Genomic DNA, 114636 nt, shown 5'->3' with positions numbered 1-114636 from the left:
AGCTTGATGCCGAGATCCTCGGAGATTGCCGTTCCGCCGGTCAGGATGGCGATGTCTTCGAGCATGGCCTTGCGGCGATCGCCGAAGCCCGGCGCCTTGACAGCAGCGATCTTCAGACCGCCGCGCAGCTTATTGACGACGAGGGTCGCCAGCGCCTCGCCCTCAACGTCTTCGGCGATGATCAGCAACGGCTTGCCGGATTGAACGACCGCCTCGAGCACCGGAAGCAGCGCCTGCAGGTTCGACAGCTTCTTCTCATGGATGAGCACATAGGGCTCCTCCAACTCGACGCGCATCTTGTCGGGATTGGTGATGAAATAGGGCGAGAGATAACCGCGGTCGAACTGCATGCCTTCAACGACCTCGAGCTCCGTGACCGCTGTCTTGGCTTCCTCGACCGTGATCACCCCTTCGTTGCCGACCTTTTCCATCGCCTCCGCAAGGAATCGGCCAATCTCCGCGTCGCCATTGGCCGAGATCGTGCCGACCTGGGCGATCTCGTCATTCCTGGTGACTTGACGGGCGTTCCCGCGCAGTTCCTCGACGACGGCTTCGACTGCCTTGTCGATGCCACGCTTGAGGTCCATCGGGTTCATGCCGGAGGTGACGGCTTTCGCTCCCTCCTTGACGATCGCTTGCGCGAGGACTGTCGCGGTGGTGGTGCCGTCGCCGGCGATGTCACTGGTTTTCGACGCCACTTCGCGCACCATCTGGGCGCCCATGTTCTCGAACTTGTCCTCGAGCTCGATCTCCTTGGCGACGGTGACGCCATCCTTGGTGATGCGCGGAGCGCCGAACGATTTGTCGAGCACCACGTTGCGACCCTTGGGGCCCAACGTGACCTTGACGGCATTGGCGAGAATATCGACGCCGCGCAGCATCTTCTCGCGGGCTTCGGTGTGGAATCTCACTTCCTTGGCAGCCATTTTTCTACTCCTTCCTGAGGCAGCATTCGGTGTCTGGCATGGGTACGGATCGGCGCTAGGCTGCGTTTCTCGCTGCGGCGTCGACCTCGATCACGCCCATCACGTCGGATTCCTTCATGATCAGGAGATCCTCACCATTGAGCTTGATCTCCGTGCCGGACCATTTGCCGAACAGGATGCGGTCGCCCACTTTGACGTCGAGTTCGACCAGCTTGCCGCTGTCATCGCGTGCGCCCGGGCCAACGGCGATGACCTCACCTTCCTGCGGCTTTTCCTTTGCCGTGTCGGGGATGATGATGCCGCCGGCCGTCTTTTCCTCGGCTTCAATGCGGCGAACCAGGATGCGGTCATGCAAGGGACGGAACGTCATGTCGCTCTCCTCGTGGACAAACAGATTTTTAGAGGCTCCTCCGCGCCGCATCCGGCTCGGATCCGGCGCGGGACGCACGATGTTTTGGCATCGCGCCAATCGATCTGGTTTCTGATTTTGCGAGTTTCAAGAGGGTCGTGAGAATTTTTTAGCACTCGTACCTATCGAGTGCTAATCGCATGAATTCACAGGGCCATTTCACGTCGATCCCGCTCGACTAGCCTTGACACCCCTCTTGACGCAAGACAATGACGTTCCCAAATCATGCTTGTCGACGCCCAAATGGGGTCGGCATGGTCAGGGAGCGCCGAGCTTCTTGGCGTTCCCTCGTATCTATGTTGCTCTACGGAGGATGTAGCTATGAGAACAAACCTCGACTTTACCCCCTTCTACAGGTCAAGCATCGGCTTCGACCGCATGTTCGACCTGCTCGAAAACGCCAGCCTCAACGCTGACAACTGGCCGCCTTACAACATCGTCAAACTCGGCGAAGACGCGTACCGCATCGTCATTGCGGTGGCAGGTTTTGCCGAGGACGAACTGACGATCACCCACGAGGCGAACATGCTCGTGGTCAACGGCGCGAAGTCGGAGGATGAGGAGGTACAGTATCTGCATCAGGGTCTCGCTGTGAGGCCGTTTGCGCGCAGATTTGAACTCGCCGATCATGTCCTCGTCGAGGGCGCCAAGCTCGAAAACGGGCTACTCGTCATCAATCTCAAGAGGGAAATCCCTGAGGAGATGAAGCCGCGTCGGATCGCCATCCAAGCCGAGATGACGAAGCCCGCTTCGAAGCAGATCGAAGGCGACAAGGCAGCCTAGTGTGACGCGCACTGCTCGATCCTCGGTTGTTGCCCAACAGCCGAGGAGCAGTTGCACCAAAAAGGAGGAAAAAGAAAACCGAAGAAAGGATGACGCCATGAGTGTACGTGACCTGATCCCGTGGAGCCGTGGCAGCAGCCAGGTTCCGAGCATCTACCGCGGTGACGACATGGACCCGTTCCTGTCGCTGCACCGCAATGTCAACCGTCTGTTCGACGAAGTCTTCCGCGGCTTCGGCTCACCATCGTTGTTCGGTGGCACTTCGCCCTTCAATGGCTCCTGGCCACACGTGGAGATTGAGGAGAATGATAACGAGATACGCGTGATAGCGGAGATTCCCGGTATCAATCCTGAGGATATCGAGGTGCTGCTGGAAGAGGGTGTGCTTACGCTTCGCGGCGAAAACAAGTCGGAGACCGAGGACAAGGATCGCCGGTTCAGCGAGCGTTACTACGGGCGCTTCGAACGGCGGCTGGCTCTCGGTCGCCAGGTCGATGAGGATAAGGTCGCCGCAACGTTCAAAAACGGCCTGCTCGCAGTGACGCTGCCGAAGACCGAAAAGGCGCGAGCCAACGTCAAGCGGATCACCATCGACAACACCAAATAATACCGACCGCCGCAAGCCAGCCGGGTGCGCGCCCGGCTGGCTTTTAAGGTTGTGAAGCCCCATGACGTGATGACGGAACTCCTGGCACGAGACAGACGATCCGGTCGCACTGACGAGAGGTTCGTGCGGCAGGTCAGCGCTAGCCAGCCTGTGGCGGCTGACATCAACCGCCCACGACCAGTCACCGATCCAGTAGCACGCATTTTTCGGCCGTCGCGCTCCGTGATGACGTCGGCGCGCGTCTCAAGGCGACCTTGGCTGCTGGTTTTCGAGCGGAAAGTCCCGCCGGTCATCGACTATCTGATGGGCTACACGGGCGGGAGTGACACGCTGTCTCAGGTCGAACTACGTTTCCCGTCCCGCGAGGCCGCCATTACCTACGCGGAAAGTCAGAAACTGAACTACACCGTGGTAGACGACAGGAACCGCCGTCCGTAGGCCAGTTTCCCCTGTGGCAGGTGGCGCTCGCAGTCGAGTACGGACAAAGCGCTCTACCGTTCAAATTTCCTTGGCGATTCGCATCGCCTATCGAAATCGCCCGCCGCTGCAGCGGCGGGCGATACTCTTCTTCCGATCATACATGGGCATGCGGGTTCTGCCGATAGTCCCAGAGCGCCCAAGCCGACACGGCTGCGACGAGCAGGCCGAGGACCACGTGGGTCCACATCGCGTTTATGTTCGTCGCGAACTGAAGCAGCCAAGGCGAGACGATCAGCCAAAGCCCGAGCACTAGGTTCGCCCACTCTTCCCACTCCGCAAACACCGAGAGTGCAGCGATAGCGAGGGCGGCGAGGATGACTGCAACGCCCCACGCGTTCCACGCAGGCAGGGTTTCAGGGGCGAAGCCAATAACCCACGGTGAGACGAACAGGGCGACCCCGAGGACCAGATTGAGCCAGTCCTGTGCTTTCTTGCCTTCCATCAGTCCATTTGCCATGACCAACCTCCACGAATGAAGCTTGTTCAACAATGTTCTTGCGTGCTGCGCACGCTGTGTAAAACGATGTAATTTTGGGCAAATTGATCTTCAAGAGGAGGACCACCTTTGTGTGCGAAAATGCCATGGTTGACGGGACCAACGCTCCATTCCACGCCTGCCCGGTGGCCCACGCGCTGCGGCAAGCCAAGACGAATACAGACTCTGGTCTGAAAGAACGAAATCCCGGACATGGCACCTGGCGGCGCGATTCAGAACGCATTAGGTGTATGACGAACGGCTCTGCCGCGTCGCGGGGCGAATGCTCGAAAGTCGGGGCTCGAAGCCCCGACAACCAGCCATTCTAGGCGAGCGAGTGTTGACCGCCAGCGCCGGTCTTCGTCCCGAGCGGTGCGTCCGCGCCCGCTGACATGCCCGCATCTCGGCAAGCGTCAATGAAGGCTTCGCGCGCGATGGCAACTGGCGTCATTCGGTTCAGAGCGCGGCGACACGTTTGGACCGCTCGATTGTATTTCTTGCCTCGATTGATCGGCCAATCCTCTTCGAGAAAATCGAGCGCGTCGTTGACAGAAGCGAAGACTTGGGGCGTCCCGTCCTTCATGCGGACCGCGACGGGCGTCATCCAAACTAGTTCCGGGTTGAGCATGATGTCCTCCTTTCGCATTCACACCGGATGAAAAAGAAGTGAAGAAAATATCGGCGCCGAAATCGCGAATTTCAAGACGTCCGAAATGCCTGAGCGCGGGGCATCCTTTTGCCGTATTGGGAGATCAACGATCTCTGCAACGAAGAAGGGCGAACCACCCTTATGCCCGTCAACGCGAGTCAATTTCGACCACTAGGATGTGGGCCGCGCTCCCCCCGCGCTGGCCGTTCCTGCTGCAAAAAAGACGGGATGCCCCGTAGGGTGTCATTTCGGCCCCTCCCGGAGCCGACCCCTAATACCCTGCGAGAACTGGAAACCTGGAAGGTGTCCGTCATTTGCATGAACGGGGTGACCTTCGATCTATCCTCGCCGCATGGCCGGATGCTGGCGACGTTTCTCTCCGGCATTGCCGAGTTCGAGCGCGATCTCATCAGCGAGCGCGTGAAATCCGGCCTTGCCGTTGCCAAGGCGCGCGGAACAAAGCTCGGACGGCAACCCGGCCAACGGCCAAAGTCGGACAAGCTCGCACCGAAGGTACTGGCGCTCATCGCGGAAGGCCGAAGCTATCGCTGGATAGCGATCTGGCGATTAGCAAGAATACGATTGCTGATATCGTCAAACGCGATCGCGCGAGTGGCGAATGACGTAGTCACCCAGATTTCTGCCATCCGGCGGTCGGTTTCCAAAAGCTGTAGCGGGTGGGAAGCCGAAGTTCGGACACCCTCGGCTGAGGTCTGGTTCGCGCCGGTTGCAGTCCGCCGGTTGCAGTCGTTGCGTGACTCCCTGTTCTGCGGCATCGCAATGTCGGATTCGGAAACATCGTACGAGTCGGGAGAGTCGCGACAAAGTCGTTGCCGCGGAGCCGGTGTTCAGGTGCTCAACTTACTGCCGCCCGCAGCTCTCAAGGACATCTTGGGCGTGCTGAAGATCAAGCGTCCCGTGGCAGTGCGGGAAATAGCCGAGGAGCGGCGCGAGCAGCTTGCAAGCCTGAGCTCTTAGACCCTGTGCTCGCCAAAACCGGGCCAAACTCACCGCCGAGCGCAGTTCCCACATCTTGGCATCCTGCATGCGGGCGACGTGAAGGGCACGGCGGAAGCACGCCTCGACTGCGGCTGGGTCGCGCTCCGATTGCGATGATATGAGCTCGCCTTTCAGCCGATGTAACTCCGCCTCACACCAGCAGTTGTGAGTGCGCGAGACAATGGTAAGCGCCTCGTCAATCAAGCTGTGGCCGTCAACAAAACGGTCGGCCTTGCCATACGCTTCAGCGAGCAAGCCCATCGCCCAAGGCTCGGTCATTCCTGACCCGATCGCTCGCATGCCAGCCAGCCCTTCTCGCAACCGCTCGATGCCTGCCGTGACCTGATCCCGTTCGACCAGCCCCCACCCCTGCAGGAAAACCCCTTGGGTGTGCCAGAATGGAAATTCGTGTTCGGCCGCGAACGCTGACGCCAACTCCGCCGCCTCTTGCGCCCTCGCGACGTCCCGTCGATGTACGTGGAGAATTGCCGCCCATGTCAATACGTAGGCGCGGCTGAACGAATGTCCGAGCTTCGCAGTCATGGCGAGCGCCTCGTCCATCAATTCCAACGCCCGGCCTTCGTGGCCGAGATACCACAGCGCCATGCCGCCGCGGCACAGGCAGATCGGCCCGCCATCCTGTCCATAAAGCGCCAGATGCGCCCGGTGCTGGGCGACATCGTACTGGTTGATCCCGTGTTCGAAGTGCTGCCATGCCGAGGCGAATTCGCCTAGCCAGGAGCAGGTAATGCCCAACGCGTAGGACGCTTCCACCACGAGCACGGGATCGGAGATTTTCTGCGCCAACTTCAGAAGCCGTTCGCCAAGGCCCCGCGCCGCGGAAAGCTCAGATCGCACTGCATGGTGGATGGTGAGGCCAAGAAGCACCGGGAACAACCTGGGCGTTTCTTGAACCCCCTCAGCCAGGCTGAGGGCACGCTTGTAGGCGTGCTCGACCTCCGGGTGGCCGTAGCCCTTCGCGGCGGTAAGCACTTGTCCTAGGGTAGTCAACAATGTCAGCTCAAGCTCGAGGCGCTCCGCGTTCTCGGGCATCTGAGCGAGCAAATCGAGGCCCTTGGCCAAATGGCCGGCAGCCTCGGCATTCGCCGCCCGCTCACTGGCGTGCCTGCCGGCACGGTGCCAGAACACGACGGCTTGCGGCCACTGTCCGGCCTCCGTCAGATGATGCGCCAAGAGCTCCGGCTGCGCGATCACCACATGTGGGGCCTGCTCTTCCAAGACCCGGGCAATACGGCGATGGAGCTCCCGGCGACAGCTCTTGAGGAGGGACTGATATGCCGTATCTCGGACGAGCGCATGCTTGAAGGTGTAGATTGCTTTCGGTGGCCTTCCGCGCCGAAAAACGAGCTCAGTACCAACCAGTTGATCGAGCCCCCGCTGCAGTTCTCGTTCATCGAGCACTGCTAACGCCGCAATCAACTCATAGGAAAACTCGCGCCCAATGCAGGCACCGATCTGGGCCACAGTCTTAGCCCTGCCGAGGCGGTCGAGACGGGCCATAAGGGAGTCGTGCAGCGTTACCGGGATCGCCAGCGGCGGTATATGTGCAGTCAGTCCAAACTGATCGCCGGCACCCTCCAGGAGGCCGGAAACGAGCATGGTCTTGGTCAATTCCTCAAGGTACAGCGGTACGCCATCAGTGTTGGCCAGGACATATTCGAGCACCCCGTCAGGCAGTGGCTTTCCACCGGTCAGCTGGCCGACCAGCGATTGAGCTTGCATCCGGTCGAGACGATTCAGGACCACCTTTGTCACGTGCGGGTAACTGCGCCAAGGCGGCACGAACTCGGGCCTGTAGGTAATGACCAGCAGCACTGAGAGCTGTCGGATACGGTCCACGAATAAGCTGAACAGCTCTAGGCTGCTTGCGTCCAGCCAGTGCGCATCTTCAAGTACGACGAGCACCGGCTGCTTCGCAGCCAGTCTGGCAAGCTGGGCGATCAACACTTCGAAGATCAAATTCTTGCGCTGCTGGGGCGCAAGATTCAGTGTTGGGCAGCGGTCGGTGCTTGGGACTCCGAGAAGCTCTGCCAGCAATGGGACCGCTTCACTCATTTCACCCACCTGTTTTGCGAGCAGTGCCTGGAGCTTGGCGAGCTTGACGGTCGATGAATCATCGCGTTCAAATCCCGCTTCCTGTTCGAGCTCGGTAATTACCGGACGAAGCGCGCTGTTGACGTGATAGGGTGAGGCGAAGTAGCGGCGTAACAGATGTGGTTCCCGAAAGAGGCGCTCGCGAAGTGCCAGCGCAAGGCGCGACTTGCCGATTCCGGCCTCGCCCTCGAGCAGAACAACCTGGCCTTTGTTGGCCTTTGCCAGACTCCAGCGATCGACCAGCAGTGCGAGTTCCCGATTGCGGTCCACCAACGGCAGCACCGTCGCGTGACCGGCCTCGAAGCGGTCCTCGCTCTGCACCTCATTCAGTACCCGAAAGGCCTCAGCCGCCTCAGCAAACCCCTTGATCGGTCGCATCCCAAGGCTCTCGAGCTTGAACTGGCCCCGCAGCAGAACGCGCGTCGCTTCGGCAATGACGATTGTGCCGGGCTCGGCGAGCGCCTGCAGGCGGGCCGCTAGGTTCGGCGTCTCACCTACTACGCTGCGTTCCTCGGTCTCACCGGCCCCAATGATATCGCCCACCACGACCAGCCCAGTGGCGATTCCGATCCGAGCAGCCAAGCGTTCGCCTGCCGCATCCAGCCGATCGACAGCCTCGACGACCGCGAGGCCAGCCCTCACGGCTCGCTCGGCATCCTCCTCGTGAGCCTGCGGATAGCCGAAGTATACGAGGACGCCGTCGCCCATGTATTTGGCAACGAAGCCGTCGTACCGTCCGACAATCTCGGTGGCGCAAGTACGGTACGCGACGATCGACTGCCGGAGGTCTTCTGGGTCGAGGCGTGTGGAGAGTTCTGTCGATCCAACGAGATCGCAGAACATCACCGTAAGCTGTCTCCGTTCCGCCTCGCTATGGATTGGGGATAGCGGGGGCGGTGTCGCAGCCGGAGACTGCTGAGCCAGGGTCGCCGCCGCCTTGAGAAACCGCTTGCGGTCACCAAGGGACAAACCGAGCTCCTTTAGCTCGGCATCGGCGAGATCGCCGACAACGTCGAGATCGATGCCATTCTTCAAGAAGGTTTCGCGATGCCGCTCAAGCCTAATGCTGGCGAGCCAATCTCCGATGTCGGGCATGACCTAGCATCCCATTTGACATGGTCGAATACGGCTGGTTCTGATGCGCTCTCCCACAGATCCGGGATATACAGGTTACACGTGCTACCCGCTAAGTCCTCGTCGATTCAATCACACGAGCAGCACGCGGCCGACCACCACCGCGGTTTTTCAGGGCTCGTCCGGCTTCACGATTTGCGCCGTAAAACTAAATTCCCGGACCCGGATTGAAAGCATCGGAAATGCTCGCCATACCCGCCGCTTAGTGCCCAGTCCCCTAATTTAATCTACTACATTATATTCTAAGAAACGCGATCGTTTCAGTTACCTTGGGCACTTTATTACGCGAATTTAGTTACTGTTGGTCGCTCAACTCGCCCTCCTGCCCCAGCACAGGTGACGCTAAACCGCACGTCCCGCAGCTTAAGGCTCCTATCAGCTAAAGGTCCGCGATGGACCGACTTGCATTGTTGCTTCGGCCCGAACGACCGGAATGGGTCGCACTTTGCCGTCGGCGGGGAGACTATCCAACGGCTGTTGTGTGGCGAAACCCGCCAAAAACCGTGTAAAGTTCTCATGTTGCTAGGGTAAACTGCCCGATCGCTTACGGTGTATTTCGCCCCCTCCCGCAAACGACCCCATAATCGACAGCAGTGTGGTCTCAGCACACTATTGTGCAATCGGCATAAAGGAGAGTCAGGAAACCGATGTGCTTGGCCGATCGCGAGGGGCTTCCAAGACGGCATTCATCTCATTGGCGTTCAGGGTGCCACGTGTCGCGATCAGGTAAGCCGCCATATAGGCCAGCTTCAGCCTCGATTCCCGATCGCCCCGCGGCCGGTAATTGACGATCGCCAGCCGGCCGGCTTCTTCATCCCGCGCAACATCTAACAATCGGTTTGCATAGGCTACGTTCGTAACCTCGCTGGCCGCCCTGCGTTCATCCCACGCACGAACGGCGTCCGCGGTCGCCAGTTGCGCCGCGATATGCCGATCCATCAAGTCGCAAAGGCCAACCGCAGTTTCCGCCCCACTCCCTTCTTTTTGTCCCGCCTCACGCTCCGTTGCTGACGCACTCAAAGCCGTGCTCGGGCGTGGAGAAATGGAGCCGGTACCACGGGACGAACGCGAACTGGATGACGACCACAATTGCATGGTGGAATGCCTCACCGATCAAGTTGCATTGCGGGCGTTAAGACCATTGATTGAGGCTGAAGGCACGATAGGATACGAAACGAAACGAAATTTGGGCGTATAAGCCGTTGGAAAAGAACGGAAAGATTTTTGTCGCACCGCCCAAGGACGGGAGCGATCTCAAGGAACTGTTCAAGCAGTTAGCCGCTGCGGGAGCAGGCCGGCCATTAGGCAGTGACGGGTTTCCGCAAGGCCCATGGACGCCGGAGCTTTTGGCAGAGGCGATTTCACAGATCGACTCCAACCGGATCGGAGTCGATTTGCGGACGGTGCAGCTCTGGTTTCAAGAGAACGAGAAGGGGATTAGCCCGTCCAACATTCGTTGGCTGGCGCGGATCTTTGGGTGCGACGATCCGGAAGCGACCAGCGATTGGCAGATGGAGCTCAGCGCGGCACAATCACGGCTAACCGCCAAGAGACGAGATTCGAAGAAGGCGGGTAGCAGCACGGCGCTGCGGGTTCCAGATATGCCGTCGCCTGTGACAATCGATGATCAGACGCAGCCTGCGAGCGATCAGCCACAAGGCATTGATGCCACCCGGCGAACACAGGGTTTCAGCTTGGCGAGAAGATCGGAAACGCTTTTCAGCCATGGATCGCCCCTGAATTTACCCGCGTCGATATTCGCGGGTGCCTCCGCCCTTGGGTTTTTGTCGTATATCGTCGGGATCCACAGCGCCACTTATAGCCGCGCGGATGGTGTCGTTAAGCAGGTCGGTTTTCTATGGGCACCGAACTGGACATTCCTCTTTATGGTGCTCTTGCCGCTATTTTTCGCCTTCGTCATAGAGCTGCTGGTCTTCTGGAAACATGACGCGCGCTTCAGGCTGGTAGCGCAGGGGGACCGGTTGGAAAGCGACGATGCCTGGACGCGCAACGTTCAAGCTTATTCGTACACATACTGGGCGGTTTTCTTGATCTGCGTCTTGTTCGCGGGTCTTTTTCAGTGGATCGGCGTGTGCTTGATCCCGTTGATCAACGGCGGTGGCAACTATGCGATAGATTGGGGCAAGTTAGCCATTGTGCAACCCGACGTCATATCAGTGCCAGTTTCGATTATTTTCACGGCGCTCGCATATCTTTACATGTGCCTTTGCTTTTATCTTTTTTTCGCGGGCCTCATTCTGCTTCATACGATCGTCCATGATCTCTGGAGAATTGAAGAGGCATCAACGATGGGACCGGTGCAACATCGGCGCGAGGGCGGTGAAATCGGCCTTAGGGTAATGCGGGGAATTTTCCGGTGTACTGTCCTGGGTGTTCTGGTCGCCATATGCATGAAGGTCCAAAGCTCTTACCTGAGCTCGAACGGAGGAGATATCGTGACCTGGATAGCCCACGATATGTCTTCGGCCCTGTATGAGCGCCACGACGGCGGCAATAGCTTCAGCTATAGAATGCCGACGCATTACAGCAGCCTCCTAGTCGCCATTTCGACCTGTATCGTTTTTCTGTACGGTTCCATCCGCTTGGGTGTCGGAAAGCGGTTTCGCGCGCCTCTATGGAGGATGTCTGCAGTCGTAGCGTTGCTCTTTGCCAGCTACTTGTTGATCGATGCCTTTGAGGGCTTTTCGATCCTCCTCGGCGTTGGAGTGCTGCTCGCGACATACGGCCTCTTTGATCCAGAGTTTGGGCCATGGCGAGCAAGCGAGTTAGGAAGCAACCAGAGTGTATCATAGTTGGCTTGATCGTTGGGACGAGCGGCGGGCGCGGCGCGGTGAGGAAGCGAAGAAAGTAACGGATTTCGTCCTCGACGCCGGCCGGGCCTTTCCGGGCGAGAAGAGGATAGAAACTATTGACGAGTTTTGTGTCCTTGCGGACCGGGCCCTGTCTGATTCAAGCTTTTACGATGAGCCGAGCGGGAGCGGTCAGGGCTTTGAAAGGCACGATGGGTGGCTCAGATTTCCATCGGACATTTCTACTGACGTCGAAGAGAACAACGTCGTTTGGGCAAAAATCACCGAGAGCGGCTCGCTCGATCAGGCCTTGGTGATTTTTCATCACTGGAATGCCAGCGCCCGAAATCGTCAGATTGCCAAGTTTTTCTCGCAGCGTGGGATCACGGTTGTCGAGATTGCTATGCCTTACCACCTCGAGCGCAGCCGTCCCGGCTCGCTGTACGCCGATTATATGCTTAGTTCGAATCTCGGCCGAACGATCCAGTCCGTGAGGCAGGCCGTATGGGATGGGCGAAAGCTCATCCGCTGGCTGAAGAGCGAAGGCTATCGAGAGGTCTCGGTTCTCGGCATGAGCCTTGGCTCCTGGGTTGCGGGATTGATCGCTGCGCATGATCCGGCCGTATCGAAGGCCTCGTTATTTTTGACGGCGGGTAGTCTCGCAGACATGGTTTGGACGGGGCGCGCGACCCGATCGATACGTGATAGCCTTGAGCCTGTAATTGAGCTCACCGATCTCCGAAGGGCATGGGGTCCGCTCAACTTGGAGAATTACGCGCATAATCTGGCACGGTCCGATCTCGAACTTCACGTCGTGTTGGCTACGAGGGACAAGGTGGTGTTGCCCGACCTATCAAGACGCCTCATTCAGAAGCTGAAGGACGCCGGAGTCAGGCCGAATGTTTTGCAACTGAACTGCGGTCACTATTCGCTCGCCATGCCGCCTTACATTTTACTGGCGGGTTTGAGCTTGAAGCGGTTTCTATCGTGTGCGGACAAATCGGCCCGGCGAATATGAAGTTGGCCTCAGCCGCCGTCTCAGTGACACTCAGGAAAGATCGAGAGCCGCCTAGTGAGGCGGCTCAACGCTGATCAGCGCGTCGATTGCGGCCTCTTGCTGCTGGTGCTGCGCGACGGCGCGCTCCAGCTCGGCCGCGATCTGTCGCTCGCCGGCGTCGATGGATGCCGCCAACTCGGCCCGCAATTCCATTTCAACTCACTGAGAGGGGAAGAAAGAGCCCTGCCCTCTCTCCCCCACAAGCACTAAACCGGTCTCCCCATGCTTCGGCCCGATGGCCTGCAGCACCGGACGGCTGCGCCGACACGGCCCTGCGGTGGGTGATCCCCCTCCGGTTTAGCGCTTGTCCCCCTCTCTTCCGCTGTTCCGCACGAGCTCGGGAGCAGGAGCGAGGCTCCTGCCCTCCCTTCGATTTGGGAGGTCCGGGAATTAGCGCGGAGCCTGGGTTTGAGGGTGCGATGACAGAAGATTTTGGAATGGAAGCCGCGGTGTCGTTGGAGGCGATGATGGAGCGGCATATAGCGGCGCTATCGGCGACTTCTGAGGCGGTGCGCGAATGGGATGAACGCCGCGCGGCTGGCGATGTAACCAACGTGGTCTACGCAAATGCTCTGCTCAAGGTGACGAAAGAGGAAGAGGCCGCCAGGCTAAAGATCGTGAACCACCGGCCGTGCAACGATCAGCAAGGATGGCAAAAGTTGATCTATTTGGCCGCGTATTTGTTCGCGACGCGAGGCTCGCTCAAGCCGGAAGAAATGGATGCCGTCTTGAGTACGACCGAGCCCGTGGAATAGGCCTGTGCCTTGGCCCGGCAATGTGTTGGGTCGAGTGTGAAGGGCAGAAGAATAAGCCGCCCTTGTTGGGCGGCTTCCTTCTTAGTTGATTGTGGCGACCCACTCGCCGGATGCTGACTTTGCGAAGCCGACGATTCGATCAACAGGCCGCGCTTCGGGTCCCATCTTAACTGCGGTCATGCAAGCGACACCTGGCCCGGCCCCGGCCTTGTCACATTGGCCGAGTGCCAGAGAGATTTCCGGCAGATTATTCCGATCCCAAACGAGAGGAGACGCCGCATGTGCTTTGCGGTAGGCGGCCAATGCTTCGGCTTCTGTCGGCGCTTCAACGGTCGGAATAGGGCAAAGAGATGGATCAGCGGAGATAGCCGCAACCAGTTCTGCTTTCGAGATGGCCAGAGCTTCAACTTTCGGCTCGGAGGTTGCAATGTAGGTGCCGCCGGCGCCAGCCGCTATACCGAGGGTGGCTGCGATCGCGATTATGGTGTTCTGGTGCATAGATTCTTCCTCTTAGGCAAGGCTAGGTGCGTAGATTGAACCAGAAGCGCTCTTTGACGCCCTTGTCGTTGGGAATGTCGAAGAACCAGGGATTTGCGCGCCGCGGACGGGGGGAAGTTACCTGCACGTTGCAGCCGTTGTAGCGATTGTCGCGATTCCCGAAATGGTCGCTGTTGCCGCTGATGGACCTTACGGTCACGCCGTTACGCTGGTTGGCGTCCTCGTCACCATAGAGGCGGTTGTACTCGCTGCGGTTCTCGCATCTGTCCACGACCCGGATGCATTGGTCCTCCTCGTTGCGGCGGCGCAAGCCGTTGTCGTTCCCATCATTGCTGGAGGTGGCGCGCGCCCCTGCAGGGCAGTCCTCGAACTCGTGCCGACCTGGCTCGCCGGCCTTCGCCTCGTGGCAAATGGGCCAGTCAAATCCGGGCCGCGACATTGCGGCTATCAGCTTCTTCATAGGTGGAACGCAATAGGGAACGCCCTGCCAGGACGGAGATTGAGAAGCAGCACAAAGGAGAACCTGGCAGCCCCAGGAAGCATCTTGTGCCTTTGCGCCCGTGGGCGCGAAGGCAAGCGCAGCAAGAGCGGCTGCGGGATAAAGTAGGCGTTTCATGTCAGTTGGCCCTCGTGATGGTTGCGGCTGGAGCTTCCCGGTCGACGAATAGCTTGTCGAGCGGTGTGGCGTGGTGCACTCGACCGCCCGCTGCGTAGAGGACGGCGGCGACGAGCGCGAAGGCTGAGAACCAGAGGATCCCGATCCGAAAAAACATCGGCTGGTTGGGAATGTCCCTGCAAAGCGGTGGAAAGGCGAAAAGGCCCACGAGAAAGCTGTCCAGCGCCAGATGACGTTGATCGAGAAAGAGGATCGAAAGGATCAGGAGCACCAGGGCCAACGGACCGTGCACCCACCAGATTCGTTCCGAAACGACGATGAGCGCAAACGATAAGGGAATGGCGAGCATTAAGCTCGCCAGCGGATCGGTTGCGAATGAGCTCGCAATATGTGCGAAGTCGGGCAACTATCGGTCTGTCCTCTTGGGTTTTTTCCGCGCGTCGATGAAGGGAGGCGATATTTCGCTTTCCCGTTCGACAAGCAGGTTGAAATCAGCGATCGGCTGGCGGTCTAGCGTCTTGTCGACGGCCTTGCGACGCCACTCGTTCATGTCGAGGACGTAAGTGGCCCACATGCCATAGCGAGCCGCGATCGCGTGCTGCTGATAGGCCAGGTATTGACTGTTGTATGAATAGGGCGACGCGACACGCGCCCATCCGACACGAAGCATCTCGACCGCAATATCGCGGCCGGCTGACGTGCAGCGCGCTTGGGGGATACCGTCATTGCCATAGCCCAAGACGGTACACTCGACCGGTTTGCTGCCTATGGTCCTCTTGAGCCAAGCCTTTGAAAGTGGGCCGCACGGAACCGGTGAAGGCGCATTTTGCCGCTCGCGATCCACCCACTTGGGATCAATCGCCCACTGTGGGAGCTCGCACGCGTCGATCTCGACGAGGCGAACGCGCTGCGCATATTGCGGATACCACAGGGTACGGCCGTCCATGACGGCGACTCGGCCTTTGTAGACCGGATTTTGGTAAATCGGAGCTTCGCTCAATCTCTGCGGTGGCCGAGCCGCCGCGGCCGGAGTCTTGATGAGATCCGCGGCTGTCGCTGCATGGGGGATCGTAGCGAGCGCGGCGGCTGCAAGTAGGTATCGCTTCATTCTGCCTTCCTGGTTCGCGCATTCACCTCGCGGCTCAAGAGAATGGCCGGATGCTGGACGTCTTCGAACTGCCAGAGGCCGGCACGCTTATCGCGCGCAAGTTTCTCAGCCACGGAATAGGGGACGTGATAGGGCATGCCCTCACCGTTGAGGGCCGCGAAGGCGTATCCGCCCGTGATCAGGACGTTTGCCAGATCAAGCCGCTCCTTCCCAACTGTGGCGTAGCAGACGACGTAAGCGATACCGTCTTTCTTCACCACCGGGGCGCAAACGGGTTTGGTGTCTTTGATATAGGCCGCCAGCACGGCAAGGGATGCCTCGCCGCAGTCGCGTTTCTGCCCGTGCTTGTCCGTATAGGCAGTGCCGCGCAAACAGGACTGGACGCCATAGAGGCGGAATCTTTCACCATTGGAAACCCACGTGTCGCCAGTTTCCAGGGTGACGCCAGGAAGAAGATCGAAATAGCCTGCGGGCGCTGCGGATACGGATGTCGGCAAGAGAGCCAACAGAAGGGAAAGAGCCTTTCTCATTGACCCTTCACCCTCGGATCGGCCCACATTCCGAATGACCCCTTCTGGCCAATCTCCTCAGCTTTGGAGAGATCCGGACGAACGGGAGTCCCATCTGGCTTTTTTGCGAGGCGGAGCGCGCCGAGCGACAAAAGCTGCTCCTCGAACATATCGACGGAGTCGAGGCTACCGGGGAAATTATAGTAGCCGTAGCAGGTGGCGTTCTGGACGGGCGAACCTTGCTCGCTCACGAAGGCACGGCAAAACACGACCTTCGGGTTTTGTAACAGGATCTGAAGCTGTTGCTGCGCATAATCGGCGCAGCTCCCGGCGAAGTCTTCACTGCGATTGACCATTTCGCCCTTGCATGGCTCCAGGCCAAAAAGGTGCAGTATTGTCTTGTCATCCACGCGAAAGTCGGTCGGTGAAACGGCCTTAAATCCGGCTGTTGTTGCATAGCCCTTCCGATCGGCGACCTTCCCGCTTCCGTCGTAATATTCGAGCACGAGAACCGTCTTGCCCGGCGCTGCGAGCGATTTGATGTAATCCTTGTTGATGTCCGAGACGGACAAAGCAGGTGTTGCTATAGCGCAACTTGCGAGTGCGGCGATGATGGTCCGTTTCATTATCTAGCCCTTACCCATATTGCTTCAGCTCGTTCCCCTGCAATAGGGGGTTTAAGTCTGACTCGAAAAGTTGTATCGCTGAACCAAATCGATGCGATACCTTCATCAGCTTAGTTGGTTTTCGTTTCGATCACAACACCGCAAGTTAGGCGCGCGGCGATGGAAAAAAGGGCTAGATTTGCAGGCGTTTTGGGCTGGGCCGCTTTGACGGGAAGCGCCCTTTTGTGCACGAGCTGGGGTCCGATTTCTTACGCCAAAGATGGGCAGAAATCTGCGAATATCATAACAGCTAAAAGCACTTGGCCTATCGACAGCAAGGCGGTGCTTGCAACGAACTTCGATGAGCGCTGGCGCGGCTCAGAGAAGGAGTTCGTGCTAGGCGCTGATGGCGTAGTCAAGCAGGAAGATGCGGTTCAGAACAAAGCTGACAAAAGCCCCCGTGATTTTGGGGGTCTGCATCATATTGGTGCAGCTTTGAGCAATTTCGCCTCTTCCGAAACCGTGCCTAACAGGGTTAGGGAACCGCAAATTCCCATGGGCTCGGTACAGCAAATCGGTTCAGTTCGGCAGATCGATGACAACACCAAAGACGTGTATAAGTGCGGTCCTTCTCCGCTCAGCCCGGAAGAGGTTAAGTCTCTGGTTGTGCAGACGGCGCGCAAATATCGCGTCGATGAAGTCTTCGCGACGGCCATCGCCTGGGCGGAGAGCGGCTTTGACCAAAGCCGCAATTCCCCAAAGGGCGCGCGCGGACCGATGCAGCTCATGCCTGCTACGGCTGCGCGGTTCGGCGTTAAGGACATCTGTGATCCCGCTCAGAACATTGAGGGCGGGATGAAGTACCTGCGGTTTCTGCTTGATGAGTTTCAGAACACGCTCTTGGTCGCCGCTGCCTACAACAGCGGCGAGCAGCGGATCTACCAACACGGCGGCATCCCGCCGTTCCAGGAAACAGTCGGATACGTCGCCAAGGTGGTGAACTACCAGCTCGGGCTGCCAATGCCGTCGGCGAAAGGCAGGGCCAGGCCGGCCGCCGCTCCGCAGGCGGTCTCGGATGCGAGTGACAGCGGCGACGCCGGTGTCATCGCCGTGAAGAAGACCGGCAAGTTTGTCGGCGGTGTCATGCACTTTTGAAGGAGAGAAACATGCAATTTGAGATGCAAACGAGGAAGTCTCAGGCGGTGAAGCTCGCAGCCACGCTCGGCATCGTGGCGGCATTCCAAGTCGCGGGCGCTGATGTTGCTCTGGCGCAGAGTGCAGGCGGCGCCTTCGGGCCGCTGCAGACGGCGGTGCAGATGATCGTTGATTTCATCACCGGCCCGTTCGGTCGCCTGCTCGCGATCATCGCCGTTATTGGGCTTGGCTTTCTGGCATTCGCCGGACGCCTGTCGTGGTTCACGGCCGGCGCGGTCGTGATGGGCATCGGTCTGGTGTTTGGCGCACCCGCGATCGTCGACGAGATGATCTCGGCGGTTGGTCAGTGACCGATGAGTGAGTTTCAGGACGAAAAACCAGCTCTAACGCCGTTGGTGATCGGGTTAACCCGGTCCCCAACGCTTTGGGGCGTGCCCTACATGGCGGTGGTGCTGATCGTCGGCGTCACCATTATCGGCTGGCTTGCAACGAACGACCTCCTGGCGTTGCTCATCGCGCCGGTCGCTTACCTTGTCCTGTTCTCGCTCTGCACCTGGGACAACAGGATCCTCAACGTGATGCAGGTGACGTCCCGCAAGACGCCCCGCACGCCCAACAAGCGCTTTTGGGGCACCAACTCTTACGGACCGTGACCATGCTGAAAGTCGTCAAAGAAGAGCTTGGATTCGGCCGGGTCGCCAGCAATGAGCGGCCCATGTCGACTCATATTCCGTATCTCCGACACGTCTCCGACACAGTGATCGGGCTGGAAAACGGCTCGCTTCTAAGCGTCATCAAACTCGATGGACTGTTCTTCCAGACGGAGGACCAGGCTGAGCTCAACATGCGGTCGGTCGTCCAGAACACGATGATCCGTGCCTTGGGGTCGAGCCGCTATTCTCTTTGGTCGACCGTGATCCGGAGAGAGGTCGAAACGCAGATCGGTGGCGCCTTCGACGAACCATTCTGTGACCTGTTGAACAAGCGCTACATGGGGCAGCTGCGCCACAAGCGCATGTTTACGAACGAAATATACTTGACAATCGTGCGGTCTGGGATGCGGGGTGCACTTGGCGTCGGCGACACGCTGAAGAGGATCTTCGACAAGGCCAACAAGGACGCTCGGGTCCAGCAAACGCGCGAAGACGTCACCGAGCTCGAAGAGCTGATCGGCAACATAGTGCGTGATCTGCACAAGTATGGAGCCCGGGCGCTCGGCATTACCTATCGTCGCAGGAACGACGACGAGGCCAAGATTGAAGGGCAGGAGGAAAAGGAAAGGGGCGACCCCTATTCCGAGCCCTGCGAATTCTTCAATACGATTCTGACCTGCGGCGTACCGCGCAAAATGCGCCTGCCCCGCATGGGAATCCGCAATTACGTCGGCACGTCGCGACTGCATTTCAGCAAGCGGACCATGCAGGCTCAAGCGGCGGTCGACGAAGACAGCCGTTTTGGGGCGCTGTTATCGATCAAGGAATATCCGCCCTTTACCGGCCCGGGCATGCTCGATGGCCTGTTGCAGGTGAACCACGAATTCATCCTGACGCAATCCTTCACGATCGCCGACAAACCAATTGCGCAAGAGCGCATCAGCCGCCTCCAGCGGCAAATCCGGGCATCGGACGAGTCCGGTAGCTCAGTCGAACAGGATATCGACTATGCGCTCAATAGCCTGATGAACCAGGAAGCCGTCTTCGGCTTCCACCATCTTTCGCTCCTATGCCTCTCCCGCGATCTCCCGGTCCTTAGCCGCACCGTTTCCGAACTCGGTGCTTGCCTCACCGACATGAACCTCACCTGGCTTCGCGAGGATCTGAACCTCGAAGCGGGATTTTGGGCGCAACTGCCCGGCAATCACAGCTACATTGCTCGCAAAGCGATGTTGTCGAGCGCAAATTTTTCCGGCCTGTCCTCCATGCACAATTTCGCGACGGGCCAGGCGGATCGCACTCATTGGGGACTGCCGATCACAATCCTCGAAACCACGTCGCAGACGCCGTACTGGTTCAACTTCCATCGCCGCGACATCGGGCACTTCCTCGTCACGGGACCAACCGGCTCCGGTAAAACGGTCGCATTGACTTTCCTGCTCGCACAGGCGATGCGCGTTTCACCGACGCCGAAAGCCGTGTTCTTCGACAAGGATCGCGGCGCGGAAATCTTCGTAAGGGCTATTGGCGGTTCATATGAGGTGCTGTCGCCGGGAACGCCGACCGGCTTTAACCCGCTGCAGCTCGAAAATACCGGCCCAAACCGCGAATTCCTCCTTCGCCTCCTGAAGGCAATGCTGCGCTCCGGTGATCGCAGCGACTTCACTCAGGAAGATGAGGATACGCTAGAGCGGGCGATCGTCCGCCTGATGCAAGAACCTGCGGCGGAGCGCAACCTGGCGAACTTGGCCGGGCTGCTGGTAGGCCGGTCGCGGGCGGATGCCAATGACCTTCACTCTCGCCTTCGGCCTTGGATCGAAGGAGAAAAGGCGTGGCTCTTCAACGCCCAGCACGACGTCCTTTCTCTCTCGGGGCGCAGCGTCTTTGGGTTCGACATGACGAACATCCTCGGCAACGAGGATCTTCGCACGCCGGCGCTGATGTACCTCTATCATCGCCTTGACGAGCTGCTCGATGGAAACCCGGTCATGTTCTTCATGGACGAGGGCTGGCAGCTCCTTATGGACGAGACATTTTCGGCGTTCATCGTCGACAAGATGAAAACCATCCGCAAGCTCAACGGCATTGTTGGCTTCGGCACCCAGTCCGCGGCGGATATCGCCAAGGCAAAGGCTTCGCATACGCTGATTGAGCAGTCGGCGACGAACATTCACTTTCCGAACCCGCGGGCAGACGAAGAGAGCTACATCAAGCGCTTTGGCCTGACGGTGAAGGAATTCAACTTCATCAAGAACACTCCGCCCGAAAAGCGAACTTTCCTGATCAAGCACGGCAATGACTCGGTCATCGCTCGGCTCGATCTCTCCGCCATGCCCGATCTCGTGAAGGTGCTTTCCGGCCGCAAGGAGACCGTCGAGGAGTGCGCGGCGCTTCGGGAACAATATGGCGACGAGCCTGAAAATTGGCTCGCTGAATTTTGCGGATGGGAGAAGGCCGAATGAGGAAGAGTCCTGCTTTGTGGGTGATTTCTGCGCTGTGGCTCGGTGCCTCCGGAACGGCGCACTCTCAGGTGCCGGTGCTTGACGGCAAGGTGCTCGAGACCGACACCAAACGCGACCAGACGACGACGGAAATCGAGAAGACGGATAGTGACCGTCATTCCGTCAGCAAGAGCGTGACCTGCTCGATGTATCGTCCAGGTCGCAGCGGTGACGCCGCTTCCGCTGCAACGGCCAACCCGGAAATTACCGGGCTCGTGAAGCGAGTGGCCCAGGAAGAAGGCGTCGACGAAAGCCTCTTCATGGCGCTCGTCTATCAGGAAAGCCGGTTCAATCCGTGTGCGAAATCGCCGGTCGGCGCCATTGGGCTTTCTCAGCTTATGCCGGGTACGGCAAATGATCTCGGAGTCAATCCCTATGACATGGAAGACAATCTTCGTGGCGGCGCGCGCTATCTGAAGCAGCAGCTTCGCCGTTTCAACGGCAACACCAATCTGGCGTTGGCCGCCTATAACGCGGGTCCTGGTAACGTCCAGAAGTGGGGCGGAATCCCGCCTTTCAAGGAAACGCAGGGGTATGTGGCGAACATCACCCGAAAGTGGCTTCCTGCCTTTGGCGGCTCCGACGTTGCCAGCATTCCGGCGAATTATGGTGGCGGTTCTACCGCCTTCACCGGCATGCGGGACTCCACGATTAATTCGATGGCGACATCCCAGGCGATCGGGGAAAGCAGCGGAAACGTTGCCTCTTGGCTGCAGCAATTGGGCGCAATGTCCAGCGGGACGATCCAAGACAGTTGGGATCACAATTCCGGCGCGCGTAATGCCAATCTCGAAATGATGAACCAGGTCATCCGCCTCGGCACGACGATGGCGGACCTCATGAATTCTCGTAGTGCGGCCGATGTCGGCAATCTTTCCGGCGCATCACGTACGAGCGAAATCAAGAATGATGACGACGAGACGGACCGCGAAACGACCGGCGTTTGCGATCCCCGCGAGGGTCTTGAATGGAGCCCGACAGAAAAGGCTTGCGTCCAGAAGCGGGAGCGCGAAGCCAACGTAGATCTGATGTTGACCGCTCAATGAGGAGAACTGCCATGAAACGTTTGATTTTAACGGCGTGCTCGGTGGCCCTTGCGTCCGCAGCGTTCGCGCAAGTCCCGGTCATCGACGCTGCAAATCTTGAGATTGCGCAGAGAACGTCGAAAACCACCGATGACATTCTCGGCACCAACAAGGAAGTCCTGAAAACGGTCCAGGACACTCTTGAGGCGGTGACCGGCGATCGCGGTAGCGACGCCAATCAGATGCAGAACCTTGCCGTCGGCAATGGCTTCAGCGTCTCTCAAATGCCGTCCTTCGACAGCCTGATGTCGGGCGGCGTTCCGAACTTCGGCGGCATGGGCGGCGATGTTGCCAAGGTGGCAACGAACTTCATCAACGGCCTGCAATTGGTGAAGAACCTGTCCGGCCAGGCAGGCAGCTCGTTTTCGGGCGACAAATCGTATGAAGAGATGGTCAACACCGTTCTCGGTGTAGCGGCGCTCGTGACTGGCTCGCAGCAAGCCGTCCAGACGCGCCGCACCTCGTTCGAGCAGGCGGGCGCAAATATCGGCCAAGCCAAGGACATCAAGGGCTCCATCGATCAGAACACACAGCTTCAGGTCCAGGCAGGCCTGACGATCAACGAGCTGATCGGCGTCATGAACGGCGCCGTGTCTTCGCTCCAAGCCGATAACCAGCGGCGTCTGACGGACATTTCCAACTCGAAGAAGGCGCTCTCCTACAGTGACCAGTAAAATCACCATGACGGCAAGGGTTCTGTTTTTAGTCCTAATCGCGGCCGGCCTCGCCGGCTGCGGTACGGCGGCCAAGGAGAAGACCGCACCCTGCAAGAGACCTGCCAATCTAACTTCTTACGCGCCGGATCCTCGCCAGGAATGCGGACCGATGATGAGCGTCAATGGTGATGCAGCGGCCGCCCTGGCGGCAATCGAGGCAATCGCGGCTGAATAAGGACAATTTGCAACGATGCACGATTTCTTGGGCGATCTGCTCGACAGAATTGAACAGACAGGCGCGGATTTCGCTGAGCAAGCCTATGGGATTGTCGGCGATGAGATCGTGCCGCTGCTCACCATCATGTTCATCGCATATGTGGGATACTACGGGCTCCAACTCTTCATGGGAACGGCCCGCATCAGCGTCAGCGAGATCATTGGTCGCGTGGCCCGTATGTTGATCATTCTGGCGCTGGTCAGGGAGTGGGACTACTTCAACACTCTTTTCTATTCCTGGCTGAATAACACTCCGGAAGATGTGGGCCGGGCGATCCTGACCGCCACCGGGACAGGCATCACAGAGCCGACAAACGGCCTTTCGATGATCTGGAAAACGGCAAACGAGGCCGCTTCTGCCTTTGCGGAACAGTCCGGTTATTTCGCGGTACTCCCGTCCATGATCGGTTTTCTGATCATGCTTGCAGTGGCGGTTTTCATTGCAGTGGCTCTGGCGATCCTACTCCTTGCCAAGGTGATGATGTGGGTGCTGATCGGGACCGCACCTATCTTCATCGGCTGCATGCTCTTCCAACAGACAAGAGGCATGGGCGTCGCCTGGTTCCAGCAGGTGCTGATGTATGCGCTGATCCCACTATTCGTCTACGTCGTGGCTGCATTCCTGATCTCAGCGATGGACCCGGAACTGACAAAGGTCACGAGCGCTGCAAACCAGCGGGAACTTCAGCTTAGCGACATTTCCGCTTTCCTGCTCCTCTGCGCCGCAGGCGCATTTGTCCTCTTCAACATTCAGGTTCTCGCGCAGGGCATTACCGGTGGCGTGGCCGCCGGCATCGGCAACGTAGCGCGCGCCGTCGGCCGATTTGCAGGCGTATCGGCACCAATATCCGCCCTGTCAGGCGGGCAACGTCTGGCGGGGTCAATCGGCAATGCCGGGATGCAAGCCAGGGCACGGACCCAGGAAGGCATGAGAACCAACATTCGCAACGCCGCTGCTGAAGCGATGCAGAACCGCATTAGCGGCAACAGCATGCCTCGCTGAGGCGCGAAAATAAGGGCTAGATGTAAGGGCTAGAACGGATGGCAGAAACGAATGACGCAGCTCTTCGGAGCTACTTTCAGGACGGCGATCGTTGGGAACAGGAGATCGTCAAAAAAGCCAAGCGATCGCGCTCGCTCGCATGGTTCGTCACGATGATATTCGGCGCGATTACCCTGCTGTCGCTGACGGCATTGGTGATGCTCGTTCCGCTGAAGACCTTTGAGCCGTACATCGTCGAGGTCGACAAGAACACCGGCTATATGGAGGTGAAGACCGGCCTGACCCGGTCTGCCAAGCTGACCGACCAACAGGCGGTCACCCAAGCGAATGTCGTGCGCTATATCCGATCTCGCGAAGGCTACGACCCCTTCGCGATTGAGCAGAATTTCGGCATCGCCGCCCTACTCTCCACTGATGATGCGGCCCGCGAGCTGCAGGAGCTTTACAGTGCGGCAAATCCCAACAATCCCGCAAAGGTCCTCGGCAAGAACAAGAAGGTCACGGTCGACATCAAGTCCGTCACCTTCTCCAATGCGAGCACGGCCTTGATCCGGTTTTCGACGACCGAAAAATCGGACACGGATTCCATCGTTCGTCACTATATCTCGGTCGTTCGCTATCGCTATACGGACACGCCGGCAACGAACGAATGGCGCTTTGAGAACCCCTTGGGCTTCCAGGTCTACAACTACCGTCGCGATCAAGAGACGGTTACGCCCGGAGGAGAGGAATGATCAAACGCCTCCTGCTTTCCGCGGCCTGCGCGGCCGCGATGATGACTCACGCCCATGCTGCGCAGGCACCTCGCCCGGGCAGCCTCGATTCGCGCGTGACCAGCGTCGTCTATCAGTCCAATAACGTGGTGAAGGTCTCTGCCACCTACGGCATCTCCACCATGATCATCTTTGATGAGGACGAAAAGTTCGAAACGATCTCGCTTGGCGACACCGACAGTTGGCAGGTTGCCCCTTCCGAGAAGGGCAACATTCTGTTCGTGAAGCCGATCGCAAAGAATGTCGCCACCAACATGAATGTTGTGACCAGCAAGAGGATCTATTTCCTCGAGCTCAACGACCATGCTCCGTCAGATGGCAAGCAGGTGTTCGGGATCCGCTTCGTCTATCCCGAGAAGGATCTAAATGCCGCGCTCCGCAAGGAGGCTGAGTACCGGGCGGCCTACCCGAACATGTCGAATGTCGACAAGGCCAACGTCAACATCGACTATTCGTTTTCCGGTGACGCGGCGTTGAAGCCCTTGGTGATTTTCGACGACGGGAAAAAGACCTTCTTCAAGTTCGGCAGCCGGGTGCCGGCGATTTTTGCCGTCCAGGCCGACTTTTCCGAGACGCTGCGCAATTTTCGGAAGGAGGGCGAGTACATCGTCGTCGATGGTGTCGCGACGCAATACACGCTGCGCGAGGGCAATCAGTGGACCTGCATCTTTAACCTTCGCAAGCCCGACTTCGGCGCTCCGGATCCTGCCATTCTCGGTCCGGCTCCTGACACCAAGGCGACGAAACGTAGGAGGAGCGGCAACTAATGAAGCGCAGCCCTGAACTTGAGGCCATGACGGCCGCCGATGAGACGGCCGTCAGCAACAGGAACACTGGACGGAATCAAACCATCGGCATGGCTGCCCTACTTCTGGGGGGCGCTGTCGCCGCCTATTTCGTGCTTGCCACGGCAGGAGAAAAGCCGCGCGACGTCGCGGATAGCGACGAAGAGTTTCAGACGACCACTTTCCGGCCGCCGTCGTTCGTGCGTGAGCAAGAAGAGCCGAAGCCGGAAATAGAGCCTGCGGTCATCAATCTGCCCCCTCCTCCGGAGCCAGTTGAAGAAGAGCCCGCCGATACCACGGAGTTCAACGTTCCACCGCCACCAGAGGTCGTTGAAGCCACGCCCGAGATTGCGCCTGTCGAAGAGTTTCCCGAACGCTATAAGTCAGGGCTGATCTCGCTTGATCAGAAAGGCAATGGCAGCGGCAACGGAGGTTTTCCAGGCGAAGTCGATTCCGGGCTCAGCGTTGCCGGCGAAGACCGTAACAGCAAGTACCTCGCTGCGGCCTCGAGTCTCGCCGATCGGAGCGCAAAGGCACGGCAGATCGAACGGATCGACGCCATGATACCGGAAGGAACGTTGATCCCCGGCATCCTCGAGACCGCAATCAACAGCGATCTGCCCGGCCAGATTCGTGCGATCACGTCACAGGACGTCTATTCCTTCGACGGGAGGCGCGTCCTCATCCCGACCGGAACGCGCCTCATAGGCGAATACCAGTCCGAGATTACCCGCGGACAGAAGCGCATTTTCGTCATCTGGACCCGGCTCATTCGCGATGACGGCGTGTCGGTGCGCCTTAACTCCATCGGCACAGATAGCTTGGGGCGCTCGGGCTTGACCGGCCACGTCGACAACAAGTGGCGCGAGCGGTTCGGCTCCGCAATCATGCTTTCGGTCGTCGGCGCCGGTGCCAGCTTTCTGACTGGCTACGGAAGCGACGAGGCGTTCGGCGACAACAACAGCGAGGCACAACGTGGCGAGGAGCTCGCCCGCGAAACCATCGCCGAGACCTTCTCGGACATGGCGAACCAGGCGTTGAGCGAAAACCTGCGTATTCCTCCCACCATTAGCGTCAGCCAAGGCGAGCGGATCTTTGTCTACGTGCGCCAGGACCTCGATTTCAGCGCCATGTATGACGACCCGGTCACCGAAGCGATGAAGGAGATTCAACGTGAACGTCGCCGCAGGTAACGCCACTACGATCAAGCGCGATCCGCATTATTTCCTCAACCGCGCTCTCGAACCGATCAGGGAATTTCTTGACGATCCGAGGGTGGTGGAAATCGCCGTCAACAAACCGGGTCATGTCTATGTGGAGCGGTTTGGCGCCGATTACATGGAGCATCATCTGATCGACGCCCTGACGGGTGATGAAATCCAGAACATCGGCGAGCGTGTTGCGGCTGCGACGGACCAGTTCATCAGCCGCTCCAAGCCGATCCTCAGCGCCGCGCTTCCGACCGGCGAGCGTATCCAGATCGTCTTGCCGCCGGCGGCCCCCGAAGGCGGCTCGATCTCGATCCGCAAGCAGGTGGTCAATAACTTCACGCTCGAGGAGTATCGCGACAACGGATCGCTCGATAAGGTATCTGTAGCCGTCGGCGGCCTCAGTGATATCGATCGCGAGCTGATAGGACATCTGCGCGCCAATCGGATTTACGACTTCATCCACACCGCGATCACCAAGCGAGTCTCTATCCTCATCAGCGGCGGCACTTCCTCCGGTAAGACGACCTTCCTCAATGCCTGCCTGAAGAGCGTCGATCTGCACGAACGGATCATCACGCTCGAGGACACGCGAGAGCTCTTCCCGCCGCAATCAAATGCCGTTCACCTGATCGCGTCGAAGGGTGACCAGGGCACAGCGGACGTGACCATTCAAAGCCTGCTCGAGTCATCGCTGCGCATGCGACCGGATCGCCTGTTCGTCGGTGAAATTCGAGGCGCAGAGGCTTTTTCCTTCCTCCGGGCAATCAACACCGGCCATCCCGGCAGCATGTCGACGGTTCACGCCGATACGCCGATGGGCGCTTATGAACAGCTCGCCATGATGATGCAGCAAGCCGGCATGTCGGCGGGTTTTTCGAAGCAGGATCTGATGTCGTATATCCAGATGGTCACCCCGATCGTCATCCAGCTCCGCCGTGAAGGCGGCAAGCGCGGCGTCTCTGAGATCTTCTTCGCCCGGGATGAATCATGACGAAGCAGCTCCAGGCCTTCTATCTGCTCTTTTGCGTCGGGATAGCGTTCGTTGTCTGGATGCTCGGATACGGCCTGGGGCTTCAGCTCTTCTACAAGGACGGTCGGATCCTCGAAACGACGATCACGAGCAATCCCTTCGCTCCGATTCAACAGTTCTGGCATTATAAAACGAGCCCTGCCCTGCAGAAGGTCGCGCTTGGTTCGATGGTGCCGGCGCTGCTGGTGGCGGGCCTCGTCGCCTACATCGGACTGAAACCGACGAGCAGCCCATTGGGGGATGCCGCCTTTCAGGATATGGCTTCGCTACGACGCGCGAAGTGGTTCCGCAAACAGGGCCATATCTTCGGCCGGGTCGGGCGGAACATACTCCGCACCAAGGACGACCGGCATCATCTGATCATCGGCCCGACGCGCTCGGGTAAAGGCGCGGGCTATGTGATCCCCAATGCGCTGATGCACGAAGGCTCAATGATCGTTACCGATCTCAAGGGCGAAGTCTTCAAGGCGACGGCGGGTTATCGCCGCCAGAACGGCAGCCAAGTCTTCCTATTCGCGCCTGGCTCCGAAAAGACCAACAGCTATAACCCGCTGGACTTTATCCGGCCGGAGCGCGGCAATCGCACGACCGACATTCAAAACATCGCCAGCATTCTTGTGCCCGAGAACACCGAATCGGAAAATTCGGTGTGGCAAGCGACCGCCCAACAGGTCCTTGCCGGGGTGATCAGCTACATCACGGAGAGCCCCTTCTACAAAGACCGGCGCAACCTCGCCGAGGTCAATTCCTTTTTTAACAGTGGCGTCGATCTCCAGGCGCTCATGAAATACATCAAGGAAAAGGAGCCCTACCTTTCGAAGTTCACCGTCGAGAGCTTCAATTCCTACATCGCCCTATCGGAACGGGCCGCCGCGTCTGCTCTCTTGGACATTCAAAAGGCTATGCGGCCTTTCAAAAATGAGCGGATCGTTGCCGCGACCAATGTCACTGACATGGATCTTCGCGCAATGAAGCGTCGGCCGATCTCGATCTACCTGGCGCCGAACATCACCGACATCACCCTGCTGCGCCCCCTCCTGACCCTGTTCGTGCAGCAGGTAATGGATATTCTCACGCTCGAGCACGATCCTAATTCCCTCCCCGTCTACTTTTTGCTCGACGAGTTCCGGCAGTTAAAGCGGATGGACGAGATCATGACCAAGCTGCCTTATGTAGCTGGCTATAACATCAAACTCGCATTCATAATCCAGGATCTGAAGAACCTCGACGAGATCTACGGAGAAACGTCCCGCCATTCCCTGCTCGGCAATTGTGGCTATCAGCTCGTCCTCGGCGCCAACGACCAGGCCACAGCCGAGTACGCATCCCGCGCGCTCGGAAAGCGCACGATCCGCTACCAATCGGAATCCCGCACGATCGAACTGATGGGCCTGCCTCGCCGCACGAAGGTAGAGCAGATTCGCGAACGCGATCTGATGATGCCGCAGGAGGTCCGGCAAATGCCGGAGAATAAGATGATCCTGCTCATCGAAGGACAACGGCCGATCTTCGGGGAAAAGCTTCGCTTCTTCCAAACACAGCCCTTCAAATCAGCCGAGGCGTTTTCTCAGGCTAACATTCCGCAAGTGCCGGAAGTCGATTATCTGTCACCGAAGCCCGTTCCGGCGACAACTCCAGAATATGCCAAGGGGCGATATCCTTCCGTCGAAATTCCCTCGCCGGCGCCAGTGACGGAGGAGAAGCCTTTGACGGCCGCCGCGGCGGAGGCAGCTCCGGTCAAGGCAGAACCTGCGGCAGATGAGAAAGCTGCAGCACCTGCCAAACGCACCGTCAATAAAAAGGCGCTGCGCCCGAAGCATAAGGCTGCAAACACTGGTGGTGCGGAAGCATCTGCAAGCCTCGATGCAATGGAAGCCCGGATAAAGGCCATCGAGGAGGGCCTCAAACCAAAGGCCGCGCAGCTCAAGGAAGTGGTCGAGACGACAGCTGAGAAGCTTGGCGACAAGTCTCCGACCAAGCGCCGCAACATCATGGACATCTTCAGCACGACTGTGCCTGATCCCGTCGAAGTTGATGTCCCGGCCGAATAGCTTTCGGAGACCGCTTCCGACCCCTGGCTGTATTACACAGCCTGGACCGGAGCCAGACGAAGGGTTGGCGAACGTCTCGAACTGACCCACTCACGACCCTGATGAAGGCGAATTCTCGACCCGTTGCGGACTTTTTGTCGAAGCAAGTCCACCTGCAAGTTTTGGATTTACTGCGGACACTAGATTGACGTTCGGCAATGAACAGGATCGGCCAGGTGGCCGATCCCTTGACGTCGCGCGCTGCTACGCTCGCCGCCGACTTTACTTCACGAGTTCGATCTCGCTCGGTCTCCACTCCTTGGTGAAGAACGGCTCCAGCGGGCTGTATAGGCGCAGGAGCGTGAACCAGCCCTTCTCCGGATCTGTCTGGATCCAGTTGCCGGGCGCGACGCCTTCGGGCTGCGTCGGACCGAACCACACGGTGGTCGTGCCGTCGGCGGCAGCCTCGGCGGCGGGCGAGGGATAGCTCTGGCTGCCGGCGCGCGGATACTTTTGCGGCGTCTGCAACATCGAGCGCGTTTGGTTGTCGTAGAGCGTGAGGGACCAGAAGGCTTCGGCCGGGATGTCCTTGGGCAATGTCACCTTGTAGGTCCTTGCGCCGTCATAGGGGTTTCCTTCGGCATCGAGGAAGCCCATCAGATACTGTGAGCCCACGCCCGGAATGCGCATGATCATGCCGGGCGAGTCGAGCGTGTAGCCGTAGTAGAAGGCCGTGCGTGAATCGAGGGTGCGGGCGCCGGTCGGCGGAAGCGGCTTGAACCTGCCCTGTTCGAAGAGCGGCGGCGGCGTCTCGAAGAACGCGCCGCCTTCCCACAGCATGCTGCCCCACTGCGAACCTTCGTAAAGGGCCCAATCGGGGTGCTGCATGGCATAGCGCCAATTGAGCGCCCGGCCGGTTGCCTGGCCGAACGCAGCCGCGTCCGACAGGATCTTCTTCATCCGGTCGTCGGGCGCGAATTCCTTGCCGTGCACAATCCCGATTGCGGCAAGCTGCCCGGCGAGTTCCACGTCATAGCTGGTGGCGGGCTGGCTTTGGACGTTTTCGTTGATCAACTCGAAGAAGCCGTAGTCGCTGGGCGGGATGGTGTTGAACGACAGCCCGCTGCCCTCGATGAAGGTCGTCTCGGGGATCTTCGGTTCGCCAGCGATGCGAACGGTTCCCTCAAGAGCCTGGGCGATGCTCGTGCCCCAGGAGCCCGGCTGATAGGGGTAGATCTTAAGGTTCTCTTTGACGTTCTTCACGGTCGGTTTGGGGTCGTTATCGACGAGATAGGCCCGCGCGGCGTAGAGGGCGAGGTTAGTCTTCGAATGGGCGACAAAGTAGCCGCCCTCTGGCAAGGGGCCGTCATAATCCGGCCCGACGATCAGGTACTTGCCGCCGAGCCCACGGTCGGGGCCGGGGCCGCCGATGTCGATGATCCAGGAGAACCACAGGTCGTTGATGGTGCCGACAGCGTTCGACGGCTGCTCGACTACCACCGGGCCATTGCTCAGATCGAGCGTGGTGAAGTAGTAAATCGTGTCGGCATTCGCCGTCAGGAAGAGCGAGTTCGAATCCATAAGGTCGGAGAAGATGACGACATCGCCAGGCTTGGCGCCGATTTCCTCAATCCCCTTGACAATCGCCAGGGCCGAGGCGCCGCGGAAGCTGTTGTTGTAGGCGCTGAGGGCATTGGTGAAGTCTAGCGTGTCGTAGACCTTCTGCGCCGTTTCGGCCGTCGGTACACCGTCCTTGAATTCGAGCGTACCGATACTGGTCTCGACCTCGTCCGGCGTGACGAGCGAAGGCGGGATTGAGGCAGCCTGGGCCGCAGCCATTTGAGGCCATGCCAGCGCGGCGCAGGACGCGACGGATAAAAGAAGTCTAGAAAACTGCTTCATAGTGTCGTCTCCCCTTTCATTGTCATTCTGTCGGGGGCATCACCGCTCAATGGCAAATCATTGGCATGCCCGAATAAATCCAAAGAGCACCGGCTGCGATGCCGCCTATCCAAGCAAGTAGCCGTCGTTCTTGCCACACCCACCTCGGAAGAAGTGGGTGTGATGGTTGGGTAACGGCGTGAAGGTTTCGACTGGTCATCATAAGCCCTCCGTGAACAAGCTGCCTGACAAGTGTCATCGAAATTCGCGCGATGCCCTGCGGATCCCGGCGAACGCATAACAGGTGCCGACCACGTAGACGGCTATGCTGAGTCCCTGCGCCACAAGCCAAATGTTCTTGCCAGCTTGTACCGGCTCGAAAAAGAAATTCGGCCAGAAATAATTAAGAACCGCATAGCCAACCCCAGCGGTCACGAGTTCGGCGATCAGGCCGTATGCGCAAAGCGTGGGCGCAATGCGCTCATGCCTGGAAATGTCCGGGGACGGGCCCTGCCGCACTATGGCCAGATAGCAAAGCCCGATGGCAATCATGCCAAGGCCGCCAGTCTTGAGGGTCAATTCCGCCAGTATAGCCGGACAGCCCCACCAGAGTGTCATGTTTTTCAGAAAGACCGGACCGACGTCTCCGGCCAAGGCCCCATGGATGTAGTGGGCGATCGGGATGAATCCGGTCACGAATCCTGTAATGAACAGCCCCAGACCCCAGTGGATGAATTTCCAGCTTAGCGCCGTAGGCGTGACAGCGGTTTGGCCGTCAATTGCAATAGCCGCGTTGCTCATCGCCGACTCCCTGCGCATTCGTTTGTCGCCAAGTCCGGCTCCAGCATATCGGTGAGTGACCGTACCGCGAGAACCGGCACCGCCAAGAGTATCCCTTCGCCGGAAAACGACTATCCGCATCCTGCAAAAACGGTGTTAGGCTATCAGCATCCTGCAATTTCCGATAGGCATAGCCACCTATGGTCCAACTGCCGCCCGCACCCCAAGTCGTCGAAGACCGCTTCGACGATATCGACGCCTTGGCGGCGAGCGCGCTCGCATGGGACCAGCATTATGAGCAAATCGGTCGCGGCCGCTTCGAGGGCCGGTTGACGCAGTTCCTGATGGGCGACGTGCAGTTGGGGCGCGAGAGCTGGTCGCCGGGGGTGCTGCAGCGCGGCTGCGCGCCGGCCGGCACTTGGGTATTCGGCCTGCCGCTTTTCGCCGAAGGCTCGCTGCATGTCCGCCGAAGGCCGGCGCCTCCAGGCCAACTCCTCGCTGCCACCTCGCGTGACGATGTCGGCTTTACCGCGACAGGACCAACCGCGCTCATGATCGTCGTGCTGCCCACTCGGTCGATTGATCACTGGGTGCAGGTGCGGCGAGGCATCGAAAGTCTGGACGTCGACCTGCCGTCGCCGCGCTGGCAGGTTCCGGCCGCCGAAATGACGCAGCGGGCCGAGACGCTATCCTGCCTACTGAAAGCGTTGACGACCGGATCCGACGACCTGTTCGGAGAACGCAGCCTTCAGAATGTCGAATCGCAGATATTCGAAGTCATCCTCGGCATGATCCCGTCCGCCGAAGTCATCGAGCCTCTCCACAGCCGTGCCCGAATCGCGCGGGCCGTGTTGTCATTGCTGCGCGAACGGCTCAACGATCCTCCCAATATCACCGAACTGTGCGCGCTGGTCGGCGCAAGGGAACGCACCCTTTATCTGAGTTGCGTAGAGGCCTTCGGTCGTCCGCCTGCGACACTGCTTGCCGAGCTGCGTCTCAACGCGGCGCATCGTTCGCTGCTGAATCCCGAAAAGGAGATAAGCGTTACGGCGGTCGCCGCGCTGTACGGGTTCACGCATTTCGGCCGCTTCGCCGCGGTCTACCGTCGCCAGTTCGGAGAGCTGCCATCGGTCACCTTAGCTAAGACACAGGGCATCCGAGCCGTCACGAGAGAATGAAAGCGAAGGCGGAGGACCTGCAAACCCGCTTTGGACAGGCCTTCCGTAGATTTCTGCTTGTCCTGAATTTGCGGACATTGCCTAGTCTGTGCCTGGACAGCACCTGATGGCCATAGCGGTCATTATGTCTGAAAGCCGGGAAACCATGGTGATTAGGGAGGCGGGCGGCTTTGCCGGCCGCCCGCCTCCCTTGATCGATTAGTTGCCTGGTTTGTTCTTGATTGCTGCTTCGATCTGCTTCTTCACAGCATCGAGGTTGAACGAGGCTGGATCTTGCATCGGCGGATAGTCGATCGCCGTGAGCGCCAGTTTCGTAACCTCCTGCTGGACGCTGACAAACCGCCAGGCCTAGCCGCACCTGTCGACGCGTCAGTATGGCAGGATCGTCGAACGGTGGGTGTCGAGCATCGGGCTTGATCCCAAGCGCTACGGCACACATTCGATGAGGAGGACGAAGGCGGCCCACATTTACAAGAAGACAGGCAATCTGCGCGCCGTCCAGCTCCTGCTCGGCCACAAGAAGCTGGAGAGCACCGTGCAGTACCTCGGAATAGAGGTGGACGACGCCCTGGCCATTTCTGAGCAAGTGGAGCTGTAGCACTCAAGGCGGCGCCTCAATTCGAAGCGCCGCCCGCTCGCCTGCTGAGGCGAAAGTTCGACTTGTTGCAAGCATCGGGATTTGCTTGCCCTACGGCGCAAGTTGATCCCATCCGGTCATTCGTCCGACCGGCCACTCAGCCTCTGGAACCCGCCTGCAAAAATGTTCCCGGCGCGAACTCGCGCCGTCAGGGCCGAGCTTTCAATCCAGGCCTGGATTTCGGATGTCAGCCGGCCGAGAAAGATGACTTCCGCCAACGTCGCCGCTGCATGCAACGCGGTCATTTCGGGCCAGTTCATGGCGATGTCGTGGTGCCCGATCCAAGCGTCAGGATCCTTGTAGTCGATGACGCCGCGCGCCGTCCTCTCCGACGCGTTCACGAAGAACCTGTAGGACAGGACTCCCGGATGACCTTCGGCTTCGACCCGCGTTGCCAGTGCGCTTACGGCGATCTCAAAGGCTTCCGGCGCCCCCCTCAACTCGTATAGGTTCAGGATGGTGAGGCGGTTGTCGATCATGATTGAACCTCGATCCGAAACAAATTGCGTTGCGGAAACCGCAAGTACAGCCGGCACGGGATCAGATGCGGCAGCCAACCATACCATCAACAAGCCATTCCTCGCAGCCGTCGAAGTCGGGATAGCGCGCGCCGAGAATGCCGACTACGGCAGCGTTCGCGCCACGCATGGCGCCTTGAGCCATCGGGCGCTTCCGTAGGCTGTCCCAGAACGGCAACGCGCCCAAGAGCAGCAAGAATCCAGGCAGAGAGATCGCGACTAAGCAGATCGCTGCGCCAAGCAGGTCATCGGGGCCAGCCCCCATGACAGCGCCGAGATAGGCGGCGACCAATCTAGCGCTCTGCTGTCCGACGCTCGTCTAACGCCAAGTTTTTTGAGATATTGAGTATTCGGCAGATCGCCCGATCTACCCAACTATTGAGGGAGGATGTCCTATGCCACTGTTCATAACCACAGGGTGCTATTCAGCCACATCTGCGAAGGGAATGATTGACAATCCAACGAACCGAGAAAAGGCGGCCCGTGCCATCATGGAAGCGGCAGGCGGGAAACTGCATTCATTCTATCTCACGACCGGCGAAACCGACTGGATGGCAATCACGGAATTCGACGACGGTGCTGACCTGATCCCGCCACTTCTCGTCGTCGCCGCATCGGGGGCAGCATCGAATATCAAAACCGTACGAGCATATACGGGCGCGGAATTCAAGGCGGCCCAAGAAAAGGCGGGCAAAATCGCATCTTCCTACAAGCCCCCGGCAAAATAAGCAGACCACTGGTTGAAACATCGCTGGCAGCGGATCGAACCTCCGCTGCCAGAAACGATGTGCTGGCGCGCAACGAGGCCGCATTCGAGCGCGCGGTCAGTTCGATCGCGGCATGCGCCCGCGAGTTGCTCGATTCGCTGGAGACCTCTCAACCCCCTCGCGATCGCGAGGAAGTAGCTGCAAAGGCGCACACGAGAACACCGATCCGGTCGCGTAAGAGACTCCGTCACGATCACGAGATCTCAGTCAGGTCTCAAGTTATCAGCCTGGGGCCATCGTCTGCAGTCGGCGGACATTACTGCGCGAGAACTATACACTCGCCGCCTGTCGGCGAAATTCGAGGAAGTCTCACCGCTTCATATTTCGTGAAGCGCTTTCAAAAAGTAGGTTGATATAATCTTGGCACCCCTGCCGTGCCGCCGTTGCGTCCAATTTTCTTCGGATATCCTCAGGCGTCCTGCCGGATGCAATCCCACTGGGAACATTGTGGAATACGTCTGCCAGAGATTGTGCCTTACGCAGGCTCTCAGCGGCCCTGATTTCGATTGCGCATAGCTCAGAGCCTGCAGAATAAGTCCATAGTTGGCGCTTTCTGGTGTCATAAAAAACTCCATTGGGGTCGGCTGTCCCGCATGACGACTTCCGGCCCTAGTGAGACCTACAGGAACGAGCAGAATCGACCCATTGCTGCCGCTCGTGTATACGGATCGGAATTTCCGGTTCCGAACGAATTAAGCCGTTCACCGCAGGCCCCACTCCCCCTTACTCTTTGTAAGGGGGTGCACTCAGGGAAGCCAGCCCAGCACGGCGGCTAGTGACAAAATGACTTGCGCCACGAAGAGAACGCTCACGACCGTTAGGATAGTGACGTGTGATTTTGTCAGCTTCTGCATCCGTTCGACCGATTTCGTGATAACGGCCGAACCTACCATCGCAACTGCTGCGAGCATCCCTATAATTCCGTGGTCTCAGCCGCGACGATTGTAGAGGCGCGGCCGCCATAGATGGTGGAACCGACAGCAATAGCGACCTGCGGCAAGACAATGCGGATGATACCACCGATTGTCATCAGCCAGCCCAGCACCGTGATGATCACGCGCCAGTCCATCTGCCATCTGTTGTGCAGGTTGACGATTGCCAGGCCCGCGAGCAGCGACAGCAAACCGGACAGATAGAACACGATGCCAGGGCGGAGCCCCTCCACGAATCGAGCGAAATTTTCCGATTGCAACGCCGGGTTGGGCCGCCAGCAGCTCCTGAGCGGGCCAGCGGGCGGTCTCAAGATCCGCATTGATCACCAACCAGGTGGCTAGGAAACGATACAACATTATGACGTCTGGATGGCTGGCGATGAGTTCACGGGGAATCGCGATAGCTTGGGAAAGATAACCGGCACGGCCATGGAGGCGGCCAATCCTATTCTCAGGTTGAATGTGAGAGGATCCATGGGCACCTTGTGATCTTTCATTGGAGGTAAGTGATGAGTAATTCCGCGTCTGATCGTCTCTATCTGGATGACCTATACGTTGGACAGCGCTTCACAAGCGCGAGGAAGCGCAGATCAAGGCGTTCGCGGCCCAATTCGACCCGCAGCCATTTCACACCGACGACGACGCGGCCAAGGACACCCTCTTCAAGGGATTGGCCGCAAGCGGCTGGCACACGGCTGCTCTTACGATGCGTCTCAACGTCGAGACCGGCTTGCCCCTGGCGGGTGGCCTCGTTGGAGCAGGAGGAGACCTCAATTGGCCGGCCCCGACGCGCCCTGGCGACATCCTGCACGTCGAAAGCGAAGTGGTCGAGATCACGTCCTCCCGATCGAAGCCCGATCGAGGCATTGCAACGATTCTGAGCCGCACAATCAATCAACGCGGCGAGATAGTCCAGATTCTCAGGGCCAAGCTCGTTGTTCCGCGCGCGCCCGGCGGGCACAGCTAACCACATTCGGCTGCATAGATTCAGCGATCGGAGCAATGCCTCGAGGTTCCTTCATCAGCGAAAGCCGCGGGTTCCCGCGAATGTGGATCATTCCCGCAGTTCCGACACCAGGAGCATCGCATCAGGAGAGTAGGCGAACGGATGTCTGGAGCAAGTTCATCCTCGATCGGGCGCTCGGCAACCAAAGGCGAAAAGGGAGGTCCCGCGGCTGCGAAGCCGCCTGACGTTCCCTCATGTGCGTCACGACCGGACTATTGCCCGGTCGTTATCACCATCCGGAACCGGGCGGCGCCGCTCATCATCCGCTCATAAGCATCGGCCGCTCGCTCGAGCGGCATCGTTTCGATCATCGGCCGAATGTTGGCGAGGGCGCTGAAAGCCAACGTGTCCTCAGAATCAGTCGAGGTTCCAGATGGCCATCCCTGGATCGCCCGGCGGCCGCCGATTAGCAGGAATGGCGAGACCTCGATGGGATCGGGTGAAGCGCCAACGACGATCATCTTGCCATCAATTGCCAATCCACCAAGCACCGCGCTCATCGCCTTCGAATTGGTGACGGTGGACAAGATAACACGCGCTCCGCCCAGCTTGTTCAGTTCAGCGGCGACATCCTGGGTGGTGCTATCGAAATAGTGATGCGCGCCAAGCTTGCGTGCCAGCGGTTCCTTGTCCGCGCCGCGCGCTATGGCGACCGTGCGGCAGCCCATCTTGGCGGCGAACTGCACACCGAGATGACCGAGACCACCGATGCCAAGCACCGCCACAGTGTCGCCCGCAGAGATCCCGCCATTCCGCAATGCATTGTAGGTCGTGATGCCAGCGCACAAGAGCGGCGCTGCCTCGGCCGCCTGCAGATCATCTGGGATCGCTACCAGGGCCTCGAACGGCGCGATCATGTAATCGGCATAGCCGCCATCATAGGTGATGCCGGGAATTTTCCCGTTCGCGCATGTGATGAAATCGCCACGGCGGCAGGAGGGACAATGGCCGCAATGGCCGCCGTGCCAGCCGACGCCGACCCGTTGCCCCAGCGTCCAATTGGGCACACGCTCGCCGACCTTGTCGATGACTCCCACAACTTCGTGGCCCGGCACGCGCGGATAGGCAATGCCCGGGAATGCCCCCGATTTGGTGAAGGCATCGCTGTGACATATCCCGCACGCCTGGACCTTGATCAGGACCTGGCCCGCAGCCGGGGTCGGGATCTCGCGTTCGACCAGCTCGAATGGTCCGTTGGCGTTTTTCACTTGGACAGCACGCATCCGTGTCATGAGAACCTCCCGTAGTTGACGTTGCGTCGGGGTAATCGTCATGGATCCCTATGATACCCTGGATCGCTACAATGTGCCTTCGCCTCGACAAAATTGAATGAGACCGACCGAGCTCTGGAGCTACTGGAATTGTGCGTTTCCGAATTTGTCTCCAGAAGTTATCAACTGGCTGGAGAATGACAGTGACCTGGCACCGTTGCACCCAGATCCAATGCCAAGCTTTTATTCCAAGACCTCTTTCTTGATAATCCGGGCGGTGAAGTTCTCAGGGGAAGACCGTTTCAGCATGGCAACGGCATATCTCGCCTTATCCAGAGATCCGTACTCATTCCAGAATGTCCAGTGTTTCCCGTTGCTATAGCTGGTTTCTACATCGTAGTTCATTGCAGCGCTTCCGGGTGCTGTTACTCGACTTCCGCTTATTTGGCCTAGAACATGCATCATCATTCTGCTCCGGGATGAAGTAACTGATAGTCATTTTCCCACACTTGGACGCGAGGATCACGATATCCTTAGGGTTCGTTCGGGTAAATCTTGGTAGAACGATCCCCAGTCTTCGGCTGCGTGCCCACGTAGCAGTCATGCGGGATTGACTCTTCCCAACGAGAACATAATAAGAACACGCTGCGGCGCGCCGTTTCGAAGACCTGAAGGGGACCGACAACCGCTGCCTGCGGGCAGAGAAGGCGCGCCCATGCGTACGTTCGCAGATGTATCGCCGATCGGAGGCGTGCCATCGCGGCCTCGACAGGTATCGCCACATTGTCGAGGTCTGCGGCGTCCAGGCCGTCGCCGCCAGGATCGCCGGGTCCTTCCAATCCTTTTCGTCTTCGATGGTGCGGCTGTTGCGCTATCCCGCTCCTTTCATCACCAAAACTATTTCATCCCGATCGAACTGCGACGGGAGGCATTTGGGGGTTTTTCCGATGGCAAGTCACTCTGCCGCAAGCGCGCAGTGTCGCAGCGGCAATCCAAGACGCCCCCAAACATCGACGAGCGCTTCAGCGAGCGTATCGATCAGCACGTCATCGTGGTAGGGCGTCGGCGTGATGCGCAGCCGTTCGGTGCCGCGCGGGACGGTCGGATAGTTGATCGGCTGGACATAGATACCGTGCTCGGAGAGCAGGAGATCACTCGCGTCCTTGCACTTCTCCGGATCACCCATCAGTATCGGCACAATGTGCGTCTCACTGGGCATCACCGGCAGGCCTGCTGCATTGAGCACGGACTTTACCCGCGCGGCGCGTGCCTGATGGCGGTCGCGCTCCCATTGCGAAATCTTGAGGTGCCGGATCGCCGCGGTCGCGGCGGCGCAGACCGCCGGCGGCAGCGCGGTGGTAAAAATAAACCCTGGCGCGTACGAGCGCACAGCATCGATGATGTCGGCATTCGCCGCGATATAGCCGCCGAGGCAGCCGAAGGCCTTCGCCAGCGTGCCCTCGATCACGTCGATGCGGTGCAGGGCGCCTTCACGCGCAGCGATGCCGGCGCCGGCCCTCCCGTACATGCCGACCGAATGGACCTCGTCGATATAGGTCATCGCGCCATAGCGCTCTGCCAGATCGCAGATGCGGTTCACCGGCGCGATGTCGCCGTCCATCGAATAGAGAGCCTCGAATATGATCAGCTTCGGTCGCTCTGGCGCCTCCGCCGCCAGCAATTCTTCGAGATGCCCGACGTCGTTGTGGCGCCAGATCTTCTTTTCCACGCCGGCACGTCGCACGCCCTCGATCATCGAGTTGTGGTTCCAGGCGTCCGACAGGATGAGGCAGTTTGGAAGCAACTTGGCGATGGTGGAGATGCCGGTCTCGTTGGACACATACCCCGAGGTGAAGACCAGCGCCGCTTCCTTGCCGTGCAGGTCGGCGAGCTCGCGTTCCAATTCGACCAACGGATGGTTGGTGCCGGAAATGTTGCGGGTACCGCCGGCGCCAGCGCCCAGGCGAGTGGCGGTTTCAACCATGGCGCCGATCACCTTCGGATGCTGGCCCATGCCAAGGTAATCGTTCGAGCACCAGATCACGACCGGGCGCGGGCCGTCCGGGGAATGCCATATTGCATGCGGGAAACGTCCGGCAACGCGCTCGAGATCGGCAAACACGCGATAGCGCCGTTCGGCATGCAGGCGAGCAAGCGCCGCGGAAAAGAGATGATCATAGGTCAAAGAAAAATCTCCGTCCGGTGTTCAACGATTGGGAGTTCCACGATCCAAAAGGCCTGCCCATCCGGTCCAGCGCTGCCGCGAAGGGGCGGCCGGTCCTCGGGAGGGGAAGGGACCGGCCGCAGGCGAGCCACGGCGGGGGGCACCGGGCGCCGAGCACTTGTGGAGCTGTCTGCCTCTGATGAGCCAATGGTATGCGACAAGGAACGTCGGTAGGAGTAAAGCAGTGCAAATCTCGGCAAATCGTCGCGAATGCCTATCCAACGCATCGACCACATTCGTCGCGCCGCTGCCGGCTCACGACTAGCTTGGAATGCAGGCAGGCCGCGCCGAGGGCTTCCTTAACCAATCGGATGCTGCGATGGAATGGCAACGCAAGCATACCGGGATGCGTTGCGCGATAGCTCGGCAGATGCCGGTGAACCATGACCAGAGAGGGTCCGCGACGACTGGCAACCCGTTGGGGCGCCACCGATCGGTGGTTTCACCGCCAACCGGATTAAACGAGCCCTACCAACACACCTCCGCCCAGGACGGCGATCGCCGCGCCGCCGAACTGCGTAAGCCGCTGCGCATGCGACCTTGTCGAAGCGAGCCGCGCGGCTCCAATTCCGATTCCGATGCCGATCAAGTGCAGATGCCCCGCGGCGAGCATAAAGCCAAGCGCGTACGCCAGTCCCGCGGGATCAACAGGCATCTCGGCCCCATGGGCATGGCCGTGGAAGATTGCGAAGACGCCGACGAGCGCCATCGCGGCGGCGATGGGCCAATCCCATTGCGCCGCAACCGCAAGCCCAAGCACAATGATCGAAAGCGCGATTCCAAGCTCGATAAAGGGCAGCGGGACATGCGCGATGCCGAGAAAACCACCCACTCCCATCAACGCCATGAACGTGAGCGGCACAGCCCAGATTGCGCGTCCGCCCAGATTGGCGGCCAAGATTCCGACCGCGATCATCGCCAGAATGTGGTCAATTCCGCTCAACGGGTGCAAGAAGCCGTGTATGACGCCGGACGCCGAACCGACACCTGTGTGAGCGAAGGCGGATGATGCAAAAAGCGTGAAGCAGATCGCAAGAAAGACGCGCATAGAGAACTCCTATGGTTTCTTAGACCGGTTTGAGAGACGCGAGCGCCGCGAGGACGGCGGTTGACCGGATGGGCAGGTGGCGCAAGCGAACACCTGTCGCCGCAAAAATGGCATTGCCGATGGCGGGCGCGACGACGGTTGTGCCCGGTTCGCCGAGGCCGACTGGAGCCTCGACGCTCTCGATGAACTCGATGTCGAGCTCCGGTACGTCGCCGATGCGCAACGGCGTATAGCTGTCGAAGTTCGTGTCCTTAACTTGGCCCTTGTGGAACTCGGTTCCCTCATAGAGCGCCATGCTGAGGCCCCACAGAACGCTGCCTTCGACTTGCGCGAGTGCGCCGTCTGGATGAATGAGGGTGCCTGCATCGACAGCAATTGTGAGCTTTTCGACTGAAACGTCGCCGCTGCTGCGGTCGACGCGAACGCGCGCGACGCAAGCGACCCATGTGGGCATCGAACGTGATTGACCAAATGTGGTGGCAACGCCGAGCGCTGTGTCCCTGGGCATGGACGAGCCCCATCCGGCTTTTTTCGCCGCCCGTTTGAGGACCTCTGCCTGACGCTTCGCGCCGTTCACCGAATTGGGCGCCGACCCGGCATTGCGGCCGCGAGCGTCCAACAGCCCGAGGCGGAATGCGACAGGGTCGGCGCGGGCCACCAGTGCGGCCTCATCCATGAAGGTTTCAACCGCCCAATTGATCCAGCCGGGCCCGACCGCGCGCAGATAACCGGGGCGAAACGCACGATTGGCAAGGTCGTTCTCGAGTGCGCGGACGCGTTGCGCCCCAACGCTGTACCAGTGGTCCGCGCCGTCGATGGCAAATGGATCGAACGGGTTTCCATCGGGCGCCTTTGGCATGTTCGCCGGCGGGAAATAGACCGAGGTCGGCCAGCCGGCCGACGCGTGATGTTCCATGGCCGTGACCTTCCCACGGACGTCGAACGCCAGCCGCAGTTTCTGTATCGACGGCGAGCGAAACGAGTCGAAGCGCGTGTCATCCTGGCGCGTCAGCACGAGCTTCACGGGCTTGCCAAGAGCCTTGGCGGCCAGCGCGGCAGGGACGGCATAATCGGTGTTGAGCCTCCGCCCGAATGCTCCGCCGAGCAGATAGGTCCGCAGGACAATGCGATCCTGCGCCAGATCGAGCGCCCGTGCCAGCACGGGCAATATCGTGCTCTGCGCCTGACTGCCGGTATGGATCTCGAAGCGGCCGTCCTTCTCGAAGGCGAGGGCGTTGACCGGTTCGAGCTGGGCATGGAGAACGCTGCTGGTTGTGTAGGTCCGCTCGAGCGTGGAGGCGGCTGCGCGAAAGGCGGAATCGACTTCTGGGTCATCAACCACAAGCGCGCCCCCGCGCGGCGCAGCGATCTGCGTTGCGCCGTAATCGAGGATGTCCTGCTCCGACACCTTCGCAGCATCACCCGCGGCCCAATCGACCTTGACGAGGTCAGCGGCGCGGATCGCCGCCGGATAGGATGTCGCGCACACGACGACCCAACCGGGCACCGTGTTGGAAGGATCTTCGATTACGATGCTCGTGAGATATCCCTTGATCCGCTTCGCCGCGGAATCATCGACGGCGCGGACCACCGAACCGTAACGCGTCGGAGGAATCTTCGGCCGCGCATAAACCATGCCTTCAACGATCGCATCGATTCCGTAACGCGCGGTGCCGTTGATCTTCGCGGGGACGTCGAGAGCGTCGCTTTTTTGCCCGATAAGACGTCGCTCTGAGGGCCGCTTGATCGGCAGCTTCGCAAGTTGGTCTGACGTAAATTCGCGCGTCGGCCCGCCGCGCCGGACGATTTCGCCATAGGTGATGGACCGGCCTTCGGCAGACACGGCGCCCCGGCGCGCAACACATTGCGACGGGCTCACCCCGAGCAGCCTTGCGCCGGCCTCGATGAGGGCGATGCGGCCTGCAGCACCGGCGCGGCTGTAAATCGGGAAATCGACCCAGACCGACTTGCTGCCGCCAGTCTGCATGTAGCCCCATTTCGGATCGGTATCGACCAGCAGGATGCGGACGTTGCTCCAGTCTACCTCGAGTTCATCGGCGAGGACGCGGGCGATGGCAGTGCCGATGTGCTGACCCATTTCCGCACGGACGATGTTCACGGTCACGATTTCATCGCGGTCAAGGCTGTACCAAATCGTGGGCTCGAAGGGGCTCGATCCCGACTCTTGCGCGGTGCCCTCCCCTGGTGCGAAACCGAAAGTGACGGCCGCGCCGGCGAGACCGACCAGAAAGCTACGGCGCGAAAGCGCGCCCGGATGCTCCAACTCACTCATTGATGGCAACCTTCTTTGATTGCGCGGCAGCCTGCTTGATGGCGTTGCGGATGCGGACGTAGGTCATGCAGCGGCACAGGTTGCCGGCCATGACGGCATCGATGTCCTGATCGGTCGGGGACGGGAAGTCTTTGATGAGCGCTGCCGCCTGCATGATCTGGCCCGACTGGCAGTAGCCGCATTGCGGCACCTGAAGCTGGGCCCACGCCTGCTGCACCGGATGCCGGCTCTCGGGATCGAGGCCCTCGATGGTGGTGACCTTGGCGCCGGCGACGCTGGCGAGCGGCGTTATGCACGAGCGCGTGGGCCGGCCGCCGACGTGGACCGTGCAGGCGCCGCACATCCCGATCCCGCAGCCGAACTTCGTGCCGGTCAGGCCAATCTCGTCACGGATGACCCACAGCAGGGGCGTGTCATCCTCGGCATCGACGGTCACCGCGCGGCCATTGATGTCAAATGAGGTCATGTTCGTTCTCCGATGGATCAATTGGCTCCGGCGTTCTGCCGGCGGATCTCTGCGATCTTTGCCGCGAGATCCGTCCATGGCGGAAGGTCCGTGCGAGTCCGCCGCAGGTATGCGGCGATCCGGGCGACATCGGCATCGCTTAATGCGCTACCGAAGGCAGGCATGACGGCACCCGGCATTCCCTCATTGGAGCCGATGCCCCGTAGGATGACCTGGATCAGATTGCCTGGATCGGAAAGGTGCACCGCGCTGTTGAGCGCCAGGTCGGGCCGCGCCGCGAGCGGCGCGTTGTTTGCGTTGTAGTGACAGGACGCGCAAGCTGAAGTGTAGAGCCGCGCGTCGGGATCCAAGGGCGCGCCCTGCTTGGCCAATGCGCTGGACATCGCAAGGCTCACCGCGCCGGAAACGTACGGCAGGTCGGCGGCCGCCTTGTCGATATCGGCAAAATAGGTCGCGAGTGCGTGGATGTCGGAGTCTGGCAGCGCACCGAGCCCCTGGACGACAGGGAACATCGGCCCGGCGGCGGTTCCATGCAACTTGCTCGTGCCCGTGCGCAGGTAGTCGTAGAGTTCTTCGTGCGTCCAGGGTGCTGGCGCGGGATTTGCGGCCGTCAATGGCGGCGCGACCCAGTTGTCAATCACCGCGCCGCCGTAAGCGTTGCCGGACTTCTCCGCTCCCAGCAGGTTGCGCGGTGTATGGCAGGCGCCGCAGTGGCTCAGGCCGAGCGCGAGGTAGGCGCCGCGATTCCACTCCTCGCTCTTGGTGGCATCCGGTTCGAAACGGCCCGGCTTGAAGAACAACAACTTCCATCCCGCCTGCAGGTAGCGGATGTTGAACGGAAACGGGATGCCGTTCGGCTGCCGCGTCGCATGGACCGGAGTCCTGGTCATGAAGTAGGCGTAGAGCGCATGAACGTCATCGTCGGAGAGCTTGGTGAAATGATCGTAGGAAAACACCGGAAGGAGATGCGAGCCGTCGCGTGAGACGCCTTCATGCATGGCGCGCCTGAAGGCCGCCTCCGACCAGGTGCCGATGCCGGTCTCCGGATCGGGCGTGATATTGGTCGAATAGATCGCTCCGAACGGAGTTACCATCTCGTAACCGCCGGCGAACTTCTCGCCGCCTTTTGCGGTGTGACACGCCGCGCAATAGCCGCCGCCAGCGAGAGCTTCCCCTCTTGCAATCACCTCCGGTGCAAAACTACCCGGAGGCGGCGGCGCGACTGGGGCGATGGCAGGCTGCCACGCCAACACGCCGAATCCCACGAAACCGATGCACCCGGCAATGACAAATGTGATGAGCAGCTTCTTAAACACGGCATTCCTCTACGGCTCGCCCTCGTTTGATAGTTACGTCATGCGCGACCACGGCGTGAATTAAGACTGCCAAAGAACAGCAAATCGATGCGAAGCGACGGCGACCAAGGGCTCGCACGGCGTAGGGGCACACGAATGTTCCGGTGCTTTACGCCTGGTGTAGATCGCTTGTGGTTGCGGCGTCATCGGTAATCAGCGCGATTGCCTGCGCCTGTTTGACCGCACGGCGTGTGGGACGATTGGCGACATTCGTGCGCGCGAGCTCGAGCGCCCGCCGGCAATCGTTGCCGCTGCCGGCGTAGAACTCCGCGGCATGGTCCGCGAAGGCGAGCAAATGTCGCTCCAGAAGTTGATCGAAGCCAAACCGAGCGGCATTGAGCTGTCTCTCGGCCTCTTCGAGCCTGCCTTGCGCAATCAGCACATCGGCGAGGCGCCAATTGACCTCCGGATCGCCGCTCGAAAGCGCTGGCAAAAGTAGCGCCTCTGCTTCGCCGGTGCCGCCTTGGCTCGCGTAGATCTCCGCCAGGTGCACACGCGCCTTCACATAGCTTGGCAAGTAAGCAATCGCGCGTCGATACCAGAGCGCGGCAAGATTCGGATCCGGTACGGGCACGAGTTCGCCCCACAGCATGCCGAGCTGAAAGCAGACCCACGCCAGCGGAAACGGCGAAACGTCATCATACGAGAACAACGCCTGCCGATAGACAGCATCTGCCTCAGAGAAGCGTTCGAGGTCGGCAAGCAGGGCGCCGAGAGGTACGAGATCTTCGAGCCGGCCGCTCGCCATCGCGAACCGGTGGCGAGCGGCGAATACCGCATCGAGCTCCGCGCCACAGGCCTGATCGATGGCCAACGCCTGTCGCTCGATCGCCTCGCCGGGCGCGCCCATCTGCGCGGCGCGCGCGAGGTAGCCGCGAGCATCGTCGAAGCGATGCGCTGTCGAGGTGACCTCGGCTTGAACAAGAAGCGAACGAGACGACCCGTCCGCGCGTGCGAATTGCAAGGCGAGCGCATTCAGACGATCGAGTGCTTCCAGATCGCCAAAAAATTGCGATGCCAGACGCTCATTATCGACGATCGCCTCCGCCACGCCCGGCAGGCGTGGGTCTTGCGCGAAACGTGCCCATGCGCCACGGCGCGCACTCTCCAGGTTGATCGCGGCGATCTCCCCGTCGGTCGCGGATGGACCGGGATGCTCAAATTCCGCGAACGTAGTCATTTCGTGACTCCGAAACGCGACTTCAGGCTTTCGAGGCCGGTCTTGAACAACGTGGACACTCTGACCTTCACGGCCCTGTCGGTCTTATCGGTTGCCAGGAATTGCGCGCGCCAATCGACGACGCAGCCGCTGCCCTTCGGCTTTACCTCGAGTGTGCCGGTGTAATGGGAAACGGCCAACCCGGCGATGTTCGTGTAGCGGAGGAACCGCTTGGCGTCGTCCATCGCCTCAAGCCGTTCGACAATTTGCTGGCCGTCGAGCGTTTGGATGGTACGGAGCTGACCGATGCCTGCACCGGTCAAGTTGACTCTCGCGGTCAGGGGATGCCAGGCGCCGCCGAACTGTCCGATCAACGTCCAAACTTCCTCGGGCGACGCCGCGAGCTCGACGGAATCGGCAACGGTCTGCAGTTCCGTGTTGGGCGTCGCGAAGTATGGGAAGACTTTCATGCCAGGCTTCGTCGCCCCGGTCGCACCGCCCTGGAGGAACTCCCGATCGCGATTGACCAGCCAGGTGAGCAGGATGTCGATCGAGTTCGCGTCGACCGTACGACCGCCGCCCGTTTGGTAAGGAAGCCCGTTGATCGTGCTCTTCTCGATCTCGAGGTGGCTGTCGTCGTTAATCGGCTTGGCGACATCGAACAGCAGAAAATCGTCGAGGAAGACATTGGCGCTGGCGGCAAGCGCTTCGGGCGTCCAATCGGCCTTGCCGTCGCGCATGTCCCAGTCGGCGAGGCTCTCCTTCAGTCGCTGCAGGAACAACGGCTGCAGCTCCTTTGAAATCGCGAACGGCGTCTGCTGATTCCACAGGTCGCGCAAATCGTCGATCCCGACGAGCGCGGGATTGTAGAGCCGAATATTCGTCTGCTCGGGGCGTCCGATCCAATCGATGCGAGGAACTGCAGGTGCGATCAGACTTCGCTGCTGCGGGGGGACGGTCTCGGCGGCAGCGCCGAACAACGAGCCCTTCGTAGGATCGAGAACGCGTCGGGTGTCGAACTCGACGACCATGCAGAGCACGTTAGTGTGCTGAAGCAGATTTGGAAGCCTTTTAAGCTCCGCAGCATCCCAAGCGAGGTAGAAAGGATCGGAACGAAGCCCGGCGAACACGCGGACGTCGCCCTCCGGCGTCCACGACCCCTTCTCGTCATTCACCGTGAGCGACAGTTCGCGACCGTCCGGCAGCTTGCAAACGCCGTGCTGGATCGCGTTCCCCGCGGCATCGCGCTTGAGGGTCTCAAACCGAAAGCTAAAGCGGCTCTCGTCGTCTGCCGGCTGAAACTTCGCACTGTTACCAACGCTTGCAACGGTCACCCGGCGAACGGCGATCGAGTAATCGATGATGTTCGAGAAGATTGCATCTTCGCCGGCCGATGGGAAGACGCACGCGGCGAGGACGGTATGCGCCGGATTTTCCGGACTCGTAAACGCGAAAAGATCGGAGAGGTCGGCGGCGGCGTCGCCAATCTGCCGCGGACCGTCAACGTGGTCGGACATCGTCAGCATCCTTCATCGGTTCTTCACAGTCGCGATTTTCGGGCAGGCCATCACGACGCAGCATCAAGCAGCTCGCTGACCGCTCCGCTCAGGCGCTTCATCTTCGCCACGTCCCGGACCGTGACATCCGGGTTGCGAACAAAGAACACGTCGGCTTCAAACGCAAAGCTGAGGAGCTCCTCGACTGAATTGCGGTCCTGCGTACCCCTGAACCCGTCCCATACCCCGAGAAAGATCTGGTCGAGCCAAGGGGCCGCTTCCCTCAGAATGTCCTCGACGTACGGCTTGAAGTCGCCATCGTAGACGATGGTGAAGAGGATCCGAGTATCGTTGTCGATCAGCGTTACCCGAAAGTCGTGAACCGTGCCGACTCGCGTTTCCCAGTAAGCGGCCTCCGCCTGGATTTGCGGCAGGCGTTCGCGGAACAGTTTTGCTCCGCCGGGGGCGACCTTGCCGATACCGGAAATCTCCCCCTTTCTCCCGATACGCTTGCCCAGTCCGTCAGGCTGACGGGTAACGTGCTGCGACATTGCAGTACGTTCGTTCTCGATCACTTTAGCGTTCATCGTATTCTCCTATGACTAGAATGCTGGTTGGATTTCGGCTCTTTGGAATATGTGCGCCGCGGATGATCCCGCTCACCGTTTGATTGGGGCGAAGCTCGCCGGCACCATCAGGCTGTTCCGCTGATCAACAAGGAACCCTGCATCGTCGGCAAGCCTAAGGTATGTTTGCCATTCCGGATCAGACATCATGGCAGCACGCCTGCGCGCGCGGTCGGCGGCATCCTCAAACACCCACAGGTGTACGAGAGTGTTGATGTCTCCGCTCTCGCTGTACAAATAGGCGAGTGGGAAACCTAGATGACGTACCTGTGGAGCGAGGCCGTGCTTGTCATAGAGATCAAGCTCGTGAGGCATCTTTCCGGGTTTAACGCGATAGGTGCGTACATCGACGATCACGGCGACTCTCCTTCTTCGGTGGCACATGGCTTTGTCTGCTCAGGATCTTCGTCCAAGCGAGCGATCCATCGCAGCGCACGCAATCCCGGCATGAAGCAATATTCGCCACCACGGACGGAAACGAAGCGCGGCAAACCCTTCAAGCGACGCCGAACCGGAACTCTGGGGATGGTGAAGACACCCTCGCCATCGTTGTTGCCGATCAGCGGATCCTGCTCGGTCCCGTGGCTGATGAAGTTGCCGTCGGTCACCCACTGCGACTGAATAAACTCGAACTGCCGACGCAGATGCGCGCCGATCAGGAGGAAGACGCCGCCGCGCTCAGTGCCGTCATCCTCGAGCACGCCCTCCGGCAAGGGCGGGCCGTAGTTTGTGCCCCGGCGCAGGAAATGGTGGAGATTGACGGCGACAACGTCGTTTTTCAGGGCATCGCGAGGATTCACGCGACGAATGTGCGCGCTGAACGGGCACTTCAACCCCTTCATATCATCTGTGTAGCTGAAGTCATTGTTGCGATGTCCGTCCATGCCCAGTGCCGGATCGTCGCTGTCCGGAGCCAGCACCAGGGGCGCGCCGCTGCGCCATCGCCCCACCATTTTTGCAGCAAGCAGTTCCTCTTCCTCGGGCGACGAGGCCTGGGCCCGCAGATATCGACGGAACGCCGCAACATCCATGTGGAATTTGCGGATCGCGACGAAAGTGCCGTTGCGGCGCAGCTCAGCAGGTATCGGGACATTGGCGGTTTCCCCGCGCTCGTCGGGATAGCCCATGACGAACTCGCCGGCCTTGACCGACGATTCCGCATCGGCTCCCGCGGGACCGCTTCCTTCAACGTGAGGATTGTGCAGCCCATCCTTGAAGCCAAACGGATTGCGTCCTTCCGGCAGTTCGCCGAACTGCATGCGGTACACGACCGAAATTTGTTCAAGGTCCTGATGACTCTTGCGCGCGAGGTCCAAGACCGTCTGCAGGTCTTGATTGCTTTTGGCGTATATCGCCAAGGCAACGTGCGCCTCCGGTGTGCCGAACGGATATTCCCAATTGGCTGGCGCATTGGCACCGAAATCGTTCAGTATCGCGGCTCGCGCCGCCATTCCCTGTTGAAATTCAATTGGAAAACTATCCAAAGACGCCTGCGGCACGCCCAACGCCTTGAGCCCCTCGAACGTGAACGCGATCCCCAACCAGCCGGGCAAAGATGGCTCCCACCATTCGTCAGCGGGCGCGACATGAGGAAGGATCCTACGTATCATCTCCCGTCCTTGCTCGGCGTTGCCGATGCGCAGAATGATGTATTCTCCGCAGTAGGGATTGGGGCGCGGGCGCAGAACCGTTGCCTGGATGTCGCTCGTTTCGAGCGCCGGCGGGCGCGTCGAAAGTGCCTCGCCGAGGGATTCCTTGATGGACAACATGTGAGCCTCCTTTCAGGGGTCCCGGTCCATTCTGGACCGGACCCGGAGCGAACGGTGAGCGTCGGCTACTGAATCTTGTCGAGGAATTCCTCGGCGGCCTTGGCGACGCGCTTCACGCGGTGGATGTCCCGTACCGTCAGATCCGGATGGGCGACGTACCAGCCTTCTGCCGTGACCTGGTGCTCCGCGATCCAGTCTTTCACCTTCGGGCTGTGAATCCCCGGCCAGCCCACCCAGCACGAAAAGAGGACATCCATTTCGTTGGGAATCTTCGCCACAAAGTCTTCGATGTAGATGTCCCAGTCGCCGTCATAGGCAGTGGCGAAAAGCAGCTTGGTGTCGTTGTCCAGAAACACGAAACGCATGTCGTGGACGGTGCCAACCCGGTCCGTGTCATCGAAGTTGCCGTTGCGCAACTGCAATAAGGCACGAAGTCGCGCCGCGCCACCCGGTGCGAACGGGGCGATCACGGTCAACTCCGAGACCGTGCCCTGGCGGACGCCGGTCCGGCCTGCGCTTTCCATCCGCGATCGCGGCTGCGCGGCCGCCGCCGCCAAGTCCCGGATCGTGTTCTCGAGTGCCGTTTTCGCGAACTGCGGCGCGTCGGCGTAAAGCTCCCGGAGCTTCTGGATCCTTTTTTCTGCCTCGTCTTCCTTGGCTCTCGTCAGTGTTTGTGTCGTCATGGCGCATTTTCCTTTCGGTCTTCTTCAATCGTGTCCGACGGCCCGGCCGATTGGCGCATGGCCAGTTTTGAGTTGCCATCGTGGATTTCTTGCCCCGCGATGCCCTCTCAATTGACCCGCATGCCGTTCCCGATGCCAGTGAAGCCCGGCAAATCGCGCCAAATCGTTGCTAAGGAGAGGGCCGGCGGACCGGCATTCGCCACTATTCGCCGAGATTTGGATTGTTTCACGCGCACCGACGCGGGTGTCGCACGCCAATGCTCCGCCGATTAAGACAGCTTTCGCAGGTGCCTAGTGTGCCTTGCGTGCTCCCCGTCCATCCCGCGCCGGGTCGGCGAGCCACCGCCTCGCCGCTGTAGGCAATGTTTGCTCAATGACGCGGCGCTACGGCGAGATGCGTGTGCGCAAGGATTGATCTGTCGGGCGATGGCGTTGCCGCTCACGACTTCCGGCGGCTCGATAATCCTGAACACCTCGACCCTGAGCACACAAGGCCGTCCATATGTCAGCGTCTATTCGGCGACGAAGGCGGCCCTTCGCTCGCTGGCACGGTCGCTCACCGGTTGACGGCCTAGCACAACCACACTCTTGGCGCTCGGTCATGGATATGTCGGCTTCTCGCGCGCATTGCTATCACTCAGAGGGTTGCTCTCCAAGCTCCGCTTTCCACCCACTCGCGACGGATGGGAACCGGAAAGATCGACCCACCCCGCGACGCTGATGAAGGCGAATTCTCGACCCTGAGCGGCCATACGCGGATAACACTCGGAAAGTCCGGTGGTGGCCGCAATGCGGTATTTGCGGTTCCCGGTGAGATAGCGTTGTCATCATCGGCACCAGACGGCTGGTAGAACTAGATCTCTCATCTCCGATCGACTGCGCGACAACCTTGTGCTCAGCGCGCGGCCAGATTCCGGCTGGCCTGAGCGCCGGGACAGCGAGTGAGGGACTCCGTTGGAGACGGCCCTTGTTGGCGCTGCATTGCGCTCCTGTCGTTCGACCTGCAGCAACACCCGGTTCTTGCGATGGATTGAACGACAAATACGGAAGCGTGTCGCGCGAAGAGATTCCGACCGAGCGTCCGACCAAGAGCCGCCCTTTGCATTGAATTTTCGAGCGAGGTTCCGATGGCAAGTCACTCTGCCGCGAGCCTGTAATGTCGCAGCGGCAATCCAAGTCGCCCCCAGACATCGATGAGCGCTTCAGCGAGCGCGTCGATGTGCGCGTCATCATGATAGGGTGTCGGCGTAATGCGCAGCCGTTCGGTGCCACGCCGGACGGTCGGATAGTTGATCGGCTGGACATAGATGCCGTGCTCAGCAAGGAGGAGGTCGCTCGCGTCCTTGCACTTCTCCGGCTCACCCACCATTACCGGAACGATGTGCGTCTCGCTGGGCATTACCGGCACGCCTGCAGCATTGAGCACGGACTTCACCCGCGCCGTGCGTTCCTGATGGCGGTCGCGCTCCCATTGCGAAGTCTTCAGGTGCCGGATTGCGGCCGTCGCAGCGGCGCAGACTGCCGGCGGCAGCGCGGTCGTAAAAATGAATCCCGGCGCATAGGAGCGCACCGCATCGATGATGTCGGCATTCGCCGCGATATAGCCGCCGAGACAGCCGAATGCTTTCGCCAGGGTGCCCTCTATCACGTCGATGCGGTGCTGGGCGCCTTCACGCGCAGCGACGCCGGCGCCGGCCCGCCCGTACATGCCGACCGAATGGACCTCATCGATATAGGTCATCGCGCCATAGCGCTCTGCCAGATCGCAGATGCGGTTCACCGGCGCGATGTCGCCGTCCATCGAATAGAGAGCCTCGAATACGATCAGCTTCGGTCGCTCGGGCGCCTCCGCCGCCAGCAATTCTTCGAGATGATCGACGTCGTTGTGGCGCCAGATCTTCTTTTCCACGCCGGCACGCCGCACACCCTCGATCATCGAATTGTGGTTCCAGGCGTCCGACAGGATCACGCAATTTGGCAGCAGCTTGGCGATAGTCGCGATGCTGGTCTCGTTGGAGACGTACCCTGAGGTGAAGACCAGCGCCGCTTCCTTGCCGTGGAGGTTGGCGAGCTCGCGCTCCAACTCGACCAACGGATGATTGGTGCCTGAAATGTTGCGGGTGCCGCCGGCGCCAGCGCCCAGACGAGTGGCGGTTTCAACCATAGCGTCGATCACCTTCGGATGCTGGCCCATGCCAAGGTAATCGTTCGAGCACCAAATCACGACCGGGCGTGGTCCGTCCGGGGAATGCCATATTGCATGCGGGAAACGTCCGGCGACGCGCTCGAGATCGGCAAACACGCGATAGCGCTGTTCGGCATGCAGGCGAGCAAGCGCCGCGGAAAAGAAACGATCATAGGTCATCGAGCAAAATCCACGTCCAATGTTCAACGATTGCGAGTTTCACGATCCAAGAACCTGGCCATCAGTCCAGCCTGCCTAAAAAGGGGCGGCCGGTCCTCGGGAGGGAAAGGACCGGCCGCGGGCGACCCACGGCAGGGGAGCACCGGGCGCCGAGCACTTGTGGAGCTGTCTGCCTCCACAAGTAAAATGGTATCCGAGAAGGAACGAGCATGGGAGTGAAGCGGCCCAAATCTCGGCAAATCGTGGCAAATGCCTCCCCAGTGGTTCCACTACATCTTGAGAAATTGCCTGAACGCAGCCACGCAGTTGACCTGCGCATTCCAGCTCTAGTTGGGGAAGTTCAGGACATGAGCATCCGACGCCGCTTCGCCAATATGATCCCGTCGAGCCTCTCGATGCGATCCCACGCGAAGCGGGACGCTGGCGACTCATGAGGGGCTGGGAATGCAGCCCGGCCGCATCGAAGCTTCGCCAAACAATCCCAAAAAGCTGGCCTCGAGATCTGCGCGCAGTTTATGAAACCGCGTTTCATGTTGAGCGTCAGGGCCGTTGCGGATCGTCACGGTTGCGGTCAAGCCGGACACCAGCGGCACGCCTGGCGGCACCTTGTCGATCGAGATGCGAACCGGCACTCGTTGCGCCAAACGTACCCAGGTGTAAACCGGATCCACATTGGGCAGCCCTTGCGTAGCGGCCGTCGCGTTAGAAACGCTGACGCCACGCGTTACCGTCGCGATGTGACCAATAATGGGCGCTGAATAGCCCATTAATTTTGCCTCGGCGCGGTCGCCTACGCACAGCCGTGCCAGTTTTGTTTCCTCGAAATAGCCGTCGATCCAATAGCTGTCCGTATCGATGATCGAGACGTTAGTGGCACCGACGCGCGCGTAGTCACCTTCTCGGAGCAAGAGATTGGTGACAATTCCATTGACGGGACTGCGCACTTCGGTGCGCCGCAGGTTCGTTTCCGCCTGGGCGAGTTGCTCCTGAGCTGCGTTAACGGCAGCCTTTGCTTGAATTGCAGCTCCTTCGTAGATTTGATGCTCCTCGACGCTGGCCACCAGGTCTTGAGACAAACGGCGACGGCGTTCTGACTGCAATTCCTTGACGTCCCGATCAGCCGCCTTTTGCTGTAAGGCGGCCTTGCTGGCGCGTAGCGCGACCTCGAAATCGAACGGGTCGATGACATATAGTATGTCCCCCTTGTGAACGAATTGATTGTCAACGACCCGGAGCTCCTTGATTTGACCAGAAATCTGGGGCGCCACACTCGCAACTTGAACGCGCAGACGTCCATTGCGCGTCCAGGGTGCAGAGTTGTAAACATCCCAGGTCATTAGCGCGATCAACACAGCGGCACCCGCAAAGGCGATCGTGGCTAACCTGCGCAACAAGAACCGCAGCGTTCGCAAGACGGCGCTTGGCCATCGCAACTGGGATTTTGCCGTGGGCGAGGCTATCGGTGTATCCTGGGCCCCCCGGGATGTCGTTCGCGCGAGATCGTTGACCTCACTCGTTTCAGCTGTCGACATCTTCTCTGCAAGCGGCAAGGCGCGCGCGACGGTGGTGTCGCCTTGTTGAACAACCTCATCACCAACGATCGCTTCCATGGAGGACTCCTCTAGAACAGTAGCATCAAGAGACAAAGAATCGTCACGTATAGGCTGAGCTCCGCCATAGGCGCGTGGCTAAAGATCTTCGCAAATCCGACAAGATGAAGGATTGGGCGAAGGAAGACCACAACAACCAGAGCCGCGAGCAAGTAGGTTACAAACGGCGCAACTAGTACGCCTTCAATGACCAGCTCAAAAAAGGTGTGTCTCATCGGGATGCCTCTCGAAAGTGCTCGATTCGGCTGCCGCGATCGATGAGCTCGCTGGCGATGAGGAGACTGGTCGAAACATCTGCTTCGATCGAGCTCTTTGATGAAGCCTTCTCACGCATCCTGCCTGCGACAGCGCGGAGTGCCTCTGCGTTGTGCGTGACGATCGCATTGCGCGCTTCGTGAGCCAAAGAAGCGAGAGGCCCATCGGCAAGTTGTGTCAGCTTTGCATCGCAAAACCGTATCATTGCCGACTGATCCAAACAGGAGAGCATCTCAGCGAGAGCGGCACTGTCTTCAGCTCCCCCCGCGGAAATAAATTGCTCAAGCCGTGACGCGTCTCGAAACATTGCTTCCTCGGGAGATCCTCGTTTCAGGGGCCGCGGCCGCTCTAGTTCCGCGCGCGCTGCCGCGACCAGCCGCGTCCTGCGCTGGTGATCCGAGACGGGCGGTATGAGCGTTTGTGCCGCCAGCAGAATCGCCGCTGCTGCGAGAATGAACACGAATATGAAGAGAAATATCTGCGGGTTGTAGGTCTGCGGATTGCTTGGCGCGAGGAAGATCGTGATGAAAGGCAGATTGACGCGACCAAGTGACGACCAAAGAAGATTCTGCGACGTCATGAGAAGCGCCGCTCCGCCTAAAAAGGGGGCCATCGCGATTGCCAACAACGGGAAGGCATCGACGCCATCGAGAATTACGAACTCGAGGATACCGGCCAAGACAGCAGCGATGGGCGCACCAATAAGAGCCATCGCAGTGAAGCCGCGCGGGTTCGGAGTCGTGGCCCCTAGCGCCGCTATCAGCACGACAAAGGACAATGAAACGCTCGTCGCCGGCCACCCGGTCCAAACGAAGAACGCCGAGGCGACTGCAACCCATATTGCAGCGCGAACACCACTTTCAGCAGCAGTTCGGTAGGGGAGATACAAAGGCGCGCGCCAGGTTCGCAGCGGCCCTCTGCCCGACCTCAGGGCCAACAGATTTTCGCGAACCTCGTCCTTTCGCCGCAGCAATTCTTTGATGGCCCACGCAGAAGTTTCGGTCTCGGCGCCGGATTCGCACAGCTGGGCGTCGGCGCGCGGCGCTCGCACGCGCTCATCGAAACCGGAATGATCGACCCGATTGTACGCGATATTGGTTTTCTGATCGCGCGTGGCGACATCGAATAGAGCTACTTTCATGATTCGTGCGGCCTGCAACTCTGCGACCAATGCGACAACGGCGCTTCGCCCAGCGGCGCTCCTAACGGAGCCGCTGCCCGAGTCGAGAGCGATACTGGCGATTGCGGGACGTAAGGCTACGATATCGCGCAGCAATTGCAGGAAGATCGGCGAACTGCCCGGGTCGCAATTCAAGGATGCGCGCGCATACGCGCGAACGCGGCGATGAAGTGCAGCGAGTTGCACGACGAATCCTGGATAATGATTGGGGGCAAACATCAGGTCATTGACGGCTGCCGTCGCAAGAATGCCTATCGTGATTGCCGCGCCGCGCGACATGCCAACTTCGAATACATTTTGCGGATAATCGATCTGCTGTGTCGCAATAAGTCCAACGGTATAACCCGACAGAACGGCTGCATAGGCTCGGTTGCCGTCCAAAAGCTTCGCTGCAAATACACAAACTCCCAACCACACCGCGAATGCAGCGAGGATCAGATCCCTCGTCTGGGAGAAGAGCCCGGTGATCGCGATTGATGCGATCACGCCCACGATAGTGGCGAGCATTCGAAAGCCCGCCTTCTCCAACGCCTGACCGCGGGTTGGTTCCGCAAGAATTGCTACGGTCAGCGCCGCCGTGGAAGGTGCTTCGAGCTGCAGCCAGAAGCTTACGAGTAACGCCAGAACCGTCGCAATCCAAACGCGGATAGCGAATGACCAGGAACTGATCGGTATCTTGGCGAAACTGGAGGGCTGCCGAGATTTTGTCGCAACCAGCATATTTTCCTCCGGAAATTGGCGGATGCGCCGCCGCTCGCAGTCAGTTCTTGTGTCCCGCCACCTCGACTGAGGCGACGAAGCAATAGCCACGCCCGGGGATGTTGATGATGAACCGATTGCCTTCGTGGCCGTCTCGCAGTGCGCGGCGTAGCGCTGACATATGGACCGTGAGATTTGCAGGCTCGACGAAAATATTGGGCCAGACGCGAGCCATCAAATCTTGCTTGCTGACCAGTTCGCCCCGGCGTTCAAGCAAGACAATCAGGATTTCCAGGGCCCGGCTCCCAAGTGGCACGGGCGTGTCGCGTTCCAGTAGAAGAAACTGGGTTGGAAAAAGGCGAAACGGTCCAAATGAAACGTCGGTTGGTTTCTCGGTGAACGGCTTTTCCGTTTCCGAACCTCGGACAGCGCCTTCTGTGTCACGTCCGGGCTGAAGATGGAATTGCTCCAAGGGTCCGAAAAGTGCCGTCGATGCTGATCGTAGCATGATAACCTCACGTGCTTCGGCAGGGCTTAGCCCGGCAAGGATCTTCGTGAGGCATAATTTGACGGGTTGGGACACCAGACGCTATTCGACGGCGGTGGCGCCTGGCTACAGATTTGGTTCCGCTATCTAAACCTAGGTTTACGGGCCGCGGCGCCGTGCGGCTTCCACCGAGGCGTCCGCGACGCCTGGTGTTGCAACTGCGCCTGACTGATCAGGCCGAAGCATGTAGTTCAGGATCTTTGCGGTGCGTCGGGTACCAGCTTGAGCTTGTCAGCCATCCGGCCGAGTTCGGGAAGCGAACCGGCCTTCATCTTTTGCATCGCCCTGCTGCGATGCACTTTCACCGTGGCTTCGGCGATGCCGATATCGTGGGCAATCTGTTTGCTCAAGCGGCCACGAGCAACCTGAATCACAATCTCACGCTCCCTGGGGCTTAGCGACCCGAAACGCTCCCTGAGAACGGCCAAATCCCTCTCGTTTTCGCGCCTTGCACGATCGCGAGTGAGACCGAGCTGAATGGCGTCGAGCAAATCCTGATCGCGGAACGGCTTTGTCAGGAACTCAATGGCGCCCCTTTTCATAGCCTGCACGGACATCGGTATGTCGCCGTGCCCCGTTATGAAGATGATCGGGATTTCCCTGTTTGCTGCAACGAGCTCCCGCTGGAGATCGAGGCCGCTTTGGCCCGGCAACCTGATGTCGAGCACCAGACAGGTCGGGCAGTCCGGCGCTTCGGACGTAAAGAACTCGGAAATGGAGGCAAATAGCTGAACGTTAATGCCGAGCGATCGCAACAGGCGCCCGACCGAGGCGCGGAGATCCGGATCGTCGTCTATGACCAACACGGTGGAGGTTGCGTCAGACATCGCTGCTACTCGGAAAAGATCGCGAAAATCGGCCTTCATCTTGGTTTTGCAGTTTGGCCAGATCGTGCATTTTTAGCGCTGATCGCTGAACTTGAACAGCCCACCTCTACTCCAGATGACGCGCGCGGGGGTTCACCAAAGTAGCATTCAGCGCTAGACGCCGCGCGAATGAATGCTTTGCCGTCTCCGCTGATAGACGTCGGCAAGGGACTTAGGCTGACCCCCAATCGCTCGGTCGGTCATGGTTTGAGCGGCGCGGAGCACCCGAAACGTCAAGACGCCTTCGCGCGGCTCTCTGGCAGAGCTGGTTGAAGGCGATCCGGAGCGAAAACAGCCAATTGCCGTCAGTTGCCCGGCGAGCTCTGAAGCGATCGACGCACTTCCTGGAGCAAAGCTGGGTTCGCCACGAGTAATAGCGGACAAGACCAAACTTGCCATCACAGATTGCGCATCGCATGACCTTGCCAGGCCCGCGATCTTCCGAATGATAGGCCATTGCTCTTTCCTACTTGCCTGTGCGCATTTTCGGATGCAGCAGACTAAGAGAATCGTCACCAGCGGCTCAATTGAGCACTGGTCGACGTCGGGTACCCAAAGGTGACAGACGACGATACGAAGGTTTATGGGGCTCGGATTTGCTCCTACAGCGCCGCGAGTCCAATTGGACGCGCCAAGGTCGCCGTAACCCTTTGAATTTCTTGGGTCGGCTCGATTTAAGCGATCATGCAACGGAGGTCGGCCATGATTCCAGCGACCGGTTTGCTCAGCCGAAGTCCTCAGTCACATGCCATGGCGGCTCGGCTTCGCACTCGTCGTCGAAATAAGCCAAAATTTAGGGGACAGCGGCATCGCACCGATGGCATTCTTTGCATGGCATCGGCAATTCCATGTGAGTGCGCTAGACGGGCGCCCGCGCGTGCTCCAGCAAAAAGCCAAAGGCGGCACAATGAAAAGCCTGTTGGTTTCGGTCGTCGACGATGATCGGCACTTTCGCGAGTCCATGCGAAGGCTCATGAGGTCGCTGGGCTACACCGTCGAGACGTTTTCATCGGCGGCCGATTTCCTGGCATCCCCTCGCCTGCCCGAAACGGCCTGCCTCATTGGCGACATCCACATGCCTGCGATGACTGGGCTCGAACTCCACCGGCGCCTTGTTGACACCGGCCATGCGATTCCGACGATCCTCGTGACCGCGTTTCCCATTGATGCTGACCGGGTTCGCGCCCTGAACGACGGGGTTGTCTGTTACCTGCGTAAGCCGGTGGATGACGAGAAACTCAAGCGGTGTGTTGCCGCAGTTCTTACGATAGGCGGAACAACACCTGGAGACAGTCGTGATCTCACGCCGCGCCAGGCAAGGTGAACCTAAATACCGTGCCGCGAGGCTCGTTTGCCTCCGCCCACAGCTTACCCCCATGAGCATCGATGATGGAGCGGCATATCGATAGGCCCATGCCCGTTCCACTAGGCTTCGTGGTGTAGAAGGCCTCGAAGACGCGTTCGAGATGCGTCGGATCGATACCCGGCCCGGAATCGTGGACTGCCACGCCGATTTCTGTGCCGTCTTGTTCGGTGCTGATCAACAGCTCCCGCGGCCCCATCTCGACCGCCTCAATCGCTTCAACCGCATTCAGGATCAGGTTGAGGACGACTTGCTGTAGTTGAATCCGATCCCCCTCAACAAGACACCCGTCGGCAAGCCGGGTCTGGACCGAAACACCATTCCTGACTGTCACGCTTTGCGCCAATGCAATCACTTCGTTTATGGCAGCGTTCAGATCGAAATGCTCCTTTCGCGGCGGTGCTTTCTTCATTTGCTCACGAATACGGCCGATGATGTCCCCGGCTCGGTCAGTATCGCCAACGACACAGGAGAGTGCTTCCCTCACCTCGCCCAAATCTGGCGGCTGCATTTCCAGAAAATTCTGGGCCGCGCGAGCGTTGTTGCGCGCGCTGGCGATGGGTTGCGTGATTTCGTGGGACAATGAGGCGGCCAATTCTCCCATTATGCTGACGCGGTTCATGTGGGCAAAATCCGATTGCATCTGCTGCAGCCGCGCCAGCGCCTGTGTGCGATCCTCGATGTCCGTCAGGAGAACGTACCAACGCGTAACACGTCCAGAGTCATCGCGAATCGGGATGCCTCGGTTGTCAAACCACCGGTATTCGCCATCGAAGCGCCGCAGGCGTGTTTCGGTCTCATAGGGAACACCGGCGGCGATTGACTTTGTGAATACTTCAGCGAGATGGACAAGATCATCAGGGTGAATCGTTCCGTTTGTGTCCCAATCCTTCAGCTCCTCCAGCGATCGCCCACAATAGTCGAGGATTTGGCGATTGACGGCGTCGACCGCACCATCCGGGGCTAGGACGGCAACGAGACCCGGTATCCCGTCAATTGCCGAGCGCAAACTTCGCTCGCTTTCACGCAATGCCTCCTCGGCCCGCTTGCGCTCGGTCAGATCGAGGACAAACGCGACAGCCTGATCACCGCCCTCTTTGAACCGCGCTGCGCCGATCAGCACAGGAACGCGGCTGCCGTCTTTTCGGACATATTCCTTCTCGAAAGGATGAAGGATCCCGCTTGAGTTTAGTTTTGCCTGGGTGAGCACGTCGCGCTCGCGCCATTCCGGCGGGCTCAACTCGGTCCAGCGAACGCGACCCAAAACCAAGTCCTCCCGATCGTATCCCACCATACGGAGAAACGCGTCGTTGGCCTCCAGAATCCGGCCCTCGCGATCGGCAACGAAGATGCCAATGATGTTGGAGTCGACCAAACGCCGAATCTTCCATTCGCGGTCCGCGAGTTCTTGATAAAGAGCCGCATTTTTGAGCGAGATCGCAGCTTGCGATGCAAGCAACTTCAACGAAGCGACCCGGCGGGGGGTGAACACGTTGGGAGTGAGGTTGTTCTCGAGATAGAGGGCTCCGATAAGCTCTCCCTGATTGATCAATGGTAAGCACAGAACGGAACGGACGTTACGCTGAACGATGTAAGCATCATTCGAAAACGGGTTTAGAGACGCTGCATCATCGAGAATGACGGTTTCCTGGGTGCGCATGACATATCGAATGAGCGAGTTCGGTAGCGGGACAGCAAGCCCTGTGCCGCGTTCCCGCACGTGGACGGCGACGTCCTGGCCGGCTTCTGTTGCTTCCGCGTCTACCCGCACGTCTTCACCTTGCGCGCAAATCAGGAGACCACGCTCGGCGCCCGCATGCTCAACGGCGACGCGCATGAGCCTGTCGATCAGCCTCTCCGAAACCATCTCACCAGAGACGGCTTGAGAGACTTCGATCATCGCCATGAGGTCGAGATATTCGACCGGCGCTTCGATCGTTCCCGTTGCTTCCGGCTCGCGCTCGTGCTGCCGCAGCCGCGGATGGAGCCGATCCAGTTGCCGCACCTTTCCATCCGCTCCCCATCGAAGATAGCCATCCCTTGCGTTTTTTAGATAGAGGTGCGCGATCTCCTCGAAGCCGCGGGCAGCGTAAAAGTGGGCCGCAAGTTCGCTCGCGAGCGCCTCATTGTGGACAAATCCGTTGGCGCGTGCCGACGCAATGGCGCGTTCGTATAGCTCCATGGCATCGAGCGGGCGCCCTCCGACACGGGCAATCTCAGCGCCGACCAGCGCGGCACGGTTCTCGAAATTCTCAGGGCAATGCTCCGCCCAGATTTCTAGCTGGCGGTGGTGCGCAGTCAAAGCCCGAACATGCTCCCCGCGCTGCCCTGCAGCAGCGGTGTCGCAGGCCGCCGCGTGCGAGAGAGCACCGTAGAAATGATACTCTGCGGTTTCGAAGAGGGACGCCGATGTCCACAGCAGCCGTTGCGCCCTATCCGAGGCATCGAGAGCGCTCCTATAGTCCCCGGCAAGAAAGCGCGCTTGGAGCTTTCGGCACCAATACCAGCATTCGGCAAGCGCCAAGTCCGAGTTGCTGGAGTAAAGACTCTCGATCTGACGCTCGTCAAACTGTCCATCGTCGAAGCAACCGAATGTCGGTGTGAGCCCGCGAAGCGTGCGCACCAGGCCGAGCTGCGTAGCGATGATGTCAGTGATGAAGTCAAACCGCGCCCTCCGTGCGAACATGAGGCCCTGCTCGGCCTCGTGCTGCACCTCGGGGAGCGGATCGCCCGCCGCAAGAAGGTTCGTGTTCAATTGATTGCCGCAGTAGGCAGCGTAAGTGAGGTCGCCGCTGAGATTGGCGGCCTCAAAGGCGCGACGAACGAAATCGCGGCCAGCCCGCACGTGTCTCGTCCACGGCATAATAAGGTTGCCAAAAAGCATGAAAGTGCGTGCTTCGAACCGCTTCAAGCCTCGTTGTTCGACCAAATCACAGCCGAGCCGGCCGAATTGAAATGCGGCCTGGTAATCGTGAAACTGCGCGCCAGCCACTACGCCGAGCGTGGCATAGGCGAAGCACGAGCCGTCGCAATTGCCTTGCTCAAGGCTGAGATTGACTGCGCGGCAAGCGATCAACGCATATAGATTCGCATCCGTGAAGAACGCGGGCGGAATGATCCTGGTTAGCACCTCCAGTGTTGCGAGCGAAGCCGCATCGCTCATCAAGCGTAGGTCAATCAGGTCCTCGATCGCTCGGCTGCCGAGCTGCGACCAGACCTGCTCATACTCGCGCCGCGCCTCCTCTTGCGTTGGATGTCGCGACCACTCGATGCCCAGATGCCGGAGGTAGTTGAGACCGACCGCGACTGCGTGGCTGCTCTGACCAAGGGTCGTGTGCAGATCTGCGAGCAGGCAGGTGACGCTGGCACGTTCGATTGTCGTTGCGGCCCGCTTCGACAGTGCATTCAGGCGTTGCTCCGCTTCTGCCAGCGCGCCGGTCAGGAACTCGCATTCGGCGCGATTCAGCTCCAGCGCAAACGAGAGCACGTCTCGGCGCTCTACTGCGTCTTCTGCCAGCAGCGCTGCGCCGGTAGTGAGGTAGCTAAGCGCCGATGCATAAGCAGTCGACGCCTTCGCGCGCTTGCCCGCGACGAGGTTCAGCTCTGCGAGCTGCTCGCGCTCCTCCTGTGACGTGACCAGCGGTGCGCCGCGATTGAGCTGGTTGACGATCTCGAAGGTTGCCTCGTCGCGTTTTTCCGGTGGTGTCTGGGCCAGCAGCAGGCGGCCGATAGTCAAGTGCGCCTGGCTGCGCGAGTTTTCCGGGATCATCACATAGGCGGCTTCCTGGACCCGGTCGTGAATGAATTTGTAGGAGCGATCGACACGGTCAATCAATTGTTCGCGGCGGGCCTCCCACAGAGCCGCGTGCACCTCTTCCTCGGCCGCTCCCATAACTATCGAAAGCATCGCGACGTCGGCGACATTGCCAAGGCAGGCAAGCTGCTGCACCGCTTCCTGCGTGCCGGGCGGCAACCGCGTCAGCTTCGCGGCCAAGAGTTCAACGACGTTGTCCGTGTAACCTCTGGCATGGATTCCGTCGAGGTCCCAGGACCATCGCTCTTGGGCGAAGGACAGAAGACCATCGCGGGCGAGCGCCTCAAGAAATTGGATCACAAAGAACGGATTTCCGCCGGTCTTCGCGTGCACCAGCCCGGCGAGCGGGGCGGCCTGCGCCTTGTCGCAGTGGAGCGAGTCCCCGACAAGCTCTTCCAGGTCCTCGGCTGTCAGTGGGCCAAGTTTGATGTCCTGCACACTTCCGGTTGCCCGGATCGCCTCCAGCTTGCGCGCGAGCGGATGTGCCGCGGTGACTTCATTATCGCGGAAGGCGCCGATGAGGAGCAGATTGCGGAGATCGGATCGGCTCAACAGGTCTTCCAGGAGATCGAGCGTCGCCGCGTCGAGCCATTGCAAGTCATCGAGGAAGAGCGACAGGGGATGTTCAGGACGAGCGAAGATGCCGATGAACTGCCGAAGCGCCAGCTGAAAGCGCCGTTGCGCGTCTTGTGGCGGAAGCTCGGGAACCGGCGGCGGTTCTCCAATGATGTGCCTCACCTCGGGAACGAGATCCACAATCAGTCCTGCGTTAGGACCCAAGGTCTCTCGCAAAGTGTCGCGCCACGGCGCAAGCTCTGCTTCGCTCTTGCCGAGCAGCGGACGAACCATGCTTTGAAAAGCCTGAGCCAACGTCGAATAGGGTATGTCGCGCTTGTACTGATCGAACTTTCCGGAAGCGAACAAGCCGCGCGGCGGGACCAGCATCGGCTGCAGCTCGTTGACAACCGACGATTTGCCGATGCCTGAATAGCCGGAAACCAGGACCAGTTCCGGCGCGCCGCCATTGACGACGCGATGGAAGGAGGCGAGCAAGGTTTCGACCTCGCTTCGCCGGCCGTAGAGTTTCTCGGGGATCAGCAGCCGGTCGGGCGTGTCGTGCTCGGCGAGCGGAAAGTCGCCTATCCGGCCCTGGGCCTCCCACTCGGCCTGGCAGCTGCGAAGGTCGCTTTCAAGGCCAGCCGCCGTTTGATAGCGGTCCTCGGCCCTCTTTGCGAGCAGCTTCATCACGACCGCCGAGATGGCGCCTGGGATTTCCTTCAGCCGCTCGGCGGGCGCTACTGGGCGCCTGGCAAGGTGGCAGTGCACCCAGTCCATAGGGTCCCTAGCGATAAACGGCAGGTCGCCGGTGAGCATCTGGTAGAAGGTAACCCCCAGAGCATAGAGGTCGCTGCGGGAATCGATTGAGCGATTCATCCGTCCGGTCTGCTCGGGCGCCATGTAGGCGAGCGTGCCGGCAATGATTTCGGGCGGGTGAGGCGATTGACGTTCACGTGCGAAGCGCGAGGCGATGCCGAACCCGGTCAGCCTCACCTGGCCAGATGCTCCGATGAGCAGAATGTTGGCCGGCTTGATATCTTTGTGAACGAGCCCCCGCTGGTGAAGTTTGCCGAGAGCCATGGCAATGGCGACGGCAAGGCGCAGGAACGGTCCAATCTCCATGGGCCTGCCGATCAGCCACTCGACCGGCTCACCGCCTTGATCTTCGAGCACCAGCATCGTCCGACCGGTGTCGCGCACGAGGTCCAGCGGACGCACCGCCCACGCCCCGTCGAGCTCGTCCTTCAGTTCATATTCGCGCGCGAGGCGATCGAGGCTTGAGCGGGATGGGTGCTCGGCGCTAGGAGCAACAAGCAGCACGGCGCGCCGCTTGCCCTCATCGTCCAGCCGCCAGCCACGACGAAATGCGCGTTCACCGTCCTCCCACAAGACCTCAGAGCCACCGTTCGGGTACGCGACGTTCTGCGAATGCGGCCCCATCTGTCAGACTCCGGCATCCGGGCGCCCAGTCCGACCAGGCGCGCTCTAGCTGCGTCAGCGCCCAGCCTCTCTCGGGCTTGCAGAAATCGTACCGCATCGCCTGAGAAATGCCAGCTGTCTGATCGTCCTGTCTGATCCAAAGTGCCTCGTTCCGCGCTCTCCTTAGCAGCAATTTGGCGCGATTTGCCGGCCTTTACTCACGCCGAAGAACGCTGATGAGGCACGTTGAGGCAAGCCAAGGCAACGCGTGTCAAGGCGAGAGTACACCGAAGGAAAGACAATGACAGCACTTGAAGCAGCCAAACCGAAAAACACATCGGGCTTCACCCGCGACGGGCGACTGTTTGTCCTCGAATTGAGCGGCGACCGCATTCACTCGATGAATCCCGATGGTTCCGACCGCAGGACCATCGTCAGCAATTGCCGCCTTCCCGATGGTATTGTCGCAGATGTTGCGGCTGGTCACATCTATTGGACCAACATGGGCATACCCAACCTCAACGACGGCTCGATCGAGCGCGCCGACCTCGACGGAGGGAACCGCAGGGTTATCATCCCGCAAGGTGTCACCCATACACCGAAACAGCTCCATCTCGATAAGGGAAGCGGCAAGCTCTATTGGAGCGATCGCGAGGGCATGCGCGTGATGCGCGCGAACCTCGACGGCTCGCAGGTCGAAACGCTGGTCGAGACCGGTCGCGGCGACAGGGATGCGCGCGATCAGACCAAGTGGTGTGTCGGGATTACCGTCGATCCCAAATCCGGGAAAATCTACTGGACGCAAAAGGGGCCCGATAATGGCGAATTGGGCCGCATCCTGCGCGCCAGTATTGAGATCCCGAAGGGCGAGACGGCGACGAACCGCTCCGACATCGAGGTGCTGTTCGATCACTTGCCCGAGCCGATCGACCTCGAGCTCGATCTGGCGAACCGTATCCTCTACTGGACCGACCGCGGCGATCCTCCGCGTGGCAATACGGTCAATCGTGTGCCGATCGACACAAAGGCTGAGCCAGAGATCCTGGCCACGCATTTGATGGAGGGCATCGGCATCGCCCTCGACGTGCCCGGCAACCGGATGTTCGTCACCGACTTCGCCGGCTCGGTCTATTCCGCCGATCTCCAAGGGAAGAATGAGCGCAACTTCCTCTACGCCCAAGGCAATCTCACCGGCATCGCTTACGCCGAAATCTGAGAACCGAACAGGAGAGTACACCATGTCGAACAACAAACCCATTCACCGCATTGCCGTCGTCGGCACGGGTGTGATCGGCGCGAGCTGGACGTCGCTGTTTCTCGCCAAGGGACTAGAGGTCGTTGCGACTGACCCAGCACCCAACGCGGAAAGCAGGCTCAGGGAATTCGTGGCAAGCGCCTGGCCGGCACTCAGCCGCCTGGGCCTCTCGCCCGGCGCGTCGCTGTCTAATTTGACGTTCACCACCGACCTCGCCGAAGCGTTGGCGGGTGTCGACTTCGTGCAGGAGAACGGTCCCGAGCGGGTCGATTTCAAGCAGAAGCTCTATGGTCAACTCGACGAATTGCTGCCGCCCGATGTGATCATCGCCTCGAGCTCGTCGGGAATCCCGATGAGCCAAATCCAGCCGGGCGCCCTCACGCATCCCGAGCGCTGCGTGATCGGCCATCCCTTCAATCCCCCACACTTGATCCCGTTGGTCGAGATCGTCGGCGGAGCTAAGACCTCGGCAGAGACCATCCAGCGAGCCGATGCATTTTATACGTCGATCGGCAGGAAGACGGTGCGCGTCAAAAAGGAGATGCAGGGCCACATCGCCAACCGTCTGCAGGCCGCCCTGGCACGGGAGGTCTACTACTTGGTCGCCGAGGATGTGGTGAGCGCCGCTGACGTCGACACGGCCCTGTCATGGGGACCGGGCCTGCGCTGGGGCATCATGGGCAACATGATGCTTAATCATCTCGCCGGCGGCCCTGGCGGCATCGAGCATGCCCTGCAGCAGCTGGGCGGCCCGATGGCGGCCTGGTGGAAGACGCTCGGCTCACCGGAAATGACACCGGAGTTCCAACGCAAGCTCATCGACAGCGTCCATCTCGAAGTTGGATCACGAAGCATCGAAGAGCTGGCGGCGGAGCGTGACGAGCTTCTGATCGGCCTCGTGCAACTGCGCAACAAACGGCAGGAGACCGGAAGTTCGAATACGGCCGTAGCCGAGTAACCAAGCGGCTGCAGCGGGCAATTGCTTCAAACCGAAAGGAACCTACAAATGAACATCGCGACAACCCTGAAAACAGAAAAGTCTCAACCGGATCTGCTCACCGAGACGATCCAATCCAAGCTCGATAATCCGGAGCGCAGCTCGGATTTCGATATGCACGGCGCCGTCAATCATGTGTTGAAAGACGTCGAAATGTCGACTGCGGACAGCGGCGGCAAACTCACCTTCTACGGCCGTGACCCGATCATTCCCAGCCCGTTTCGGTTTGGCACGGTGGCCGCGGTCAGTCTCGCCGCCAAGGCGGTCGCGATCTCGGCACTATGGCGAGACCGGACCGGTGAGGGACAGGATATCGAAGTGGATGTGCGCAAGGCGCTTCGGCGCTTCGCCGGCTTCTATGACCGGAAATGGGAGACGATCAATGGCCGCCCACCAGCCCTGACCGACCCCATGAATCCGTTCCTCGAAATGCCCCTCTTCCGCGAGACGAGCGATGGACGACATGTTGTCGCCCTGAACATCTATCCCAAGTCTGGAGCCCGTGCTCTCAGCTTTTTGAGATGTGGCGTCAGTGTTGAATCCCTCAATAACGCGATCCTGCAGTGGAAAGCCGACGAGTTGGAGAACGCGGCCGCAGAAGCGGGGCTCATCTTCGCGAAAGTACGCACTTTTGACGAATTCCGGAAGGAGGCTCAATACACCGAAGTTCTCTCCAAAATGCCGCTGATTACGGTGGAGAAGATCGGCGAAAGCCAACCGATCCCCTTCACGAAGGATGGAAACAGCCCGCTGGATGGCATTCGCGCGTTCGGAATGGGGCACGTGATTGCCGGAGCCGCTATCGGCAGAGACCTCGCCTGCTACGGCGCCGATGTCCTCAATATCTGGCGGCCTGACGATACCGAGGTCGACGGGCTGGCCTGGGACGCACAGGTCGGGATGCGTTCGACGTTCCTGGATACCTCCAAAGAGGATCGCGCGAAATTCGACGAGCTGCTGAAGGATGCCGACATTTTCTTTGCCAACAAGCGCCCGGGTTATCTAGAGCGCCACGGTCTCGACGCCGAAACGCTCTGTGCGAAAAAGCCAGGCCTTATTCACGCTCAGGTCCTGCTCCACGGCGACAAAGGCCCCTGGAAGAATCGTCCCGGATTCGATGAAATCGGCGCAGCCGTAACGGGCGTGTTCGCCATCGAAGGTACGCCCGCCCGTCCCAAATCGCCGCCGATCATCCCCATTGTCGACAACATCGTGGCCTGGCTGGGGACAATTGGGGTTCTCGCGGCACTGCGACGGCGCGCGTCAGAGGGCGGTAGCTATCGGGTCACTGTTTCCCTGACACGAACTGTGCTGTGGCTGATGTCACTCGGCATATTCGACAAGGATTATGCCCGAGCGACAGCCGGTTCATCGGACGAGCACGCGAATGTTGCGCCCGACCTGTTCACCGCGGAAACGCCGCTTGGAACCTATCAGGGGATGACAGACCAGGTGGTCCTGTCGCGGACCCCCGGCTCCTTCAGGACGGTGCTGGTGCCGCGCGGCTCGAGCAAACCCGAATGGCTGGGGCGTTGAGCCCATAGCGGTCCCAAGAAGCAGGTAATGCATCCGGTCTCCCATGACGGACGTGCTGAGCATGGTGACGTTCGTGATGGGAGCCTGGTGCCCCGTGATTTTCCTTATCACGTTGAAGCCATGGGTTCAGGAACCGGACGGCTGGAGCGTTGCGCGCACCGTTTCCGACAAGACCTGCTGAAGCCGTCAATGACAAAGAGCACAAACGAGGTGAACTATGAGTGTGACGTTAGTTTGGACCCGGGCTGACAAGGCAACCGCCGTTGTCGATGCGTCCCACCATGAACGAAAGCGTGTCGTCATCGTCGGGGGCGGCTTTGCCGGGATCGCTGCGGCGCGAGCGCTGCGGCATGCCGATGTTGATGTCGTGCTAGTCGACCGCCGCAATCACCATATTTTCCAGCCCCTGCTCTACCAAGTGGCGACGGCGGTCCTCTCGCCTGCGGAGATCGCCGCGCCGATCCGGCAACTCGAGGCGAAGCAGCGAAACCTGAACGTGCTATTGGCCGAGGTCACGGACGTCGATATCGCTTCCCGCTCGATTGAAGCCTCTTTCCCCGGCGTGGGTGACCGCAAAATCGCCTACGACTATCTGGTGGTCGCGACCGGCATGCGTCCGAGCTACTTCGGGCATGACGAGTTTGCGCAGCATGCGCCGGGCCTCAAAAGTCTGAGTGACGCCGAGACAATCCGAGGCAAAATTCTAGCCGCGTTCGAACTCGCCGAAGCGACCGAGGATGACGGTGAGCGCGCGCGGCAGATGACGTTCGTGCTGGTTGGCGCAGGTCCTTCCGGCGTGGAACTCGCAGCGTCCCTGGCGCAAATGGTGCGGGGCACGCTGCGCGGAAACTTTCGTCGAATCGATCCGGCACGGGCCAGCATCGTTCTTCTCGACGCCGGCAAGCGGGTTCTTCCGACCTTTGCCGAGTCACTGTCCCGCAGGGTGACCCGTCGGCTGACGAAGCTCGGTGTAAAGGTATTGACCGGGGCGAAGGTCGAAACGGTTGACGCACAGGGAGTGGTCGCCGGCGGAAGTCGAATTCCCAGTGCCACCGTGCTTTGGACCGCTGGGGTCGCGGCATCCCCCATTCCAAAGATGCTCGGCACCAACACCGACCGCGCGGGGCGCGCGCTCGTTGATCCGTTCCTGAAGGTCGTGGACGCGCCCGGTGTATTCGTCGTGGGCGATGCGGCGTCGGTCATGCAGGACAAGCACCCGGTGCCCGGCGTGGCGCAAGCGGCGATCCAGGAAGGACAATACGTTGGAAGGTTGATCGCGAAGGAGCTGAAGGGGCGGAAAGTCAAACGTCCATTCCGCTATTTCGACAAGGGCAACATGGCCGTCGTTGGCAAGAACTACGCTGTGCTGGAGCGGGGCTGGCTGCGCACAAGCGGGTTCCTGACGTGGCTGGTGTGGGCCTTCGTCCACATTCTCGCCCTGCCGCAGCTACAGAACCGCCTGCGTGTGCAGCGCCAATGGCTCTGGTCGTATTTCACCGGTCAGCGCAGTTCGCGGCTGATCCCAGAACCGCCGCGGGAAGCTGATCCGGATCTGACTGCTGAGCGACCGCTTGTTCCATGAACACTTCCTACCTTCCCGCGCTCGCGGCTTTGGCGGGGTCCGTGATCGGCGGACTAACGTCGTTCGCGTCGGCCTGGCTCACGCAGCAGCGTCAGAACCGCGCAGCGCAGATCTCGGGGGAAAAGGCCAAGCGGCAAAAACTATACAAGCGATTCATCGACGAATCATCGAAGCTCTACGCCGACGCGCTGGTCCATGATCAAGCGGAAGTCTCGGCACTGGTGAGCGTCTACGCGCTGATCAGCCAAATGCGTGTCGTATCGAGCTCGACAGTGATCGAGAAGGCCGAGGCGGTCGTACATTTGATCGTTGACACATATTTCGCGCCCAACACGACCTTTTCTGAAGTTCGCGAGCTGATGAACGGCCACGCCGTCAATCCACTGCAAGCTTTCAGCGAGGCGTGCAGGGCCGAATTGCAGGCACTCAACGACCATTGAGCATGTGCTCAACGCGCATGCAGCGATGCCTCAACACGAATGGGACGACCGCACACGCACCGCGTCGCGATGGCGATGCTCGCGTATTGGTCTGGGAGCCCAGCCCTCTGCTTTTGAAGGATTTGCAGGGATTTGGCAGCGTTTACTCGTTCTCGTCGCTCCCTTGAGTTTAGCTATCAGAGGAACCGCAAGATCCCTTCGACGGCGAATTAGCGGACTTCACAATCGAACTCTAGCTCGAGGAAGCGACGACCATGAGCACCAGCGCGATCCAGTTATCGCACCCATCGATGGCCTCACGTCCCAGCTTGATGGAGCGGCTACCCCACTTCTTCACGTTGGTGAAACCGCGCGTTATGGCGCTGGCGCTTTTCACCGCGTTCGTCGGATTGACGATCGCTCCGACACGCCTCGAGCCACTCCTTGGCTTCATTGCAATTCTCGCAATTTCAGCCGGCGCCGGAGCCGCCGGCGCGCTGAACATGTGGTACGACGCCGATATCGACGCAGTCATGGCTCGCACGGCGATGCGGCCAATTCCCCGCGGCAAGGTCTCGAAGGTCGAGGCGCTTGTCTTTGGGCTCGTCTTGGGCGTCATCGCAATCACGGCTCTCGCTTTGGCGACGAACTTCACCGCAGCCGCGTTGCTGGCCTGTACGATCCTCTTCTATGTGGTCGTGTACACGATGTGGCTGAAGCGGGCGACGCAGCATAATATTGTCATCGGAGGTGCTGCCGGCGCACTGCCCCCCGTGATCGGATGGGCCGCGGCGACCGGACAATCCGGGCTCGAGCCGCTTGCTCTTTTCCTCATTATCTTCCTTTGGACGCCGCCCCATTTCTGGGCTCTCGCGCTCAATCGCACTGATGATTATGCCCGTGCCGGGATCCCAATGCTGCCGGTTGTTGCAGGACGCGCTGAAACAAGTCGGCAGATCCTGATCTACAGCGGCCTCCTCGTTCTCGCTTCGGAGCTGCCCTGGGGCCTTGGATTTGCTGGAGTTCTCTATGGCATGATCGTCGCGATCTGCGGCGCACTTTTCCTTTTGTTCGCACTTCAGCTGAACAAGAGCACGGGAGCCGATCGTCGCGCCGCTCGTAGGCTGTTCCTGTTCTCTATCACCTATTTGTTCGTGCTGTTCGCGGCACTCCTGGTTGACCATCGTAGTGGTTTCTCCCGAGTGCCTGGCTCGCAGGCTGGCCGCAGCATCGAATGGAAACATGCCGAGGCCCTACCGGGCGCCGGTCGCAGCGGAAGCGATCTCATCAACCTCGGCATGCGCGAGGTGTAATATGCGATACGGTTTGCTTATTGTAGTCCTGATCGCGGCCTCGGTACTCGGTGGCTGCACTGGCGGCGTGCTCGATCCAAAGGGACCCATCGCCTTCGCCGAACGGCAAATTCTGTTGAACGCAACCGGCATCATGCTGGCGATCGTGATCCCGGTCATGATTGCGACCCTTGGCGTTGCCTTCTGGTTCCGTGCATCGAATAAGCGCGCGCGCTATCGGCCGAATTTCACCTATTCCGGTCGCATCGAGTTGCTCGTCTGGTCGGTGCCACTGATGACCGTGCTCCTGGTGGGCACCGTGGCCTGGATCGGTGCGTACGATCTTGATCCGCCCAGGCCGATTGCTTCCTCCACCAAGCCTCTCAAGATTCAGGTCGTCTCGCTCGACTGGAAATGGTTGTTCATCTATCCGGAGCAAGGTGTCGCCAGCGTCAATCATCTGACGATTCCGGTCGGCACGCCGGTCAGCTTCGAACTGACGTCCTCGGGCGTCATGAACAGCTTCTTTGTGCCGCAGCTCGCCGGCCAGATCTACACGATGGCCGGAATGGTGACGCGCCTGAACCTGCGGGCTGACTATTCCGGAACCTACCGCGGGATGTCGGCGAACTACAGCGGCGCGGGCTTCTCCGATATGCACTTCAAGGTGGACGCAGTAGCGCCAGACAACTTTGCGCAATGGGCAGCCTCAACGCGCAGCGCCGGCCCCATGTTGGACTCACAAACGTACGCTGCTCTGGTCAAGCCGAGCAAGGCGGTCGCGCCCTCTACCTATGGGTCGATTGCCAGCGGGCTATTTGCCGACATCCTGAATGCCGGATTGCGCTCATCCGAAGATCTCTGTGTCACCAATCCCGAATTCATGAGGGCAGAACGATGAACCTATTGGGCAAACTCAGCTGGGCCGCCATTCCCCTTAATGAACCGATCATCGTGGGCACAGTGGCGAGCGTCGGCGCTGTCATCCTGGCGGTTCTGGCATGGGTTACGGTTAAGGGATACTGGCCATATCTTTGGCGCGAATGGCTCACATCCGTCGATCATAAGCGTATCGGCGTCATGTATCTCGTGCTTGCACTGCTCATGCTTGTGCGCGGCTTCGCGGACGGAATCATGATGCGCACGCAACAGGCAGTCGCCGCCGGCGGCGCGCAGGGATATCTGCCGCCCGAGCATTTCGATCAGATTTTCACGGCACACGGCACGATCATGATCTTCTTCGTGGCCATGCCGCTTGTGATCGGACTGATGAACTTTGCCGTGCCGCTACAGCTCGGGGCCCGCGATGTGGCATTTCCCACAATGAACTCAGTCAGCCTTTGGCTCACAGCGGCAGGCATTCTCCTGACGAACGTATCGCTCGCCATCGGCGAATTCGCAAAGACCGGCTGGGTCGCGTACCCTCCGCTGAGCGAATTGCAATTCTCGCCCGGCGTCGGCGTCGACTATTACCTTTGGTCCCTGCAAATCTCGGGCATTGGGACTTTGTTGAGTGGTGTGAATTTCGTCACTACGATTCTGAAGATGCGAGCCCCTGGCATGAGTTACATGCGCATGCCGGTTTTCTGCTGGACCGCGCTCGCTTCGAATCTGTTGATCGTGGCCGCATTTCCGGTGCTCACCGCGCTTCTCGCAATGTTACTGCTCGACCGTTATCTCGGTTTTCACTTCTTTACGATGGACGCCGGCGGCAACGCGATGATGTACGTGAACCTGTTCTGGGTATGGGGGCACCCCGAAGTCTACATCCTGGTCCTGCCGGCATTCGGCATCTATTCGGAGGTGAGCGCGACATTTTCCGGCAAGCCCCTGTTCGGTTATCGGTCCATGGTCGGTGCGACCATGGCGATCTGTGTGCTCTCCTACACAGTGTGGCTGCACCATTTCTTCACCATGGGCGCAAGTGCGGGCGTCAATGCCTTCTTCGGCATCACAAGCATGATCATCGCTGTGCCGACGGGCGTCAAAGTCTTCAATTGGCTGTTCACGATGTACGGCGGTCGCGTGCGGTTCACTGTGCCGGTGCTTTGGACAATTGGCTTCATGGTGACGTTCGTCTTCGGTGGCCTGACCGGGGTTCTGTTGGCCTTGCCGGCGGTCGACTGGCAGGTACACAACAGTGTCTTCCTGATCGCTCATTTCCATCACGTCATCATCCCGGGCGTCCTGTTCGGGGCCATCGCTGGCTATAATTACTGGTTTCCAAAGGCATTCGGCTTCAAGCTTGACGACCGCTGGGGCGCCGCCTCGTTCTGGTGCTGGTTCATCGGTTTCCATCTCGCTTTCATGCCGCTCTACGTGACCGGGCTGATGGGCATGACCCGCCGTTTGCAGCACTACGATGTCGTGGCTTGGCAGCCTTGGCTATTGGTCGCCGAGGTTGGCGCAGTGATCATTCTGGCCGGAATTATCTGCCAAGTCGTCCAGCTCGTGGTTTCTATTCGCAACCGTGAACAGCTCCGCGACACGACCGGCGATCCGTGGAACGGCCGCACGTTGGAATGGGCAACCGCATCGCCGCCGCCAGCCTGGAATTTTGCGGTCCTGCCTCGTGTAGATGAGATCGACGCCTTCTGGGCAAAAAAGCAGCGCGGGCTCGCAACGCAGGAACAGCGCGAGCGGCACGAATACAAACCAATCGAAGTACCTAAGAACAGTCCGACGGGTTTCGTGACCGCGTTCTTCGCTGTGATCACCGGATTCGCGCTGATTTGGCACATCTGGTGGATGGCCGGCGTTGGACTTCTCTGCGCGACCGTGACGTGGCTTGCCTTCATGTTTCGCTCGGAGGACGAGGTTGAGATCACAGCAGAACAGGTCCGCGAGTTCGATCGGACGCGCTCGGTGGAGGTATCCCTATGAACGTTTTAGTTGAGACAGATGCTGCCCTCCAAGGCGAACGGCTGAGCGTCAGTGAGGCGGGTCCCGCACCCAAGAGGATTATCGCTGGCTTTGGGTTCTGGATCTTCCTGCTGAGCGACATCGTGATGTTTTCGGCGCTATTTGCGAGCTATGCCGTGCTCGCAAAAGCAAGTGCGGGCGGTCCGACCGGTGCTCAATTGTTTGATCTGCGCAACGCCGCGATGGAGACCGCTTTTCTCCTGCTCTCCAGCTACAGCTGTGGACTGATGTCACTGGCCATCAATTCCCGGCACTATCGCGGCACCTTCTTTGGTGCCGCGGTTACGTTCCTCTTGGGTGCGGCGTTTCTCTATCTAGAGCTGCGCGAATTCCAGGACATGATCGCGGTGGGGGCGATCCCGCAACGTAGTGCGTTTCTTTCTGCCTTCTTCACGTTGCTCGGCTGTCACGGGCTGCACGTGGCAATCGGGCTTGCATGGCTGGCTCTGATGATGGTTCAGCTGTCGATAAGGGGGTTCCAACAGGTTGTGGTGCGTCGTTTGCACTGCTTCTCCCTCTTCTGGCACGCGCTCGACATCATCTGGGTCCTGATATTAACGATCGTCTATCTGATGGGAGTCCTTCCATGACCGAAATTCGTTGGGATGTTGCACCGGGAGACAGGCCAGCGATCCCGGCCTCGGAGCAAAAAGTTTCTTCTGGCTTTCTGGTGTACTCGATTGGCTTGCTGCTGGCGGTGATCCTCACGGTCACATCCTTCTGGGTGGCGAGCACCTCGGCGATCTGGGCTCCTGGCGTGCCGGCCGGACTCGCTGTCCTTGCCATCGCTCAGATGGGAGTGCACCTGGTCTTCTTTCTACACATCACTACGGGACCGGACAGCACCCACAATGTCCTAGCGCTCGCGTTTGGTGTGCTCATTGTATTCCTGGTCCTCGCAGGGTCGCTCGTGATCATGGCCAACTTGAATGAGAATATGATGTCACATGGCGAAATGATGGACTTGCAAATGCAACACTGACCAACAGCCAAGGAAGCAGAGCGCGCAGTGTCACCCCGCGTCGGCTTGATGTTCGGGCTGGTCGGTGTTCCGCGGAAATGTCCGGATGGACGTGGGGTACGAATGATCGACTCGTACCTATCATGACTTCCAGGGGAACACCTCGACCCTTAGCACGCAAGGCCGTCCTTATGTCAGCGTCTATTCGGCGACGAAGGAGGCCACTCGCTCGCTGGCTCGGTCGCACACCGCGGAACTGAACGAGAAGGGATTCGGGGTTGAATGCCTTGGCACCTGGCTACATCGATACGGACCTCGCGCGATGAGCAAGGAAATGATCGAGCAGACGAAGGCAGTGGTGCATGCCCAAATTCCAATGCGCCATAGCGGCGACCGATTGATGAAACTGGCCAAGGCACGTCGGGAGTCAGCGACAGCGCAAAGACACTTTCCCTGCAACCACGGTTGTTGCTAGCGCTGAACCTCCGCCTCCACCTTGTTGCGACGTGATCTGAACCGATAAAAATCGATCCGATTGCGGTCGTTCATCGTGCTTCTTTCCAATCTCCGCTTTCCACCCAAAGCAGTCAGGTGGACGATAAGATCGGCGCGATTGACGCCGATCTCGAAAAAAGAAGTGAGCTTTAGAAGGGCCAGAAACCGGCAAGATAGGATGCGGTATCATTCAGCCAAATCATCGTGTCGCGATACCAGGCCATAGCCGAGTCATAGACGACCTGGACGACGCCTAAAAACATCACAAACACGATAATTACACCCAAGAACTTCCCGAATCCTTCGTCGCCTTTTGGGTCGTTGCTCTGGATGACATATTGTTGGCGGTTATCGTTCAGCATATCCCTTTAACTTTCGCGGTCGTCGCGGTCGCGTTCCCTCTGTTCGATCTGTTCACGCTCCAGCTCCTCGAGTCGAGGAATATGCTGTTGTGCGGGATCTGTCCGTGTCGTTTCTCCGCTACGCTGTGCGGCTTCCCTATCCTTATTTAGACGATCTTGCAGGCGATTTGTAGCATCGACCGTGGATGCAAGCTCGTGAGCCTCGCCCGTCTCGTTGTCGCTCGGCTGCCGATCTTCCTCGTCTGCCCGCAAACCGCGCTGTTGTTCGTCGGCAGTGTCGACGCTCGGCGCCTTCGCTTCTTCCGGACGATCCGATATGTTTTCCGCCTGATCGATCGCGCGTTGCAAATCAGGGTCTTGCTCGGCAACTTCTCGAATGTAGCTGTTACCTTCGATAGCCAATTGCGCAGCTCGCTCAATTGCCTGATTAAGACCGTTCTGGAATCCTTCCTTGCGGTCCGCCGAAAACTCGCCGACCTCGATCCGATCAAGTCCCTCTCGGTAGTGCTCGATTTCGATCATGGCCTCGTTGCCGGCCTCAACAACAGCCTCGCCGTGCTTGGCGACCGCAGCGTCCCACTGGTCGTTCGCTGAATCACGCGGCTCGCTGCGAGGCGCTTCGCCACTTTGCTCCGCCAATGCCTCCTTGCGCCGCTCGTAGAGGTCCACCAGCTCACGCTTCTGATTGACGAAATCGCGGGCGAGGCCGGCTACCTCGTCAAAGTCCGCCCGATCGTCTGCCGAGACCGACCGCTCCAACTTGAACAAGGCCGTCTCGACCTTCTTCTCGTAGGTCTCAAACTCTGCTCGTGACATTTCGCGCAATTCCTGACCCTCCAAAACCATCTCCTGCAATGTAGCCAAATTGATGCGGAAGTTCGATCCAAAATCCGCGCGAATGACAGTTCCGCTCGTCTCCGTTTGTGCAGTCGAAAGCCCGGATTCTAAGTATTCTCGATGCTGCGCGGCATAGGCCGCGACTTGGCGGTCGGCACCCGCAAGGGCGACCCTCTGCCAGGTTTCCTGCGCCTTTATGATGTACTGCCGGCTCCGATCGCTCTTCGCGATCGTGCGTCGGCCGCTACGCTTGGCGTCGTATCGCGCCTGCGCAGCCTCGCTCGTCCCGACATGCTCTGTGCGGCCTTCGCGGCTCACCGGCCGGACCTGGGTGCGCGTGAATGCCGGCGGGGCGGCAAACTCGCGCCGGTCGGTCATTTCCATCTCAATGCCGTGCTCCCGCGCCTTCTCTGCCATGACGGATCGCCATTCGCGAAACACGGCAGGCGTCGTCTCAATGCGATCACCGGAATCCGATTTCATCGCCACGATCGCATGGGCATGCACATGCGGACGCTTTCCCCCCTCCCCCGCCTCTTTCGGATCGCTGGCAGGATCGTGCATGGCGAAGACATACCGATGCCCAGCAAACTGATGCGCCAGGAAGTCGCGAACAGCGCCTTCGAATGCGGCAACATCGGTTCCGGCCCGAGCCGACATGATGACGTGCATCACGTCGCGGCTCTTGCGGCTGTGGAGCTCGCCGCGCCACTCCTTCTGCACCAGGTCGCCCGCGACCTTCTCATTCGCTATCGACTGGCCGCGATCGTCGCGAACGTCGTCATGCCGATCGACCAGCCCGCGCAAGCGGCTGGCGCCGAACTCGACGCCATTTCCGTAGCCATGAAAGGAGAACTTCGCCGCAGCCTCGCCCGCGGCCGCGCTGGCGTCGTATCGGCCCTGGATGATGCCGGCCGCCTTCACGTCGCCCGTTAGCCGCTCCCCCTGCCCACTTCGCAATACGACAAGCCCCTGAACGGTCACGGAGCCGCCGTCATTTTTCGCGATCGCATAGGCATAGCGCCGGTCGCCAAAGCCGCTCGTCAGCGCGCTCCGCACCTGCTCGTGCAATGCCTCGTCCGATGCAAAGCCGGACGCCGCGATTTCGACTGAAAAACTCCCGATGTCGCGGCTTTCTGCGCGGTTCTGAAAAAGGTGGTGCCAATCGCCACGGATGCGCGCCAGTTCCTCCCGCCCCTCGAGGATTCTGCCGCTTTCATTCTCCACCTTCAGCTCGCCGCCACGGGAGACATAATTCAGCATCGCACCGACCCGAGCACCGCCGCCGTAGGAAGCCATTTTGACGACTGCCGGCTGGCTTCCCTTTGCGACGGCCGCTAGCCGCGCCTCCATCGGTCGGGCGCCCGTCGTCACCTGCGCTCGAGGAGTCCCCCTGCCCTTCGATGCAGATCCACGTCCACCGGGTGCGCCGCTTGAGCCTCCGCCGCCACCTGCAGCGCCGAGTTGAGCCAACTGCTTCAGGCGCTTTCGCATCTCTTCTTCTGCCGAAGCGCCTCGCCCGCCAGACGACATTTCGTGCAGCAGCGCTGCGCGCCGCTGCTCCCATTCGCTGGTGAATGCGCCGAAGAAGATTTCCAAAGGCTACTTCTCCCCTCGACGCTGATAACCAGCTCGCCGCGTCAGAGCACGTAACTCGCTCATCACGGCCGCTTGAACACGCTGCACGTTCTCAAGGTTGATGTCCAACTCGCTTGGGTGGACACCCCGGCCGCTGTTGAGAGCCCTCGCAACCTGGTTCAGATTGATCCCGATCATCCTCATGTCTTCGAGCAGAGCCGCCATGATTAGGCGGTCATCGCCGGTCAACATCGGCCGAACCCCCGCCCCCTCCAGTAGCAGCGACCGGAAAAAGCTGGACACCGTCATGCCGGCATCCTCGGCGGCCTTCTCGATCGCCGCATGTTCGTCACCCGTCACGCGAACATGAACAGTGCGATCCTTCTTCGCCAGCTCCAGAGGAGCATTGAATTTCACGTCATCCATTTGGGCGTTGGCCCCCTACTGGCGCTTGCGTCAGATGATCGAGGGTTCGTCCCTCGATTGCAGGAAAAGGGCGTAGCACATTTTTCCGTATCCTGCCTCTCCAAATAGTAAGGGGAAATTCAACGAAAAAATTTCGAGCTGCCCCTCGCTGCGCTCGGCCTCTGCTTTTGCGGACCGGGACGTTGCCCCGGTCATAGAACGAGTGAACGCTCACCAGGGTTCACCTCCGAAATCCGCTTCTAAAGACCTTTGTCTGCCCCTCGTACTCAGCCGCAAGGGACGCTCCGCTCTTCGCCATTGCGGCTGAGTACGAGCGGCAGAGCCGGCCTTTACGCGGCTCCGGGGTTCACTAATCTGGCGGGGCGTTTTGGTCGACGCCGCATCGGGATCGCCCTGACAACGAGGGCAGACAATGAGTTAGGCTGCGCCTCCGGTAGTCACAAGCCTACGTCGTGTTGATATTTCACACGAGTTAGCAGCACGCGCTTTGCACATCATGTGTTTGTCTGCCGATAGCGAAATGGTTTCCTATCTTGGGGAAAATTGTTCACATCATGTATGATTGGTTTAGTTAGTTCGATTGACTGCACGGTGTGGTAGTGCGATGATTCCTCATCGCATCAGCAATTGTTCGCATCGTGTGCAACGTGGAACCTACGTGCAAGCAAGCACAAGGCGAACTCCGAATGACTTCGGACCAACAAAGGGAGTTGCGACGTTTGCCACAATTTATTTCTGCCGTGAGCGGCAAAGGTGGGGCCGGGAAGACGACAGCAGTAATCTTGATCGCCGGCGAATATGCCTTGCAGGGAAAGCGTGTGCTCCTCATCGACGCAGACGGCCGCCAAAATCTGCAGGAATGGTGGAAGCGCTGTGAGGCGAAGGACAACCTGCCTGACAACATCGAGCTTATAACCGCTGCCCGTCAAACGACCGTTCAGCAACTCCTGGAGAACGAGGCGAGCAAGTTCGATGTCGTTTTGATGGACTCCCCCGGCCAGGATACGGTTCTAAGGGACACGATCATCGCCGGATCCGATATTGTGCTCACGCCGATCCAGCCGAACCAGGACGAGATCAAGGCGGCCGGACAGGCGGCGGCTGACACGGCCGAGATTTCTGACAAGGTAGGGCGGGAAATTCCTCACGCCAACTTCGTCACCAGGATCACCATGCCGGCGAAACTGCTGGAGGCCTACCGCCTGATCAGGCCGTTCGTGCAGAACCTGCAGGAAGGAGGCTACGACTCCTATCTGCTCCAAACGGAGCTTATGGAGCGAAATTGCTACCGCGAAATTCGAAACGGCTATGGCACCGTGCAAATGCTCGATCTCACCGAGTCGGTGAAAAAAGCGAGGGCGGAAGTTATGAGCTTAGTTCGGGACATCGAAGCGCTTTTGGCAGGCAGGAAAGAGGTAGCAGCGAATGGCTAAGGGTCAAACGACAGTTTCTGACTTTGCAGTCGCGCCCCGTCGCAGCCGTCCGGTGGAGCAATCCGCGACACCGGCAGACTCAGGGACCAAGCCGGCTGAGCTACCGACGGAGACGAGGAATACAAATCAGTCTCAAGAAGCGGCACTTGGGCCTGAGGCTGATAAGCCAGTTAATCGGCTGATCGCCCCGACAGAAGAAGCTCGGCGCGAACGGGCCACCACGAGAGCATTGCAGCGCGAAGATTCGAGAATTCGCTTGCGCGACCTGAAAAGGGCGCGCGATCGAGAATCCAAGCACTACGTCAACTGCCCGCTGGATTATGACACGAAGATGCGGCTGCAAAAGGCCGCCCTCGAGAACGACGTGAAGATGACGGCCATCATGAAGGCCGCGATCGATCAGTTCCTCAAAGACAACGGCTATTGATCGATGTTAGGTCGCGGCTTTCTTCTTGGCGTGGCCGTTGGTTGGTTGCGTCCTCGGCGTGTATGTTGCTCCCCATATCGGCCGGCCGATGGTCGGGATGGAAAACGTTTCTCAAAGCATTTTGCCTCAAGTGAATATAGCGAGAGCGGTACCCGAAAAGGGTACGTGGCCGACAGACGATCAGGCCAAGGTCCAGCTGTTCGAACTATCCAAATGGGACCTAAATAAGCATGGCAACGGATCCAACGTCATCGTCAATCGTTGCATCCGACTTGCAAATACGGAGATCGCTTGCGAGCTATCTGCGCAGCTCAGGTGGATCGACGGCGACACTCGAATTGAGGCGGTTTTTCAAGGGAAAGACGGCGACTGGAAGATGATAGCGGCAAAGAATCGCTAATCGCTTTTCTCGGCTGCTTCGCCGTTTTAAGCGCCAAGTTTGTTGCCCGAATGCTCGGGGCGCGTGCTGAAGCATTTTGATTCAACGCCCCAAAGGAGCTTGCGATCGGAATTCCCCCAAATAAGTAGGGAAAATCGCTGTAATTCTTCCGAGAGGCTTGAATCAAAATGCTTCAATGTGGTGCATAGTGATCGCTGAGGGCGGGATCTACAAAAAGGGTAAGGTCGGTGACGGATGCAGTCAGCTTGATGAGCGCACGAGGTTTGGTTGAAGTAACCGATTCGGAATTTGACAGGCCGGTCTTCCGCCAGTCGGGTTTCGACGGCATCCTTACCGCAAAGGAGATGGATGAAAAGATCTCCGCCTGCCTGAAGAAAACGCGCGAGGCTATAGGGATCTCCCGCGCCGATCTGGCGCATTTGCTAGGACTCTCGGTATCTGTTTACAGCAGGTACGAGCGAGGCTCAGAAGCTCGGATGTCGGTCCCGCGCCTGATTCATCTCTGTGAGATCATGGGCTTCATGCCCCTTGATATGATCTTTGACACCGCGCCGCACTTGTGGGGCAAGACGCCGGAAGAAGCAGAGGATCGCCTGACATTGACGAAGCTTATCGAACGATTGCCGCCTGACACTGTGCGCGATTTAATTCGTCTCCTGAAGCGCATGACGCCTGGGGAGCAAGCAGCGGAAGCTGTTGCCCCCAGCATGAGGGAAGGCCACTAAAGCGGCCCCTCCTTCAACATCGGTGGTCCGTGCAGCCAGGAAGAAAAACGGCGGCCGCCCCACTCCCGTTTACCACAGGCTTCTCTATTCGGCGTGTTGAGGTCAAGTGCTTCAAGCGTAGTTCGTCGACGTCTCAGATGGTCCTTGCAGGCTCGCGCTTCTCTCCGGAATCGGCACTCGCTGGCCCTTCCACGATGGGTTCAGATGGAACAGGCGGAACAATCTCCGGCGCGTCCTCCACCCATGATGGCGGGCAAGGGTACGGCCTGTGGGGCGAACTCGCCTGTTCTCCGTCCCGCAAGGGACATCTTTCCGCCGGCGGCGGTATGCGGTCTGGCGCTCGTCAGCGCGCTCGATCGTTGCCGGTCAGGCGCTGGCCGGGTGCGCCTCCCTGGACCAACAGAATTCAGTGCCGTCGCTCCACATGCGATGCATGATCACGGCCAGACGACGCGAGAGAGCCACGATCGCCTTTTGCAGGCCACGCCGTTTGGCGATGCTCATCGCCCAAGCCTTCAGCCACGACCATTTCGTGACCCGCGTCAGAAGAACCTGCGCGGCCTCGTAGAGCAGCGTCCGCATCATTCCGTCGCCACATCGCGAGATGCGGCCGACACGGCAACTTTCACCCGACTGGTTCAGAGCAGGCGTCAGCCCAAGGATTGGTCCTACCGCCCTGGAATTCCTGAACCTCTGCGGAATGTCGATCGTCGCGGTATAGGCCACGGAAACGACCGGTCCCACGCCTGGGATCGTCATCAGCAGCCGGCAAATCCCGTCATCCCGTGCAATCATCAACACCTTTCGATGCAAAGCAGCAAAGTGTTGCCGCAGCTTCCGGCGCGCATCAAGCAAAGGCTCCACGATCTCTGCCAGCTCAATATGGCCCTCCACCAGCTCGAGAATTCGAGCTTCGAATTTGCCGGACCACGCCACACCGACCTTAAGCCCGAAATTGCGCAACAATCCGCGCAGGTCGTTCTCAATGGCGATCGCCTTGTCCTGCATGAGCTTGCGTGCCGTCAGCAGCGCTCGTCGCCTCTGGCTGGTCAGCGTCTTCACGTGCACCGGTCGATACAGGTGCACGCGCATCATCTGCGCAATGCCCCGCGCGTCGTTGCGATCGCTCTTGTTCGGTTGCGCTTTCAAAAATGCCTTGGTGTGGCGGGTCTCAATGCAGATAACCGGCAGTCCGGCTCTGGCCAATCCCTCGAACAGCCACTGCGACAAGGGCCCAGCCTCAAGTCCGATCCGCTGCATTTGCCAGGCAGGAGCCTTCAGTACCGCGATAAGGTCGTCAGGATGGCTGACGACCTTCACTTCGTGGCAAATCTTGCCCGTTTGATCAACAATGCATACGGTGGTCTCTTTCACCGATACATCGAGTCCGGCATAATATCTCATGCTGCGCTTCCTTTCGTGAGGTTCGTGGGCAGGTCCAACACCACCACGTTACACCTTCAGCTCGAAGCGCAGCACATTCACTCCGTCATCAGAGGCTGGCTCAAGCCGAATACCCCATCTCCGGCCTTCTCTTCGGCGCAATGAGAAAGCGCGTTCAGGCCTCCGCCTGCTTCGCTCCGCCCAAAGGGGCGGAGTGGAAAACGGAAGCGGCCCGGAACTTTTCTGTTCAGGCGCCCCTTACAAGCGCCTGCTTGCCCAGAATCCCGGTACCAAGAAGCAACATCACGAGAGCAATTCAGCACGACATTTGCAGACAAGATGACCATCAGCAATTCGACCGTTGTTCCGATGGTGCCAACTCCAGCGCTGCAATCAAATTCTTGAATCGGTCAGCGGTGATCGATTCATAAATGTCATTGGACGGCGAATCCTCGACCGGCCAAGCTCGCGGGCATGACCCAGCACTGGTTCCGCCTGTATGTTCTGCGAATTGACGCGACCAAGAACATGGCGCGCTTTTACGCGATGTCGATCGAACCGGATCTCTTCGGCGGCGCTTCGCTCGTCCGCCGTTGGGGCCGGATCGGCACTCGCGGCAAAGAGCGCATTGATCTGTTTAAGGATGAGCGTCAAGCGATCGGGCACTTCCTTGTCTTGGCTCGCCAGAAGCGAGCGCGCGGTTACAGCCCCCAACCGTGCTGTTGATCTCTGAAGTTCAATGCTTCCCCTCCCCGCGCCGCGGGAAGGAGGTCGAGAATAGAGAGAATCCGAACATGCAATCACGACAGAAAACTGGAGAGACTCTGTGGCCCAATTCCGCAAGGACCTCCGAATTGAAGAACAAAGGACGTCAAAAAACGTCGATAATTAGCGCTCTTTCTCTCCCGCCGCCTTCCTTCCGACCGAAATAGCTGCACTTTACATGGATCGATTATAGTTGGCAGGCTGCGGAGAAGAACATTGACGGAATCGCGCTCAGAGATAAAAGAACGCAGACTTGAGCTCACCAGCCGCATCGTGTCCGCCTATTTGAGCCGCAACGTCATTCCCGCCGGCGATCTGCGGCTTCTTATCCAGCAGACCTACGACTCGCTGAATGGGACTGCTCCACCAGCGAAAGCCGAGTCCGCGGCCGAGGAGCAACGCCCCGCCGTCCCGGTCAAGAAATCCGTGACAGACGACTTCATCATCTGCCTGGAAGACGGCAAGAAATTCAAATCGCTGAGGCGCCACCTCATGGCGAGCTACGGTCTGACGCCGGAACAGTATCGCGAAAAGTGGAAGCTCCCGGCCGACTACCCGATGACAGCTCCGAACTATGCGCGACAGCGCTCGGAGCTCGCACGCACGATGGGGCTGGGAAGGAAACCGGCATCGGTGCCTGCTGAAACCCCCACTCCTGTTCGCAAGAAGGTAGGCCTGAAGTTCGGCTGATGACGATGCCCGAGCTTGGCTGATCGCAAACGAGCATGTCGGCAACGAAAGGACAACCAAATGGTCGACTGGCGAGACCTGACCGAAGAAGATGCTATCAACGTGGCGGTGGACGAGCACGGCAAAGACGCCACCACATCGGTCGCCTACTGCGCTCTTGAGGCGTACCGCGGCGTGGACACGCCAGAGTACCGCTTCTGGTTTGGACTTTTCCTGAAGCTGGCGAAGCGCAAGCACGTGGGTTGGGCTTGAGGCCTAAGCGCCCAGCGATTGGTTGGGCGAGTCCTCGGCAAGCCACGGGCTGTACCCGAATGCTCGAACTATGGAAGGCCACCAATCCAGGAGCAGCTTGCTGCACAGTACGATGAGTCTTACGACCGAATTCATCTCAGAGCTGATTAGGGCCGCAAACGAGTCGGACCGGCTGACACACTATGAGATAAGCCGGCTCTTGACCGCGCGATAGACACTATCCGTGACATGCGCGAGCAGACTGGCGCCATAGAGACCCATCGCGCACGAGACGTCCTGATCGATCTCCGAATATCGTCGGAGCGGGCTCGCAACCTTTCGGCGGAGGAGGTCAGGGATGCCCTGGTGGACGCAGCCGATGTCATCAGGACACTGAAACTCCTCTTGGAACGGATCCTGTGACATACCTATGCCCTCGGACATAAATTCTGCCGCACCAAATGCCGGCGAGAGTCAGCCCTTGACGTCATCCGCAGATGAGAACAAAATGAGAACATAGACGGAGGTTCTCATGACCAATGCGGAAGAAGTGATCGAGCGCGCTCACTCCATCGTGGCGGCGTTGCACGCAAAAAGAGAACGCGAGGCAGCGCGGCGCAAGGAGCTGTTTGGGCGGATTGGGACCGGCAAACCCTTGACGATGCCCCGACGCGGCATCCAGCTAAGCCTGAAATTACAATGACCGCCGCGGAAATGAAGGCGAAGAGCGCCGATCTCGATTGGGAGGTCGAAGCCGCCCTTGCCTGGCACGATGAAGATCCGCGGGCAACGATCGCCACACTGCTGCTCGACTGCAAGCATCTGCGCGAGCAGCTTGCGCTCGCTGAGCAGTTCATGAGCCGCGGCCTCACGCGTGGGTGGTCACCGCAGTATCACAGGCCAGAAGACTGATGGGAATAGAAGCCAAGGCAGACTTTGGCAACGCGAAAGAGGTCGGCAGAACAGGTCACACCGGCCCAGAAATCTGTAAAAAAAAGATACCCACCTCCGGCACGCCGCTCGCTCGCTACCGCGCTGTCGAGGGCGCACTCGCGAGCGGCTTCGCTACCACCTATTACACCACCTGTGGGGACGCGACCCAGTCAATCGATAGACAATGCATTGTGCAAGGTTGGAGTTGACCGTTTTCGATGGCGAGGCGACACTTCTGCAGCAAGGCAGGAGGAAAAATGATGGCCGAGCCAGACCACTGGCGCCACATGGCAAGCGCGCCGAAAAACGGTAGTCGGATCCTCGTCACGATCCGCCCGTCCGAACAGGGGGCGGCAGAAGTTGACCTCGCGTATTGGTCGAATGGCGATCAGTACGGCCCAGAAGGCTGGCGCGCCGCTGATTCTTCACCCGGCCGCATCATCGAATACGCCGAACCCGAACTGAAGTGTTGGATGCCGATGCCGTCGGCCAATCTCAATCGCACCTCCATGCCCTCACCCTGGGAAGGCGATGACGACCAAGAACTCTACGGGTCAGGGATTTAAGAACGCGTGCCGCCATGTTGCGAAGATGGTACGCAGCGAGGGCAAAATTTTAATCGACTATCATAACGCAAACAGTTGACGCGGCGGACGTGATCTTGGGAATGACCTATTCTCTTTGACCTCCATCCGAGAATTTCTTGCCCACCTTGGAAACCAGCTCTGATCGCGCACCCTGGACTGCACACTCCAGTCTACTCCCCGCGAAACAGCTTCCACCTGGTGGGTCGGAACGCGATACGCGCGCGGTCGGCCGAGGAAGCCTGCTCGGGCGGCAACTCAATCTCGATCGAACGGTGTGCCTTGCCGATATCCAATTCGAGGTGGCGCGTGCCCGCCACGCGCCGGCTCGCCGTCACTCCGCCGGCGAGACAGCCACCGGAACCCTCGATGAGCTCGACGTCGTGCGGGCGGAAATAGAGGGTTGCCGGTCCATCCGGTTCGTTTGCTGCGCGCAGGCCGATCGGCCGGTCCTCGAACCAGATCTCGCCGGTTGCCAATGTGACCTTCAGGCAGTTCGATTGGCCAATGAAACCGTAGACGAAGGGCGAAACGGGATGGTCGTAGATTTCATCCGGCGTGCCCACCTGTTCGATCGCGCCGTTGCTCATCACGACGACGCGGTCGGCGAGCTCGAGCGCTTCTTCCTGATCGTGGGTGACGAAGACCGTCGTGTAACCGGTGCGGTCGTGAATTTCGCGCAGCCACCGACGGAGCTCCTTGCGAACCTGCGCGTCGAGCGCACCGAAGGGTTCGTCGAGCAGCAGCACGCTTGGTTTGACTGCCATGGCACGGGCGAGCGCCACCCGCTGGCGCTGGCCGCCGGAAAGCTGGGCCGGATAGCGCTTTTCAAGCCCCGAGAGCTGCACCAAGTCGATGAGATCGAGCGCCCGGCGGCGGATCTCTTCGCCCGGCGGACGCTTCCTACTGGGCCGCACCTTCAATCCGAATGCGACGTTGTCAAGCACCGTCATGTGCCGGAAGAGAGCGTAGTGCTGGAAGACGAAGCCGATGTTTCTCTCCTGGACCGTCTTCTTCGATGCATCCGCGTCATCGAAGAAGATCATGCCTTCGGTCGGGCTCTCGAGCCCGGCGATCAGCCTGAGTAGCGTCGTCTTGCCCGAGCCGGAGGGACCAAGCAGCGCGATCAGCTCGCCGGAGTGAATATCGAGGGTGACATCGACGAGCGCCGGAAAGCGGCCGAATTCCTTGTGCAGGTTTTGGACGCGGACCTCCATGTATGTCTCGTCCTTTCAATGCCTGCCGCTGGCAGCAATCGCGTCGATGTAGTGAAGCTCATCGCTCGGCTGTCGACCGGCATGAAATCCTATCGGTCCGGTTTGTAGATCTGGTCGAAGATCCCACCATCAGCGAAGAATTTCGCTTGAGCTTCCTTCCAACCGCCGAATTCGTCAATCGTCACCAGCTTGAGATCGGCGAAACGGGCAACATCATCAGAATCGGCAAGTTCTGGCTTGTAGGGCCGGTAGTGATGCTTGGCGACGATCTTCTGCCCAACATCGCTGTAGAGATATTCGAGATAGGCCTCCGCCACCTTGCGCGTGCCCTTGCTGTCGACATTGGCGTCGATGAGCGCCACAGGCGGTTCGGCCTTGATCGACATCGACGGCGTGACGATGTCGAAATTGCCTGGGCCAAGTTCCTCGAGCGCGAGGTAGGCTTCATTCTCCCAAGCGAGCAGCACGTCGCCAAAACCGCGCTGGACGAAGGTGGTCAGCGCTCCCCACGCGCCGGTGTCGAGAACGAGGACATGCTTGAAAAGTCGCCCCACATATTCCCGCGCCTTGGCGTCGTCGCCGTTGTTAGCATCCCGTGCCCAGGCCCACGCCGCTAGGAAGTTCCAGCGGGCGCCGCCCGAGGTCTTCGGGTTCGGCGTGATGACCTGAATGCCGTCCTTCAACAGGTCACCCCAATCCTCGATTCCTTTCGGATTGCCCTTGCGGACCAGAAAGACGATCGTCGACGTGTAAGGGGCACTGTTGTTTTCCAGTCGGCTTCTCCAATCGACCGGTATTTTGCCGGTCGCCACGGCGATCGCATCGATATCGGCCTCGAGCGCCGACGTCACCACATCCGCTTCAAGGCCATCGATCACCAATCGCGCTTGCATGCCGGAACCGCCGTGTGACATATCGATCGTCACTGTCTCGCCGGTCTCCACGTGCCATTTCTCAGCGAAGGCGGCATTGAATGCCTTGTAGAGATTCCGCGTAGAGTCAAAGGACACGTTCAGGATCGTCGTATCGGCGAGAACGAGGCCGATCGAGCCGAGCTGCAGCGCCCCAAGCATAAGCGCTAGCTTCATTACTCCTGCAAGTTTCGTCGCTCCCATCTCGACCTCCATGCTTAGATGAAACTACCCCGCGAACGTTGCGCGGGAAAGCCGAGAAGGGCGCCATGCGGCCCCCGTTCGTAATCAAGAATGCGCGGCGCACCAATTTGTCCGGGCACGGTGTCGCAGGGAAAGCTTGCCCCCAGATAGATATCGGGCTCAAACCGGATCCTTACCAGGAACAAGGCAATGCCATCGTGATAAATCTTGACTGAATTTCTCATATGAGGGGGGATTTGAACCGCAGACATGAGGCGCGGCGCGAAGACGCCGCGCATTCGAAGGAATACGCGGCGTTTCTCAAGTTTCAGGAATGGCGTTGGCGCCTTATCGCGGGGTCAGGTCGAAGCCGAACCACTTTTCCGAGAGGCGCTTGATGGTGCCATCCGTCTTGGCGGCGGCGATCGCACCGTCGAACATGGCCTTGAGCTCGGTGTCGCTCTTGCGTAGCCCGACGGAGCTGCCGGCGCCGAGGAAGCCGCCCTGGAAGCGCGGACCGACGATCGTCATGTCGGCATTCGCCGGCTTTTCGACGGCGGTCTTGAGATATCCCATCGAGGCCATGACGAAATCGACGCGGCCAGCGACGAGATCGAGGTCGTGCTGTTCGGTCGTCTTGTATTCGCGTACGTCGACGACGTCCTTCAGGTATTCGTCGATGAAGCGCGCCGCGATCGAAGCGCTCTGCACGCCGATCGTCTTGCCTTCGATCAGCGGCTTCAGTTCCTCTGCCGCCTTGCGTGCGCCCGCCTCGTTGGAGGCCAGCGAAAAGAGCTCGCCCTTCATCGGCAACGTTTCGAGGTCGCTGCCCTTGAGCGTCGCGAAGGCCTGGCCGGTGCTGCCGTAGGACATCGAGAAGTCGATCACTTCCTTGCGCTTCTCCGTCGCCGACATGCCGGCCATGATGGCGTCGAACTTGCCGGCGTTCAGCGCCGGGATCATGCCGTCGAAGGCCTGCGGGATGAGGGTGCACTCGACCTTCATGTGCTCGCAGAGATATTTGCTGAGCTCGATCTCGTAGCCGTCCAACGTTCCGTCCGGCCTCGTCAGGTTGTAGGGCGGAAAGGCGCCTTCGGTGGCAATGGTGATCTTCGTCCACTTCTTCTCTTCCGCCTGCGCGGTCGCGGCCAGAAGACCGACGGCGGCGACCGCCGCCGCGATGATCGCGGTTGATTTCTTCATTCTGCTGTTCCCCTTTGCTTGGTGGTTGGGTGAGCTTTCGCGGTACGTCCCCGTTGGTGGACGCTTCAGTTGCTGATGAACTGCCGGAAACGTTCGGATTTCGAATTGGTGAAGACTTCGTGCGGCGCGCCCTCCTCCTCGATCGCGCCCTTGTGCAGGAAGACGACGCGGCTCGATACGTCGCGGGCAAAGCCCATCTCGTGGGTGACGACCAGCATTGTCCTGCCTTCCTCGGCGAGCCCGCGCATGACGCGCAGCACCTCGCCGACGAGCTCCGGGTCGAGCGCCGAGGTGGGCTCGTCGAAGAGCATCGCCTTCGGCCGCATCGCGAGCGCGCGGGCAATCGCGGCGCGCTGCTGCTGGCCGCCGGAGAGATGGGCCGGATAGTGATTGCGCTTGTCGGCGATGCCGACCTTGGCAAGCAGCGCCTCGGCCTCCTCGGTTGCCTCTTTTCGCGGCCGCTTCAACACGTGAACGGGCGCCTCGATGACGTTCTCCAGCACCGTCTTGTGGGACCAGAGATTGAAGCTCTGGAACACCATGCCGAGTTCGGAGCGGATGCGGTCGACCTGCTTCTGGTCGGCCGGTCGGCTCTTTCCACCACTGAGAGTCTTGAGGCGGATGGCCTCGCCGGCTACCGCAATCGTGCCGGAGTCCGGGACTTCGAGCATGTTGATGCAGCGCAGCAGTGTCGATTTCCCGGAGCCGGACGAGCCGAGAATGGAGATGACCTCGCCTTCAAGGGCGTCGATCGATATGCCTTTCAGCACCTCGACCGGGCCGAAGCTCTTGTAGAGGTCGCGGACGCTGATGGCGATGGGCGGAGCGGCTTGTGCGGACATGTTCAATGGGTTTCTCCCTTCAGCCTGCCGGTTACGGGCAGTGGCTGGCGCTGATGCGGGCTCAACTGGTATTCGACGAAGGCGATGAGCCGGGTGAGCAGGAAATTGATGGCGAGATAGATCGCGCCGGCGACGACAAAGACCTCGATCACCCTGTAGGTTTCCGAAATGATCCGGGCGGCGACGCCGGTGATCTCCATCAGCGTGATGATCGAGGCGAGTGACGTCGCCTTGACCATCGAGATCATCTCGTTGCCGTAGCCCGGCAGCGCCTGGCGGATGGCGAGCGGCATGACGATGCGGCGGAAGATCATGAAGCGAGGCATGCCGCAGGCGCGCGCCGCCTCGACCTGACCGTGCGGCACCGACAGCAGACCGCCGCGAATGATCTCGCTCGCATAGGCCGCGGTGTTCAGCATCAGCGCCAGCACCGCGCACCAATAGGGTTCGCGCAGCACCGGCCAAAGGATGCTGTGCCGCACGGCGGGAAACTGGCTGAGGCCGTAATAGATCAGGAAGATCTGAACGAGCAGCGGCGTTCCGCGAAAGACGAAGACATAGGCACGGGCGAACCAGTCCAGCACGAGGATGCCCGACAGACGTGCCAGCGCGAGAGCGAGAGCGAGAACCGAGCCAAGCGCGATTGCCATCACGGCAAGCTCCAGGGTCAGCGGCAGCGCCGACAGCAGGCTCACGAGGGTTTCGGAGGCAAAGGCGAAATCCATCAACCCCTCCTGACGCCGCGCGAAAACCGCCGTTCCGAGGCGTTGAGGAGGGCGCCCGAGACGGTGGAGATCGCGAGATAAATCATCGCGGCGATGAAATAGAAATCGAACGGCAGGCTGGTCGATCCGGCGCCGATCTGCGCCTGGCGCAACAGCTCAACCACACCCGTGACCGAGACGAGTGCGGACTCCTTCAACACCACCTGCCAGACATTGCCAAGCCCCGGTAGCGCATGACGCAGCGTCAACGGCGCGGTGATGCGACGGAATTTGAGCACCCGCCCCATGCCGCAGGCCGTCGCCGCCTCGAGCTCGCCCGGATGAACTGCGCGAAACGCGCCACGGAAAACTTCGGTCTGCTGCGCGCCCGAGGTCACGCCGACGGCAAGCGCGCCAGCGACGAAGCCTGGGAAGCTCACAAAGCCTTCCGCCCCGAAGAACTGTCCGACGGCGGTGACGACCGCGCTACCCCCGAAATAAAAGAGATAGATGACGAGCAGGTCCGGAATGCCGCGCAGGATGGTGGTATAGGCGTCGGCAATCACGCGGGGGATCGGGCCGCCGGAAATCTTCGCCCAGGCGCCGAAGGTGCCGATGACGCTGCCGATCGCAAAGCCTGCAAGCGCAATGAGGATCGTCATCCATGCGCCGGCCGCGAGCGCATGACCCCAGCCATCAGGCCCGAAGCTGATGATGTCGAAGAAACCGGGACTGTTCATGGGGAGGGTCTTCCTCTTCCAAATGGCCCGGCAATTACCTGTCTGTTCATGACTGGCTATCCGCTGCGCGTGGCCGGCGGGCATTCAGGAGCGCCCGCCCGCCTCGTCTCTGTTAGAAGGATGGGGTCAGATCGAGTTTGCTCCACTTTTCGGAAAGCGAACGGATGACGCCGTCGGCCGCGGCCGATTTGATCGCGGCATCGAACTTTTTCTTGAGCTCCGTCTCGCCCTTGCGCATGCCCATGGCGACCTCGGTCGCCAGCATCGCTCCCTTGACGAGCGGCCCGGTCATGGCGAGGTCCTCGTTGCCCGGCTTGGCGAGGATCGAGGTTCCGTAGACGCCGCTGTCAAAACCCGCATCGATTCGCCCGGCCTTCAAATCAAGGTCGCGCTCGCCAGAGGTCTTGTAGGTGCGCACCGTGACTGTATCTCCGAAGTAAGCTCGGATCAGTTGCTCCTGGCTGGTGGCCTGCACCACGCCGATCGCCTTGCCGTTCAGGGCTCCGGCGATCGTCTTCATGACCGGATCGGCCTTTTCCTTGTCGTTGAGGTTGAGCCTTTCGCCGGTCATCGGCAGTTCGGGCACGGGACCGTCCTTGGCGATCAGGAATGTCGCGACACCGCTCGCATAGGGGACGGTGAAATCGACGACCTGTTTGCGTTTCTCATTAATCCCGAGCGTCATGATCAGATCGAACTTGCCCGCATTGAGGCTGGGAATAAGGCTCGTCCACTCGCCGGTCATCAGCTCGCATTCCACCTTGGCGCGCGTGCAGAGATCTTTGATGAGGTCGACGTCGAAACCGGTCAGCTCACCCTTGGAGTCAAGCGCGTTCCACGGCGGGAAGGCGCCTTCGATACCGACTCTGACGTGGGTCCAGTCCTTTGCCAGAACGGCCGACGCACTGAACGAAAGACCAGCCACCACTACGGCTGCAATAAATCTGCTTTGTTTCATTTTTCTGTTCCCTTTGGTTTTTGCCGGTCTTTTACTGGCCGGTCGTGGTTGATCGGGCGCTCCGTCAGTCCGCCTCCGCGACGGCTGCCAGCGCAGCGTGTGCTTCGCGCAATGCATAAGCGACCAGGTTTCGACTCTGCCTTGCGGCGACCGCGTAGAACGGCAGGTCGGGCGAGCCTTGCGGCAGCTTCGCGAGCTCGCGCAGACCGTCGAGCGACGGCCAGGCCGGATGCGGCAGAGCGCTGTCGTGGGCGAAGCGGTTGCCGCTCGTGTAGTTGAGCGGCACGAGCATGCGCGAGGCACGCATCAGGGCGCGATTGATCCCCCGCGCCGCATCGCCCTCGGCATGGCTCGCCATCCGGTTTACCGCCTGCGCCGCCGCTTCGAGCGCATCGAGACGCGCAAGCAGGCTCGTCACATCCATCCGCTCGCCCAGCCGCTCTTGAAGGCCGCGCAGTTCTTCGCGCATCGAGGCGGCAACGGCGGCGTAGTCGAGCGGCAGTACGGAGGACGTCAGCAAGCGCCACAGCACGCGAAGCACGATCGTCGTGTCTCGCTGCAGATTGTCGAGGTCGATGTGTTCCGCCGTATCGTGCGGCGTATGCCACCACCAGCCGAGCGCCGTCAGCATCTTGACCGGACCAGGCGGCTGATGGCTGAGACTGCCGAACATCGACGGTATGCCGATGCCCCAGAACGACTGGTCCGCGGCACGGCCGTGACGGCGGCCGGCATGGCGCTGGCCGCTTACGGCCTCGACCGCTTCCGCGGCAACGGATTTCAATTCGTCGATGACCGCCGAATTGGTGAGCAGGCTCGCCCCCTCGCCGCCCGTGGAGTCGACATTCACATGGGCGACGCAGCGCTGATCGAGCTCGTCCCAATATTCGTCCGCATACCAGGCCGACCCGGAGTAACGCCCATGCGAGTGGCCCGACCAGAAGCAGAGCCTCAGACCCCGCTTCCACATGCTGCGTCGCTCTGCGAGTAGCCGTGCCGCCTCGAGCATGGTGGCGTTGGCGCCACCATTGTCCATCACGCCGTAATGCCAGGTATCGTGATGGCCGGAAAACAATACGAACGGCGCGTCGTCGCCCGCCTCCTCTTCCGTGGGCAGTTCGGCGGCGAGGATCGGCGTTTTTCGCCAGCCGGTGTCCACCTCTGCTGAGAGCGAGACGCGCACGTCCTCTCCCACCAGGCATTGTGCGCGCAGGTTTGCTCCGTCGTCCCGCGCGATCGTGCACACGACAGTGGTCGGCAGCATCGCGCGCGTGTACTGCGAGGGACTGCCCCATACCGGCGAGACGCACATGTCGTAGAGATGTTCGTTCGGACTGACGTGAAGCTGGCCAGCGGCACCGTGCGCGCTTGCGAGCGCAGTCACTTCCTCGGTGGCGATCCCGTCGACAAGCACGATCTTGCCCTTGACGTCGGCTTTTGCGAACGCCGCCTCGTCGCCCTCGCCGACATAGACAAGGGGCGCGCTGATGCCGCCGCCCGACGTCGGGGCCGACATGGAATGCGTGATGCAACGAAGGGCGTCGCCGTTTGCCTCGACGCGTGCATGCCCCGGAAGGCTGATATAAGCGTCGTGGGTGAGAAGCTCAGTGCGGTAGCCGTAGGACGTCATCTCACGCTCGAGATAACGGAAGCTCTCCAGTTCCTGCGGCGTTCCCGAAAGCTTGATGCGTCGGCCGAACTCCGCGATATGGGCGGCCAGACGATCGCGATCCGGTTCGAGCGTGAAGCTAACCATCGCGCTTCTCCGGCAGCGGTGGATCGACTTCGTCGGGGATCGGGTTGACGAAGGGCGTGCCATCGAGCCGCGCGGCATGGTCGGCCTTGGCGGAGGCGATGAGGTCGGGGTTGGTGATGAGGTCCAGCGCCGTGCTTGCCATGATCTTTGCCGCGTGCTCCATGCCCTTGTGGGCTGCGGGCAGCTTGCCCTGGGCCACGAGCTGCCAGGAGTGCCCGGGCGTTCCGATCGCGTAGGTCGCGCCGCGCATCTGCACGGTCGGCACCACCCAGCTCACCGTGCCGACATCGGTCGAGCCGACGAGCGTGCCATTGCCGCTTTCCGGTGGGAAGATCATGTCACAAAGCGCCAGACCTTTGCGCAGCTTGAGGCCGAAGCGTTCGAACGAGGCGGCGATGTCCTCGGCGCTGAAGGTCTCCTGGAACTTCGCGGCGATCGCCCGGTCGGCGTCGTCGAAGACGGGCGGGCCCAGCCGCTCGAGATGCGAATGCATCAGCGCTTCCAGCGGCGTGTTGCCGACGAGATTGGCGTCGCCGCTGGCGATTTCGCTGCGCACGGTCGTTCCCGTCATCAGCGCCGCGCCTTCGGCCACGTTCTTGACGCGACCCAGGAGGTCAAGCAGTTCCGGCAGGCTGCGCGCCCGGATCAGATAGCGCACCGTCGCGCGCGCCTGCACGACGTTCGGCGCGTGGCCGCCCGTGTCGGTCACGGCATAGTGGATGCGGGCGGTCGAGGGCATGTGCTCGCGCAGGTAGTTCACGCCGACATTCATCAGCTCCACGGCATCGAGCGCGCTGCGGCCGAGGTGCGGCGAAGCGGAGGCATGCGAGGCGCGGCCGCTGAAGTGGAAGTTGATCTCGTTGCAGGCGAGTGAGATCGGGTTATTGACGCCGGCAAAGGGCGCTGGATGCCAGGAAATGGCGATGTCCACGTCGTCGAAGACCCCGGCGCGTACCATGAAGCCCTTGGAGGAGCCGCCCTCCTCCGCCGGGCAGCCGTAATAACGGATCCGCCCCTTGATGCCGCTGGCTTCGAGATAATCTTTGACGGCGGTCGCCGCCATCATCGAACCGGCACCGAGCAGGTTGTGCCCGCAGCCGTGGCCATTGCCGCCCGGAACCAGCGGCCGCTCACTGGCCAGACCCGCCTGCTGGCTGAGACCGGGAAGCGCATCGAACTCACCGAGAATGGCGATGACCGGGCCGCCCTCGCCCGCCTCGCCCATCAGCGCCGTCGGCATGCCGGCAATGCCGCGTGCGACCCGGAAGCCTTCCGCCTCCAGCATCGCGGCGTGCTCGGCCGACGACCGGTACTCCTCGTAGTTGGTTTCCGGCGTGTCCCACACCCGATCGCTCAGCGAGAAGAACGCTTCACGCTTCCTGTCGACGAGGTCCCAGACGGCGTCCGAATTTTTCATCGTTTACTGACTTCCCAAACAATGATATCCAAAATTGGCGCCAATTTATGATAACATTTTGAAATGCGCAAGTGAGATCAAGCGAATTTTATGACAGAGGGCGTCGGAGAGGTATGAATCGGTTTATCCACACGCCTGCCTTCCATTTTCCACGCCGCCGCATCTTGGAGAGCGACCACGGGCAATGGCAGAATGATCGAGATCTGAAGGAGGCCACATGAACAAGGTGAAACCGCGGGAAGAGAGCGATGCTAAGGCGGTCGACGTCACGGATTTGATTCTGCACGACATCCAGACAGGCGTGCTCGCCGCCGGCGCGTGGCTGAAGCAGATCGACCTTGAGCGGCGTTATCAGTGTACCCGTCCGGAAGTGCGCCGCGCACTCGACCGGCTCGCCCAGCGACGCCTCGTCGAGCACGTACCGAACCGCGGCTACCACGTGTTCGAGCCGGACGGACGGCAGGCGGCCGAGGTCACCGAAATTCGCATCCTGCTGGAGACCGGCGTTGCGGATAAGATCGTGTCAAATGCGTCTGCCGCGGACGTCGAGTCGCTACGCGACCTCGCATCGCGCTTCGACCGGATGATCCTCGAAGGAACGCCGATTGAACTTTACGAGGCCAATCTCGCCTTTCACCATCGCCTGCTTGCGCTCTGCGGCAATCAGGAGCTCGTCAACCTCGTGACGGAAATCCGCCAGCGCACCTCCTCCGCCCCCGTGGCGCAATGGAAAACGCGGGCGCGCATCGAGCAATCGTCCAGGGAGCATCATGAAATGATCGACGCGATTACCGGAGGCAAGACCGAGACCTACAAGGACGTAATCTCACGTCATATACGCCAGGGTTGATCCAATACCGCGACAACGCGACCGTAGTTCCCGACGATACATTATGCGATCATTTTGGCCCAAAGGGTGAACATCGCAGCAACAAGGCTCGCAGGGCTCGCGGAAGCACAATTCTGCACGGCCCGTAAGGGGCGTGTCCACGCTTAAGCCCAGGACAGCGTTGCGCCCCCATCTCGGCCGTTGCGGCTGATACCGTGAGCGCAGGAATGCTGCCAATCATCGAGACTATTACCAATGGCGACTTCCCGCTATGATTGCGGATGGTGGGAATCTAGGATTCCCAAATGCGGATTTCTTGGCGGTTAAAAAGTAGGTTTTTCCGGCTCGTCAGTGATATTTATCGCTTGGATTTTTGATAGTTAGGTTACTCATGGGCGAACGCATTACAACATTAACAAGTTGGCTGGGTGGCTTGTTCACTAGTTTCGGCGCCTTTTTGGAAGGTATTGGTCGCCCAGCCGTCACAAAAGCAAAATTTGTAAATCTCGCCCCGACCGACCAAGCTGACAAGGATGGTGTATATTCCGAAGCTTTGCTCTTCGCCACGACTGACCCGAAGGTAAACAATATAGCGCTGACGGGGCCTTATGGTTCAGGAAAAAGCAGCATCATCCAGTCGTTCCTGAAAAGATACCGAAGACCTGCACTTCATATATCTCTCGCCGCGTTCGTGAAAGAAGCCAGCCCGCCAAGCGACAAAGAAACTAGCGCCCCAAGTCTCAAAGTGAGTCGGCAAGAGATTGAAAGAAGCATACTACAGCAAATGCTGTACGGCGCAGATGCCAACAAACTTCCACTGTCGCGATTTAAGCGAATTCAATCCCCTGACGTCTTGTCGATCTTCAAATCGCTGTACATCATGTTCGGCCTACTTTCGCTCTGGTACGTGTTCACAAAGCGGGAACCGATAATCAGCGGCACCTTTTTCGATCCACTCGCATTCAGCAATTGGCCTAATTTTGGAGTCTTCGCGTTTTCATTGCTTTTTTTGTGGGTTGTGTTGCACAACTTTTATGTCGCCAGCTTTGGGCTGTCACTCAAAAGCATCTCTCTAAAAGACATAGAAATAAGGCCTGCGTCAGACAATCTAGATTCAATACTTAACCGTCATTTGGATGAGATTATCTACTTCTTCCAGTCAACAGACTATGATCTCGTAATCATTGAGGATCTGGATCGCTTCGAAGATGCCGAAATATTTGTGACATTGCGTGAAATAAACAGTTTGGTGAATGAGAATGCGGGAGTCAAACGAACGATTAGATTTCTTTACGCCCTACGCGACGACGTGTTTGTTAATACGGATCGGACTAAGTTCTTTGAATTCATCATTCCCGTCATTCCGATCATCAACGCTTCGAACTCGATCGACATGGTGCTGGAACAGGGAAAGAGGCTTGAACTAGACGGGCGCCTTGATCGGCAGTTCCTACGAGAGGTATCAAGATATCTAAATGACTTGAGGCTCATTCAGAATATCTTCAATGAATATGCCATCTACGTCGCCAACCTGGAAACCGACGACGAAAATACGCTGGACGCCAACAAGCTGCTTGCGATCTTGATCTATAAGAACGTCTACCCCAAAGATTTCGAACAGCTCCACCGGGGCGAGGGAAATCTCGCTGATATTCTGGGCCGCCACGATGAACTTGTTACACACGGAGAGGCCGCTTGTAAGGCCGAGATAGCGGAACTCGAACAAAAGATCGACATTGCCGAACGGCAGACACCTTCTGACCTGAAAGAATTGCGTCGAATCTACGCAATGGCGCTTATCGAGCGGCTGCCCGCGGACGTCACTGGCGTCAGCCTTGGCGGGCAATCTTGGATCACACTTCCGGAGCTTGTTGGGCAAGACGGGTTTGAGCAGTTATTCTCAACTCCGCATATCAGCTACCGCAACATCTATAATCACCGACAGCGGATCGATATCTCCACCTTGCAGAACGAGGTCGATAGCCAGAAGACCTACTTGCAGCGCATGGTAGAGATCGAAAACAAAACTGAGGCCAACAAGAGCGAGAGCTTGCGACAAATTCGTGAGCTTAGAGCGAAGATCGCGACTCTTCGAACAACCAAATTCAATGAACTTGTGCGTTCAGGCGCCGAGCGTGTAACCGATCTTTTCGACGGCTTCGGCGAAAAGGGAGAGCTGGCTCGCTTCTTGATTCTAGAAGGTCATCTTGACGATACGTATTATCAATATACATCGCTGTTTCATTCTGGTCGGCTCTCACCCAATGACAACAAGTTTCTGAGACAGGTACGGGCGTTCTATACTCCCGATCCCGGCTTTCAGATTGACAACCCGAATGAGGTCATCGCAGCGATGCGCGAAGCGGACTTCGGGCAAAGCTATGTCCTTAACGTCAAATTAGTTGACTGCCTTCTGAGCGAGGCGACCCGCTACAGCGAGCAGACTCGTAAGCTCTTAGAGTTCATCGCATCTCATTTTGAAGTCTGCGGAGATTTCTTCGAGGCCTATTACGCAACGGGGCGCGCTGTCCCCGAATTGCTTTCGCGCCTCGCTGACGGATGGAAGCAGTTCGTTACGACGGCAATCGCCAGCAAGCGCAATCTCTCCCATATCACACAGTTGGTAACCAACCTGCCGGAAAGGGCGCTAGAAACCCTAGCACGCGGTGGCGACGAGTTGCCTGATTTCGTCGCGGCGAGACTTCCTGAAATTCTGGCACTTGCATCTGACTTGGCACCCGAACGCCTCGAGTGCATTGGCTTCGAGGTTCGAGACCTCCCGGCAATCGGGAGATCCCACGGCATCGTGAGCTTCATGGTAAGACGAGGCCTTTTCGAACTCTCGGTTGCCAATCTGGAACATGTCTTTTCCGAAGTTCTGGGCGAGACCAATCTCGTAGCGTTTCGCGAGCGTAATTACACTACGCTGCGTTCGCTCACAGATCGTGCCTTGATCACGAGGGTTGAACGCGACCTTGATCTCTATCTTAGCGACGTGCTCCTCGAGCTTCATGACAATGCTGAGGAAGATGCCGCAGCCATAACCGATCTCCTCGGCCGGGCGGAACTTGACGACGACAATCTTCGTGAGTTTCTCGGTCGACAGACGGCTCTCCTGCCAACGCTGGAGGGTGTTCCGGAGAAATTGCACGCCATGGTGTTTGGGCTGCGACGTATCGTGCCGACATGGCAGAACTGTATCTCGTTCATGGCAGGCAGTGGCTTCGCGGCGGAAATCCTGGTGGCCTATCTTGATCGGAAAGATGTGCGCGCGGCAATTCTGAACCACCGTCTGCCTAACGATCCGGAGACGCTGCTGCTACGCCAATTCCTTGTTAACGCGAATGCATTGAGCGATGACGGCTACCGGGAATATGTCCGAGCGTTGCCCAATACGTTCAAGAATTTTCCCAAGAGCCTCGATTCTTCGAAGCTCACTACTCTCATAAAAGAGCGGAAGATCACCTTTTCAAAGGAGAACCTTGACAGCCTGGACGTCAGTACAGACTTGCCGGTCCTTTTCGTGGCAGAAAACATCGAAGCTTATCTCGCCGATCCCGACATGTTCGGTCTCGACGACGTCTTCCGAGAAGGGCTCCTTCAAGCCGACATAACAGATGACGATAAGCGCGCGATAATCGACCTAATCGATCTGAATACGCTGACGGAACTGCCAAAACGAGCGGCACTCATCGGCCCGATTCTTGACCGCACCAACGCTCGTATATCCGGCCTTGACGCGGCTAGAGCGCGATCACTGATACTGAATTCAAGGCCCGTTGGGACGCAGATTTCGCTGTTCAACAAGTTTCACTCGACTATGACGGTCGACGAAGTGCGCGAAGTGCTTGCGGCGCTTGCAGAGCCTTTTTCTGAGATCACGACAGGATATCACACTCCAAGATTGCCAACATCAGATGAAAATCGTGCGTTGGTCCAATGGCTTGAGACGCGCGGAATCATCTCGTCGTGGAGCGAGGGAGGTGGTTGGTTCCTAGGTGATGAGATACGCGTAAATCTCAAAAGGCGATGACAAAATGGTAGCTATACAGTCTTCTAATAGACGGCAGGTTTCAATGAGATGCCATAAGATTTGTCGTCTTGGAATTCCTACCGGCGGTCAGCGATTTTCCTGAACTTCAACTACACGTCGTCGCTGCAGCAGCTCTATGGCGTTCCGGACAGCCAGGTGCTGCACATTCATGGGTCAGCGGCGAACCCGACCGAAACGTTGATCCTTGGTCATGGCTGGGAGCCGGAGGCGAATCTCGATCCCTACCGGATCTACGCCGATCCCGAGGATGCGGACATGCGCGTGGTCGAAGGTCAGGGTCTGATCGACGATTACTTCAAGGAGACGTTCAAGCCGACCGAGGCGGTGATCGAAACCAACGCCCCGTTTTTCGCCAGGCTTTCCGGCGTGACTGAGATCTTCGTCATGGGGCACTCCGTCTCAAGCGTCGATCATCCCTATTTTTACGAGGTGATGAGGAATGTGACATCTTTGGCGCGGTGGAAGGTCAGCTACCACGGCAACGTGGCCGGGGTACTGAGCGGAATGACCGCGCTCGGGATACCGTCCGAACAAACCGAATTCGCGACGCTGAGGGAGTTTTGAGCGCGGCTCGTCAACGTTCGTTATTGTCGTCCTCGTACCCGGACCAATCATCGGCCGGCGCATAAAATTCGGCGGGATCGTAGAGCTGGGTTTTCTTGTAGCGGTCGCTCACCCCGGCGACAGCCAGGCGCGACAGACCGGATATCTTCAGGCGGCAAGCGGTGCATTCGAACTGGTTCGGCAGATATTCCTGCGTCTCGGTGATCTCGTCTTCACTGAATTTCCTGGTCGGATCCGAGATCGGGTCGCCGTGCACCAGCGCCTGTGACGTGCAGGCAGGACAGGAGACACGATGCCCCGCATGCCGGGTAGCCAAGAGCGCAGCCTGCCCGGCGAGCTTCTCACGCTCGTCTGCATCGAGAGCGTCCCAGAGTGCCTTGTGCTTTTCGATGTCGCCTTGCACGGCCTTCGCGCTCTCGTCGGCAGCGGCATCGATGAGCTTGCGAGCAACCTTGGCTTCGTTCTCGCCAAGGAAGTCCGCGAGCGTCATCCCCATTGATGCGAGAAGCACGTCGCAGCTTTCATAGAAACGCGGTTGCCAACTCGATCCCTTGACCCCGTCGAATGCGGGTTCACCTGAGTGAAGCTCGGCATTGCGCTTGCCTGTGTGGCGCACGCCGAATTTCACATGTTCGTCGACGAAATCGTCGATGATTTCCTCGAGGCGCTTGAAGACCTCGCCAATAGCGATCGAGCGAGGAGTGAACTTCTTTTCCTTGGGCGTAAAACCGAGGGAGAAACAGAGGCTGGACCAGGATGCCTTGTCTGTTTCGGCGAGCAGCACAGGGCTGATATTGGCGAGAGCCGCACGCGCCAGGAATTCGAGGGCGAGGCTCGACCAGAGTGCATAGTCCCAATTGTCCTTGTCGAGATCGCTCATCTGCTGGATGTAGCGCTCGGCCTTGGCGTAGAGCGCCTCCGGATCATAGGCCGCTGGCGTCGCGGCCGGCTCTATCGTTTTCTTCAATTCAACCCCCTCAAATATACCCTTTGAATGGCTCGGTCTTCCCGCCCCGCAAGGACGGGCGAACGAGCGTGAAGCATGCGCCAGTTGTCGATGATGAGTGTGTCGTCGGGCTGCGTTAGCGCAACCGAGATCGGTTGGCAGTCAGAAAGCCATTCGCGCACCAGGTCGTTGGCCTTTCCCCCGACCGGGCTGGCGGGTTGTAAAAACAGCTCGTCCCACCGCAGCAGGTGACGGCCGTCGGCGGTGTTTTCGAGAAGCCTCAACAGGGCATAGGCCCCATCGCGCGGGCGCCGCGGTTTGAAGATCGCGCGGGCCAGTAAGCTGCGCGAAAGCGCCTCGACCAGGGAATTCCCGTCCACCAGCGACGTCGGAACATCGGCATAGCCGGTAACACACCTCAGAACGAGGTAGCGCGGCGGGATACGCCAATGAGCGAGATCGGTATGAAAGGGAAATGCGCCGAGGCCAAAGTTGCCGCTGTAGGTGTTTGGATCCCCTTGCGCACGCGGCGACAGCGTCTGGACCAGGCCGCCTTCCCAAGGCGTCAGCGTTTCGCCGAGCTCCTCGGCCACGTCGACGACGTCCGCGCCGGGTCGGTAGCTATTCAACAGTACGAAACCGGCCGCCGCCAGTTGGCTTTTAAGTTCAAGCAGCATCGGGGACCTGGTCGTTTAAGAAGTTCCGAGCATTGATGAAAGATATCATTCAACTTGGCGACGGATCGCAAGGACAAAGAGCGCATTTACGAGAACAAATGGCCAAATGCCGGTGAAGCCGGATTCACTGCGAAGGACCATTTTGGGGCGCTGGCCGGGTTACGCGGGTATGTCCCGCCAGTGGATCCAGAGGCGGCTGCAGCACGGTTTGCAGCGCGGCTTCGGCGCTTCTCTGCGGGTCGGTGAAGGTCATGCGATCGGCGAGCCAGGCGCCCAGTGCTGACGGCTCGTCCGCCGACGGCTGCGGCCGGTCATAGACGAGCGGCAGAAAGGCGGTCAGGGCGATGCGATAGAGCGGAGCGGCATATTCGAATATGCCCCTTTGGGGGATTTCCAGGACAAGGCTGTCCCGCTCGACTGGGTTGCCGTGCAGGAAGTCGTTACGACTGTCGTTGAGCTTCTGGTATAGCCAGGACGCCAGCGTGCGTTTGACGAGTTTCTTGGCAGGGCCCGTGTCGTGGGCGAGATCCCGACTGGCCCGAATGAGCCAAGGCGCCTGCTCGATCAGGTCAAACACCTTGTCCCTGTTGGAGATACCATTTCCTCCGGGATGGACCAGGATCTCGAAGGCACTGACCCAGAGCGACAGGATCCGCCCGACGTCGTAGAAAGTGGCCTCGGTTCCCGCCGGCAGCAGCGAAGCCTGATAGGCCATGTTGAGCGAGCGCATCAGCGCGATATCTTTCCATTCCGGTTCTGCCGCCTCATAGCGTCGTCGCCAGCAAATCAGGAGGGCATCGAGGAGCGGCTGATCAACCGCGCTTGGGTTGAGGTTTGTACGAAACACCGAGGGCGAAGACTGGCCCTTGAAGCTCGAGACGAGATGCGTGCCGAGAAGCGCCGGCGTACTGCCGATAATGTCCTCAAAATTCCGGTCGAGCATCCAAGGGTAAATGGCGAATGCCTCGCCAAATAGCACCCGCATCCCACGGGGATGCGAGAGCTGATGCGCGCGGGCGTGGCTGATCGCAGCAATCGCGACGGCATCGCGGAAACTTGCGATCGCCGAGACATGGCGAAAGCTCTCTGGTGCAGACGCGTGCAGGAGCAGCACGCAGGGTTCGAACTTCTCGCCGAAATTGTCGGTGAACCGCCTGAGGAATGCGCGAAAGTTCGGATGTGCCCGCTTTAGCGCCGTAACACGCTCATCATGGGCCGGGGCGAGCACCGCCAGATTACAGCCGATCGCTGCATCCAGCGGTATATTCGGCAGGACGTAAATAGGCGCCCAAGTCATATTGCTATTCCTGAACAAGGTAGGCGGATTCGGACAAGGTTCTACAGTAGTTTGCTGGGAACGATCTGGGAGTAAAGATGAACGATACCGAGCGCGAAGCGATCATCCTCAACTCGGCGTGGGAAATGATCGACGGCATGGTGAATTGGGCGATGTTCGTGAAGACCGACAGGGTCGAGACGAGCAACCTCCTCTTTGAGACGCGCCAGCATGCTCGTCTGTTCGCGATCCTGCTGGCTGACTTCCTTTCGGAAATCAAAGCGTTCAAGGGCGATCCGGTACCGCTGGGGCTAAGGAACGCACCGAGCGGAGCGCGGCCGTCGGACCTGACATTCCTGTTTCACCTGCGGCAGGTCTGTGCGGCGCCAAAACTCGGCAAGGAGCCGGGCGAACTTTCCAGCGCGATCGAGGCTTTTGCCTCCTGGCTGGAGGGATCGTTCATCACCGAAGGCGTCAACCTGCACTCGATCAATCTGGCCGCCGACCTGCGCGTTGCCCGGTTTCGATACCTCAAGATCTGCGGCGATATTGCCAAGCATAATCTCGCCCGGCTCGCCACGAACGTCCGACATATCCGGAAAATACTAGAGGAGGCCGGCCATCCGATCAGCGAACAAGATGGTTATCTTGCCGTCGAGACCTTCTGTGAATGGTTCCACGAGAACATCTTCATGTACCATTCAAGCCAGATAGCGGAATATTTGAACAACATTCGGTGGGCCATTTACCGGTATCTCCAACCTGAGTTCGTACGGTCATGGCATCGGACCAATATCCCGGGCGCGGATTTTCCGGCCTACAGCTATCGCGTGCCATCCGAGATCACCGAGCCGGTCGCGGTCGCGATGTATTGGGAAGCGATGAACCGATCGCGAAAGCCGCCTTACGTCCAGCAATTCCGCCTTCATGATCATGCCAAGGAAATCTACTGATGCGTCACCCAAGCGTGGGTGGTGCAAGAAAGCGCGGGAGTATTCGATGACTGATGGTGACGGAAGGGCCGAAACTTCGATCGACACCCTGCTCGCGGGTGCGAAAGTGACGTTCACCAATGCGGAACAATTGTACCTCGAAGCGAAGGTGCTTGCAGGGGTTGGCGCCAAAGCACGCGCGCTTTGTCTCCATCAAATTTCCCTGGAGGAATGCGCGAAGGTCGAGAAGTTGGGCGCTTGGGCCGTCAGCTTGGTACTCGGCCACGACGTCGATAAGAAGAAGGCGCTGACCGCCCTTGGGCATCACGCGGCCAAGAACAAACAGAACGCCTATATGCTCGAGCCTTCGCAGGACGAGAAAGACGCGCGCAAGCGGGGTGACATGAAAGCGGCGCTCGAGGCGTTTCAGAAGACCCAGGTCGAGTTTCATGCCAAATCGAACGGGGCAAAGAACGCCTCGCTATATGTGGATTGGCAGGATGGGGCCTTCGTCGCTCCGGCCGACCGCATAACCGAAGAGATGCTTCAGGAGACCGCGGCGAGGAACGAAACATTCCTTGGCTATGCTCAGAACGGCGTGAACTCGCTGATACGATTGGCCGCGAATCCGGACACCTTGAAGGAGCTCTTGGCGGAATTCGTCGAGCAGGCGGAAAACCTTCGTGCATCCAAGCAGGCGAACCCCTTCGAAGCAATGGAGGAATTGACGTCGCGGTTCATGGAGGCTGGAAAGGCAAGACTGAAGCCTTAAGGCAGAGGATGCCATGATGCATGGTTGCGACGTTGCGACGTGGCGGCACGTGACGTTCTTCAACGTTTTTTAACCATATGAATGAACGTCTTAAATTTCGCAAGCCGAAGTCAATTGACCTCACGCTTCCGTCATTCGGACGTCGATTTCTACGGCGTCTCACTATCGATACTTGAATAGTATCGATAGTGAGCCATCTGAAGCGTTTTTCTTGCCATCTCAGGCCAAAATCGCTATCTTCGATGGGATTTCAATCGAGGAAACGCAATGTCCGAACCGCAGCTCTCCGTCCGCAGCACCAAGGCCAGGGATCTGGCGCACGCGCTGGCGCGCCGCACAGGTCAGCCGATCAACAGGCTCGTCGAGCTGGCGCTCGAGCACTATGATCTGGAACTGCGCCAGCAGTCTGCTCGGCCGCCGATCGATGTCCTGTCGGATTTGATGGCCGAAGGCCGGCGCGCAGTGCCGGCCGGCACGACATCCGCGCATGACGATTTCTACGACGAACACGGTTTGCCGCGATGATCGCTGTCGATACGTCGGCCATTCTGGCGATGGCGCTGGCAGAGCCGGAGGCCGAACGCTTCACCGCGTTGGTCGGTCGGGAGGCGGTCGCGATCGGCTGGCCGACCTTGCTCGAGGCGCGAATGGTGCTGACCGGCAAGGGATTTCCCAACTCTTCGGACATTGTCGATCAGCTTGTCCAGCTACCCAACGTCACGGCGATTGCTTTCGACGAGGCGCATTACCGGGAAGCGGAACGAGCGTTCGACCGCTTCGGTAAAGGTCGCCATCCGGCCACGCTCAATATGGGCGACTGTTTTTCCTATGCTGTTGCGAGGATCGCCAAGGCGCCGCTGTTGTTCAAGGGAAACGATTTCGGCCAGACGGACCTGAAAATTCACCCGGCATCATCCGGCTGAAGGACGATTGCCCACCAAGCCCGACAGGATCCCATGGAAGACCGCGTCAGATTTGCTCTCGAAAAACTGCTGAACATTGCCCAAGAGGACACCGGCCAAGGTCGCCGGGTCGTCAACTTCCTGCTCGCCTGGTGGAACGCCGACGTCCACGGCGGCTTCGACATCGCCGATCTGTTCGCCGTCGACATCGAGGTCTCTGAGGACATGGCGACGATCTTCACGTATCTCGCGCGCGCAGAGGGCGCCGTCTATCCGTCCGACTATCGCGGCGAGATCGAGAGCATCATCCAATGCTGGCGGCCGCAAACCGATGGCTAACCCCGACAAGAGCGCGAAGGTGACGTCCGTTCGCGACGATCAGCTGAGGCGCGCCGAAGAGCTCGACGCCCTCGACGCCATCCTGCCGTTCGACCGGCGCGACCAGCTTGCCGCGCTTCTGACCGACGACGACGTCGCCACCTTAAAGCATCTCGCGGGCGAAGGCATGGGCGAGAACACGCTTCGGGCGCTTGCCTCGGACCTCGGCTATCTCGAAGCCTGGTGTCGGCTAGCGACCTGGTCCCCCCTCCCCTGGCCGGCGCCGGAAGCGCTGCTCTTAAAATTCGTCGCCCATCACCTGTGGGATCCGGTCAAGCGCACTGAGGATCCCGGCCACGGCATGCCCGCGGATGTGGAGGCTGGATTGCGCCTCGAGGGGCTGCTCAAGGCCAATGGCCCGCACGCGCCCGGCACGGTGCGCCGGCGGCTGACCTCGTGGTCGATCCTTACCCGCTGGCGGGGGCTCACCGGCGCTTTCGGCGCGCCATCGCTGAAAAGTGCGCTGAGACTGGCGGTGAAGGCAAGCAGCCGACCACGACAGCGCAAGAGCAAAAAGGCCGTGACCGTCGACGTGCTCGCTAAGCTGCTGGCCGCGTGCGCCGGCGAACGCCTGGTCGATCAGCGCGATCGCGCGCTGCTTCTGACCGCCTTTGCCTCCGGCGGCCGTCGCCGTTCGGAGGTGGCGGCGCTGCGTGTCGAAGACCTGATCGACGAAGAACCGGTGCGCGCCGATCCGAATGACAAGAACTCCCCTCCCCTGCCCTGCCTGTCGATCCGACTCGGCCGCACGAAGACGACAACGAGCGATGACGATGAACATGTAATCCTAATCGGCCGGCCGGTCGTGGCGCTGAAACGTTGGCTCGAGGAAGCCAAGATCACCGACGGCCCGGTGTTCCGCCGCATCGATCAGTGGGGCAATGTCGATCGGCGGGCGCTGACGCCGCAGTCGGTCAATCTGATCCTGAAAAACCGCTGCCAACAGGCTGGTCTCGACCCGGCGCTGTTTTCGGCGCACGGGCTGAGATCCGGCTATCTCACCGAGGCGGCGAACCGCGGCATTCCCCTGCCCGAGGCGATGAAGCAGTCACTGCACAAGTCGGTGACGCAGGCGGCGGGCTACTACAATAACGCCGAACGCAAGCAAGGACGAGCGGCACGGCTGATCATCTGAGACGCGCAGCTGTGTTGGCTCATTGTGCCTTGAGCGGCATCGTGCGTCCGTCATGACGCCTTACGCCCGGCCGACGCATTCGCCCGCATCAACGCCATTAGCATAGGCCCGAGCGAAAACTCGCCGCGCGCCGCCTTTCGCGTGAGATCACGCAGGTAGCCCCCGGCGTTTTTTATGTGCCCGGCCCTTTCGAGGATGCAGGCGACAGCAACCGCGGCATTAGCCTGTCCCATGACCTCGCAGGCGTCCTGATAGGCCGACGGGCTAACCCCCAGCATCGATCGAACGACGACCGCCGCCGACATCAGGTCGCGCCAGCTTCCAACCGCGCCCCCCGGCCCATAATCGTTGATCTCTGGGCAGGCCTTCAGCACCATGCCTAACGGAAATGCCTTTATCGGCTCGCTCGTCGGCCGGCTGGTCTGGCTCGCCTCCGCCCCCTGCTCGTTTCCAGAGCTAGGTTCAAGTTCATAGCTGGATTCGGTATTTGAATTCTGTATGTGGCGTTCGTTTTGAACAGCATTGCTGCTCATATTCTGGGAATTTTCCTGAGTTTCCAGCCGGTTGATGATTTCCTCGCGGAGCATCTCCATTTCCTCGAGGATTTGCTGTAGATCCGCGATCGTCGGCGTGCGGGGGATGCGCCCGGTCAGGCCGAGGAATATCTCCTCGATGCGTCCCCAGTCGCCGGCAGCCCCCTCCTCCATCGCCGCGCTGATCAGCTTGCGGACGTCGCGCCGGCAGATTGACAACGCTTCCTTGGTGATGCGGAAGCGCTTGCGCTCTGCGGCAACCTGTTGTGCGGCGTGCGCCAGTTCCTCGGCGCGAGCCAGTAGCGGCGCCAGGCTGAAGCCGAACGCCTCCTCGATCGCACCGGTCTCGTTCTTGCGGGCGTAACGTTTGCCGTTGGCGCTGTCCTTGCGCTGGATCAGGCCAGCGTCGACGAGCGCGGCGAGATGCCGGCGCAGCGTCGCGCCGGCGATGCCGTGCGCGCGTACTGAGAGCTGGTCGTTCGACGGAAAGACGACGAGGCCTCGCTCCTCGCAAAGCTCGTTGTCCGGGTAGAACGTCAACAGCGCATCGAGGACCGCCAGAGCGCGGTCCTGGATGCCGAGAACAGCCCTCGCCTCGCAAGCGTCACGGAACACCTTCCATTTGTCGGCTGCCTTACCGGGTCTGATTTCGGCCGTCCGCATTTGCCCTCTGATTTGGGCAAGCGAAACCGGCCGCCGCCCAAAGGGCGTCGTCACATTTCCAACCTGCATTTCCTTCACCTTTCAAGAGGCAAAAGAAGTCCGCTCACCAAAAACGGTGCCAAAGACTCTTGACGGGGATTCGTGGAAATGCGATTCTCAGATCGCTACATCAGAGGAAGGCTTCCACGACGGCAACGTTTGGGGGCCTTTTTCTTTTGCGGTTATCCTCCTAGTTCCAAGTCTGTGAACTACTGTTTCTTTCGCTGCACGAACTGATCGTGCAGCGTCTCAATCTGCGCCGCTACGAAGTCGACGAACCCAGCCGGTACGGATTTGTTGAAAGCGAGTTTGGAGCCGGATTTGGCGTGGCTCACCTGCCCCAAAACAAGGCCGTGGGCTACGAGCTGTGTGGCGTCTACGGTCGCTGGGGTGGGGTCTTGCTCCGCGCCGAGCACGTCAAAAACGGCGTTAAATCGGGCGGCGCGTCCTCCGCTTAGAGTTTCGGCTCGGCCAAGCGCTTCCTGGGCCGCCTGAAGCGGGGCCGCATGTGCCGCCCATCGGGCCTCCAAGTCTAGCCAGCGCCGGCGGCCGATCTCTGGGGCCGGGCCAATCTCCAGGACAATCTCTCGCGGCAACGCGTTGGCGAGCCGGATCATTTCCGAAATATGCGATTTGCCAGTGCTCAGTGATTTGCAGATCACGTCGCGACCGAAACCGGCCTCCTCTTGCGAATGCGCGAAAAGGCAACGCTCTATGAAGGAGAGATCATTGCGGTTGCTATTCTCCTCGCCTTGAAGAACGACCGCATCCTCATCACTGAGATCCCGCGCAATCGCCTTGAACTTGACGCCCAAGAGTTTGGCGGCTGCGAGGCGACGGCGACCGAAAACGATCTGAAACGGTTTCGCGGCGCCTTGCACTGAGCGCACAAGCCCGGGTGTACTCTGCCCGTGCTCTCCCATCGACTGCATGAGTTCGGAGAGGTTCGCCGCATCGTATGCCGACGCGAAGCGATCCGGAATTGCAGAATCCAGTACATCGTCTGGGTCGATCTCGATGATCTGACCGCCATCCTTCAGCAGCCGCTCAGCGAATTCGCTGCGCTCCTGGATCTGCCTGACCCCAGCCGCCACTTTCAGAAGATGTGGGGACGTCGTTCTCTGCCCCCCTCCCCTCTCGGGCGAGCTCTCGAGCTGACCCAGGACGTTAGCAAACAGGCCCTTCGAGTCCTTGCGGCTCATTCTCTCCCCCATGCCTTCCAGAATAGGCTTTCCAGTTCGGCGTTGGCCGCATTGATGGACTCGATGGCGCGGTCATAGGTCTTGGGAGCGGAGAAGCGCGCCCGCTGCACTTCGTACAGACTTTGCTTCCAGGTTAGGGCGTCTGCGACCGCAGTTGACTTAATGACAGAGTTCAACAGCAGGTCTTCACCAAACACCTGCCGCATGAGGGCTGACATATTCGCCTGGGGATGGTCGTTGGGTTCGAATTTCGTGATGAGGAACTTTGCGAAATCCCATTGAGCCGATGTGCCTACCTCATCGAGGATCTGCATATATGATGCAGCGAGCTCGAGGAATTTGGCGGTCGAGTCCACGTCAAGCATGTGCGCCGGAACAGGGATGACGACGCCTGTCGCGGCAGTGAGGGATGACAGCGTCAAGAAGTTCAAAGATGGCGCCGAATCCATCAGAATGAAATCGTAGTCGTCCGCCACCTGTTCGAGGGCCTGGGAAACGCGAAGCAGGAAGCCTGTCCCTCCGGCCCGTCGCATCTCCAGCGCGACGGCCGTTTCAAATTCGGTGAGTTCGAGGCCGGCGCAGATCACGTCGAAGCCGGCGATATGCGTTTGGTGAACGATCGACTTTGTTGGAACCGGATCCTCGAAACGAATCGCCGAATAGAGGGTATCCCCGCCTCTGTAGTCGAAGTTCGGGAGGTTGCCATGCAGAGCTGTCAGGGACGCCTGCGGGTCAAGATCAACGGCGAGAACGCGGTAACCGCGTAAAGCCAGGTAATGTCCAAGATGGATGGTGGTGGACGTCTTGCTGGATCCGCCCTTGAAATTGGTGACTGCGATAATCTGGCACTGTTCGTTGCCTGAACGGCGCGGATTCATCCACTTCTTGCGGCCGTTGGCGGCGAGCGCCATCCGCAGTTCGAGGACCTGCTCTAGGGTATAGAGCCGGCGACCGTTGGAGATTTCGGGGGAAGGGCCCTGCTCCTTTGCGGCAACCTGCCGGATGTAGGCTTCGGTGACATCTAAAAGCTGAGCGACTTCGGTAGATGTGAACTTGCGCATAGTGCGCCGCGCATCCGGCGGGAACTGCGCCATGCTCAAATTGTTCAACGCCAGCTCGAGCTTGCTGGAGAAATTCTCCATGAAGGAAAGGCTGCTGAGGTGTCGCGTCAT

At 59.6% G+C, this 114636-nt stretch carries 105 protein-coding genes and 8 pseudogenes (1 of these 113 only partly in view); 57 read left to right on the top strand and 56 right to left on the bottom strand.

Annotated features, from left to right (window positions below; genetic code table 11):
- Together groL and groES are read right to left on the bottom strand one after the other, a co-directional pair.
- A protein-coding gene (groL, locus tag RB548_RS21175) for a chaperonin GroEL (protein WP_331375085.1) crosses the window boundary here: on the bottom strand, window positions 1–926 show its 5' portion. It extends 703 nt beyond the left edge of the window; only the first 926 of its 1629 coding nucleotides appear in the window; it begins with the start codon at window positions 924–926; its stop codon lies beyond the left edge, outside the window.
- A gap of 55 nt (window positions 927–981) precedes the next feature.
- Window positions 982–1296: a co-chaperone GroES gene (gene groES, locus RB548_RS21170; protein WP_331375084.1), complete on the bottom strand. Its 315-nt coding sequence runs from the start codon at window positions 1294–1296 to the stop codon at window positions 982–984.
- Window positions 1297–1656: 360 nt separating this feature from the next.
- On the opposite strand from groES, the gene RB548_RS21165 reads away from it, so the two are divergent.
- From RB548_RS21165 to RB548_RS21155, 3 genes are all read left to right on the top strand, one after another.
- Window positions 1657–2118, top strand: coding sequence for an Hsp20 family protein (locus RB548_RS21165; protein WP_331375083.1), 462 nt, complete (start codon window positions 1657–1659; stop codon window positions 2116–2118).
- A gap of 97 nt (window positions 2119–2215) precedes the next feature.
- Entirely contained in the window at window positions 2216–2725 is a 510-nt protein-coding gene (locus RB548_RS21160) for an Hsp20/alpha crystallin family protein (protein WP_331375082.1), read from the top strand.
- A gap of 123 nt (window positions 2726–2848) precedes the next feature.
- Entirely contained in the window at window positions 2849–3163 is a 315-nt protein-coding gene (locus tag RB548_RS21155; RefSeq protein WP_331375081.1) for an NADH dehydrogenase ubiquinone Fe-S protein 4, read from the top strand.
- A 136-nt stretch (window positions 3164–3299) separates the two neighbouring features.
- Here the strand turns inward: RB548_RS21155 and RB548_RS21150 are convergent, their stop codons facing one another.
- Together RB548_RS21150 and RB548_RS21145 are read right to left on the bottom strand one after the other, a co-directional pair.
- On the bottom strand, window positions 3300–3662 hold the full coding sequence (locus RB548_RS21150) for an SPW repeat protein (protein WP_331375080.1): 363 nt from the start codon (window positions 3660–3662) through the stop codon (window positions 3300–3302).
- Window positions 3663–4005: 343 nt separating this feature from the next.
- Complete coding sequence (locus RB548_RS21145; RefSeq protein WP_331375079.1) at window positions 4006–4308, bottom strand: DUF982 domain-containing protein; 303 nt, start codon at window positions 4306–4308, stop codon at window positions 4006–4008.
- 294 nt (window positions 4309–4602) lie between these two features.
- On the opposite strand from RB548_RS21145, the pseudogene RB548_RS21140 reads away from it, so the two are divergent.
- A pseudogene (locus RB548_RS21140) lies at window positions 4603–4952 on the top strand (recombinase family protein); the annotation flags it as partial.
- 238 nt (window positions 4953–5190) lie between these two features.
- On the opposite strand, the gene RB548_RS21135 reads toward RB548_RS21140, so the two are convergent.
- Window positions 5191–8538 carry an adenylate/guanylate cyclase domain-containing protein gene (locus RB548_RS21135; protein ID WP_331375078.1) on the bottom strand — a complete coding sequence of 1116 codons (3348 nt, stop codon included), beginning with the start codon at window positions 8536–8538 and terminating at the stop codon, window positions 5191–5193.
- A 675-nt stretch (window positions 8539–9213) separates the two neighbouring features.
- On the bottom strand, window positions 9214–9516 hold the full coding sequence (locus tag RB548_RS21130) for a hypothetical protein (protein ID WP_331375077.1): 303 nt from the start codon (window positions 9514–9516) through the stop codon (window positions 9214–9216).
- 263 nt (window positions 9517–9779) lie between these two features.
- On the opposite strand from RB548_RS21130, the gene RB548_RS21125 reads away from it, so the two are divergent.
- A complete protein-coding gene (locus RB548_RS21125) occupies window positions 9780–11390 on the top strand; it encodes an RcgA family putative transporter (RefSeq protein WP_331375076.1) in 1611 nt (536 codons plus the stop codon).
- On the top strand, window positions 11380–12405 hold the full coding sequence (locus RB548_RS21120; protein WP_331375075.1) for an RcgR family putative quorum lactone hydrolase: 1026 nt from the start codon (window positions 11380–11382) through the stop codon (window positions 12403–12405). The genes RB548_RS21125 and RB548_RS21120 overlap by 11 nt, the downstream gene beginning before the upstream one ends.
- Window positions 12406–12456: 51 nt before the next feature.
- Here the strand turns inward: RB548_RS21120 and RB548_RS21115 are convergent, their stop codons facing one another.
- Window positions 12457–12597 carry a hypothetical protein gene (locus RB548_RS21115; RefSeq protein WP_331375074.1) on the bottom strand — a complete coding sequence of 47 codons (141 nt, stop codon included), beginning with the start codon at window positions 12595–12597 and terminating at the stop codon, window positions 12457–12459.
- Between the two features lie 266 nt (window positions 12598–12863).
- On the opposite strand from RB548_RS21115, the gene RB548_RS21110 reads away from it, so the two are divergent.
- Window positions 12864–13199: a hypothetical protein gene (locus tag RB548_RS21110; protein ID WP_331375073.1), complete on the top strand. Its 336-nt coding sequence runs from the start codon at window positions 12864–12866 to the stop codon at window positions 13197–13199.
- Between the two features lie 81 nt (window positions 13200–13280).
- Here the strand turns inward: RB548_RS21110 and RB548_RS21105 are convergent, their stop codons facing one another.
- From RB548_RS21105 to RB548_RS21080, 6 genes are read right to left on the bottom strand one after another with little or no spacing between them, the layout of a single operon-like run.
- Window positions 13281–13697: a hypothetical protein gene (locus RB548_RS21105; RefSeq protein ID WP_331375072.1), complete on the bottom strand. Its 417-nt coding sequence runs from the start codon at window positions 13695–13697 to the stop codon at window positions 13281–13283.
- 22 nt (window positions 13698–13719) lie between these two features.
- Window positions 13720–14313, bottom strand: a complete 594-nt coding sequence (locus RB548_RS21100) for a hypothetical protein (protein ID WP_331375071.1) — start codon at window positions 14311–14313, stop codon at window positions 13720–13722.
- Window position 14314: 1 nt separating this feature from the next.
- Window positions 14315–14719, bottom strand: coding sequence for a hypothetical protein (locus RB548_RS21095; protein ID WP_331375070.1), 405 nt, complete (start codon window positions 14717–14719; stop codon window positions 14315–14317).
- Window positions 14720–15421 carry a thermonuclease family protein gene (locus tag RB548_RS21090; protein WP_331375069.1) on the bottom strand — a complete coding sequence of 234 codons (702 nt, stop codon included), beginning with the start codon at window positions 15419–15421 and terminating at the stop codon, window positions 14720–14722. It lies immediately after the preceding gene.
- Window positions 15418–15951, bottom strand: coding sequence for a thermonuclease family protein (locus RB548_RS21085; protein WP_331375068.1), 534 nt, complete (start codon window positions 15949–15951; stop codon window positions 15418–15420). The genes RB548_RS21090 and RB548_RS21085 overlap by 4 nt, the downstream gene beginning before the upstream one ends.
- The gene (locus RB548_RS21080) at window positions 15948–16556 is read right to left on the bottom strand and encodes a hypothetical protein (RefSeq protein WP_331375067.1); all 609 of its coding nucleotides are present in this window, start codon (window positions 16554–16556) and stop codon (window positions 15948–15950) included. The genes RB548_RS21085 and RB548_RS21080 overlap by 4 nt, the downstream gene beginning before the upstream one ends.
- A gap of 222 nt (window positions 16557–16778) precedes the next feature.
- On the opposite strand from RB548_RS21080, the gene RB548_RS21075 reads away from it, so the two are divergent.
- Genes RB548_RS21075 through RB548_RS21015 form a run of 13 tightly spaced genes read left to right on the top strand, consistent with a single transcriptional unit; the run spans window position 16779 to window position 29714 of the window.
- A complete protein-coding gene (locus RB548_RS21075; protein WP_331375208.1) occupies window positions 16779–17690 on the top strand; it encodes a lytic transglycosylase domain-containing protein in 912 nt (303 codons plus the stop codon).
- Between the two features lie 11 nt (window positions 17691–17701).
- Window positions 17702–18040: a TrbC/VirB2 family protein gene (locus tag RB548_RS21070; protein ID WP_015241462.1), complete on the top strand. Its 339-nt coding sequence runs from the start codon at window positions 17702–17704 to the stop codon at window positions 18038–18040.
- Between the two features lie 3 nt (window positions 18041–18043).
- Complete coding sequence (locus RB548_RS21065; protein WP_331375066.1) at window positions 18044–18343, top strand: type IV secretion system protein VirB3; 300 nt, start codon at window positions 18044–18046, stop codon at window positions 18341–18343.
- A gap of 2 nt (window positions 18344–18345) precedes the next feature.
- A complete protein-coding gene (locus RB548_RS21060) occupies window positions 18346–20805 on the top strand; it encodes a VirB4 family type IV secretion/conjugal transfer ATPase (RefSeq protein ID WP_331375065.1) in 2460 nt (819 codons plus the stop codon).
- Window positions 20802–21890, top strand: a complete 1089-nt coding sequence (locus RB548_RS21055; RefSeq protein ID WP_331375064.1) for a lytic transglycosylase domain-containing protein — start codon at window positions 20802–20804, stop codon at window positions 21888–21890. Before RB548_RS21060 ends, RB548_RS21055 begins: the two co-directional genes overlap by 4 nt.
- An 11-nt stretch (window positions 21891–21901) precedes the next feature.
- A complete protein-coding gene (locus tag RB548_RS21050; RefSeq protein WP_331375063.1) occupies window positions 21902–22603 on the top strand; it encodes a type IV secretion system protein in 702 nt (233 codons plus the stop codon).
- Entirely contained in the window at window positions 22593–22820 is a 228-nt protein-coding gene (locus RB548_RS21045) for a hypothetical protein (protein WP_331375062.1), read from the top strand. The genes RB548_RS21050 and RB548_RS21045 overlap by 11 nt, the downstream gene beginning before the upstream one ends.
- 15 nt (window positions 22821–22835) lie before the next feature.
- On the top strand, window positions 22836–23864 hold the full coding sequence (locus RB548_RS21040; RefSeq protein WP_331375061.1) for a type IV secretion system protein: 1029 nt from the start codon (window positions 22836–22838) through the stop codon (window positions 23862–23864).
- Between the two features lie 38 nt (window positions 23865–23902).
- A complete protein-coding gene (locus tag RB548_RS21035; protein WP_331375060.1) occupies window positions 23903–24598 on the top strand; it encodes a virB8 family protein in 696 nt (231 codons plus the stop codon).
- Complete coding sequence (gene virB9 / locus RB548_RS21030; RefSeq protein ID WP_331375059.1) at window positions 24595–25404, top strand: P-type conjugative transfer protein VirB9; 810 nt, start codon at window positions 24595–24597, stop codon at window positions 25402–25404. The genes RB548_RS21035 and virB9 overlap by 4 nt, the downstream gene beginning before the upstream one ends.
- Complete coding sequence (virB10, locus tag RB548_RS21025; RefSeq protein WP_331375058.1) at window positions 25404–26615, top strand: type IV secretion system protein VirB10; 1212 nt, start codon at window positions 25404–25406, stop codon at window positions 26613–26615. Before virB9 ends, virB10 begins: the two co-directional genes overlap by 1 nt.
- A complete protein-coding gene (gene virB11 / locus RB548_RS21020; protein ID WP_331375201.1) occupies window positions 26596–27624 on the top strand; it encodes a P-type DNA transfer ATPase VirB11 in 1029 nt (342 codons plus the stop codon). The genes virB10 and virB11 overlap by 20 nt, the downstream gene beginning before the upstream one ends.
- A complete protein-coding gene (locus RB548_RS21015; RefSeq protein WP_331375200.1) occupies window positions 27621–29714 on the top strand; it encodes a type IV secretory system conjugative DNA transfer family protein in 2094 nt (697 codons plus the stop codon). Before virB11 ends, RB548_RS21015 begins: the two co-directional genes overlap by 4 nt.
- Window positions 29715–29975: 261 nt before the next feature.
- Here RB548_RS21015 and RB548_RS21010 read toward each other — a convergent pair whose 3' ends face one another.
- Window positions 29976–31532, bottom strand: a complete 1557-nt coding sequence (locus tag RB548_RS21010; RefSeq protein ID WP_331375207.1) for a DUF1254 domain-containing protein — start codon at window positions 31530–31532, stop codon at window positions 29976–29978.
- A 297-nt stretch (window positions 31533–31829) separates the two neighbouring features.
- On the bottom strand, window positions 31830–32375 hold the full coding sequence (locus tag RB548_RS21005) for a hypothetical protein (RefSeq protein WP_331375199.1): 546 nt from the start codon (window positions 32373–32375) through the stop codon (window positions 31830–31832).
- Window positions 32376–32554: 179 nt separating this feature from the next.
- Between RB548_RS21005 and RB548_RS21000 the strand changes: the two genes are divergently transcribed.
- Window positions 32555–33532 (top strand): helix-turn-helix domain-containing protein, encoded by a 978-nt coding sequence (locus RB548_RS21000; protein ID WP_331375198.1) that lies wholly within the window; start codon window positions 32555–32557, stop codon window positions 33530–33532.
- 352 nt (window positions 33533–33884) lie between these two features.
- Window positions 33885–34130: pseudogene (locus RB548_RS20995) on the top strand (tyrosine-type recombinase/integrase); the annotation flags it as partial.
- Window positions 34131–34246: 116 nt separating this feature from the next.
- Here the strand turns inward: RB548_RS20995 and RB548_RS20990 are convergent.
- Window positions 34247–34648, bottom strand: a complete 402-nt coding sequence (locus RB548_RS20990) for a hypothetical protein (protein WP_331375197.1) — start codon at window positions 34646–34648, stop codon at window positions 34247–34249.
- Between the two features lie 121 nt (window positions 34649–34769).
- Window positions 34770–34973 (bottom strand): annotated as a pseudogene (locus tag RB548_RS20985) (chromate transporter); the annotation flags it as partial.
- A gap of 109 nt (window positions 34974–35082) precedes the next feature.
- Between RB548_RS20985 and RB548_RS20980 the strand changes: the two are divergent.
- Entirely contained in the window at window positions 35083–35415 is a 333-nt protein-coding gene (locus RB548_RS20980; RefSeq protein ID WP_331375196.1) for a GYD domain-containing protein, read from the top strand.
- A gap of 68 nt (window positions 35416–35483) precedes the next feature.
- Window positions 35484–35624, top strand: a pseudogene (locus RB548_RS20975) (DUF2277 family protein); the annotation flags it as partial.
- Window positions 35625–36367: 743 nt separating this feature from the next.
- On the opposite strand, the gene RB548_RS20970 reads toward RB548_RS20975, so the two are convergent.
- Entirely contained in the window at window positions 36368–36595 is a 228-nt protein-coding gene (locus RB548_RS20970) for a hypothetical protein (protein WP_331375195.1), read from the bottom strand.
- A 300-nt stretch (window positions 36596–36895) separates the two neighbouring features.
- On the opposite strand from RB548_RS20970, the pseudogene RB548_RS20965 reads away from it, so the two are divergent.
- Window positions 36896–37353: pseudogene (locus tag RB548_RS20965) on the top strand (MaoC family dehydratase).
- Between the two features lie 251 nt (window positions 37354–37604).
- Here the strand turns inward: RB548_RS20965 and RB548_RS20960 are convergent.
- The 12 genes from RB548_RS20960 to RB548_RS20905 form a co-directional block, all read right to left on the bottom strand.
- Complete coding sequence (locus RB548_RS20960) at window positions 37605–38624, bottom strand: alcohol dehydrogenase (RefSeq protein ID WP_331375194.1); 1020 nt, start codon at window positions 38622–38624, stop codon at window positions 37605–37607.
- Between the two features lie 934 nt (window positions 38625–39558).
- Window positions 39559–40788 carry a 5-aminolevulinate synthase gene (hemA, locus tag RB548_RS20955; RefSeq protein ID WP_331375193.1) on the bottom strand — a complete coding sequence of 410 codons (1230 nt, stop codon included), beginning with the start codon at window positions 40786–40788 and terminating at the stop codon, window positions 39559–39561.
- 496 nt (window positions 40789–41284) lie between these two features.
- The gene (locus tag RB548_RS20950) at window positions 41285–41875 is read right to left on the bottom strand and encodes a HupE/UreJ family protein (RefSeq protein WP_331375192.1); all 591 of its coding nucleotides are present in this window, start codon (window positions 41873–41875) and stop codon (window positions 41285–41287) included.
- A 19-nt stretch (window positions 41876–41894) separates the two neighbouring features.
- Entirely contained in the window at window positions 41895–44168 is a 2274-nt protein-coding gene (locus RB548_RS20945; protein WP_331375191.1) for a xanthine dehydrogenase family protein molybdopterin-binding subunit, read from the bottom strand.
- A complete protein-coding gene (locus RB548_RS20940) occupies window positions 44161–44634 on the bottom strand; it encodes a (2Fe-2S)-binding protein (RefSeq protein WP_331375190.1) in 474 nt (157 codons plus the stop codon). Before RB548_RS20940 ends, RB548_RS20945 begins: the two co-directional genes overlap by 8 nt.
- Window positions 44635–44651: 17 nt before the next feature.
- Window positions 44652–45950: a c-type cytochrome gene (locus RB548_RS20935; RefSeq protein WP_331375189.1), complete on the bottom strand. Its 1299-nt coding sequence runs from the start codon at window positions 45948–45950 to the stop codon at window positions 44652–44654.
- 148 nt (window positions 45951–46098) lie between these two features.
- Complete coding sequence (locus RB548_RS20930) at window positions 46099–47169, bottom strand: hypothetical protein (RefSeq protein WP_331375188.1); 1071 nt, start codon at window positions 47167–47169, stop codon at window positions 46099–46101.
- Window positions 47166–48665 carry a DUF4331 family protein gene (locus RB548_RS20925; RefSeq protein WP_331375187.1) on the bottom strand — a complete coding sequence of 500 codons (1500 nt, stop codon included), beginning with the start codon at window positions 48663–48665 and terminating at the stop codon, window positions 47166–47168. The genes RB548_RS20930 and RB548_RS20925 overlap by 4 nt, the downstream gene beginning before the upstream one ends.
- Window positions 48666–48715: 50 nt before the next feature.
- Window positions 48716–49231 (bottom strand): hypothetical protein, encoded by a 516-nt coding sequence (locus RB548_RS20920; RefSeq protein WP_331375186.1) that lies wholly within the window; start codon window positions 49229–49231, stop codon window positions 48716–48718.
- A 72-nt stretch (window positions 49232–49303) separates the two neighbouring features.
- Window positions 49304–49627, bottom strand: coding sequence for an NIPSNAP family protein (locus tag RB548_RS20915; protein ID WP_331375185.1), 324 nt, complete (start codon window positions 49625–49627; stop codon window positions 49304–49306).
- Window positions 49624–51039 carry a Dyp-type peroxidase gene (locus tag RB548_RS20910; RefSeq protein ID WP_331375184.1) on the bottom strand — a complete coding sequence of 472 codons (1416 nt, stop codon included), beginning with the start codon at window positions 51037–51039 and terminating at the stop codon, window positions 49624–49626. Before RB548_RS20910 ends, RB548_RS20915 begins: the two co-directional genes overlap by 4 nt.
- Before the next feature lie 65 nt (window positions 51040–51104).
- Window positions 51105–51722, bottom strand: a complete 618-nt coding sequence (locus RB548_RS20905; protein WP_331375183.1) for a hypothetical protein — start codon at window positions 51720–51722, stop codon at window positions 51105–51107.
- Window positions 51723–52154: 432 nt separating this feature from the next.
- Here RB548_RS20905 and RB548_RS20900 point away from each other — a divergent pair.
- Window positions 52155–52283 (top strand): annotated as a pseudogene (locus RB548_RS20900) (SDR family NAD(P)-dependent oxidoreductase); the annotation flags it as partial.
- A gap of 574 nt (window positions 52284–52857) precedes the next feature.
- On the opposite strand, the gene hemA (RB548_RS20895) reads toward RB548_RS20900, so the two are convergent.
- From hemA (RB548_RS20895) to RB548_RS20870, 6 genes are all read right to left on the bottom strand, one after another.
- Entirely contained in the window at window positions 52858–54087 is a 1230-nt protein-coding gene (gene hemA, locus RB548_RS20895) for a 5-aminolevulinate synthase (protein WP_331375182.1), read from the bottom strand.
- A gap of 428 nt (window positions 54088–54515) precedes the next feature.
- Window positions 54516–55697 carry an HlyD family secretion protein gene (locus RB548_RS20890; protein WP_331375181.1) on the bottom strand — a complete coding sequence of 394 codons (1182 nt, stop codon included), beginning with the start codon at window positions 55695–55697 and terminating at the stop codon, window positions 54516–54518.
- An 11-nt stretch (window positions 55698–55708) separates the two neighbouring features.
- The gene (locus RB548_RS20885; protein ID WP_331375180.1) at window positions 55709–55912 is read right to left on the bottom strand and encodes a DUF1656 domain-containing protein; all 204 of its coding nucleotides are present in this window, start codon (window positions 55910–55912) and stop codon (window positions 55709–55711) included.
- Window positions 55909–57852: an FUSC family protein gene (locus RB548_RS20880; RefSeq protein WP_331375179.1), complete on the bottom strand. Its 1944-nt coding sequence runs from the start codon at window positions 57850–57852 to the stop codon at window positions 55909–55911. Before RB548_RS20880 ends, RB548_RS20885 begins: the two co-directional genes overlap by 4 nt.
- 40 nt (window positions 57853–57892) lie before the next feature.
- Window positions 57893–58414, bottom strand: a complete 522-nt coding sequence (locus tag RB548_RS20875) for a winged helix-turn-helix domain-containing protein (RefSeq protein ID WP_331375178.1) — start codon at window positions 58412–58414, stop codon at window positions 57893–57895.
- A gap of 155 nt (window positions 58415–58569) precedes the next feature.
- Entirely contained in the window at window positions 58570–59205 is a 636-nt protein-coding gene (locus RB548_RS20870) for a response regulator transcription factor (protein ID WP_331375177.1), read from the bottom strand.
- A gap of 784 nt (window positions 59206–59989) precedes the next feature.
- Here RB548_RS20870 and RB548_RS20865 point away from each other — a divergent pair.
- The gene (locus tag RB548_RS20865) at window positions 59990–60568 is read left to right on the top strand and encodes a response regulator transcription factor (protein ID WP_331375176.1); all 579 of its coding nucleotides are present in this window, start codon (window positions 59990–59992) and stop codon (window positions 60566–60568) included.
- Here RB548_RS20865 and RB548_RS20860 read toward each other — a convergent pair.
- Entirely contained in the window at window positions 60546–66419 is a 5874-nt protein-coding gene (locus tag RB548_RS20860; protein WP_331375175.1) for an AAA family ATPase, read from the bottom strand. The two genes, RB548_RS20865 and RB548_RS20860, sit on opposite strands and share 23 nt — an antisense overlap.
- Window positions 66420–66699: 280 nt before the next feature.
- Here RB548_RS20860 and RB548_RS20855 point away from each other — a divergent pair, with 280 nt between their 5' ends.
- The 10 genes from RB548_RS20855 to cyoD all read left to right on the top strand — a co-directional run bounded on the left by RB548_RS20855 (window position 66700) and on the right by cyoD (window position 77383).
- Entirely contained in the window at window positions 66700–67614 is a 915-nt protein-coding gene (locus RB548_RS20855; RefSeq protein ID WP_331375174.1) for a 3-hydroxyacyl-CoA dehydrogenase, read from the top strand.
- Between the two features lie 22 nt (window positions 67615–67636).
- The gene (locus tag RB548_RS20850; protein WP_331375173.1) at window positions 67637–68611 is read left to right on the top strand and encodes a 3-hydroxyacyl-CoA dehydrogenase NAD-binding domain-containing protein; all 975 of its coding nucleotides are present in this window, start codon (window positions 67637–67639) and stop codon (window positions 68609–68611) included.
- A gap of 48 nt (window positions 68612–68659) precedes the next feature.
- Window positions 68660–70186 carry a CoA transferase gene (locus RB548_RS20845; RefSeq protein WP_331375172.1) on the top strand — a complete coding sequence of 509 codons (1527 nt, stop codon included), beginning with the start codon at window positions 68660–68662 and terminating at the stop codon, window positions 70184–70186.
- Between the two features lie 217 nt (window positions 70187–70403).
- Window positions 70404–71768, top strand: a complete 1365-nt coding sequence (locus tag RB548_RS20840) for an NAD(P)/FAD-dependent oxidoreductase (protein WP_408642430.1) — start codon at window positions 70404–70406, stop codon at window positions 71766–71768.
- Window positions 71765–72208 carry a hypothetical protein gene (locus RB548_RS20835; RefSeq protein ID WP_331375171.1) on the top strand — a complete coding sequence of 148 codons (444 nt, stop codon included), beginning with the start codon at window positions 71765–71767 and terminating at the stop codon, window positions 72206–72208. The genes RB548_RS20840 and RB548_RS20835 overlap by 4 nt, the downstream gene beginning before the upstream one ends.
- Before the next feature lie 290 nt (window positions 72209–72498).
- A complete protein-coding gene (locus RB548_RS20830; protein ID WP_331375205.1) occupies window positions 72499–73500 on the top strand; it encodes a heme o synthase in 1002 nt (333 codons plus the stop codon).
- A gap of 13 nt (window positions 73501–73513) precedes the next feature.
- Window positions 73514–74380, top strand: a complete 867-nt coding sequence (gene cyoA, locus RB548_RS20825) for a ubiquinol oxidase subunit II (RefSeq protein ID WP_331375170.1) — start codon at window positions 73514–73516, stop codon at window positions 74378–74380.
- Complete coding sequence (gene cyoB / locus RB548_RS20820; protein ID WP_331375204.1) at window positions 74377–76362, top strand: cytochrome o ubiquinol oxidase subunit I; 1986 nt, start codon at window positions 74377–74379, stop codon at window positions 76360–76362. The genes cyoA and cyoB overlap by 4 nt, the downstream gene beginning before the upstream one ends.
- Window positions 76359–76991: a cytochrome (ubi)quinol oxidase subunit III gene (locus RB548_RS20815; protein WP_331375169.1), complete on the top strand. Its 633-nt coding sequence runs from the start codon at window positions 76359–76361 to the stop codon at window positions 76989–76991. Before cyoB ends, RB548_RS20815 begins: the two co-directional genes overlap by 4 nt.
- Entirely contained in the window at window positions 76988–77383 is a 396-nt protein-coding gene (gene cyoD / locus RB548_RS20810; RefSeq protein WP_331375168.1) for a cytochrome o ubiquinol oxidase subunit IV, read from the top strand. The genes RB548_RS20815 and cyoD overlap by 4 nt, the downstream gene beginning before the upstream one ends.
- Window positions 77384–78006: 623 nt before the next feature.
- Here the strand turns inward: cyoD and RB548_RS20805 are convergent.
- Genes RB548_RS20805 through RB548_RS20795 form a run of 3 tightly spaced genes read right to left on the bottom strand, consistent with a single transcriptional unit; the run spans window position 78007 to window position 81060 of the window.
- Entirely contained in the window at window positions 78007–78219 is a 213-nt protein-coding gene (locus RB548_RS20805; protein ID WP_018236815.1) for a hypothetical protein, read from the bottom strand.
- 6 nt (window positions 78220–78225) lie between these two features.
- The gene (locus RB548_RS20800; RefSeq protein ID WP_331375166.1) at window positions 78226–80655 is read right to left on the bottom strand and encodes a conjugal transfer protein TraA; all 2430 of its coding nucleotides are present in this window, start codon (window positions 80653–80655) and stop codon (window positions 78226–78228) included.
- 3 nt (window positions 80656–80658) lie between these two features.
- On the bottom strand, window positions 80659–81060 hold the full coding sequence (locus tag RB548_RS20795) for a plasmid mobilization protein (protein ID WP_331375165.1): 402 nt from the start codon (window positions 81058–81060) through the stop codon (window positions 80659–80661).
- Window positions 81061–81779: 719 nt separating this feature from the next.
- Between RB548_RS20795 and RB548_RS20790 the strand changes: the two genes are divergently transcribed.
- The 4 genes and pseudogenes from RB548_RS20790 to RB548_RS20775 all read left to right on the top strand — a co-directional run bounded on the left by RB548_RS20790 (window position 81780) and on the right by RB548_RS20775 (window position 84045).
- Window positions 81780–82493: a ParA family protein gene (locus RB548_RS20790; protein WP_331375203.1), complete on the top strand. Its 714-nt coding sequence runs from the start codon at window positions 81780–81782 to the stop codon at window positions 82491–82493.
- The gene (locus RB548_RS20785; protein ID WP_331375164.1) at window positions 82486–82920 is read left to right on the top strand and encodes a hypothetical protein; all 435 of its coding nucleotides are present in this window, start codon (window positions 82486–82488) and stop codon (window positions 82918–82920) included. The genes RB548_RS20790 and RB548_RS20785 overlap by 8 nt, the downstream gene beginning before the upstream one ends.
- A 3-nt stretch (window positions 82921–82923) precedes the next feature.
- A pseudogene (locus RB548_RS20780) lies at window positions 82924–83320 on the top strand (hypothetical protein).
- A 248-nt stretch (window positions 83321–83568) separates the two neighbouring features.
- The gene (locus tag RB548_RS20775) at window positions 83569–84045 is read left to right on the top strand and encodes a helix-turn-helix transcriptional regulator (protein WP_331375202.1); all 477 of its coding nucleotides are present in this window, start codon (window positions 83569–83571) and stop codon (window positions 84043–84045) included.
- 366 nt (window positions 84046–84411) lie between these two features.
- Here the strand turns inward: RB548_RS20775 and RB548_RS20770 are convergent, their stop codons facing one another.
- The gene (locus RB548_RS20770; RefSeq protein ID WP_331375163.1) at window positions 84412–85449 is read right to left on the bottom strand and encodes an IS110 family RNA-guided transposase; all 1038 of its coding nucleotides are present in this window, start codon (window positions 85447–85449) and stop codon (window positions 84412–84414) included.
- A 453-nt stretch (window positions 85450–85902) separates the two neighbouring features.
- On the opposite strand from RB548_RS20770, the gene RB548_RS20765 reads away from it, so the two are divergent.
- The 7 genes and pseudogenes from RB548_RS20765 to RB548_RS20735 all read left to right on the top strand — a co-directional run bounded on the left by RB548_RS20765 (window position 85903) and on the right by RB548_RS20735 (window position 88613).
- On the top strand, window positions 85903–86154 hold the full coding sequence (locus tag RB548_RS20765) for a WGR domain-containing protein (RefSeq protein ID WP_331375162.1): 252 nt from the start codon (window positions 85903–85905) through the stop codon (window positions 86152–86154).
- Window positions 86155–86409: 255 nt separating this feature from the next.
- A complete protein-coding gene (locus RB548_RS20760) occupies window positions 86410–86883 on the top strand; it encodes a MucR family transcriptional regulator (protein WP_331375161.1) in 474 nt (157 codons plus the stop codon).
- A gap of 60 nt (window positions 86884–86943) precedes the next feature.
- Entirely contained in the window at window positions 86944–87135 is a 192-nt protein-coding gene (locus RB548_RS20755) for a hypothetical protein (RefSeq protein ID WP_331375160.1), read from the top strand.
- A gap of 112 nt (window positions 87136–87247) precedes the next feature.
- Window positions 87248–87537 (top strand): annotated as a pseudogene (locus RB548_RS20750) (hypothetical protein).
- Window positions 87538–87646: 109 nt separating this feature from the next.
- Window positions 87647–87817 (top strand): hypothetical protein, encoded by a 171-nt coding sequence (locus RB548_RS20745; protein WP_331375159.1) that lies wholly within the window; start codon window positions 87647–87649, stop codon window positions 87815–87817.
- Window positions 87814–88026: a hypothetical protein gene (locus RB548_RS20740; RefSeq protein ID WP_331375158.1), complete on the top strand. Its 213-nt coding sequence runs from the start codon at window positions 87814–87816 to the stop codon at window positions 88024–88026. The genes RB548_RS20745 and RB548_RS20740 overlap by 4 nt, the downstream gene beginning before the upstream one ends.
- Before the next feature lie 281 nt (window positions 88027–88307).
- Complete coding sequence (locus RB548_RS20735) at window positions 88308–88613, top strand: hypothetical protein (protein ID WP_331375157.1); 306 nt, start codon at window positions 88308–88310, stop codon at window positions 88611–88613.
- 191 nt (window positions 88614–88804) lie between these two features.
- Here RB548_RS20735 and RB548_RS20730 read toward each other — a convergent pair whose 3' ends face one another.
- The 9 genes from RB548_RS20730 to RB548_RS20690 form a co-directional block, all read right to left on the bottom strand.
- Window positions 88805–89848: a sulfate/molybdate ABC transporter ATP-binding protein gene (locus tag RB548_RS20730; protein ID WP_331375156.1), complete on the bottom strand. Its 1044-nt coding sequence runs from the start codon at window positions 89846–89848 to the stop codon at window positions 88805–88807.
- Window positions 89849–89937: 89 nt separating this feature from the next.
- Entirely contained in the window at window positions 89938–90963 is a 1026-nt protein-coding gene (locus RB548_RS20725) for a sulfate ABC transporter substrate-binding protein (protein ID WP_331375155.1), read from the bottom strand.
- 327 nt (window positions 90964–91290) lie between these two features.
- The gene (locus RB548_RS20720) at window positions 91291–92145 is read right to left on the bottom strand and encodes a transporter substrate-binding domain-containing protein (protein ID WP_331375154.1); all 855 of its coding nucleotides are present in this window, start codon (window positions 92143–92145) and stop codon (window positions 91291–91293) included.
- A 65-nt stretch (window positions 92146–92210) separates the two neighbouring features.
- On the bottom strand, window positions 92211–92987 hold the full coding sequence (locus tag RB548_RS20715; RefSeq protein WP_331375153.1) for an ABC transporter ATP-binding protein: 777 nt from the start codon (window positions 92985–92987) through the stop codon (window positions 92211–92213).
- Between the two features lie 2 nt (window positions 92988–92989).
- Entirely contained in the window at window positions 92990–93712 is a 723-nt protein-coding gene (locus RB548_RS20710) for an ABC transporter permease (RefSeq protein ID WP_331375152.1), read from the bottom strand.
- On the bottom strand, window positions 93712–94431 hold the full coding sequence (locus RB548_RS20705; protein WP_331375151.1) for an ABC transporter permease: 720 nt from the start codon (window positions 94429–94431) through the stop codon (window positions 93712–93714). Before RB548_RS20705 ends, RB548_RS20710 begins: the two co-directional genes overlap by 1 nt.
- Window positions 94432–94543: 112 nt before the next feature.
- Window positions 94544–95389 (bottom strand): transporter substrate-binding domain-containing protein, encoded by an 846-nt coding sequence (locus tag RB548_RS20700; RefSeq protein ID WP_331375150.1) that lies wholly within the window; start codon window positions 95387–95389, stop codon window positions 94544–94546.
- 64 nt (window positions 95390–95453) lie between these two features.
- Entirely contained in the window at window positions 95454–97145 is a 1692-nt protein-coding gene (locus RB548_RS20695) for a M28 family peptidase (RefSeq protein WP_331375149.1), read from the bottom strand.
- The gene (locus tag RB548_RS20690) at window positions 97138–98562 is read right to left on the bottom strand and encodes a M20 family metallopeptidase (RefSeq protein ID WP_331375148.1); all 1425 of its coding nucleotides are present in this window, start codon (window positions 98560–98562) and stop codon (window positions 97138–97140) included. The genes RB548_RS20695 and RB548_RS20690 overlap by 8 nt, the downstream gene beginning before the upstream one ends.
- A gap of 217 nt (window positions 98563–98779) precedes the next feature.
- Here RB548_RS20690 and RB548_RS20685 point away from each other — a divergent pair, with 217 nt between their 5' ends.
- The 3 genes from RB548_RS20685 to RB548_RS20675 all read left to right on the top strand — a co-directional run bounded on the left by RB548_RS20685 (window position 98780) and on the right by RB548_RS20675 (window position 104009).
- On the top strand, window positions 98780–99412 hold the full coding sequence (locus RB548_RS20685; protein WP_331375147.1) for a GntR family transcriptional regulator: 633 nt from the start codon (window positions 98780–98782) through the stop codon (window positions 99410–99412).
- Window positions 99413–99782: 370 nt separating this feature from the next.
- Window positions 99783–103424 carry a YobI family P-loop NTPase gene (locus RB548_RS20680; protein ID WP_331375146.1) on the top strand — a complete coding sequence of 1214 codons (3642 nt, stop codon included), beginning with the start codon at window positions 99783–99785 and terminating at the stop codon, window positions 103422–103424.
- Window positions 103425–103484: 60 nt separating this feature from the next.
- A complete protein-coding gene (locus RB548_RS20675) occupies window positions 103485–104009 on the top strand; it encodes a bacteriophage abortive infection AbiH family protein (protein WP_331375145.1) in 525 nt (174 codons plus the stop codon).
- Between the two features lie 10 nt (window positions 104010–104019).
- Here RB548_RS20675 and RB548_RS20670 read toward each other — a convergent pair whose 3' ends face one another.
- From RB548_RS20670 to RB548_RS20660, 3 genes are all read right to left on the bottom strand, one after another.
- Complete coding sequence (locus RB548_RS20670; protein WP_331375144.1) at window positions 104020–104976, bottom strand: hypothetical protein; 957 nt, start codon at window positions 104974–104976, stop codon at window positions 104020–104022.
- Window positions 104973–105632 carry a TauD/TfdA family dioxygenase gene (locus tag RB548_RS20665; protein ID WP_331375143.1) on the bottom strand — a complete coding sequence of 220 codons (660 nt, stop codon included), beginning with the start codon at window positions 105630–105632 and terminating at the stop codon, window positions 104973–104975. The genes RB548_RS20670 and RB548_RS20665 overlap by 4 nt, the downstream gene beginning before the upstream one ends.
- 124 nt (window positions 105633–105756) lie before the next feature.
- On the bottom strand, window positions 105757–106929 hold the full coding sequence (locus RB548_RS20660; protein ID WP_331375142.1) for a hypothetical protein: 1173 nt from the start codon (window positions 106927–106929) through the stop codon (window positions 105757–105759).
- A gap of 77 nt (window positions 106930–107006) precedes the next feature.
- Between RB548_RS20660 and RB548_RS20655 the strand changes: the two genes are divergently transcribed.
- The 6 genes from RB548_RS20655 to RB548_RS20630 all read left to right on the top strand — a co-directional run bounded on the left by RB548_RS20655 (window position 107007) and on the right by RB548_RS20630 (window position 111027).
- Entirely contained in the window at window positions 107007–107861 is an 855-nt protein-coding gene (locus RB548_RS20655) for a hypothetical protein (RefSeq protein ID WP_331375141.1), read from the top strand.
- Window positions 107862–107907: 46 nt separating this feature from the next.
- The gene (locus RB548_RS20650) at window positions 107908–108612 is read left to right on the top strand and encodes an AbiV family abortive infection protein (protein ID WP_331375140.1); all 705 of its coding nucleotides are present in this window, start codon (window positions 107908–107910) and stop codon (window positions 108610–108612) included.
- A gap of 267 nt (window positions 108613–108879) precedes the next feature.
- The gene (locus RB548_RS20645) at window positions 108880–109137 is read left to right on the top strand and encodes a type II toxin-antitoxin system VapB family antitoxin (protein ID WP_331375139.1); all 258 of its coding nucleotides are present in this window, start codon (window positions 108880–108882) and stop codon (window positions 109135–109137) included.
- Complete coding sequence (locus RB548_RS20640) at window positions 109134–109535, top strand: type II toxin-antitoxin system VapC family toxin (protein WP_331375138.1); 402 nt, start codon at window positions 109134–109136, stop codon at window positions 109533–109535. Before RB548_RS20645 ends, RB548_RS20640 begins: the two co-directional genes overlap by 4 nt.
- 33 nt (window positions 109536–109568) lie before the next feature.
- Window positions 109569–109853 (top strand): DUF7673 family protein, encoded by a 285-nt coding sequence (locus tag RB548_RS20635; protein ID WP_331375137.1) that lies wholly within the window; start codon window positions 109569–109571, stop codon window positions 109851–109853.
- The gene (locus RB548_RS20630) at window positions 109846–111027 is read left to right on the top strand and encodes a tyrosine-type recombinase/integrase (RefSeq protein WP_331375136.1); all 1182 of its coding nucleotides are present in this window, start codon (window positions 109846–109848) and stop codon (window positions 111025–111027) included. The genes RB548_RS20635 and RB548_RS20630 overlap by 8 nt, the downstream gene beginning before the upstream one ends.
- Window positions 111028–111077: 50 nt before the next feature.
- Here RB548_RS20630 and repC read toward each other — a convergent pair whose 3' ends face one another.
- The 3 genes from repC to repA all read right to left on the bottom strand — a co-directional run bounded on the left by repC (window position 111078) and on the right by repA (window position 114636).
- Window positions 111078–112292: a plasmid replication protein RepC gene (gene repC / locus RB548_RS20625; RefSeq protein ID WP_331375135.1), complete on the bottom strand. Its 1215-nt coding sequence runs from the start codon at window positions 112290–112292 to the stop codon at window positions 111078–111080.
- A 179-nt stretch (window positions 112293–112471) separates the two neighbouring features.
- Window positions 112472–113464, bottom strand: coding sequence for a plasmid partitioning protein RepB (gene repB, locus RB548_RS20620; RefSeq protein ID WP_331375134.1), 993 nt, complete (start codon window positions 113462–113464; stop codon window positions 112472–112474).
- Window positions 113461–114636, bottom strand: a complete 1176-nt coding sequence (gene repA / locus RB548_RS20615) for a plasmid partitioning protein RepA (RefSeq protein ID WP_225192622.1) — start codon at window positions 114634–114636, stop codon at window positions 113461–113463. The genes repB and repA overlap by 4 nt, the downstream gene beginning before the upstream one ends.

The organism is Sinorhizobium chiapasense (genome assembly GCF_036488675.1).
Lineage (GTDB): Bacteria > Pseudomonadota > Alphaproteobacteria > Rhizobiales > Rhizobiaceae > Sinorhizobium > Sinorhizobium chiapasense.
Note: the sequence above shows the minus strand (reverse complement) of the source record. Positions and strands in the feature narration are given on the sequence as shown.

Excerpts from the sequence above, each read along its gene's own strand:
- RB548_RS21115 (WP_331375074.1), bottom strand. The coding sequence starts at position 12,597 with ATGGAATTGCGGGCCGAGTTGGCGGCATCCATCGACGCCGGCGAGCGA.
- RB548_RS20860 (WP_331375175.1), bottom strand. The coding sequence starts at position 66,419 with ATGGGGCCGCATTCGCAGAACGTCGCGTACCCGAACGGTGGCTCTGAG.
- RB548_RS21060 (WP_331375065.1), top strand. The coding sequence starts at position 18,346 with ATGCTGAAAGTCGTCAAAGAAGAGCTTGGATTCGGCCGGGTCGCCAGC.
- RB548_RS20720 (WP_331375154.1), bottom strand. The coding sequence starts at position 92,145 with ATGAAGAAATCAACCGCGATCATCGCGGCGGCGGTCGCCGCCGTCGGT.
- RB548_RS20880 (WP_331375179.1), bottom strand. The coding sequence starts at position 57,852 with ATGCTGGTTGCGACAAAATCTCGGCAGCCCTCCAGTTTCGCCAAGATA.
- RB548_RS20665 (WP_331375143.1), bottom strand. The coding sequence starts at position 105,632 with ATGCTGCTTGAACTTAAAAGCCAACTGGCGGCGGCCGGTTTCGTACTG.
- RB548_RS20770 (WP_331375163.1), bottom strand. The coding sequence starts at position 85,449 with ATGAGATATTATGCCGGACTCGATGTATCGGTGAAAGAGACCACCGTA.
- RB548_RS21050 (WP_331375063.1), top strand. The coding sequence starts at position 21,902 with ATGAAACGTTTGATTTTAACGGCGTGCTCGGTGGCCCTTGCGTCCGCA.
- RB548_RS20885 (WP_331375180.1), bottom strand. The coding sequence starts at position 55,912 with ATGAGACACACCTTTTTTGAGCTGGTCATTGAAGGCGTACTAGTTGCG.
- RB548_RS20705 (WP_331375151.1), bottom strand. The coding sequence starts at position 94,431 with ATGAACAGTCCCGGTTTCTTCGACATCATCAGCTTCGGGCCTGATGGC.
- RB548_RS20890 (WP_331375181.1), bottom strand. The coding sequence starts at position 55,697 with ATGGAAGCGATCGTTGGTGATGAGGTTGTTCAACAAGGCGACACCACC.
- RB548_RS21090 (WP_331375069.1), bottom strand. The coding sequence starts at position 15,421 with ATGAAGCGATACCTACTTGCAGCCGCCGCGCTCGCTACGATCCCCCAT.
- RB548_RS20710 (WP_331375152.1), bottom strand. The coding sequence starts at position 93,712 with ATGGATTTCGCCTTTGCCTCCGAAACCCTCGTGAGCCTGCTGTCGGCG.
- RB548_RS21135 (WP_331375078.1), bottom strand. The coding sequence starts at position 8,538 with ATGCCCGACATCGGAGATTGGCTCGCCAGCATTAGGCTTGAGCGGCAT.
- RB548_RS20645 (WP_331375139.1), top strand. The coding sequence starts at position 108,880 with ATGTCCGAACCGCAGCTCTCCGTCCGCAGCACCAAGGCCAGGGATCTG.
- RB548_RS21035 (WP_331375060.1), top strand. The coding sequence starts at position 23,903 with ATGGCAGAAACGAATGACGCAGCTCTTCGGAGCTACTTTCAGGACGGC.
- RB548_RS20830 (WP_331375205.1), top strand. The coding sequence starts at position 72,499 with ATGGCCTCACGTCCCAGCTTGATGGAGCGGCTACCCCACTTCTTCACG.
- RB548_RS20960 (WP_331375194.1), bottom strand. The coding sequence starts at position 38,624 with ATGACACGGATGCGTGCTGTCCAAGTGAAAAACGCCAACGGACCATTC.
- RB548_RS21130 (WP_331375077.1), bottom strand. The coding sequence starts at position 9,516 with ATGGATCGGCATATCGCGGCGCAACTGGCGACCGCGGACGCCGTTCGT.
- RB548_RS20840 (WP_408642430.1), top strand. The coding sequence starts at position 70,404 with ATGAGTGTGACGTTAGTTTGGACCCGGGCTGACAAGGCAACCGCCGTT.
- RB548_RS21145 (WP_331375079.1), bottom strand. The coding sequence starts at position 4,308 with ATGCTCAACCCGGAACTAGTTTGGATGACGCCCGTCGCGGTCCGCATG.
- RB548_RS21065 (WP_331375066.1), top strand. The coding sequence starts at position 18,044 with ATGAGTGAGTTTCAGGACGAAAAACCAGCTCTAACGCCGTTGGTGATC.
- repA (WP_225192622.1), bottom strand. The coding sequence starts at position 114,636 with ATGACGCGACACCTCAGCAGCCTTTCCTTCATGGAGAATTTCTCCAGC.
- RB548_RS20950 (WP_331375192.1), bottom strand. The coding sequence starts at position 41,875 with ATGCGCGTCTTTCTTGCGATCTGCTTCACGCTTTTTGCATCATCCGCC.
- RB548_RS20680 (WP_331375146.1), top strand. The coding sequence starts at position 99,783 with ATGGGCGAACGCATTACAACATTAACAAGTTGGCTGGGTGGCTTGTTC.
- RB548_RS20725 (WP_331375155.1), bottom strand. The coding sequence starts at position 90,963 with ATGGGAGCGACGAAACTTGCAGGAGTAATGAAGCTAGCGCTTATGCTT.
- RB548_RS21040 (WP_331375061.1), top strand. The coding sequence starts at position 22,836 with ATGCACGATTTCTTGGGCGATCTGCTCGACAGAATTGAACAGACAGGC.
- RB548_RS20715 (WP_331375153.1), bottom strand. The coding sequence starts at position 92,987 with ATGTCCGCACAAGCCGCTCCGCCCATCGCCATCAGCGTCCGCGACCTC.
- RB548_RS20660 (WP_331375142.1), bottom strand. The coding sequence starts at position 106,929 with ATGACTTGGGCGCCTATTTACGTCCTGCCGAATATACCGCTGGATGCA.
- RB548_RS20690 (WP_331375148.1), bottom strand. The coding sequence starts at position 98,562 with ATGAAAAATTCGGACGCCGTCTGGGACCTCGTCGACAGGAAGCGTGAA.
- RB548_RS20855 (WP_331375174.1), top strand. The coding sequence starts at position 66,700 with ATGACAGCACTTGAAGCAGCCAAACCGAAAAACACATCGGGCTTCACC.
- cyoB (WP_331375204.1), top strand. The coding sequence starts at position 74,377 with ATGAACCTATTGGGCAAACTCAGCTGGGCCGCCATTCCCCTTAATGAA.
- RB548_RS21010 (WP_331375207.1), bottom strand. The coding sequence starts at position 31,532 with ATGGCTGCGGCCCAGGCTGCCTCAATCCCGCCTTCGCTCGTCACGCCG.
- RB548_RS21085 (WP_331375068.1), bottom strand. The coding sequence starts at position 15,951 with ATGAGAAAGGCTCTTTCCCTTCTGTTGGCTCTCTTGCCGACATCCGTA.
- RB548_RS20735 (WP_331375157.1), top strand. The coding sequence starts at position 88,308 with ATGGCCGAGCCAGACCACTGGCGCCACATGGCAAGCGCGCCGAAAAAC.
- repB (WP_331375134.1), bottom strand. The coding sequence starts at position 113,464 with ATGAGCCGCAAGGACTCGAAGGGCCTGTTTGCTAACGTCCTGGGTCAG.
- RB548_RS20920 (WP_331375186.1), bottom strand. The coding sequence starts at position 49,231 with ATGAACGCTAAAGTGATCGAGAACGAACGTACTGCAATGTCGCAGCAC.
- RB548_RS21100 (WP_331375071.1), bottom strand. The coding sequence starts at position 14,313 with ATGAAACGCCTACTTTATCCCGCAGCCGCTCTTGCTGCGCTTGCCTTC.
- RB548_RS21005 (WP_331375199.1), bottom strand. The coding sequence starts at position 32,375 with ATGAGCAACGCGGCTATTGCAATTGACGGCCAAACCGCTGTCACGCCT.
- virB10 (WP_331375058.1), top strand. The coding sequence starts at position 25,404 with ATGAAGCGCAGCCCTGAACTTGAGGCCATGACGGCCGCCGATGAGACG.
- RB548_RS20655 (WP_331375141.1), top strand. The coding sequence starts at position 107,007 with ATGAACGATACCGAGCGCGAAGCGATCATCCTCAACTCGGCGTGGGAA.
- RB548_RS20925 (WP_331375187.1), bottom strand. The coding sequence starts at position 48,665 with ATGTCCGACCACGTTGACGGTCCGCGGCAGATTGGCGACGCCGCCGCC.
- RB548_RS20865 (WP_331375176.1), top strand. The coding sequence starts at position 59,990 with ATGCCATGGCGGCTCGGCTTCGCACTCGTCGTCGAAATAAGCCAAAAT.
- cyoD (WP_331375168.1), top strand. The coding sequence starts at position 76,988 with ATGACCGAAATTCGTTGGGATGTTGCACCGGGAGACAGGCCAGCGATC.
- RB548_RS20700 (WP_331375150.1), bottom strand. The coding sequence starts at position 95,389 with ATGAAACAAAGCAGATTTATTGCAGCCGTAGTGGTGGCTGGTCTTTCG.
- RB548_RS20630 (WP_331375136.1), top strand. The coding sequence starts at position 109,846 with ATGGCTAACCCCGACAAGAGCGCGAAGGTGACGTCCGTTCGCGACGAT.
- RB548_RS21165 (WP_331375083.1), top strand. The coding sequence starts at position 1,657 with ATGAGAACAAACCTCGACTTTACCCCCTTCTACAGGTCAAGCATCGGC.
- RB548_RS20640 (WP_331375138.1), top strand. The coding sequence starts at position 109,134 with ATGATCGCTGTCGATACGTCGGCCATTCTGGCGATGGCGCTGGCAGAG.
- RB548_RS20945 (WP_331375191.1), bottom strand. The coding sequence starts at position 44,168 with ATGAGTGAGTTGGAGCATCCGGGCGCGCTTTCGCGCCGTAGCTTTCTG.
- RB548_RS21160 (WP_331375082.1), top strand. The coding sequence starts at position 2,216 with ATGAGTGTACGTGACCTGATCCCGTGGAGCCGTGGCAGCAGCCAGGTT.
- RB548_RS20765 (WP_331375162.1), top strand. The coding sequence starts at position 85,903 with ATGACCCAGCACTGGTTCCGCCTGTATGTTCTGCGAATTGACGCGACC.
- RB548_RS20850 (WP_331375173.1), top strand. The coding sequence starts at position 67,637 with ATGTCGAACAACAAACCCATTCACCGCATTGCCGTCGTCGGCACGGGT.
- RB548_RS20755 (WP_331375160.1), top strand. The coding sequence starts at position 86,944 with ATGGTCGACTGGCGAGACCTGACCGAAGAAGATGCTATCAACGTGGCG.
- RB548_RS20795 (WP_331375165.1), bottom strand. The coding sequence starts at position 81,060 with ATGGATGACGTGAAATTCAATGCTCCTCTGGAGCTGGCGAAGAAGGAT.
- virB9 (WP_331375059.1), top strand. The coding sequence starts at position 24,595 with ATGATCAAACGCCTCCTGCTTTCCGCGGCCTGCGCGGCCGCGATGATG.
- RB548_RS20990 (WP_331375197.1), bottom strand. The coding sequence starts at position 34,648 with ATGATCGACAACCGCCTCACCATCCTGAACCTATACGAGTTGAGGGGG.
- RB548_RS21110 (WP_331375073.1), top strand. The coding sequence starts at position 12,864 with ATGACAGAAGATTTTGGAATGGAAGCCGCGGTGTCGTTGGAGGCGATG.
- RB548_RS20930 (WP_331375188.1), bottom strand. The coding sequence starts at position 47,169 with ATGACTACGTTCGCGGAATTTGAGCATCCCGGTCCATCCGCGACCGAC.
- RB548_RS20805 (WP_018236815.1), bottom strand. The coding sequence starts at position 78,219 with ATGCTGAACGATAACCGCCAACAATATGTCATCCAGAGCAACGACCCA.
- RB548_RS20815 (WP_331375169.1), top strand. The coding sequence starts at position 76,359 with ATGAACGTTTTAGTTGAGACAGATGCTGCCCTCCAAGGCGAACGGCTG.
- RB548_RS20635 (WP_331375137.1), top strand. The coding sequence starts at position 109,569 with ATGGAAGACCGCGTCAGATTTGCTCTCGAAAAACTGCTGAACATTGCC.
- RB548_RS20745 (WP_331375159.1), top strand. The coding sequence starts at position 87,647 with ATGACCAATGCGGAAGAAGTGATCGAGCGCGCTCACTCCATCGTGGCG.
- RB548_RS20730 (WP_331375156.1), bottom strand. The coding sequence starts at position 89,848 with ATGGAGGTCCGCGTCCAAAACCTGCACAAGGAATTCGGCCGCTTTCCG.
- RB548_RS21150 (WP_331375080.1), bottom strand. The coding sequence starts at position 3,662 with ATGGCAAATGGACTGATGGAAGGCAAGAAAGCACAGGACTGGCTCAAT.
- RB548_RS21055 (WP_331375064.1), top strand. The coding sequence starts at position 20,802 with ATGAGGAAGAGTCCTGCTTTGTGGGTGATTTCTGCGCTGTGGCTCGGT.
- RB548_RS21015 (WP_331375200.1), top strand. The coding sequence starts at position 27,621 with ATGACGAAGCAGCTCCAGGCCTTCTATCTGCTCTTTTGCGTCGGGATA.
- RB548_RS20910 (WP_331375184.1), bottom strand. The coding sequence starts at position 51,039 with ATGTTGTCCATCAAGGAATCCCTCGGCGAGGCACTTTCGACGCGCCCG.
- RB548_RS21070 (WP_015241462.1), top strand. The coding sequence starts at position 17,702 with ATGCAATTTGAGATGCAAACGAGGAAGTCTCAGGCGGTGAAGCTCGCA.
- groES (WP_331375084.1), bottom strand. The coding sequence starts at position 1,296 with ATGACGTTCCGTCCCTTGCATGACCGCATCCTGGTTCGCCGCATTGAA.
- RB548_RS20695 (WP_331375149.1), bottom strand. The coding sequence starts at position 97,145 with ATGGTTAGCTTCACGCTCGAACCGGATCGCGATCGTCTGGCCGCCCAT.
- RB548_RS20870 (WP_331375177.1), bottom strand. The coding sequence starts at position 59,205 with ATGTCTGACGCAACCTCCACCGTGTTGGTCATAGACGACGATCCGGAT.
- RB548_RS20940 (WP_331375190.1), bottom strand. The coding sequence starts at position 44,634 with ATGACCTCATTTGACATCAATGGCCGCGCGGTGACCGTCGATGCCGAG.
- RB548_RS20775 (WP_331375202.1), top strand. The coding sequence starts at position 83,569 with ATGAGCGCACGAGGTTTGGTTGAAGTAACCGATTCGGAATTTGACAGG.
- repC (WP_331375135.1), bottom strand. The coding sequence starts at position 112,292 with ATGCAGGTTGGAAATGTGACGACGCCCTTTGGGCGGCGGCCGGTTTCG.
- RB548_RS20685 (WP_331375147.1), top strand. The coding sequence starts at position 98,780 with ATGAACAAGGTGAAACCGCGGGAAGAGAGCGATGCTAAGGCGGTCGAC.
- hemA (WP_331375182.1), bottom strand. The coding sequence starts at position 54,087 with ATGACCTATGATCGTTTCTTTTCCGCGGCGCTTGCTCGCCTGCATGCC.
- RB548_RS21105 (WP_331375072.1), bottom strand. The coding sequence starts at position 13,697 with ATGCACCAGAACACCATAATCGCGATCGCAGCCACCCTCGGTATAGCG.
- RB548_RS21080 (WP_331375067.1), bottom strand. The coding sequence starts at position 16,556 with ATGAAACGGACCATCATCGCCGCACTCGCAAGTTGCGCTATAGCAACA.
- RB548_RS20785 (WP_331375164.1), top strand. The coding sequence starts at position 82,486 with ATGGCTAAGGGTCAAACGACAGTTTCTGACTTTGCAGTCGCGCCCCGT.
- RB548_RS20740 (WP_331375158.1), top strand. The coding sequence starts at position 87,814 with ATGACCGCCGCGGAAATGAAGGCGAAGAGCGCCGATCTCGATTGGGAG.
- RB548_RS20980 (WP_331375196.1), top strand. The coding sequence starts at position 35,083 with ATGCCACTGTTCATAACCACAGGGTGCTATTCAGCCACATCTGCGAAG.
- RB548_RS20905 (WP_331375183.1), bottom strand. The coding sequence starts at position 51,722 with ATGACGACACAAACACTGACGAGAGCCAAGGAAGACGAGGCAGAAAAA.
- RB548_RS20650 (WP_331375140.1), top strand. The coding sequence starts at position 107,908 with ATGACTGATGGTGACGGAAGGGCCGAAACTTCGATCGACACCCTGCTC.
- RB548_RS21000 (WP_331375198.1), top strand. The coding sequence starts at position 32,555 with ATGGTCCAACTGCCGCCCGCACCCCAAGTCGTCGAAGACCGCTTCGAC.
- RB548_RS20835 (WP_331375171.1), top strand. The coding sequence starts at position 71,765 with ATGAACACTTCCTACCTTCCCGCGCTCGCGGCTTTGGCGGGGTCCGTG.
- RB548_RS20845 (WP_331375172.1), top strand. The coding sequence starts at position 68,660 with ATGAACATCGCGACAACCCTGAAAACAGAAAAGTCTCAACCGGATCTG.